The 103,435-nt window shown below is 50.6% G+C and carries 89 protein-coding genes and 1 pseudogene; 45 read left to right on the top strand and 45 right to left on the bottom strand.

All coding sequences use genetic code 11. The features are described from left to right. Positions 1–101 precede the first annotated feature (101 nt). The 3 genes and pseudogenes from bcsG to bcsE all read right to left on the bottom strand — a co-directional run. A pseudogene (gene bcsG / locus ACJHX7_RS19505) lies at positions 102–467 on the bottom strand (cellulose biosynthesis protein BcsG); the annotation flags it as partial. Further along, the gene (bcsF, locus tag ACJHX7_RS19500; protein WP_000988308.1) at positions 464–655 is read right to left on the bottom strand and encodes a cellulose biosynthesis protein BcsF; all 192 of its coding nucleotides are present in this window, start codon (positions 653–655) and stop codon (positions 464–466) included. The pseudogene bcsG and the gene bcsF, both read right to left, overlap by 4 nt. After that, positions 652–2,223 carry a cellulose biosynthesis c-di-GMP-binding protein BcsE gene (gene bcsE / locus ACJHX7_RS19495; RefSeq protein WP_072275330.1) on the bottom strand — a complete coding sequence of 524 codons (1,572 nt, stop codon included), beginning with the start codon at positions 2,221–2,223 and terminating at the stop codon, positions 652–654. The genes bcsF and bcsE overlap by 4 nt, the downstream gene beginning before the upstream one ends. 271 nt (positions 2,224–2,494) lie before the next feature. Between bcsE and bcsR the strand changes: the two genes are divergently transcribed. The 9 genes from bcsR (at position 2,495) to ACJHX7_RS19450 (ending at position 18,235) form a co-directional block, all read left to right on the top strand. Beyond that, positions 2,495–2,683, top strand: a complete 189-nt coding sequence (gene bcsR, locus ACJHX7_RS19490; protein ID WP_001063314.1) for a cellulose biosynthesis protein BcsR — start codon at positions 2,495–2,497, stop codon at positions 2,681–2,683. A gap of 11 nt (positions 2,684–2,694) precedes the next feature. Beyond that, positions 2,695–3,447 carry a cellulose biosynthesis protein BcsQ gene (gene bcsQ, locus ACJHX7_RS19485; protein ID WP_000279524.1) on the top strand — a complete coding sequence of 251 codons (753 nt, stop codon included), beginning with the start codon at positions 2,695–2,697 and terminating at the stop codon, positions 3,445–3,447. Then, positions 3,444–6,062 (top strand): UDP-forming cellulose synthase catalytic subunit, encoded by a 2,619-nt coding sequence (gene bcsA / locus ACJHX7_RS19480; protein WP_000025855.1) that lies wholly within the window; start codon positions 3,444–3,446, stop codon positions 6,060–6,062. The genes bcsQ and bcsA overlap by 4 nt, the downstream gene beginning before the upstream one ends. A gap of 10 nt (positions 6,063–6,072) precedes the next feature. Further along, positions 6,073–8,412, top strand: a complete 2,340-nt coding sequence (gene bcsB / locus ACJHX7_RS19475; protein ID WP_094030516.1) for a cellulose biosynthesis cyclic di-GMP-binding regulatory protein BcsB — start codon at positions 6,073–6,075, stop codon at positions 8,410–8,412. Between the two features lie 6 nt (positions 8,413–8,418). Beyond that, positions 8,419–9,525, top strand: a complete 1,107-nt coding sequence (bcsZ, locus tag ACJHX7_RS19470; RefSeq protein ID WP_089583448.1) for a cellulose synthase complex periplasmic endoglucanase BcsZ — start codon at positions 8,419–8,421, stop codon at positions 9,523–9,525. After that, the gene (gene bcsC, locus ACJHX7_RS19465) at positions 9,507–12,980 is read left to right on the top strand and encodes a cellulose synthase complex outer membrane protein BcsC (protein ID WP_094030517.1); all 3,474 of its coding nucleotides are present in this window, start codon (positions 9,507–9,509) and stop codon (positions 12,978–12,980) included. Before bcsZ ends, bcsC begins: the two co-directional genes overlap by 19 nt. Positions 12,981–13,061: 81 nt before the next feature. After that, positions 13,062–15,050: a biofilm formation regulator HmsP gene (gene hmsP, locus ACJHX7_RS19460; RefSeq protein ID WP_001266310.1), complete on the top strand. Its 1,989-nt coding sequence runs from the start codon at positions 13,062–13,064 to the stop codon at positions 15,048–15,050. 182 nt (positions 15,051–15,232) lie between these two features. Next, positions 15,233–16,519, top strand: a complete 1,287-nt coding sequence (gene dctA, locus ACJHX7_RS19455) for a C4-dicarboxylate transporter DctC (protein ID WP_000858214.1) — start codon at positions 15,233–15,235, stop codon at positions 16,517–16,519. Positions 16,520–16,738: 219 nt separating this feature from the next. Then, complete coding sequence (locus ACJHX7_RS19450; protein WP_001163136.1) at positions 16,739–18,235, top strand: M16 family metallopeptidase; 1,497 nt, start codon at positions 16,739–16,741, stop codon at positions 18,233–18,235. A 94-nt stretch (positions 18,236–18,329) separates the two neighbouring features. Here the strand turns inward: ACJHX7_RS19450 and kdgK are convergent, their stop codons facing one another. Further along, positions 18,330–19,259 carry a 2-dehydro-3-deoxygluconokinase gene (gene kdgK, locus ACJHX7_RS19445; RefSeq protein WP_094030518.1) on the bottom strand — a complete coding sequence of 310 codons (930 nt, stop codon included), beginning with the start codon at positions 19,257–19,259 and terminating at the stop codon, positions 18,330–18,332. Positions 19,260–19,490: 231 nt separating this feature from the next. Here kdgK and pdeH point away from each other — a divergent pair, with 231 nt between their 5' ends. Together pdeH and ACJHX7_RS19435 are read left to right on the top strand one after the other, a co-directional pair. Then, positions 19,491–20,258, top strand: a complete 768-nt coding sequence (pdeH, locus tag ACJHX7_RS19440; protein WP_001329855.1) for a cyclic-guanylate-specific phosphodiesterase — start codon at positions 19,491–19,493, stop codon at positions 20,256–20,258. A 69-nt stretch (positions 20,259–20,327) separates the two neighbouring features. Beyond that, positions 20,328–22,388, top strand: coding sequence for an AsmA family protein (locus ACJHX7_RS19435; protein WP_094030519.1), 2,061 nt, complete (start codon positions 20,328–20,330; stop codon positions 22,386–22,388). Between the two features lie 178 nt (positions 22,389–22,566). Here the strand turns inward: ACJHX7_RS19435 and ACJHX7_RS19430 are convergent, their stop codons facing one another. From ACJHX7_RS19430 to ACJHX7_RS19420, 3 genes are all read right to left on the bottom strand, one after another. Next, positions 22,567–23,889, bottom strand: coding sequence for an MFS transporter (locus ACJHX7_RS19430; RefSeq protein ID WP_001149007.1), 1,323 nt, complete (start codon positions 23,887–23,889; stop codon positions 22,567–22,569). Positions 23,890–24,280: 391 nt separating this feature from the next. Continuing rightward, positions 24,281–25,294 (bottom strand): inner membrane protein YhjD, encoded by a 1,014-nt coding sequence (gene yhjD / locus ACJHX7_RS19425; protein WP_000191259.1) that lies wholly within the window; start codon positions 25,292–25,294, stop codon positions 24,281–24,283. A gap of 48 nt (positions 25,295–25,342) precedes the next feature. Then, positions 25,343–26,242, bottom strand: coding sequence for a LysR family transcriptional regulator (locus tag ACJHX7_RS19420; RefSeq protein ID WP_089583450.1), 900 nt, complete (start codon positions 26,240–26,242; stop codon positions 25,343–25,345). A gap of 519 nt (positions 26,243–26,761) precedes the next feature. Here ACJHX7_RS19420 and ACJHX7_RS19415 point away from each other — a divergent pair. Continuing rightward, on the top strand, positions 26,762–27,364 hold the full coding sequence (locus ACJHX7_RS19415; protein ID WP_001167666.1) for a helix-turn-helix transcriptional regulator: 603 nt from the start codon (positions 26,762–26,764) through the stop codon (positions 27,362–27,364). A gap of 50 nt (positions 27,365–27,414) precedes the next feature. On the opposite strand, the gene ACJHX7_RS19410 is transcribed toward ACJHX7_RS19415, so the two are convergent. Then, a complete protein-coding gene (locus tag ACJHX7_RS19410; RefSeq protein ID WP_032330065.1) occupies positions 27,415–29,064 on the bottom strand; it encodes an alpha,alpha-trehalase in 1,650 nt (549 codons plus the stop codon). Between the two features lie 404 nt (positions 29,065–29,468). On the opposite strand from ACJHX7_RS19410, the gene ccp reads away from it, so the two are divergent. From ccp to gadW, 4 genes are all read left to right on the top strand, one after another. Next, complete coding sequence (ccp, locus tag ACJHX7_RS19405) at positions 29,469–30,866, top strand: cytochrome c peroxidase (protein WP_000784844.1); 1,398 nt, start codon at positions 29,469–29,471, stop codon at positions 30,864–30,866. A 210-nt stretch (positions 30,867–31,076) separates the two neighbouring features. After that, the gene (locus tag ACJHX7_RS19400; RefSeq protein WP_000372259.1) at positions 31,077–32,477 is read left to right on the top strand and encodes a glutamate decarboxylase; all 1,401 of its coding nucleotides are present in this window, start codon (positions 31,077–31,079) and stop codon (positions 32,475–32,477) included. 359 nt (positions 32,478–32,836) lie between these two features. Further along, on the top strand, positions 32,837–33,661 hold the full coding sequence (gene gadX / locus ACJHX7_RS19395; RefSeq protein WP_077737648.1) for an acid resistance transcriptional activator GadX: 825 nt from the start codon (positions 32,837–32,839) through the stop codon (positions 33,659–33,661). Between the two features lie 368 nt (positions 33,662–34,029). Continuing rightward, positions 34,030–34,758 carry an acid resistance transcriptional activator GadW gene (gene gadW, locus ACJHX7_RS19390; RefSeq protein WP_077516603.1) on the top strand — a complete coding sequence of 243 codons (729 nt, stop codon included), beginning with the start codon at positions 34,030–34,032 and terminating at the stop codon, positions 34,756–34,758. 362 nt (positions 34,759–35,120) lie between these two features. Here gadW and mdtF read toward each other — a convergent pair whose 3' ends face one another. Continuing rightward, positions 35,121–38,234, bottom strand: a complete 3,114-nt coding sequence (gene mdtF, locus ACJHX7_RS19385) for a multidrug efflux pump RND permease MdtF (RefSeq protein ID WP_000024905.1) — start codon at positions 38,232–38,234, stop codon at positions 35,121–35,123. A gap of 24 nt (positions 38,235–38,258) precedes the next feature. Next, positions 38,259–39,368 (bottom strand): multidrug transporter subunit MdtE, encoded by a 1,110-nt coding sequence (gene mdtE, locus ACJHX7_RS19380; protein ID WP_001340474.1) that lies wholly within the window; start codon positions 39,366–39,368, stop codon positions 38,259–38,261. Positions 39,369–39,475: 107 nt separating this feature from the next. On the opposite strand from mdtE, the gene ACJHX7_RS19375 reads away from it, so the two are divergent. Continuing rightward, complete coding sequence (locus tag ACJHX7_RS19375) at positions 39,476–39,805, top strand: hypothetical protein (RefSeq protein WP_001205317.1); 330 nt, start codon at positions 39,476–39,478, stop codon at positions 39,803–39,805. Here ACJHX7_RS19375 and gadE read toward each other — a convergent pair. Then, complete coding sequence (gadE, locus tag ACJHX7_RS19370; protein ID WP_000576690.1) at positions 39,755–40,282, bottom strand: acid resistance transcriptional activator GadE; 528 nt, start codon at positions 40,280–40,282, stop codon at positions 39,755–39,757. The genes ACJHX7_RS19375 and gadE overlap by 51 nt on opposite strands. A gap of 797 nt (positions 40,283–41,079) precedes the next feature. Beyond that, positions 41,080–41,652: an acid-resistance protein HdeD gene (gene hdeD / locus ACJHX7_RS19365; RefSeq protein WP_000965671.1), complete on the bottom strand. Its 573-nt coding sequence runs from the start codon at positions 41,650–41,652 to the stop codon at positions 41,080–41,082. Positions 41,653–41,906: 254 nt separating this feature from the next. On the opposite strand from hdeD, the gene hdeA reads away from it, so the two are divergent. The 3 genes from hdeA (at position 41,907) to ACJHX7_RS19350 (ending at position 43,392) form a co-directional block, all read left to right on the top strand. Next, a complete protein-coding gene (hdeA, locus tag ACJHX7_RS19360) occupies positions 41,907–42,239 on the top strand; it encodes an acid-activated periplasmic chaperone HdeA (protein ID WP_000756548.1) in 333 nt (110 codons plus the stop codon). A 115-nt stretch (positions 42,240–42,354) separates the two neighbouring features. Then, the gene (hdeB, locus tag ACJHX7_RS19355; protein WP_001298717.1) at positions 42,355–42,681 is read left to right on the top strand and encodes an acid-activated periplasmic chaperone HdeB; all 327 of its coding nucleotides are present in this window, start codon (positions 42,355–42,357) and stop codon (positions 42,679–42,681) included. 63 nt (positions 42,682–42,744) lie between these two features. Continuing rightward, on the top strand, positions 42,745–43,392 hold the full coding sequence (locus ACJHX7_RS19350; RefSeq protein WP_000123131.1) for an MgtC/SapB family protein: 648 nt from the start codon (positions 42,745–42,747) through the stop codon (positions 43,390–43,392). Positions 43,393–43,443: 51 nt separating this feature from the next. Here the strand turns inward: ACJHX7_RS19350 and ACJHX7_RS19345 are convergent, their stop codons facing one another. The 6 genes from ACJHX7_RS19345 to chuT are packed head-to-tail and all read right to left on the bottom strand — an operon-like array spanning position 43,444 to position 48,653. Then, on the bottom strand, positions 43,444–44,214 hold the full coding sequence (locus tag ACJHX7_RS19345; RefSeq protein WP_000622316.1) for a heme ABC transporter ATP-binding protein: 771 nt from the start codon (positions 44,212–44,214) through the stop codon (positions 43,444–43,446). Beyond that, complete coding sequence (gene shuU, locus ACJHX7_RS19340) at positions 44,211–45,203, bottom strand: heme ABC transporter permease ShuU/ChuU (RefSeq protein WP_000910402.1); 993 nt, start codon at positions 45,201–45,203, stop codon at positions 44,211–44,213. The genes ACJHX7_RS19345 and shuU overlap by 4 nt, the downstream gene beginning before the upstream one ends. A 48-nt stretch (positions 45,204–45,251) precedes the next feature. After that, a complete protein-coding gene (gene chuY / locus ACJHX7_RS19335; protein WP_000189351.1) occupies positions 45,252–45,875 on the bottom strand; it encodes an anaerobilin reductase in 624 nt (207 codons plus the stop codon). Then, positions 45,875–46,369 carry a heme utilization cystosolic carrier protein HutX gene (gene hutX, locus ACJHX7_RS19330; protein WP_000020034.1) on the bottom strand — a complete coding sequence of 165 codons (495 nt, stop codon included), beginning with the start codon at positions 46,367–46,369 and terminating at the stop codon, positions 45,875–45,877. The genes chuY and hutX overlap by 1 nt, the downstream gene beginning before the upstream one ends. A 12-nt stretch (positions 46,370–46,381) precedes the next feature. After that, positions 46,382–47,719: a heme anaerobic degradation radical SAM methyltransferase ChuW/HutW gene (gene hutW / locus ACJHX7_RS19325; RefSeq protein WP_001095632.1), complete on the bottom strand. Its 1,338-nt coding sequence runs from the start codon at positions 47,717–47,719 to the stop codon at positions 46,382–46,384. A 19-nt stretch (positions 47,720–47,738) separates the two neighbouring features. After that, positions 47,739–48,653, bottom strand: coding sequence for a heme ABC transporter substrate-binding protein ChuT (gene chuT / locus ACJHX7_RS19320; RefSeq protein ID WP_001363063.1), 915 nt, complete (start codon positions 48,651–48,653; stop codon positions 47,739–47,741). Between the two features lie 683 nt (positions 48,654–49,336). Between chuT and chuA the strand changes: the two genes are divergently transcribed. Together chuA and chuS are read left to right on the top strand one after the other, a co-directional pair. Further along, positions 49,337–51,319, top strand: coding sequence for a TonB-dependent heme/hemoglobin receptor ChuA/ShuA (gene chuA, locus ACJHX7_RS19315; RefSeq protein ID WP_000089583.1), 1,983 nt, complete (start codon positions 49,337–49,339; stop codon positions 51,317–51,319). A gap of 48 nt (positions 51,320–51,367) precedes the next feature. Beyond that, positions 51,368–52,396, top strand: coding sequence for a hematinate-forming heme oxygenase ChuS (gene chuS, locus ACJHX7_RS19310; protein ID WP_001017193.1), 1,029 nt, complete (start codon positions 51,368–51,370; stop codon positions 52,394–52,396). A 60-nt stretch (positions 52,397–52,456) separates the two neighbouring features. Here the strand turns inward: chuS and ACJHX7_RS19305 are convergent, their stop codons facing one another. The 4 genes from ACJHX7_RS19305 to ACJHX7_RS19290 all read right to left on the bottom strand — a co-directional run bounded on the left by ACJHX7_RS19305 (position 52,457) and on the right by ACJHX7_RS19290 (position 56,756). Further along, positions 52,457–52,987 carry a helix-turn-helix transcriptional regulator gene (locus ACJHX7_RS19305; protein WP_000478615.1) on the bottom strand — a complete coding sequence of 177 codons (531 nt, stop codon included), beginning with the start codon at positions 52,985–52,987 and terminating at the stop codon, positions 52,457–52,459. 152 nt (positions 52,988–53,139) lie between these two features. Then, positions 53,140–53,706: an outer membrane lipoprotein Slp gene (slp, locus tag ACJHX7_RS19300; RefSeq protein ID WP_001057453.1), complete on the bottom strand. Its 567-nt coding sequence runs from the start codon at positions 53,704–53,706 to the stop codon at positions 53,140–53,142. A gap of 245 nt (positions 53,707–53,951) precedes the next feature. After that, positions 53,952–55,175 (bottom strand): hypothetical protein, encoded by a 1,224-nt coding sequence (locus ACJHX7_RS19295; protein WP_000020632.1) that lies wholly within the window; start codon positions 55,173–55,175, stop codon positions 53,952–53,954. 579 nt (positions 55,176–55,754) lie between these two features. After that, positions 55,755–56,756 carry a permease gene (locus ACJHX7_RS19290; RefSeq protein WP_000100281.1) on the bottom strand — a complete coding sequence of 334 codons (1,002 nt, stop codon included), beginning with the start codon at positions 56,754–56,756 and terminating at the stop codon, positions 55,755–55,757. Between the two features lie 107 nt (positions 56,757–56,863). On the opposite strand from ACJHX7_RS19290, the gene ACJHX7_RS19285 reads away from it, so the two are divergent. Continuing rightward, the gene (locus ACJHX7_RS19285) at positions 56,864–57,184 is read left to right on the top strand and encodes an ArsR/SmtB family transcription factor (protein WP_001175592.1); all 321 of its coding nucleotides are present in this window, start codon (positions 56,864–56,866) and stop codon (positions 57,182–57,184) included. 20 nt (positions 57,185–57,204) lie between these two features. On the opposite strand, the gene arsC is transcribed toward ACJHX7_RS19285, so the two are convergent. Genes arsC through arsR form a run of 3 tightly spaced genes read right to left on the bottom strand, consistent with a single transcriptional unit; the run spans position 57,205 to position 59,341 of the window. Further along, positions 57,205–57,630: a glutaredoxin-dependent arsenate reductase gene (gene arsC, locus ACJHX7_RS19280; RefSeq protein ID WP_094030319.1), complete on the bottom strand. Its 426-nt coding sequence runs from the start codon at positions 57,628–57,630 to the stop codon at positions 57,205–57,207. Between the two features lie 12 nt (positions 57,631–57,642). After that, positions 57,643–58,932 (bottom strand): arsenite/antimonite:H(+) antiporter ArsB, encoded by a 1,290-nt coding sequence (gene arsB, locus ACJHX7_RS19275; RefSeq protein WP_094030320.1) that lies wholly within the window; start codon positions 58,930–58,932, stop codon positions 57,643–57,645. A 55-nt stretch (positions 58,933–58,987) separates the two neighbouring features. Continuing rightward, positions 58,988–59,341, bottom strand: a complete 354-nt coding sequence (gene arsR, locus ACJHX7_RS19270) for an As(III)-sensing metalloregulatory transcriptional repressor ArsR (protein ID WP_000008961.1) — start codon at positions 59,339–59,341, stop codon at positions 58,988–58,990. Between the two features lie 737 nt (positions 59,342–60,078). Here arsR and dinQ point away from each other — a divergent pair. Further along, positions 60,079–60,162 (top strand): damage-inducible type I toxin DinQ, encoded by an 84-nt coding sequence (gene dinQ / locus ACJHX7_RS19265; protein WP_001295215.1) that lies wholly within the window; start codon positions 60,079–60,081, stop codon positions 60,160–60,162. Positions 60,163–60,215: 53 nt separating this feature from the next. On the opposite strand, the gene gorA is transcribed toward dinQ, so the two are convergent. Together gorA and rlmJ are read right to left on the bottom strand one after the other, a co-directional pair. Further along, on the bottom strand, positions 60,216–61,568 hold the full coding sequence (gorA, locus tag ACJHX7_RS19260) for a glutathione-disulfide reductase (protein ID WP_000160811.1): 1,353 nt from the start codon (positions 61,566–61,568) through the stop codon (positions 60,216–60,218). 71 nt (positions 61,569–61,639) lie between these two features. Further along, entirely contained in the window at positions 61,640–62,482 is an 843-nt protein-coding gene (gene rlmJ / locus ACJHX7_RS19255) for a 23S rRNA (adenine(2030)-N(6))-methyltransferase (RefSeq protein WP_000954225.1), read from the bottom strand. 202 nt (positions 62,483–62,684) lie between these two features. Between rlmJ and prlC the strand changes: the two genes are divergently transcribed. Together prlC and rsmJ are read left to right on the top strand one after the other, a co-directional pair. Beyond that, the gene (gene prlC / locus ACJHX7_RS19250) at positions 62,685–64,727 is read left to right on the top strand and encodes an oligopeptidase A (protein ID WP_001298719.1); all 2,043 of its coding nucleotides are present in this window, start codon (positions 62,685–62,687) and stop codon (positions 64,725–64,727) included. 7 nt (positions 64,728–64,734) lie between these two features. After that, positions 64,735–65,487, top strand: a complete 753-nt coding sequence (gene rsmJ / locus ACJHX7_RS19245; protein WP_000686620.1) for a 16S rRNA (guanine(1516)-N(2))-methyltransferase RsmJ — start codon at positions 64,735–64,737, stop codon at positions 65,485–65,487. Positions 65,488–65,535: 48 nt separating this feature from the next. Here the strand turns inward: rsmJ and dtpB are convergent, their stop codons facing one another. Continuing rightward, positions 65,536–67,005, bottom strand: coding sequence for a dipeptide/tripeptide permease DtpB (gene dtpB, locus ACJHX7_RS19240; protein ID WP_001098652.1), 1,470 nt, complete (start codon positions 67,003–67,005; stop codon positions 65,536–65,538). Between the two features lie 165 nt (positions 67,006–67,170). Here dtpB and ACJHX7_RS19235 point away from each other — a divergent pair, with 165 nt between their 5' ends. Then, on the top strand, positions 67,171–67,224 hold the full coding sequence (locus ACJHX7_RS19235) for a protein YriB (protein ID WP_211180512.1): 54 nt from the start codon (positions 67,171–67,173) through the stop codon (positions 67,222–67,224). A 96-nt stretch (positions 67,225–67,320) separates the two neighbouring features. Here the strand turns inward: ACJHX7_RS19235 and uspA are convergent, their stop codons facing one another. Continuing rightward, positions 67,321–67,755, bottom strand: coding sequence for a universal stress protein UspA (gene uspA, locus ACJHX7_RS19230; protein ID WP_000323571.1), 435 nt, complete (start codon positions 67,753–67,755; stop codon positions 67,321–67,323). A gap of 390 nt (positions 67,756–68,145) precedes the next feature. On the opposite strand from uspA, the gene uspB reads away from it, so the two are divergent. Continuing rightward, on the top strand, positions 68,146–68,481 hold the full coding sequence (gene uspB / locus ACJHX7_RS19225) for a universal stress protein UspB (RefSeq protein WP_000626187.1): 336 nt from the start codon (positions 68,146–68,148) through the stop codon (positions 68,479–68,481). A 70-nt stretch (positions 68,482–68,551) separates the two neighbouring features. On the opposite strand, the gene pitA is transcribed toward uspB, so the two are convergent. Further along, the gene (gene pitA / locus ACJHX7_RS19220) at positions 68,552–70,051 is read right to left on the bottom strand and encodes an inorganic phosphate transporter PitA (protein ID WP_000902780.1); all 1,500 of its coding nucleotides are present in this window, start codon (positions 70,049–70,051) and stop codon (positions 68,552–68,554) included. 231 nt (positions 70,052–70,282) lie between these two features. Here pitA and ACJHX7_RS19215 point away from each other — a divergent pair, with 231 nt between their 5' ends. Next, positions 70,283–71,485, top strand: a complete 1,203-nt coding sequence (locus tag ACJHX7_RS19215) for an NAD(P)/FAD-dependent oxidoreductase (protein ID WP_000439205.1) — start codon at positions 70,283–70,285, stop codon at positions 71,483–71,485. Between the two features lie 314 nt (positions 71,486–71,799). On the opposite strand, the gene ACJHX7_RS19210 is transcribed toward ACJHX7_RS19215, so the two are convergent. Continuing rightward, the gene (locus ACJHX7_RS19210; RefSeq protein WP_001028902.1) at positions 71,800–72,852 is read right to left on the bottom strand and encodes a DUF2776 domain-containing protein; all 1,053 of its coding nucleotides are present in this window, start codon (positions 72,850–72,852) and stop codon (positions 71,800–71,802) included. A 382-nt stretch (positions 72,853–73,234) separates the two neighbouring features. On the opposite strand from ACJHX7_RS19210, the gene ACJHX7_RS19205 reads away from it, so the two are divergent. The 8 genes from ACJHX7_RS19205 to ACJHX7_RS19170 all read left to right on the top strand — a co-directional run bounded on the left by ACJHX7_RS19205 (position 73,235) and on the right by ACJHX7_RS19170 (position 82,701). Continuing rightward, entirely contained in the window at positions 73,235–74,824 is a 1,590-nt protein-coding gene (locus tag ACJHX7_RS19205; RefSeq protein ID WP_122992261.1) for a DUF4049 domain-containing protein, read from the top strand. A 261-nt stretch (positions 74,825–75,085) separates the two neighbouring features. Then, entirely contained in the window at positions 75,086–76,708 is a 1,623-nt protein-coding gene (locus ACJHX7_RS19200) for a DUF4049 domain-containing protein (protein WP_094030323.1), read from the top strand. 189 nt (positions 76,709–76,897) lie between these two features. Continuing rightward, positions 76,898–77,011: a hypothetical protein gene (gene yhiY / locus ACJHX7_RS19195; protein ID WP_213059938.1), complete on the top strand. Its 114-nt coding sequence runs from the start codon at positions 76,898–76,900 to the stop codon at positions 77,009–77,011. Positions 77,012–77,073: 62 nt separating this feature from the next. Next, complete coding sequence (locus ACJHX7_RS19190; RefSeq protein WP_094030324.1) at positions 77,074–78,141, top strand: HlyD family secretion protein; 1,068 nt, start codon at positions 77,074–77,076, stop codon at positions 78,139–78,141. After that, positions 78,138–80,873 (top strand): ribosome-associated ATPase/putative transporter RbbA, encoded by a 2,736-nt coding sequence (gene rbbA, locus ACJHX7_RS19185; RefSeq protein ID WP_094030325.1) that lies wholly within the window; start codon positions 78,138–78,140, stop codon positions 80,871–80,873. The genes ACJHX7_RS19190 and rbbA overlap by 4 nt, the downstream gene beginning before the upstream one ends. Then, on the top strand, positions 80,873–81,997 hold the full coding sequence (locus tag ACJHX7_RS19180) for an ABC transporter permease (RefSeq protein ID WP_001314210.1): 1,125 nt from the start codon (positions 80,873–80,875) through the stop codon (positions 81,995–81,997). The genes rbbA and ACJHX7_RS19180 overlap by 1 nt, the downstream gene beginning before the upstream one ends. A 72-nt stretch (positions 81,998–82,069) precedes the next feature. Then, positions 82,070–82,345 carry a type II toxin-antitoxin system HicA family toxin gene (locus ACJHX7_RS19175; RefSeq protein ID WP_001259770.1) on the top strand — a complete coding sequence of 92 codons (276 nt, stop codon included), beginning with the start codon at positions 82,070–82,072 and terminating at the stop codon, positions 82,343–82,345. After that, entirely contained in the window at positions 82,342–82,701 is a 360-nt protein-coding gene (locus ACJHX7_RS19170) for a type II toxin-antitoxin system HicB family antitoxin (protein ID WP_000593555.1), read from the top strand. The genes ACJHX7_RS19175 and ACJHX7_RS19170 overlap by 4 nt, the downstream gene beginning before the upstream one ends. A gap of 119 nt (positions 82,702–82,820) precedes the next feature. On the opposite strand, the gene nikR is transcribed toward ACJHX7_RS19170, so the two are convergent. The 8 genes from nikR to ACJHX7_RS19130 form a co-directional block, all read right to left on the bottom strand. Further along, complete coding sequence (gene nikR, locus ACJHX7_RS19165) at positions 82,821–83,222, bottom strand: nickel-responsive transcriptional regulator NikR (RefSeq protein ID WP_001189000.1); 402 nt, start codon at positions 83,220–83,222, stop codon at positions 82,821–82,823. A gap of 5 nt (positions 83,223–83,227) precedes the next feature. Further along, positions 83,228–84,034, bottom strand: coding sequence for a nickel import ATP-binding protein NikE (gene nikE / locus ACJHX7_RS19160; RefSeq protein WP_000173687.1), 807 nt, complete (start codon positions 84,032–84,034; stop codon positions 83,228–83,230). Then, entirely contained in the window at positions 84,031–84,795 is a 765-nt protein-coding gene (gene nikD / locus ACJHX7_RS19155; protein WP_094030326.1) for a nickel import ATP-binding protein NikD, read from the bottom strand. Before nikD ends, nikE begins: the two co-directional genes overlap by 4 nt. Further along, on the bottom strand, positions 84,795–85,628 hold the full coding sequence (nikC, locus tag ACJHX7_RS19150; protein ID WP_001008963.1) for a nickel ABC transporter permease subunit NikC: 834 nt from the start codon (positions 85,626–85,628) through the stop codon (positions 84,795–84,797). Before nikC ends, nikD begins: the two co-directional genes overlap by 1 nt. Next, positions 85,625–86,569: a nickel ABC transporter permease subunit NikB gene (gene nikB, locus ACJHX7_RS19145; RefSeq protein WP_000947080.1), complete on the bottom strand. Its 945-nt coding sequence runs from the start codon at positions 86,567–86,569 to the stop codon at positions 85,625–85,627. Before nikB ends, nikC begins: the two co-directional genes overlap by 4 nt. Then, positions 86,569–88,143 carry a nickel ABC transporter substrate-binding protein gene (gene nikA, locus ACJHX7_RS19140; protein WP_022646227.1) on the bottom strand — a complete coding sequence of 525 codons (1,575 nt, stop codon included), beginning with the start codon at positions 88,141–88,143 and terminating at the stop codon, positions 86,569–86,571. The genes nikB and nikA overlap by 1 nt, the downstream gene beginning before the upstream one ends. Before the next feature lie 110 nt (positions 88,144–88,253). Then, a complete protein-coding gene (gene acpT, locus ACJHX7_RS19135) occupies positions 88,254–88,841 on the bottom strand; it encodes a 4'-phosphopantetheinyl transferase AcpT (protein ID WP_000285789.1) in 588 nt (195 codons plus the stop codon). Positions 88,842–88,895: 54 nt separating this feature from the next. Continuing rightward, positions 88,896–89,945, bottom strand: coding sequence for an AI-2E family transporter (locus ACJHX7_RS19130; protein WP_001572024.1), 1,050 nt, complete (start codon positions 89,943–89,945; stop codon positions 88,896–88,898). A 98-nt stretch (positions 89,946–90,043) separates the two neighbouring features. On the opposite strand from ACJHX7_RS19130, the gene ACJHX7_RS19125 reads away from it, so the two are divergent. Beyond that, positions 90,044–91,294 (top strand): MFS transporter, encoded by a 1,251-nt coding sequence (locus tag ACJHX7_RS19125; RefSeq protein ID WP_122992262.1) that lies wholly within the window; start codon positions 90,044–90,046, stop codon positions 91,292–91,294. Positions 91,295–91,297: 3 nt separating this feature from the next. Here the strand turns inward: ACJHX7_RS19125 and dcrB are convergent, their stop codons facing one another. Further along, positions 91,298–91,855: a phage sensitivity protein DcrB gene (dcrB, locus tag ACJHX7_RS19120; protein WP_001245295.1), complete on the bottom strand. Its 558-nt coding sequence runs from the start codon at positions 91,853–91,855 to the stop codon at positions 91,298–91,300. Positions 91,856–91,927: 72 nt separating this feature from the next. Beyond that, positions 91,928–92,593: a 7-cyano-7-deazaguanine/7-aminomethyl-7-deazaguanine transporter gene (locus ACJHX7_RS19115; protein WP_001100467.1), complete on the bottom strand. Its 666-nt coding sequence runs from the start codon at positions 92,591–92,593 to the stop codon at positions 91,928–91,930. Between the two features lie 220 nt (positions 92,594–92,813). On the opposite strand from ACJHX7_RS19115, the gene tusA reads away from it, so the two are divergent. Further along, the gene (gene tusA, locus ACJHX7_RS19110) at positions 92,814–93,059 is read left to right on the top strand and encodes a sulfurtransferase TusA (RefSeq protein WP_000130621.1); all 246 of its coding nucleotides are present in this window, start codon (positions 92,814–92,816) and stop codon (positions 93,057–93,059) included. A 101-nt stretch (positions 93,060–93,160) separates the two neighbouring features. Here tusA and zntA read toward each other — a convergent pair whose 3' ends face one another. Next, a complete protein-coding gene (gene zntA / locus ACJHX7_RS19105) occupies positions 93,161–95,359 on the bottom strand; it encodes a Zn(II)/Cd(II)/Pb(II) translocating P-type ATPase ZntA (protein ID WP_094030328.1) in 2,199 nt (732 codons plus the stop codon). 73 nt (positions 95,360–95,432) lie between these two features. Continuing rightward, positions 95,433–96,059, bottom strand: coding sequence for a lysoplasmalogenase (locus ACJHX7_RS19100; RefSeq protein ID WP_000964718.1), 627 nt, complete (start codon positions 96,057–96,059; stop codon positions 95,433–95,435). Between the two features lie 140 nt (positions 96,060–96,199). On the opposite strand from ACJHX7_RS19100, the gene ACJHX7_RS19095 reads away from it, so the two are divergent. Next, positions 96,200–96,559, top strand: coding sequence for a DUF2500 domain-containing protein (locus tag ACJHX7_RS19095; RefSeq protein ID WP_000042886.1), 360 nt, complete (start codon positions 96,200–96,202; stop codon positions 96,557–96,559). A gap of 2 nt (positions 96,560–96,561) precedes the next feature. Here ACJHX7_RS19095 and ACJHX7_RS19090 read toward each other — a convergent pair whose 3' ends face one another. After that, positions 96,562–96,831: a DUF1145 family protein gene (locus ACJHX7_RS19090; RefSeq protein WP_001295207.1), complete on the bottom strand. Its 270-nt coding sequence runs from the start codon at positions 96,829–96,831 to the stop codon at positions 96,562–96,564. Beyond that, positions 96,821–97,417, bottom strand: coding sequence for a 16S rRNA (guanine(966)-N(2))-methyltransferase (gene rsmD / locus ACJHX7_RS19085; RefSeq protein WP_000743195.1), 597 nt, complete (start codon positions 97,415–97,417; stop codon positions 96,821–96,823). Before rsmD ends, ACJHX7_RS19090 begins: the two co-directional genes overlap by 11 nt. Positions 97,418–97,566: 149 nt before the next feature. Between rsmD and ftsY the strand changes: the two genes are divergently transcribed. The 5 genes from ftsY (at position 97,567) to livJ (ending at position 103,250) form a co-directional block, all read left to right on the top strand. After that, complete coding sequence (gene ftsY / locus ACJHX7_RS19080) at positions 97,567–99,054, top strand: signal recognition particle-docking protein FtsY (protein WP_094030329.1); 1,488 nt, start codon at positions 97,567–97,569, stop codon at positions 99,052–99,054. A gap of 2 nt (positions 99,055–99,056) precedes the next feature. Beyond that, on the top strand, positions 99,057–99,725 hold the full coding sequence (gene ftsE / locus ACJHX7_RS19075; RefSeq protein ID WP_000617723.1) for a cell division ATP-binding protein FtsE: 669 nt from the start codon (positions 99,057–99,059) through the stop codon (positions 99,723–99,725). Next, positions 99,718–100,776, top strand: a complete 1,059-nt coding sequence (gene ftsX, locus ACJHX7_RS19070) for a permease-like cell division protein FtsX (RefSeq protein ID WP_001042003.1) — start codon at positions 99,718–99,720, stop codon at positions 100,774–100,776. Before ftsE ends, ftsX begins: the two co-directional genes overlap by 8 nt. A gap of 244 nt (positions 100,777–101,020) precedes the next feature. Next, positions 101,021–101,875, top strand: coding sequence for an RNA polymerase sigma factor RpoH (gene rpoH / locus ACJHX7_RS19065; protein WP_000130217.1), 855 nt, complete (start codon positions 101,021–101,023; stop codon positions 101,873–101,875). Positions 101,876–102,146: 271 nt separating this feature from the next. Continuing rightward, the gene (gene livJ / locus ACJHX7_RS19060; RefSeq protein WP_001021994.1) at positions 102,147–103,250 is read left to right on the top strand and encodes a branched chain amino acid ABC transporter substrate-binding protein LivJ; all 1,104 of its coding nucleotides are present in this window, start codon (positions 102,147–102,149) and stop codon (positions 103,248–103,250) included. The last annotated feature ends 185 nt before the right edge of the window (positions 103,251–103,435 follow it).

Below are 103,435 nucleotides of genomic sequence, written 5' to 3'. Positions count from 1 at the left end.
CAAGAGCCTGTCCAATGTGCATAAAAAAATCCGGAAACAAGTGAGCGTTTCCGGATTCTTACACAGCCACTGGATCGGTCAACTGATCCTTAACTGATCGGCATTACCCCAATCATCTGCCAGTTAATAAAGCGTGTGACAAGGTCGATTAAATAATCGGTACTGAACCCCGCCACCTGCGAACCCTGGCTCATTATGCTTTCCGGGCCAGGCAACCAGGTGTCATGCCAGAACAAAGCAAAGCCGATCGGCAGGGCAATCCAGTGGCGTAAGCGATGCAGGCTGTAGCGCGGAATGGGCATCAGCAGAAACGCGGCAAACACCAGATTGAGGAGCGGATGGAAGTTAAGATATCCCGCCCACAACAGGCCGAACTTAACCAGAAAATAGAAGTTCCAGCCGGAAAGGCCGCGCCAGTATTGCCAGAGGGAAGAAGGCATGGCGGTATTTTGCGTAAATTGAGTCATTTTTTGGTTGCCCTGGCTTTTTCCGTGCGGCGTAACGTCCCGGCCGGTTTAACATAACGAGGTTTAGCAAAGAACAAACGTAAGGTGTCGCGAATGCGTCGCAAAGAGTGCCGCGCCAGATAGCCCAGCGGGAAAAATATCAGTGCGCAAACGACAATAATTTCAATGATATCGCTGATGGTCATCATGATGAGCGCTCCACAGCATCATCTAACAGTCGCATTGGTTCTGGTATTCGTCGCCAGTGGCGACCATCGTGCTCGGCATTGATGACCGGTTTAGAACTTTGCGTTAAAGGCAGCGGCATGCCCCATTGTTCTGGGGCAAGCAGGCGCATCTGCACCAGCTCGGCACTGATTTGATCATCTTCAAACCAGACCATACGGTTTGAGAAAATGTCGCCAGTAGGCAATGGGAAAATATGATTCAACGCGGTATCCAGATCGTTAATCCGACAGAATGAGAGAAACAGCACCAGCCGATTACCGCCAATGGTCATGATATCGCCGGTGCGATTAGGGCGACATAGCGTCAGGGCTTGCTCAACGCGGATACCCGGTACCGGACGTAGGGCAACCAGAACGCCTTTACCGTGGGCAGGTAATAGAGGGTTATTCATCATGTTGTTGACGGCATTACAGAACACATCCCACTTCTGGAAACCACGCAGTTTGAGCGGCTGGGTCATTGACAGCAAGGTAGTGATATCTTCCGGCACATAGCGACTAAACTTCTGCCCTTGCACGCTTTCGATCATCGTCAGACAGCGGGAGAGTGGGGCATTCCATGGGATAACCATATTTGCACCGCAGGCCAATAACAAACGTTCATCGGTGGCGCGCAGGCTAGCGGTATTTTCCCGTACGAGGATTTTCATCGCACTACCGCGCTGGCGACGCAGAGTATGAATGCTGCGGGCCAGTGGCTCGATTTGCGCATTTTGTTGTAAAGAAAAGACCACCGTCGCCGCCTGAGCGGTACGGGCTTCATTAAACAGGACTTCGTTATTGTTGAACAGTTGCCAGTGTTCCGATAGCGGCGGCGCACCTTCAAGTACAGAAACATTACTCAGAATGCGTTTTTCGTCGCTGCGTGGTTGGATTTCCGCCTCTTGGTGTTGAACTAATGTCCAGCAACCATTTTGTTGCTGAACGCTAAGCTGCTGACGGGCGCTGACCCCTTTTTCGTTGCACCAGAAAGCAATATCCAGCAAATGTTGGTCGCCCTGAAAACGCAAACTGGCAAGACCAAAAAGTGACCGGTATTCCTCAAGTAACAATGAAAATTGTTTATCGTTATTATTTCCGGAATTAATTACCAAAAGCGAACAATGGTTTAGCCGGCTCCATTTATTCATTTTATCCAACCATGAGCGAAGCCGCTCGGCAGGAATGTTTTGCCATGCATTATTTGCGCAAACAAGAATAAAAAGGTAATTATGGGGATCAATAGAACACTGCAAATCACGGGCCAAATAGTATAGACCTTTTTCATGATTTAGCATCGAAAATAATGTTATTTTTTCCGGCCCTTGAGAATCATCTAATTGAAAGATTTTCGCCGGATCGCTGTCCATGCTAATGACCGCGACGTGTGCGGTTTCAGCCTGGGATGCAATTGTTTGATTCGCCAGACTGATAGCATCTTCATGGCGATCGACGTTAAACCACCAGACGCCGCCTGCTGGCATATGTCGCAGCTCATCCCATAATGATGAGATACCGATAGAGAATACAGGGTCCACAATGTCCCTCATGTCAACATTTTGTCTGATTATCAGTTTACTAGCGAAAGCTAAGAAATAAACCTACCATTGAAATTAAAACTTATCAGATTTAGCATGTGAATCAATTTAGCAGGTCACAAGACGTGTGATTTTAGTCTTTTCGTTTTTAACTTTTTTTGTTGCGTAACGGAAAGTCAAAAAGTGAGCAAATTCCCGTCTCGCCGTAAACAATAAACCGGCGAAATGCTCACGGTTAGAATTGTCTCATGAACGGTGCGGTTATTTCATAGGGATCAAGCAAATGAATAACAATGAACCAGATACTCTGCCTGATCCCGCGATAGGCTATATCTTCCAGAATGATATTTTGGCGTTAAAGCAGGCATTTTCACTGCCTGATATTGATTATGCCGATATTTCCCAACGCGAACAGTTGGCCGCGGCATTAAAACGCTGGCCGTTGCTGGCAGAGTTTGCGCAACAAAAGTAGGGGATTGGTGAATGGCCGTACTGGGATTGCAGGGGGTGCGGGGAGGCGTGGGGACAACAACCATCACCGCCGCATTAGCCTGGTCATTACAAATGTTGGGAGAAAATGTCCTGGTGGTCGATGCCTGCCCGGACAACTTGTTGCGCCTGTCATTTAACGTTGATTTTACCCACCGTCAGGGCTGGGCCAGAGCTATGCTGGATGGCCAGGACTGGCGTGACGCTGGGTTGCGCTATACCTCGCAACTCGATTTGCTGCCTTTTGGTCAGTTATCCATTGAAGAACAAGAAAATCCACAGCACTGGCAAACCCGGCTGAGCGATATTTGCTCCGGCTTACAGCAACTAAAAGCCAGCGGGCGTTACCAGTGGATTTTAATTGACTTACCGCGTGATGCCTCACAGATAACCCACCAGCTGCTGAGTTTGTGCGATCACTCGCTGGCAATCGTCAATGTGGATGCCAACTGCCATATCCGACTGCATCAGCAAGCGCTGCCGGATGGCGCGCATATTTTGATTAATGACTTCCGTATCGGCAGTCAGGTTCAGGACGATATTTACCAGCTTTGGTTGCAAAGCCAGCGCCGATTACTGCCAATACTCATTCATCGTGATGAAGCGATGGCTCAATGCCTGGCGGCTAAGCAACCAGTCGGTGAATACCGCAGTGATGCGCTGGCGGCTGAAGAGATACTGACGCTGGCTAACTGGTGCCTGTTGAACTATTCCGGGCTGAAAACGCCAGTCGGGAGTGCATCATGAGTATCCTGACCCGGTGGTTGCTTATCCCGCCGGTCAACGCGCGGCTTATCGGGCGTTATCGCGATTATCGTCGTCACGGTGCGTCGGCTTTCAGCGCGACGCTCGGCTGTTTTTGGTTGATCCTGGCCTGGATTTTTATTCCGCTGGAGCACCCGCGCTGGCAGCGTATTCGCGCAGAACATAAAAACCTGTATCCGCATATCAACGCCTCGCGTCCGCGTCCGCTGGACCCGGTCCGTTATCTCATTCAAACATGCTGGTTACTGATCGGTACATCGCGCAAAGAAACGCCGAAACCGCGCAGGCGGACATTTTCAGGTCTGCAGAATATTCGTGGACGTTACCATCAATGGATGAACGAGCTGCCTGAGCGCGTTAGCCATAAAACACAGCATCTCGATGAGAAAAAAGAACTCGGCCATTTGAGCGCCGGGGCGCGGCGGTTGATCCTCGGTATCATCGTCACCTTCTCGCTGATTCTGGCGTTAATCTGCGTTACCCAGCCGTTTAACCCGCTGGCGCAGTTTATCTTCCTGATGCTGCTGTGGGGTGTAGCGCTGATCGTACGGCGGATGCCGGGGCGCTTCTCGGCGCTAATGTTGATTGTGCTGTCGCTGACCGTTTCTTGCCGTTATATCTGGTGGCGCTACACCTCTACGCTGAACTGGGACGATCCGGTCAGCCTGGTGTGCGGGCTTATTCTGCTGTTCGCCGAAACGTACGCGTGGATTGTGCTGGTGCTCGGTTACTTCCAGGTGGTATGGCCGCTGAATCGTCAGCCGGTGCCATTGCCGAAAGATATGTCGCTGTGGCCGTCGGTGGATATCTTTGTCCCGACTTACAACGAAGATCTCAACGTGGTGAAAAATACGATTTACGCCTCGCTGGGTATCGACTGGCCGAAAGACAAGCTGAACATCTGGATCCTTGATGACGGCGGCAGGGAAGAGTTTCGCCAGTTTGCGCAAAACGTGGGGGTGAAATATATCGCCCGTACCACTCATGAACATGCGAAAGCGGGCAACATCAACAATGCGCTGAAATATGCCAAAGGCGAGTTCGTGTCGATTTTCGACTGCGACCACGTACCAACGCGATCGTTCCTGCAAATGACCATGGGCTGGTTCCTGAAAGAAAAACAGCTGGCGATGATGCAGACGCCGCACCACTTCTTCTCACCGGACCCGTTTGAACGCAACCTGGGACGTTTCCGTAAAACACCGAACGAAGGCACGCTGTTCTATGGTCTGGTGCAGGACGGCAACGATATGTGGGACGCCACCTTCTTCTGCGGTTCATGTGCGGTGATTCGCCGTAAACCGCTGGATGAAATTGGCGGCATTGCTGTCGAAACGGTAACTGAAGATGCGCATACTTCTCTGCGTTTGCACCGTCGTGGCTATACCTCCGCGTATATGCGTATTCCGCAGGCGGCGGGGCTGGCGACCGAAAGTCTGTCGGCGCATATCGGTCAGCGTATTCGCTGGGCGCGCGGGATGGTGCAAATCTTCCGTCTCGATAACCCGCTCACCGGTAAAGGGCTGAAGTTTGCTCAGCGGCTGTGCTATGTCAACGCCATGTTCCACTTCTTGTCGGGCATTCCACGACTGATCTTCCTGACTGCGCCGCTGGCGTTCCTGCTGCTGCATGCCTACATCATCTATGCGCCAGCGTTGATGATTGCCCTGTTCGTGCTGCCGCATATGATTCATGCCAGCCTGACCAACTCGAAGATCCAGGGCAAATATCGCCACTCTTTCTGGAGTGAAATCTACGAAACGGTGCTGGCGTGGTATATCGCACCACCGACGCTGGTGGCGCTGATTAACCCGCACAAAGGCAAATTTAACGTCACCGCCAAAGGTGGACTGGTGGAAGAAGAGTACGTCGACTGGGTGATCTCGCGGCCCTACATCTTCCTTGTTCTGCTCAACCTGGTGGGCGTTGCGGTAGGCATCTGGCGCTACTTCTATGGCCCGCCAACCGAGATGCTCACCGTGGTCGTCAGTATGGTGTGGGTATTCTACAACCTGATTGTTCTTGGCGGCGCAGTTGCGGTATCGGTAGAAAGCAAACAGGTACGCCGATCGCACCGCGTGGAGATGACGATGCCCGCGGCAATTGCCCGCGAAGATGGTCACCTCTTTTCATGTACCGTTCAGGATTTCTCCGACGGTGGTTTGGGGATCAAGATCAACGGTCAGGCGCAGATTCTGGAAGGGCAGAAAGTGAATCTGTTGCTTAAACGCGGTCAGCAGGAATACGTCTTCCCGACCCAGGTGGCGCGCGTGATGGGTAATGAAGTTGGGCTGAAATTAATGCCGCTCACCACCCAGCAACATATCGATTTTGTGCAGTGTACGTTTGCCCGTGCGGATACATGGGCGCTCTGGCAGGACAGCTATCCGGAAGATAAGCCGCTGGAAAGTCTGCTGGATATTCTGAAGCTCGGCTTCCGTGGCTACCGCCATCTGGCGGAGTTTGCGCCTTCTTCGGTGAAGGGCATATTCCGTGTGCTGACTTCTCTGGTTTCCTGGGTTGTATCGTTTATTCCGCGCCGCCCGGAGCGGAGCGAAACGGCACAACCATCGGATCAGGCTTTGGCTCAACAATGATGATAACGCGATGAAAAGAAAACTATTCTGGATTTGTGCAGTGGCTATGGGGATGAGTGCGTTCCCCTCTTTCATGACGCAGGCGACGCCAGCAACGCAACCACTGATCAATGCTGAGCCAGCTGTAGCCGCCCAGACGGAACAAAATCCGCAGGTGGGGCAAGTGATGCCAGGCGTGCAGGGCGCTGATGCCCCCATCGTGGCGCAGAACGGTCCTTCGCGTGATGTGAAGCTGACCTTTGCGCAAATTGCGCCGCCGCCGGGCAGCATGGTGCTACGTGGCATTAACCCGAACGGCAGCATTGAGTTTGGTATGCGCAGCGATGAAGTGGTGACGAAGGCGATGCTCAACCTCGAATACACGCCATCGCCATCGTTACTGCCTGTCCAGTCGCAGTTAAAGGTTTATCTCAATGATGAGCTGATGGGCGTGCTGCCAGTGACCAAAGAACAGTTGGGTAAAAAAACGCTGGCGCAAATGCCCATTAACCCACTGTTTATTACCGACTTCAACCGTGTGCGGCTGGAGTTTGTCGGCCATTATCAGGACGTGTGCGAAAACCCGGCCAGCACCACGCTTTGGCTGGATGTTGGGCGGAGCAGTGGACTGGATTTGACCTATCAGACCCTGAATGTGAAGAATGACCTGTCACACTTCCCGGTACCATTCTTTGACCCGCGTGATAACCGCACCAACACCTTGCCGATGGTCTTTGCGGGTGCCCCGGATGTTGGGCTCCAACAAGCATCTTCCATTGTCGCCTCGTGGTTTGGTTCGCGTTCTGGCTGGCGTGGGCAGAACTTCCCGGTGCTCTATAACCAACTGCCGGATCGCAATGCCATTGTTTTTGCCACTAATGACAAACGGCCGGACTTCCTGCGCGATCATCCGGCGGTAAAAGCCCCGGTGATTGAAATGATCAACCATCCACAGAATCCTTACGTCAAACTGCTGGTGGTCTTTGGTCGTGACGACAAAGACCTGTTGCAGGCAGCGAAAGGTATCGCTCAGGGTAACATTCTGTTCCGTGGTGAAAGCGTGGTAGTGAATGAAGTGAAACCGCTGCTACCGCGTAAGCCGTACGATGCGCCGAACTGGGTGCGTACCGATCGTCCGGTCACCTTTGGTGAACTGAAAACCTATGAAGAACAGTTACAATCCAGCGGTCTTGAGCCAGCAGCGATTAACGTTTCGCTAAATCTGCCGCCGGATCTCTACCTGATGCGCAGTACCGGCATTGATATGGATATCAACTATCGCTACACCATGCCGCCGGTGAAAGACAGTTCGCGGATGGATATCAGCCTGAATAACCAGTTCCTGCAATCCTTCAACCTGAGCAGTAAACAGGAGGCGAACCGCCTGCTGCTGCGTATTCCGGTATTACAAGGTTTGCTGGATGGCAAAACGGATGTCTCTATTCCGGCGCTGAAACTGGGCGCGACCAACCAGTTGCGGTTCGACTTTGAGTATATGAACCCGATGCCGGGCGGTTCGGTGGATAACTGTATTACCTTCCAGCCGGTGCAGAATCATGTGGTGATTGGTGACGACTCCACCATCGACTTCTCGAAGTATTACCACTTCATCCCGATGCCGGATCTACGCGCCTTTGCTAACGCGGGCTTCCCGTTCAGCCGGATGGCGGATCTGTCACAAACCATCACCGTGATGCCGAAAGCGCCTAACGAAGCACAGATGGAAACCTTGCTGAATACTGTTGGCTTTATCGGTGCGCAGACGGGCTTCCCGGCGATTAACCTGACGGTGACCGATGATGGCAGCACTATTCAGGGGAAAGATGCCGACATCATGATCGTCGGTGGTATCCCGGACAAACTGAAAGACGACAAGCAGATCGACCTGTTGGTGCAGGCGACCGAAAGCTGGGTGAAAACGCCTATGCGCCAGACCCCGTTCCCCGGCATTGTACCGGACGAGAGCGATCGCGCGGCAGAAACTCAGTCAACGCTGACCTCTTCCGGTGCGATGGCAGCGGTGATTGGCTTCCAGTCGCCGTATAACGACCAGCGTAGCGTGATTGCGCTGCTGGCAGATAGCCCACGCGGTTATGAAATGCTTAACGATGCGGTGAACGATAGCGGCAAACGCGCCACCATGTTCGGTTCGGTCGCGGTGATCCGCGAGTCCGGTATCAATAGCCTACGCGTTGGCGACGTCTATTACGTTGGCCATCTGCCGTGGTTCGAACGCTTATGGTATGCCCTGGCAAACCATCCGATTCTGCTGGCGGTGCTGGCGGCAATCAGCGTCGTGCTGCTGGCATGGGTACTGTGGCGTTTGCTGCGTATTATCAGCCGTCGTCGTCTTAACCCGGATAACGAGTAATTGAAGATGAATGTGTTGCGTAGTGGACTCGTGACGATGCTGCTGCTGGCTGCCTTTAGTGTTCAGGCAGCCTGCAACTGGCCTGCCTGGGAGCAGTTCAAAAAGGATTACATCAGTCAGGAAGGGCGCGTCATTGACCCAAGTGACGCGCGTAAAATCACCACTTCCGAAGGGCAAAGTTACGGCATGTTCTTTGCCCTGGCGGCTAACGACCGTGCAGCTTTCGATAATATTCTCGACTGGACGCAGAACAATCTCGCTCAGGGTTCTTTAAAAGAACGTTTGCCCGCATGGCTGTGGGGCAAGAAAGAGAACAGTAAGTGGGAAGTGCTGGACAGCAATTCGGCCTCCGATGGTGATGTCTGGATGGCCTGGTCGTTGCTGGAGGCGGGGCGTTTGTGGAAAGAGCAGCGTTATACCGACATCGGCAGCGCGTTGTTAAAACGTATTGCGCGGGAGGAAGTGGTGACGGTGCCTGGGCTGGGTTCCATGTTGTTGCCGGGCAAAGTGGGATTTGCAGAGGATAACAGCTGGCGTTTTAACCCCAGCTACCTGCCGCAGACGCTGGCGCAGTATTTCACCCGCTTTGGCGCGCCGTGGACTACGCTGCGCGAAACCAATCAACGTTTATTGCTGGAAACCGCCCCGAAAGGCTTTTCGCCAGACTGGGTGCGCTATGAGAAAGACAAAGGCTGGCAGCTAAAAGCCGAAAAAACATTGATCAGCAGCTACGACGCGATCCGCGTTTACATGTGGGTAGGCATGATGCCTGACAGCGATCCGCAAAAAGCGCGGATGCTCAACCGGTTTAAACCGATGGCGACATTCACCGAGAAAAACGGCTATCCGCCAGAAAAAGTGGATGTGGCTACGGGGAAAGCGCAAGGTAAAGGACCGGTCGGTTTTTCTGCCGCCATGCTGCCCTTTTTACAAAACCGCGATGCACAGGCCGTTCAGCGCCAGCGCGTGGCCGATAACTTTCCCGGCAGCGATGCCTATTACAACTATGTGCTGACCCTGTTTGGACAAGGCTGGGATCAACACCGTTTCCGCTTCTCGACAAAAGGTGAGTTATTACCTGACTGGGGCCAGGAATGCGCAAATTCACACTAAACATATTCACGCTTTCCCTCGGTCTGGCCGTCATGCCGATGGTCGAGGCAGCACCAACCGCTCAGCAACAGTTGCTGGAGCAAGTTCGGTTAGGCGAAGCGACCCATCGTGAAGACCTGGTGCAACAGTCGTTGTATCGTCTGGAACTTATTGATCCGAATAACCCGGACGTCGTTGCCGCCCGTTTCCGTTCTCTGTTACGTCAGGGCGATATTGATGGCGCGCAAAAACAGCTCGATCGGCTGTCGCAGTTAGCGCCGAGTTCAAATGCGTATAAATCGTCGCGGACCACAATGTTGCTTTCCACGCCGGATGGTCGTCAGGCACTGCAACAGGCAAGATTGCAGGCGACTACTGGTCATGCAGAAGAAGCTGTGGCGAGTTACAACAAACTGTTCAACGGTGCGCCGCCGGAAGGTGACATTGCCGTCGAGTACTGGAGTACGGTGGCGAAAATTCCGGCTCGCCGTGGCGAAGCGATTAATCAGCTAAAACGCATTAATGCGGATACGCCGGGCAATACGGGCCTGCAAAACAATCTGGCGCTATTGCTGTTTAGTAGCGATCGCCGTGACGAAGGTTTTGCCGTCCTGGAACAGATGGCGAAATCAAACGCCGGGCGCGAAGGGGCCTCTAAAATCTGGTACGGGCAGATTAAAGACATGCCTGTCAGCGATGCCAGCGTTCAGGCACTGAAAAAATATCTCTCGATCTTTAGCGATGGCGATAGCGTGGCGGCTGCACAATCGCAACTGGCAGAACAGCAAAAACAGCTGGCCGATCCTGCTTTCCGCGCTCGTGCGCAAGGGTTAGCGGCGGTGGACTCTGGCATGGCGGGTAAAGCCATTCCCGAACTACAACAGGCGGTGCGGGCAAACCCGAAAGACAGTGAGGCTCTGGGGGCGCTGGGCCAGGCGTATTCTCAGAAAGGCGATCGCGCCAATGCGGTGGCGAATCTGGAAAAAGCCCTCGCACTGGACCCGCACAGCAGCAACAACGACAAATGGAACAGTCTCCTGAAAGTAAACCGCTACTGGCTGGCAATCCAGCAGGGCGATGCTGCGCTGAAAGCCAATAATCCTGACCGGGCGGAACGGTTGTTCCAGCAGGCACGTAATGTCGATAACACCGACAGCTATGCGGTGCTGGGGCTGGGCGATGTGGCGATGGCACGCAAAGATTACCCCGCCGCTGAACGCTATTATCAGCAGACCCTGCGTATGGACAGCGGCAACACTAACGCCGTGCGCGGGCTGGCGAATATTTACCGCCAGCAGTCGCCAGAAAAAGCCGAAGCGTTTATCGCCTCGCTCTCTGCCAGCCAGCGGCGCAGCATTGATGATATCGAACGCAGCCTGCAAAACGACCGTCTGGCACAGCAGGCAGAGGCACTGGAAAACCAGGGCAAATGGGGGCAGGCGGCAGCACTTCAGCGGCAACGACTGGCGCTGGACCCCGGCAGTGTATGGATTACTTACCGACTTTCGCAGGATCTCTGGCAGGCCGGACAACGCAGCCAGGCCGATACGTTAATGCGCAATCTGGCGCAGCAGAAGCCGAACGACCCGGAGCAGGTTTACGCTTACGGGCTGTACCTCTCCGGTCATGACCAGGACAGAGCGGCGCTGGCGCATATCAACAGCCTGCCGCGCGCGCAATGGAACAGCAATATTCAGGAGCTGGTTAATCGACTGCAAAGCGATCAGGTGTTGGAAACCGCTAATCGCCTGCGAGAAAGCGGCAAAGAAGCTGAAGCGGAAGCGATGCTGCGCCAGCAACCACCTTCCACGCGCATAGACCTCACGCTGGCTGACTGGGCGCAGCAGCGACGTGATTACACCGCCGCCCGCGCTGCATATCAGAATGTCCTGACGCGGGAGCCAACTAACGCCGATGCCATTCTTGGCCTGACGGAAGTGGATATTGCCGCAGGCGACAAAGCCGCGGCGCGCAGTCAACTGGCGAAACTTCCCGCCACCGATAACGCCTCGCTGAACACTCAGCGGCGCGTGGCGCTGGCACAGGCGCAGCTTGGCGATACCGCAGCGGCGCAGCAGACGTTTAATAAGTTGATCCCGCAGGCAAAATCTCAGCCACCGTCGATGGAAAGCGCGATGGTGCTGCGCGACGGTGCGAAGTTTGAAGCGCAGGCGGGCGATCCAACGCAGGCGCTGGAAACCTACAAAGACGCGATGGTCGCATCCGGTGTGACCACGACGCGTCCGCAGGATAACGACACCTTTACCCGGCTGACCCGTAACGACGAGAAAGATGACTGGCTGAAACGCGGCGTGCGCAGCGATGCAGCGGACCTCTATCGCCAGCAGGATCTTAACGTCACCCTCGAGCACGATTACTGGGGTTCGAGCGGCACCGGTGGTTACTCCGATCTGAAAGCGCACACCACTATGTTGCAGGTGGATGCGCCGTATTCTGACGGGCGGATGTTCTTTCGCAGTGATTTCGTCAATATGAACGTCGGCAGTTTCTCCACTAATGCCGATGGTAAATGGGATGACAACTGGGGCACCTGTACATTACAGGATTGTAGCGGCAACCGCAGCCAGTCGGACTCCGGTGCCAGCGTGGCGGTTGGTTGGCGCAACGACACCTGGAGCTGGGATATCGGCACCACGCCGATGGGCTTCAACGTGGTGGATGTGGTCGGCGGCATCAGTTACAGCGATGATATCGGGCCGCTGGGTTACACCGTTAACGCCCACCGTCGGCCCATCTCCAGTTCTTTGCTGGCCTTTGGTGGGCAAAAAGACTCTCCGAGCAATACCGGGAAAAAATGGGGCGGCGTGCGTGCCGACGGCGTGGGGCTAAGCCTGAGCTACGATAAAGGTGAAGCAAACGGCGTCTGGGCATCGCTTAGTGGCGACCAGTTAACCGGTAAAAATGTCGAAGATAACTGGCGCGTGCGCTGGATGACGGGCTATTACTATAAGGTCATCAACCAGAATAATCGCCGTGTGACCATTGGTCTTAACAATATGATCTGGCATTACGACAAAGACCTGAGTGGCTACTCACTTGGTCAGGGCGGTTACTACAGCCCGCAGGAATACCTGTCGTTTGCCATACCGGTGATGTGGCGGGAGCGGACGGAAAACTGGTCGTGGGAGCTGGGGGCGTCTGGCTCGTGGTCGCATTCACGCACCAAAACCATGCCGCGTTATCCGCTGATGAATCTGATCCCGACCGACTGGCAGGAAGAAGCTGCGCGGCAATCCAACGATGGCGGCAGCAGTCAGGGCTTTGGCTACACGGCGCGGGCAATACTTGAACGACGTGTTACCTCCAACTGGTTTGTCGGCACGGCAATTGATATCCAGCAGGCAAAAGATTACGCACCCAGCCATTTCCTGCTCTACGTACGTTATTCCGCCGCCGGATGGCAGGGTGACATGGATTTACCGCCGCAGCCGCTGATACCTTACGCCGACTGGTAAGTTTTCAGATAGCGCCTCTCTTAATGCCGCTGCGATCGGGTATACTCGGGCGGCAATCTGGGATTTCCGGGGGGAGACAATTTGCGCGTAAGTCGCTCGTTAACAATCAAGCAGATGGCAATGGTGGCAGCCGTTGTCCTGGTGTTCGTTTTTATTTTTTGCACCGTTTTGCTGTTCCATCTGGTCCAGCAGAATCGCTATAACACGGCTACGCAACTGGAAAGCATTGCTCGCTCTGTCCGCGAACCCTTATCTTCAGCTATTTTGAAAGGCGATATTCCCGAAGCGGAAGCTATTCTTGCCAGCATTAAACCGGCAGGCGTGGTCAGCCGTGCCGATGTGGTGCTGCCTAACCAGTTCCAGGCGCTGCGTAAAAGTTTTATTCCAGAGCGTCCGGTGCCGGTAATGGTTACTCGCCTGTTTGAGCTACCGGTGCAAATCTCGCTGGGCGTTTACTCGCTGGAACGTCCGGCAAACCCGCAGCCAATTGCCTATCTGGTGCTACAGGCGGATTCCTTCCGCATGTATAAGTTCGTGATGAGCACCCTCTCAACGTTAGTGACCATTTACTTACTTTTGTCGTTAATATTGACGGTGGCGATTAGCTGGTGCATTAACCGCCTGATTTTGCATCCGTTACGCAATATTGCTCGTGAACTTAACGCCATCCCTGCCCAGGAGCTTGTTGGTCACCAACTGGCATTACCGCGTCTGCATCAGGACGATGAAATCGGTATGCTGGTGCGCAGTTACAACCTCAACCAGCAATTGCTGCAGCGCCATTATGAAGAACAGAACGAAAATGCGATGCGCTTCCCGGTGTCGGATTTGCCGAACAAAGCCTTGCTGATGGAGATGCTGGAGCAGGTTGTCGCGCGTAAACAAACCACCGCGCTGATGATTATCACCTGTGAAACCCTGCGTGATACTGCGGGCGTGCTGAAAGAGGCGCAACGAGAAATTCTGCTGCTGACGCTGGTGGAAAAACTCAAATCGGTACTGTCGCCACGTATGATCCTCGCGCAGATTAGCGGTTATGACTTTGCTGTCATTGCCAACGGGGTACAGGAACCGTGGCACGCAATCACTTTGGGTCAGCAAGTGCTCACTATCATGAGCGAGCGCCTGCCGATTGAACGTATTCAACTCCGTCCGCACTGTAGCATTGGCGTGGCGATGTTCTACGGCGATCTCACCGCCGAACAGCTTTACAGTCGCGCTATTTCTGCGGCATTTACCGCCCGCCATAAAGGCAAGAATCAGATTCAGTTCTTTGATCCGCAGCAGATGGAAGCCGCCCAACAGCGGTTGACGGAAGAGAGCGATATCCTTAATGCACTGGAAAATCATCAGTTTGCGATTTGGTTACAGCCACAGGTCGAGATGACCAGCGGTAAACTGGTCAGTGCGGAAGTGTTACTGCGTATCCAGCAACCGGATGGCAGTTGGGATCTGCCGGATGGCTTAATCGATCGCATTGAGTGCTGTGGGCTGATGGTTACCGTCGGTCACTGGGTGCTGGAAGAGTCCTGTCGACTGCTGGCTGCCTGGCAAGAGCGCGGCATTATGTTGCCCTTGTCGGTAAACCTCTCAGCGCTGCAACTGATGCACCCGAATATGGTAGCGGATATGCTGGAACTGTTAACCCGCTATCGCATTCAGCCGGGAACACTGATTCTGGAAGTGACAGAAAGCCGACGTATTGACGACCCTCATGCAGCGGTGGCAATCCTCCGCCCGTTGCGTAATGCCGGCGTTCGGGTGGCGCTGGATGATTTCGGCATGGGCTACGCAGGGCTGCGTCAGCTGCAGCATATGAAATCGTTGCCAATCGACGTGTTAAAAATCGACAAAATGTTTGTTGAAGGCTTGCCGGAAGATAGCAGCATGATTGCTGCAATTATCATGTTGGCGCAAAGCCTGAACTTACAAATGATTGCCGAAGGCGTGGAGACTGAAGCACAACGCGACTGGCTGGCAAAAGCGGGCGTTGGTATTGCCCAGGGCTTCCTTTTTGCTCGCCCACTCCCTATTGAAATCTTCGAAGAGAGTTACCTGGAAGAAAAGTAGCTACCCCAAACTGATTACAAAACTTTAAAAAGTGCTGGTTTGTGCGAGCCAGCTCAAACTTTTTAACCTTTTTGTTTCAATTATGATCCAGGTACATTTCTGTGATGTTGTCTGGGTGTTATTTTAAGGCCGCAGGTACCCCATAACCTTACAAGACCTGTGGTTTTACTAAAGGACACCCTATGAAAACCTCTCTGTTTAAAAGCCTTTACTTTCAGGTCCTGACAGCGATAGCCATTGGTATTCTCCTTGGCCATTTCTATCCTGAAATAGGCGAGCAAATGAAACCGCTTGGCGACGGCTTCGTTAAGCTCATTAAGATGATCATCGCTCCTGTCATCTTTTGTACCGTCGTAACGGGCATTGCGGGCATGGAAAGCATGAAGGCGGTCGGTCGTACCGGCGCAGTCGCACTGCTTTACTTTGAAATTGTCAGTACCATCGCGCTGATTATTGGTCTTATCATCGTTAACGTCGTGCAGCCTGGTGCCGGAATGAACGTCGATCCGGCAACGCTTGATGCGAAAGCGGTAGCGGTTTACGCCGATCAGGCGAAAGACCAGGGCATTGTCGCCTTCATTATGGATGTCATCCCGGCGAGCGTCATTGGCGCATTTGCCAGCGGTAACATTCTGCAGGTGCTGCTGTTTGCCGTACTGTTTGGTTTTGCGCTCCACCGTCTGGGCAGCAAAGGCCAACTGATTTTTAACGTGATCGAAAGTTTCTCGCAGGTCATCTTCGGCATCATCAATATGATCATGCGTCTGGCACCTATTGGTGCGTTCGGGGCAATGGCGTTTACCATCGGTAAATACGGCGTCGGCACACTGGTGCAACTGGGGCAGCTGATTATCTGCTTCTACATCACCTGTATCCTGTTTGTGGTGCTGGTATTGGGTTCAATCGCTAAAGCGACTGGTTTCAGTATCTTCAAATTTATCCGTTACATCCGTGAAGAACTGCTGATTGTACTGGGGACTTCATCTTCCGAGTCGGCGCTGCCGCGTATGCTCGACAAGATGGAGAAACTCGGCTGCCGCAAATCGGTGGTGGGGCTGGTCATCCCGACAGGCTACTCGTTTAACCTTGATGGCACATCGATATACCTGACAATGGCGGCGGTGTTTATTGCCCAGGCCACTAACAGTCAGATGGATATCGTCCACCAAATCACGCTGTTAATCGTGTTGCTGCTTTCTTCTAAAGGGGCGGCAGGGGTAACGGGTAGTGGTTTTATCGTGCTGGCGGCAACGCTCTCTGCGGTGGGCCATTTGCCGGTAGCGGGTCTGGCGCTGATCCTCGGTATCGACCGCTTTATGTCAGAAGCTCGTGCGCTGACTAACCTGGTCGGTAACGGCGTAGCGACCATTGTCGTTGCTAAGTGGGTGAAAGAACTGGACCACAAAAAACTGGACGATGTGCTGAATAATCGTGCGCCGGATGGCAAAACGCACGAATTATCCTCTTAATCTCACCACTTATGCCCGCACTCCCTTCCCCGAGTGCGGGTGTTTGCGCATAATTGACCCCTGTGCCTGAACTTACCACCTGGGTGAGTTCAGGTTTATTTCACTTCTTCCGTGACATTTTCATGTTCTTGCGGTCTAACACGAAGTGTTTTTAACGTCATTTAGACTGACCGACAACGGGCAGTTTTTTATTACCAGGATAGTTGATCAGGGGTTCACATGCAGGGCACAAAAATTCGACTTTTAGCGGGCGGTTTGCTGATGATGGCCACTGCTGGCTATGTGCAGGCAGATGCGCTCCAGCCTGATCCAGCATGGCAACAGGGGACGCTTTCCAACGGTTTACAGTGGCAAGTGCTGACTACACCCCAGCGTCCCAGCGATCGTGTTGAAATTCGCCTGCTGGTTAATACCGGTTCGCTCGCCGAAAGTACACAACAGAGCGGTTACAGTCACGCCATCCCTCGTATTGCGCTAACGCAAAGCGGTGGCCTTGACGCAGCGCAGGCGCGTTCATTGTGGCAGCAGGGGATCGACCCTAAACGCCCGATGCCGCCGGTAATTGTCTCTTATGACACCACGCTGTTTAATCTGAGTTTGCCCAATAACCGTAACGACTTGCTGAAAGAGGCGCTCTCTTATCTGGCAAATGCCACTGGCAAACTGACTATCACGCCAGAAACCATCAACCATGCGTTGCAAAGTCAGGACATGGTGGCAACCTGGCCTGCCGATACTAAAGAGGGCTGGTGGCGTTATCGTCTGAAAGGATCAACCTTGTTAGGTCACGATCCTGCCGATCCGCTGAAACAACCCGTTGAAGCGGAAAAGATTAAAGATTTCTATCAGAAATGGTACACCCCGGATGCAATGACGCTGCTGGTGGTGGGAAACGTGGATGCGCGCTCGGTCGTCGACCAAATCAATAAAACGTTTGGCGAACTGAAAGGCAAACGTGAAACACCGGCTCCGGTGCCGACGCTTTCTCCGCTGCGTGCGGAAGCGGTGAGTATTATGACCGACGCGGTGCGTCAGGACCGGCTATCTATCATGTGGGATACGCCGTGGCAGCCGATTCGTGAATCAGCCGCACTGCTGCGCTACTGGCGTGCGGACCTGGCCCGTGAGGCGCTGTTCTGGCATGTTCAGCAAGCGTTAAGCGCCAGTAACAGTAAAGACATCGGTCTTGGATTTGACTGTCGTGTGCTGTATCTGCGTGCGCAGTGTGCCATCAACATCGAATCACCAAACGACAAGCTGAACAGCAACCTTAATCTGGTGGCGCGTGAACTGGCGAAGGTTCGCGATAAAGGTCTGCCGGAAGAAGAGTTCAATGCGTTAGTGGCGCAAAAGAAACTGGAGCTGCAGAAACTGTTTGCCGCCTATGCGCGAGCTGATACCGATATTCTGATGGGGCAGCGGATGCGTTCGTTGCAAAATCAGGTCGTCGATATCGCGCCGGAGCAATATCAGAAACTGCGTCAGGATTTCCTTAACAGCCTGACGGTGGAGATGTTAAATCAGGATCTGCGTCAGCAGTTGTCGAATGATATGGCGTTAATACTGCTGCAGCCGAAAGGCGAGCCGGAATTTAACATGAAAGCGTTGCAGGCGGCCTGGGATCAAATCATGGCCCCATCGACTGCGGCTGCCGCCACATCTGTCGCCACGGATGACGTACATCCTGAAGTGACGGATATTCCACCTGTACAGTAATGCCTGATGGTGATGAGTTAGCACAACCATCAGGTATTTATGGATGAGCTGGATAGGGGGTAACACTCTATCCAGCCTTTTGCATATGCTGCTTTTACGCTGGCATCGCTTCACGCGGGATAATCGCGCCGCGATACTGAATAACGGTACTTGCGGTCAGGTGCCCGCGTTTCGCTGCGTCTTCCGCACTGCCGCCCGTCAAACGTACCGCCAGATAACCGGCACTGAAAGAGTCGCCAGCTGCGGTGGTATCGATCACTTTTTCTTTCGGCAGTTTTACCGCCGGAACATCCACTAACCCTTCGCCAGCAATGGACACCAGGCAAGAATCCGCCCCGCGTTTCACCACCACTTCTTTCACGCCCGCGTTATGGGTGCGCGCAATGACGTCTCCCACCGGCTGTTGACCCCACAGCGCGTCTTCATCGTCCAGCGTCAGGAAGGCGATATCCGTGCATTCCAGCATTTGTTGGTACACCTGCTGTGTCTCTTCTTTGCTGGCCCACAGGCGCGGACGATAGTTATTGTCGAAAATCACTTTTCCGCCGTTGGCGCGGCATTCGCGCAGCAGGGAAAGCAGCTTTTCGCGGCTGGTCGGGCTTAAGATCGCCAGGCTAATCCCGCTCAGGTAGAGATAATCGAAATTCGCCAGCTCTTCGCAAATCGCCGCGGATTGCTCACTCTCCAGCCAGAATTTGGCGGCGGCTTCGTTACGCCAGTAGTAGAACGTACGTTCGCCGGTGCTGTCGGTTTCAATGTAGTAAAGGCCCGGCAGACGGTTTTCCATCCGTTGGGTCAGGGAAGTATCAACGTTCTCGCCGTGCCAGGCGTCCAGCATCTGCTGGCTAAAACTGTCCGTTCCCAGCGCCGTTACGTAATGAACGGTTAATGCCGCAGGATCGACCTGACGGGCGATATAGACGGAAGTGTTCAGGGTATCGCCGCCGAAACCGCGCTTAACGTCCGCGCCTTTCTCGGAAAGCTCAATCATGCATTCGCCAATCACGGCAATCTTTTTGGACATAGTCGTGAACCTGATCTGTAAAAAATTAGCGTTAGTTTGCGCTGTGGTGGTTTGCTGGTCAACCATATTAAAACAGTGTTCCATTATTTTTTTGAGCCAGAACGTATTCCTGAAAGATTCCGTTGTGGAGTGGGGAAATTTACCCCGGCCAGGCGGTAAAGTTCTGCCCTTGCGCGCCGATAATCTTTGTCGAGTCCGGGCAGCATCACTTTTAAACATAGGACATCTTTGATGATAAGGCAGGTTATCCAGCGAATAAGCAACCCTGAAGCAAGCATCGAGAGCTTGCAGGAACGGCGTTTTTGGTTGCAGTGTGAGCGTGCTTACACCTGGCAGCCGATCTATCAAACATGCGGGCGGTTAATGGCCGTGGAGCTATTAACGGTGGTCACGCATCCCTTGAACCCTTCGCAACGCCTGCCGCCGGATCGCTATTTTACTGAAATCACCGTTAGCCATCGGATGGAGGTTGTGAAAGAGCAGATTGATTTGCTGGCGCAAAAAGCCGACTTCTTTGTAGAGCACGGCCTGCTGGCATCGGTCAATATTGATGGCCCTACGCTCATCGCCCTGCGTCAGCAACCAAAAATCCTGCGCCAGATTGAGGATCTTCCCTGGCTGCGTTTCGAACTGGTGGAACACATCCGCCTGCCGAAAGATTCAACCTTTGCCTCGATGTGTGAATTTGGCCCGCTGTGGCTGGATGATTTTGGTACCGGGATGGCAAATTTCTCTGCACTAAGTGAAGTGCGTTATGACTACATCAAAATCGCGCGAGAACTGTTTGTGATGCTGCGTCAGTCGCCGGAAGGACGCACACTCTTTTCTCAGCTTTTACATCTCATGAATCGCTATTGTCGCGGGGTGATCGTCGAGGGCGTAGAAACGCCGGAAGAGTGGCGCGATGTACAGAACTCGCCCGCATTCGCCGCACAAGGCTGGTTTCTTTCACGCCCGGCACCGATAGAAACGCTGAATACGGCGGTTCTGGCGCTATAAGCTGCCTCATTTTCCGCCTGGCTGGACTATCTTTAGGACTGGCACAGGAAGAATATGAGGAAGCGAACGATGAGCAAGGCAGGCAAAATAACCGCTGCGATTTCAGGGGCTTTCTTGTTGTTGATTGTCGTGGCGATCATTTTGATTGCAACTTTTGACTGGAATCGACTCAAACCGACCATCAACCAGAAAGTCTCTGCGGAGTTGAATCGTCCGTTCGCTATCCGTGGCGATCTGGGCGTGGTGTGGGAGCGGCAAAAACAAGAAACTGGCTGGCGCAGCTGGGTACCGTGGCCCCATATACACGCGGAAGACATCATTCTCGGCAACCCACCAGATATTCCCGAAGTCACAATGGTGCATTTGCCACGCGTAGAGGCAACGCTGGCCCCGCTGGCGCTGCTGACCAAAACGGTCTGGTTGCCGTGGATCAAACTGGAAAAGCCCGACGCACGCCTGATTCGCCTCTCAGAAAAGAACAACAACTGGACATTTAATCTCGCCAGCGATGATAACAAAGACGCGAATGCAAAGCCGTCGGCATGGTCGTTTCGGCTGGATAATATTCTGTTCGATCAAGGGCGGATCGCCATTGATGACAAAGTAAGCAAAGCGGATCTAGAAATTTTTGTCGATCCGTTAGGCAAGCCGCTGCCGTTCAGCGAAGTTACTGGATCGAAAGGTAAAGCGGATAAAGAAAAGGTGGGTGATTACGTTTTTGGCCTGAAGGCGCAGGGACGTTATAACGGTGAACCGCTCACTGGTACGGGAAAAATAGGCGGTATGCTGGCGCTGCGTGGCGAAGGTACGCCGTTTCCGGTACAGGCTGATTTCCGCTCTGGTAACACCCGTGTTGCTTTTGATGGCGTTGTGAATGACCCAATGAAGATGGGGGGTGTCGATTTACGGCTTAAATTTTCTGGCGATTCGCTGGGTGATCTCTATGAACTGACGGGCGTTCTGCTGCCCGATACCCCGCCGTTTGAAACGGATGGTCGGCTGGTAGCGAAAATCGACACTGAAAAATCGTCGGTCTTTGATTATCGCGGCTTTAATGGGCGCATTGGCGATAGCGATATCCACGGTTCTCTGGTCTACACCACCGGCAAGCCACGACCAAAACTGGAAGGTGATGTCGAGTCGCGGCAATTGCGGCTGGCGGACCTGGGACCGTTGATTGGCGTTGATTCCGGGAAAGGAGCTGAAAAGTCGACACGGTCTGAACAGAAGAAGGGTGAAAAAAGCGTTCAGCCTGCGGGCAAAGTGCTGCCTTATGACCGCTTCGAAACCGATAAATGGGACGTTATGGATGCCGATGTTCGCTTCAAAGGGCGGCGCATTGAGCATGGCAGTAGCCTGCCGATTAGCGATCTTTCTACTCATATCATCCTCAAAAATGCTGACCTGCGCCTGCAACCGCTGAAATTTGGCATGGCGGGCGGCAGCATTGCGGCGAATATTCATCTGGAAGGTGATAAAAAACCGATGCAAGGGCGGGCAGATATTCAGGCTCGTCGACTGAAACTGAAAGAACTGATGCCCGATGTGGAACTGATGCAGAAGACGCTGGGGGAAATGAACGGTGACGCGGAACTACGCGGTAGCGGTAACTCGGTGGCGGCGCTTTTAGGCAACAGTAACGGCAACCTGAAACTGCTGATGAATGACGGGCTGGTGAGCCGCAACCTGATGGAGATTGTCGGGCTGAATGTCGGTAACTACATTGTCGGTGCGATATTTGGTGATGATGAGGTGCGGGTGAACTGTGCGGCGGCGAATCTGGATATTGCCAACGGCGTGGCGCGCCCGCAGATTTTTGCTTTCGATACTGAGAACGCGTTGATTAACGTTACCGGTACGGCAAGTTTTGCTTCGGAACAGCTGGATTTGACTATTGATCCGGAGAGTAAAGGGATTCGGATTATCACATTGCGTTCGCCGCTGTATGTACGTGGGACGTTTAAAAATCCGCAGGCTGGGGTGAAAGCCGGGCCGTTGATTGCTCGCGGAGCCGTTGCGGCGGCACTGGCAACGCTGGTAACACCGGCGGCGGCGTTACTGGCGCTGATCTCACCTTCCGAAGGGGAGGCTAATCAGTGCAGGACAATTTTGTCGCAGATGAAGAAGTGATGATAATTGCCGGATGTCTGACATCCGGCAATTAAACAGATTTAGATTGTTGGCAAAGTGTGCTTTGTTCATGCCGGATGCGGCGTGAACGCCTCCGGCTTACAAATCCTTGCTAATTCAATATATTGTATGGAAATTCTGGCCTGATAAGCGTAGCGCATCAGGCTTTTCACTCTTATTACAACGACTGATGTCGCGTCTCATGGGTCAGCAGCAGGGCGATTAACGTCAAGCCAGCCATCGCCGCCAGATATAGCCCCACCGCACCTAACCCGTAGTTAGTCTGCAACCAGGCTGCGATATACGGCGCAACGGAAGCCCCGAGAATCGACGATACGTTGTAAGAGAACGATGCTCCGGTGTAACGCACTTCTGTCGGGAACAGCTCTGGTAACAGCGCGCCCATCGGACCGAAGGTCAGCCCCATCAGACTTAACCCCAGCAGCAGGAAGGCAAAAACCAGAATCGGGTTGCCAGAACCGAGCAACGGGTTAAAGGCGAACAGCGCGAACAGGATGATCAGCGTGGTGATGATTACCATGCTTTTACGGCGACCAAAGGCATCAGCCAGTAATCCGGCGACTGGCACCATCACGCCAAAACCAATAACTGCCATCATCAGCATCCACAACACTTCGTTACGCGGCAGGCCAAGCCCAACTGGCGCGGCGGCGGTACTAAAGGTCATAGAGTAGACCGTCATGATGTAAAACAGCGTATAGGTTGCCAGCATAATGAACGTACCCAGTACGGTTACGCGAACATGTTTGGTCAGCAGCGTACCCAGCGGGATCTTCACCTGTTTTTTCGCTTTAGCGACTTTCTCAAACACCGGCGACTCATGCAGCGACACGCGAACATACAGGCCGATAATGACCAGCACCGCCGAGAAGATAAACGGCACGCGCCAGCCCCAGCTCATAAACTGCTCGTCGGTCAGTAGCCAGGAAAGCAGTAAGAAAGTGCCGTTGGCAAAGAAGAAGCCAATCGGTGCGCCCAGCTGCGGGAAGGAGCCATACAGTGCACGTTTGCGCGGTGGGGCGTTTTCAGTCGCCAGCAGCGCCGCGCCGCCCCATTCACCGCCTAAGCCCAGACCCTGACCAAATCGAGCCAGTGCCAGCAGCAGCGGGGCGAAAATACCAATCGTGGCATAGCCCGGCAGCAGACCAATCACCACGGTCGAAATCCCCATCGTTAGCAACGAGGCGACCAGCGTCGCTTTACGCCCAACGCGATCGCCAAAATGACCAAAGACGGCAGAGCCAATAGGGCGCGCGACGAAGGCGATGGCGAAGGTGGCGAGCGACTGTAGCGTTGCTGCCGTAGGATCGCCCTGCGGGAAGAAGATATGCGGAAACACAATAACGGCCGCAGTGGCGTAAATGTAAAAGTCGAAGAACTCAATGGCCGTGCCAATGAGAGAGGCGACAAGGACTTTATTACGCGAGTTGATCGGCGTGTATTCTTGCTCGTGGTCGAGTGTTGTGGCTGTTGCTTGCATAATCTTTTCTTATTTTTTGGCTAACGAATAGCCATATTACGCACAGCAAAAGTGATATTTCAATGTGTAACAAATTGCGGAAATGGTCAAAAACCAGGCAAAAAGGGGATAATGTTTAGGCCCGTGATTTTTCTTCTATGAAATGCTTCACATAATTTTATAAATAGTGGATAAAACTGGTTTAAGGTTAAATAAAAGTTACCAACTGGATTTATATGCTGGGGTTATGAGTTGGTATGAAATTGTTTGCTCCTGAAGAGATGTAGTTTCAGGTGGTTATGTGCATGTCATTGCCTGATCTCTGGCTGGCTTGTACCCCCTCACCCTAATCCTCTCCCTGAAGGGGCGAGGGGATCGACCGTGCGTTTATCAGGCATTATAAACCAATGAATTACCGCTGCGTTTTCCCCGGCATTCGCGGGTCGTCTTTATATTCGGCGGTGGCAATCCACGCCGCGCAAAACAGCGTCAAACGGGCGAAGAAGTAGAAAAATGCCATCAGCCCCAGCACGGAACCAAATGCTGCGCCAGAGGGGGATTTCATCAGCGATGGCAGGGTGTAAGTCATCACAATTTTAATCACTTCAAAACCAATAGCAGCCAGAAATGTTCCGCGAATCAGGGCTTTTTTGCGCGGACGGTGGCGCGGTAACCGCCAGAAGATCCAGAAGAAAAGCAGATAGTTGGCGAAGATGGAAATCGCCAGGCCAATCAACCGCCACGTCGGTTTCAGCCACTCAATGCTGTTCAGGTGCAGGGCGCTAATAATCATTTGCTGCGCCGAACCGGCAACCGAGGTGATAGAAAGCGTCACAATCAGCGCAATCAACAAACCAATCAGCGAAATAAAATCACGCAGATATTTTACCCAGAACTTCTCCTGATCTTGCGGCGAGCGTTCCCAGACATCGCGCGACTGGGCACGAATCGCTTCACGCAGGTTACCCATCCAGTTGATGCCGGAATAAAGTGCCACCGCCAGGCCGACAAGCCCTACAGTCGTACGCTGCTGAACGGCGGTGTTGATGGTGTTTTTCAACGTGGCGGCTAGCGTCGGATCGCTGATGTTTTGCAGAATTTTGTCGAAGATATCCTGTAGCAACATCGGATGGGAGGCCAGCACAAAGCCCCCTGCGGCAAACGACACCATCAAAATCGGGATCATCGACAAAAATGAGAAATAGGTGATAGCCGCACCAAACTGGTTACCCAGCCGATCGTTAAAGCGTTCTGTCGCGCGAATCAGGTGCGCAATAACCGGTTGGCGTTGGACTTTCTCGGCAGTAGTGGTGACGGTTTCCAGCGCCTGGCTAACTTTGCCGCCTTTCTCGCTATTATCCAACTGCTTAATCGGCTCGTGCTCCAGATCCTGGGTGGGACGTTTGATCTCGTTTTCCTGCGTCATCCGCTCTTTTGTCCTTCTGTCGTGGTCATTCTTAAAAAGTATAGTCGGTCAGTCCAGGTACTCTTTCATTACGCCAGCCAGCCACTGCATAAACAGGTTTACACGCCGGGAAAGCTCCCGACGCTGCGGATAAACCAGTGAAAGGGACAGCGGCTCGGCACGGTAGCCAGGCAACACTTCAATAAGCCGCCCGGCACGCAGGGCTTCGCGCACGGCAATGCGCGGGATCTGAATAATCCCCAGACCGGCAAGACCGGCGGCGAGATAGTTTTCGCGACTGTTTACCGTCAACATGCCGCCAGACTTAAACCACTGGACGCCATTAACGCTGGCAACCTCAAAACCTAACGGATGTACACCCAGGTGCGGTGTGTAACGCACTATTGCGTGCGAAGTCAGATCGTCGGGGCTTTGAGGATAACCAAAGCGCGTCAGATAGTGTGGACTGGCACAATTGACCACGGTCAGTTTGCCGAGGGGACGGGCGATAACGCCATCTTCCGGTGACGCGCCAGTGCGTATCACGCAATCAAAACCATCGTGAAGAATATCTACCGGACGGTCATGGCTACTCAGCTCCAGCTCAATTCCCGGATGCAGATAGAGAAATTCCGACAGACGCGGCAGTAACAGGCTTTTCGCGATTCCTGGCGGGATGTCGATGCGTAATTTACCGCTGATACTGGTGGCATCCTGTTGAAACAGACCGTCCAGTTCGTTGAGATTACTCAACACATCTTTTGCCCGTTGATAATAGGTCATGCCTTCTGGCGTGAGTTTGACCCGCCGCGTGGTGCGCTGGAGAAGCTGGGTGCCAAGTTGATGTTCCAGTGCCTGTATCTGGCGCGAAACACTTCCCTTTGGCAAAGCAAAGAAATCCGCTGCGCGGGAAAAACTTTCCAGCTCAGCGACTTTGATGAACAACTGCATTGCGTGAATTTTATCCATTTCTTTGACCGATTGTTGTTCACAGCGAAACAGTAGCGCGCATATCGCATTGTTTATTGTTTTTTCTAACATCTAATGCCGGGTTTCACAATGTTGTCATGACGAATGTGGCGATTTCTCAGCAGGAAAAGGGCGGAATAGCTTTATGAGAAAGGTGAATTTCCCTAAACAGAGCGTTTTTTTCAGCGATTCCCTTTAAAGTGAACAGAGGACGTGTTGGCTATTTGTGCTTATTTTTGTCTCATTGCCATTTGTTATTTTTGCTTGTGGTCGCGGAGTTTCATTTTTAATTGCATGCGTACTAACCATCAATATAAGGAAATCCTCAAAATTGTTTTAAATAGTGCACTCGACATGTAATTTCAGGCGTTTAGCTGTAACTATTTATATCGGTAACTATTTTCTACGCGTCATCTCTGTAGAATGGCCACCGCCAAATGGCGAATTCTTATTTTTTCTCGCGGGTAATACCCTTCCACTACTTAAGTCTTTTTAACGTATTCAGGTGGAGATTCAGTTATGCAAATAGTCATGTTTGACAGGCAGTCAATATTTATTCATGGAATGAAAATCAGTTTACAGCAGCGTATTCCAGGAGTGAGTATTCAGGGGGCCGGTCAGGCAGATGAGTTATGGCAAAAGCTGGAAAGTTACCCTGAAGCCTTAGTGATGCTCGATGGCGATCAGGATGGTGAGTTTTGCTACTGGTTACTGCAAAAAACCGTGGTGCAATTTCCTGAGGTTAAGGTGTTAATTACGGCGACGGATTGCAATAAACGGTGGTTACAGGAAGTTATCCATTTTAATGTGCTGGCCATTGTGCCTCGTGATTCAACCGTCGAGACATTTGCGTTGGCGGTAAATAGTGCGGCGATGGGGATGATGTTTCTGCCGGGAGACTGGCGAACGACGCCGGAAAAGGACATTAAAGATCTCAAATCGTTAAGCGCCCGCCAGCGGGAGATTTTAACCATGTTAGCGGCGGGCGAATCAAATAAGGAGATCGGCAGGGCGCTGAATATCAGTACCGGAACGGTAAAAGCGCATCTGGAATCCCTGTATCGCCGTCTGGAAGTGAAAAATCGCACCCAGGCGGCAATGATGTTAAATATCTCCTCCTGAAGAGGATAATTTTACAGCCAGCAGGAAGTTAGCGGCTGGCTGTAAAAATATTATGGTTCACCGTACAAACCAATTAAACGGCGCACCACACCGTTAGTCCAGCCAAACCCATCCTGCAACGGATACTCGCCACCGCCGCCTTCGCGAGGAACACCATCGGCAATATGGTATTTCTCGATCAGTTTGTGCTGTTCCAGATAGAACTGATTCACCGTCTTCAGCCAGTTGCGCGCGATTTCATCACCCAGAAGGTCATCGCCGTACATCTTAAATCCCTGAATTGCCATCCACTGTAACGGTGCCCAGCCGTTGGGTTTATCCCACTGTTCACCGGTTTCGTACTCGCTTGCCAGAATCCCGCCAGGTGTCAGTAATCGGCTGCGCACGGCGTTTGCCAGACGATCGGCCTGTTCATGGTTCGCCATACCGACATAGAGCGGCACAATGGCGGCAGCGGAAAACAGCGCCAGTTGCTCGCGTCGCCAGTCGTAATCGCGGTAGATACCGTTTTCATCATCCCAAAGGTAACGGTTTACCGCATCGCGACGGGCACTGGCCTTCTGGCGGAACAGTGCTTCTGTCTCTTTCTCGCCTTTCAGCGCCGAGATGTTGGCGATGGTGCTCTCCAGTTTAAACAGGAAGGCATTCAGATCGATGGGGATGAACTGGGTGGTACGAATGCTCGCCAGACGACCAGTATCACGCAGCCAACGGGAAGAGTAATCCCAACCGGAGGCCGCCCCCGCACGTAAATCACGGTACACCTCGTTGGGCGGGCGACCAGAATGTTTCGCGGTTTCAACGTCTTCAAGCCAGGATTCGTCACGCGGCGTGTCGCGATCGTCCCAGTAACGGTTGAGCAGCGAGCCGTCCGGCATCCGCACAACATGGCGATAGGCCTGATTAGGGATCAACGATTCTGCACCGTCCATCCAGAAGGCATATTCCATTTTCAGGTGGTCGAGATAGCGGCGCGCACCGCGTACACCATCTTCTTCAAACAACTCCACCATCAGCGCAAAAACCGGTGGTTGCGAGCGGCTCAAATAATAGGTGCGGTTGCCGTTGGGGATGTGACCGTAGTTTTCGATCATCCAGGCGAAGTTATCGGCCATGCATTTCAGCAAATCTTCCCGACCACTTTCCGCCAGCCCCAGCATGGTGAAATAGGAATCCCAATAGTAGGTTTCGCTAAAACGGCCGCCCGGGACAATATATGACTGCGGCAGCGCCAGCAGAGAAGACCACGGAATGTGATCCTGCGGTTCGCGGGTTAGCACCGGCCACAGCTGGTCGATATGCTCTTTCAGGGAATTTTGCGGGTCCGATACATACTCGCTGGAGTAGACCTCCGGCAGCCAGAAGTGGTTTTCAACAAACTTGCGCAAGTCAAAATCACGATGACGGCGCACTTTACGGTAGCGGATTAAAATATCCAGCGGGTCCATTTTAGGTGCGCAGTCGGGAAAGGTTTTACTGTCGGGGAAAATTTTCGCCGACTGAACATGCTCGAACAGTTCGAGATAGCGATCGGCAGGCGTCAGCGCATCAGAGGCGGGCAGCCCTTCAATCATCTCGGGTTCCGGTTCTGCCTCGATCATCTCATCCAGTTTTAATTCATACGGGTCCAGCTCATAGCAGAGATCGACCTCGATCATCAGTTCGTCTGGATTAGGGTTTTGAATTTTCTGATTGAGCATAAGGATCCGACCTCCGAAATTCGTCGCTAATTATCGGGCTTTTCTTTAAGGGTAGTCATTCGCTCCGCCTGGTGGGCGACAAAGCGTGCGGTGGATCACGTTTATTAACCTGCCAAAAAATATAACGCACTAATATCAATGGAATTTATAAAAATACGGATTTCGTGTTGTTTTTCATTTTCAGAACATTCAATCCTGCTCTCGCCGCAATCATGATATGCCATTCCTGATCTGGGTAATAGGCACAGGCTATCTTATTGATAGTTTATATTCATGTAATTGATTGATTCCTATCAAAAAGCGTATTTCCCTGTTTTTTATGATGGCTTTGTCTCGCAGAGACGTTTGCAGCATTCTGAAAAATTTTCTGGGTCACAATAACTCACCACCGTGAGGGAAGAATAATGAAAATGGTCTCACGTATTACCGCGATCGGCCTGGCTGGCGTCGCGATTTGCTATTTAGGGTTATCTGGTTATGTGTGGTACCACGATAATAAACGCAGTAAACAGGCCGATGTTCAGGCATCTGCTGTCAGTGAAAATAATCAGGTTTTAGGTTTTCTTCGCGAAAAAGGATGCGACTATTGCCATACGCCTTCGGCAGAATTACCCGCCTATTATTATATTCCTGGCGCGAAACAGTTGATGGATTACGACATTAAGCTTGGATATAAATCTTTTAACCTCGAGGCCGTGCGTGCGGCTCTGCTGGCTGATAAACCCGTTTCGCAAAGCGATCTGAATAAGATTGAATGGGTAATGCAGTATGAAACCATGCCACCAACGCGTTATACCGCGCTACACTGGGCGGGTAAGGTGAGTGATGAAGAGCGGGCGGAAATACTCGCCTGGATTGCAAAACAACGCGCAGAATATTACGCCAGTAATGATACTGCTCCGGAGCATCGCAATGAACCGGTGCAGCCCATCCCGCAAAAACTGCCTACCGATGCGCAAAAAGTGGCGTTGGGCTTTGCGCTGTATCACGATCCCCGTTTATCGGCTGATAGCACCATTTCATGCGCTCATTGCCATGCGTTGAATGCGGGGGGCGTCGATGGCAGAAAAACATCGATTGGTGTTGGTGGCGCAGTTGGGCCGATTAACGCGCCGACGGTATTTAACTCAGTATTTAACGTTGAGCAGTTCTGGGATGGTCGTGCGGCAACATTGCAGGATCAGGCGGGTGGACCGCCGTTGAACCCGATTGAAATGGCGTCGAAATCCTGGGACGAAATTATTGCTAAGCTGGAAAAAGATCCGCAGCTTAAAGCGCAGTTCCTCGAAGTCTATCCGCAAGGTTTCAGCGGTGAAAATATTACTGATGCCATTGCTGAATTTGAAAAAACATTAATTACGCCGGATTCCCCATTTGATAAATGGTTGCGTGGAGATGAGAATGCGCTGACGGCACAACAGAAAAAAGGCTATCAATTATTTAAAGATAATAAATGTGCAACTTGTCATGGTGGTATTATTCTCGGCGGACGTTCCTTCGAACCGTTGGGGCTGAAAAAAGACTTTAACTTTGGTGAAATTACGGCGGCGGATATTGGTCGTATGAATGTGACTAAAGAAGAGCGCGATAAATTGCGTCAGAAAGTACCCGGTTTACGTAACGTTGCACTAACGGCACCGTACTTCCATCGCGGTGATGTGCCGACGCTGGACGGGGCGGTGAAACTGATGTTGCGCTATCAGGTAGGCAAAGAGCTGCCGCAGGAGGATGTGGATGATATCGTAGCTTTCCTGCACAGTCTGAACGGGGTTTACACGCCGTATATGCAGGATAAACAATAATTAATTTAATCGCCCGAACAGGAATGTTCGGGTGATTTTTATTGCAATAATAAAGTCTGTTTTTAATATTATCATGTTAAATGTTTATATTATAAAAAGTCGTTTTTCTGCTTAGGATTTTGTTATTTAAATTAAGCCTGTAATGCCTTGCTTCCATTGCGGATAAATCCTACTTTTTTATTGCCTTCAAATAAATTTAAGGAGTTCGAAATGGACCAGAAGCTGTTAACGGATTTCCGCTCAGAACTACTCGATTCACGTTTTGGCGCAAAGGCCATTTCTACTATCGCGGAGTCAAAACGATTTCCGCTGCACGAAATGCGCGATGATGTCGCATTCCAGATTATCAATGACGAATTATATCTTGATGGCAACGCTCGTCAGAACCTGGCCACTTTCTGCCAGACCTGGGACGACGAAAACGTCCATAAATTGATGGATTTGTCGATCAATAAAAACTGGATCGACAAAGAAGAATATCCGCAATCCGCAGCCATCGACCTGCGTTGCGTAAACATGGTTGCTGACTTGTGGCATGCGCCTGCGCCGAAAAATGGTCAGGCCGTTGGCACCAACACCATTGGTTCTTCCGAGGCCTGTATGCTCGGCGGGATGGCGATGAAATGGCGTTGGCGCAAGCGTATGGAAGCCGCAGGTAAGCCGACCAACAAACCAAACCTGGTGTGCGGTCCGGTACAAATCTGCTGGCATAAATTCGCCCGCTACTGGGATGTGGAGCTGCGTGAGATCCCTATGCGCCCCGGTCAGTTGTTTATGGACCCGAAACGCATGATTGAAGCCTGCGACGAAAACACCATCGGCGTGGTGCCGACTTTCGGCGTGACCTACACCGGTAACTATGAGTTCCCGCAGCCGCTGCACGATGCGCTGGATAAATTCCAGGCCGACACCGGTATCGACATCGACATGCACATCGACGCTGCCAGCGGTGGCTTCCTGGCACCGTTCGTCGCCCCGGATATCGTCTGGGACTTCCGCCTGCCGCGTGTGAAATCGATCAGTGCTTCAGGCCATAAATTCGGTCTGGCTCCGCTAGGCTGCGGCTGGGTTATCTGGCGTGATGAAGAAGCGCTGCCGCAGGAATTGGTGTTCAACGTTGACTATCTCGGTGGTCAGATTGGGACTTTCGCCATCAACTTCTCCCGCCCGGCGGGTCAGGTGATTGCACAGTACTATGAATTCCTGCGCCTTGGCCGTGAAGGCTATACCAAAGTACAGAACGCTTCCTACCAGGTTGCTGCCTATCTGGCGGATGAAATCGCCAAACTGGGGCCGTATGAGTTCATCTGTACCGGTCGCCCGGACGAAGGCATCCCGGCGGTTTGCTTCAAACTGAAAGATGGTGAAGATCCGGGATACACCCTGTACGACCTCTCTGAACGTCTGCGTCTGCGCGGCTGGCAGGTTCCGGCCTTCACTCTCGGCGGTGAAGCCACCGACATCGTGGTGATGCGCATTATGTGTCGTCGCGGCTTCGAAATGGACTTTGCTGAACTGTTGCTGGAAGACTACAAAGCCTCCCTGAAATATCTCAGCGATCACCCGAAACTGCAGGGTATTGCCCAGCAGAACAGCTTTAAACATACCTGATAACATCACGTTGTAAAAACCGAATGCCCAACCTTTAAAAAACAGCTGGGCATTCGGTTGCTTATTAATCGCAATAATATATTGGCTGTCTATTCATCGTGTTGATAAGATATATGTTATATGAATGTTTATTCAATGTAACGGGTATTTTTAATGTCACTGCAAGGGATTATTTGCTTACTATTAATTTCACTGCGTTCTTAAGCACACCTTTTGTATTATAAATCCAGTCATCCTGCCCGTAGATTATCATCCTGTTTTCCCGCTTCGTTTAAATTTATTTATCAATCAATTTGACTTAAGAGGGCGGCGTGCTACATTAATAAACAGTAATATGTTTATGTAATATTAAGTCAACTATGCAACCACTACATGGTAATTGTCTAATTGCGTACGCAAGACATAAATATATTCTCACCATGGTTAATGGTGAATATCGCTATTTTAACGGCGGTGATCTGGTTTTTGCGGATGCAAGCCAAATTCAAGTGGATAAGTGTGTTGAGAATTTCGTATTAGTTTCAAGAGACACGCTTTCATTATTTCTCCCGATGCTCAAGGAGGAGGCATTAAAACTTCATGCACATAAAAAAGTTCCTTCATTACTCGTTCATCACTGTACCAGAGATATTCCTGTTTTTCAGGAAGTTGCGCAACTATCGCAGAATAAGAATCTTCGCTATGCAGAAATGCTACGTAAAAGGGCATTAATCTTTGCGTTGTTATCTGTTTTTCTTGAGGATACGCAGTTTATACCGTTACTTCTGAACGTGTTGCAACCGAATATGCGAACACGAGTTTGTACGGTCATCAATAATAATATCGCCCATGAGTGGACATTAGCCCGAATTGCTAGCGAATTGTTGATGAGTCCAAGCCTGTTAAAGAAAAAATTGCGCGAAGAAGGTACGTCATATTCACAGTTGCTTACTGAGTGTAGGATGCAGCGTGCTTTACAACTTATTGTTATATATGGGGTTTCAATTAAGAGAGTTGCAGTATCCTGTGGATATCACAGCGTGTCGTATTTCATTTACGTTTTTCGAAATTATTATGGGATGACGCCCACAGAGTATCAGGAGCGATCGGCGCAGGAATTACCGAACTGTGGCACGGCGGCAAGTATAGCTGCGCAAGGGAATTTTTACGGCACTGACCGTTCTGCGGAAGGAATAAGATTATAGAGTTTTACTCAGACATAAAAAAAACCCGGCATAGGGGACCGGGAAGAGGATAGTCTGCCGTCTCCAGACTAATAAACCGTTATAACACTCCCTGTTGGCACGGGAAACTTTGTGCTCTCAGTAAGTTAAATATAACTTTTACTGGAAATAAGATCAGCCATTTTTTTATAAACATAAGCTATACGCTGTGCGAAAATATATTCGTGTTGCATTTACTTATTGTCAATTAACTGTTATGCAAAACTACTTTGTGGATAAATTTTGGTCCTACCAAATCTGGCAGTTTTTGCGCTAAGAAACAGTCTGGCATCATTTCATTAGTATACTGAAATTGAAATAATCGCAGTAATGAAATATAAGGGATAGTCATGACTCATGTCTGCTCGGTGATCCTCGTTCGTCGTTCATTCGATATTTATCATGAACAGCAAAAAATATCGTTGCATAACGAGAGTATCCTGCTGCTGGATAAAAATTTGGCAGACGATTTTGCGTTTTGTTCACCGGATACGCGACGACTGGATATCGATGAGCTGACAGTTTGCCATTACTTACAAAATATTCGTCAGATACCACGCAATTTAGGGTTACATAGCAAAGACCGTCTGTTAATTAACCAGTCACCCCCCATACCGCTGGTGACGGCGATTTTTGATAGTTTCAATGACCCCCGGGTCAATTCGCCGATACTGAGCAAAATGCTCTACCTTTCCTGTTTATCAATGTTTTCTCATAAGAAAGAACTGATCCCCTTACTTTTCAATAGTATCAGTACTGTTTCAGGAAAAGTTGAACGCCTTATTAGCTTTGATATCGCCAAACGTTGGTATCTGCGCGATATCGCAGAAAGAATGTATACCAGCGAGAGTCTCATCAAAAAAAAGTTGCAGGATGAAAATACCTGTTTCAGTAAAATATTACTCGCCTCCAGGATGTCGATGGCCAGACGATTACTCGAGTTACGTCAAATTCCTCTGCATACTATTGCGGAAAAATGTGGCTATAGCAGTACGTCGTACTTTATAAACACATTTCGACAATATTATGGTGTAACGCCACATCAGTTTGCGCAACATTCGCCAGGTACCTTTTCCTGACATATTTTGCATTTGAATATTGGTCAGGATCTCACACCTGCTTCATGTGAAACTCTTCCCTGATGATTTCTGCCGGGCTACCGGCTAGTTCTCTTTCGCAGTTTGCCAGGCGGTATAGGTATTTTCAGGAGGAAAAGACTCGGCATGTTTGGGATTATTAAGCTGACAATTCATACGATTACGGGAATGTGGGTCAGTATTGTGTTGTTTAAATTGATGACGAATGGCTGGAGTGGTTTCTACTTTCAGTGCTGTGTACTAAGCCTGGTATTCCTGACGGTTAGCTGGTTGTTGAGTGGTGAATGGTTAGCAGGAAAGAGTAAGGCTGAACCCTCACGTTCAACCTTACTCTCATTTACACGTTACGCTTTTTTAAAGCGGGCAAAGAGATGTTCCACTACAACGAAAAAGACCGGAACGAAGTAAATTGCCAGCACTGTTGCGGCAAACATCCCGCCCATCACGCCGGTACCTACCGCGTTTTGCGCGCCAGAACCGGCACCATGACTGATAACCAGCGGCAGCACGCCGAGAATAAAGGCCAGAGAGGTCATCAGGATTGGGCGTAAACGCATTCGCGCCGCTTCGATGATCGCCTCTATCGGCGTTTTCCCTTCTTTCTGCATCATCTCAACGGCAAATTCGACAATCAGGATGGCGTTTTTGGCGGAAAGCCCGATGGTGGTCAGCAAACCAACCTGGAAGTAGACGTCATTACTTAAGCCGCGCAGATCGGTGGCCAGTAATGCGCCAACGACGCCTAACGGAACAACCAACATCACCGAGAACGGAATTGACCAGCTCTCATAAAGTGCGGCGAGGGCGAGGAACACCACGACCAGTGAAATCGCATACAGCGCAGGAGCCTGATTTGAGGATAACGCTTCCTGATACGACAGTCCGGTCCATGAGTAGCCGACGCCTGCCGGAAGTTTTGCGACCAGGTCTGCCATAAATTTCATGGCGTCACCGGTACTTTTCCCGGCCGCCGCTTCACCTAAAATCTCCATTGACGGGATGCCGTTGTAGCGTTCCAGTCGCGGTGAACCATAGGTCCATTCGGTAGACGAATAGGCCGAAAGCGGTGCCATCGTGCCAGAGGCGTTGCGTACATACCACTGGTTGATGTTATCCGGCAACATACGGAACGGCGTGCCTGCCTGGACATACACTTTTTTCACCCGCCCCTGGTTGAGGAAGTCGTTCACGTAGCTGCTGCCGAAGGCGGTGGAAATTGTCTGGTTGATATCAGACAGCGCCACACCCATTGCCTCGGCTTTCGCGGCGTTGACGTTCACTTTGAACATCGGCGTATCTTCCAGGCCGTTCGGGCGTACCCCGGTGACTTGATTCGGTGATTGCGCTGCCAGTGATAATAGCTCGTTTCGCGCCTGGGTCAGCTTTTCGTGCCCCAGATTGCCGTTGTCCAGCAGTTCCATATCAAAACCTGACGCGGTACCCAGTTCAGCCACCGCGGGTAAGTTGAACGGGAAGACGACGGCTTTATTGATACTGCTTAGCGCAATCATTGCCCGCTGAATAATCGCGGTAACCGAGTTTTCCTCGCCGACACGTTCAGACCACGGCTTGAGGCTGATAAACGCCAGACCGTTGTTTTGCCCCTGACCACTGAAGCCAAAGCCACCAACGGTAAACACCGACTGAACATTATTTTTCTCTTTTGTCAGATAATAATCCGTCACCTGTTGCAGCACTTTCGTGGTGTTAACCATGGTTGCACCGGAAGGTAACTGCGCGGTGGTCATAAATACCCCCTGATCCTCTTCTGGTAAGAAAGAGGTCGGCGTACGCAGGAACAGCACCGCCATCCCGGCGCAAATCAGCAGGTAGACCACCATGTAGCGACCGGTACAACGCAACAGCGAGCGGGTGCTGTCGGTATAGTGCTGAGTTGATTTTTCAAACAGCGTGTTGAAGCGTGCGAACAGGGCGTTAGGTTTGTGACCGCCCTCCGGCGCGGCTTTCAGAATGGTGGCGCACAGGGCAGGGGTCAGGCTCATTGCTACAAATACTGAAAGCAGCATGGAGGAGATCAGCGTGATGGAGAACTGGCGGTAGATCTCCCCGGTCGCACCGCTCATAAAGGCCATCGGCATAAACACTGCGGAAAGAACAACGGCAATCCCGACCAGCGCACGTTGGATCTGCCCCATCGATTTATGCGTCGCTTCCTTCGGCGGTAGCTTATCTTCCGCAATGACACGCTCGACGTTCTCCACCACCACGATGGCGTCATCCACCAGTAACCCTATCGCCAGCACCATCCCGAACATAGTTAACGTGTTGATGGTGAAACCGACCGCCGACAAGATCGCAAACGTCCCGAGAATAACCACCGGTACGGCAATCGTCGGGATGATTGTGGCGCGGAAATTCTGCAAAAACAGATACATGACCAGGAAGACGAGGATGATAGCCTCAACCAGCGTTTTGAAAACTTCCTGAATAGAAATTTTGATAAACGGTGTGGTGTCGTAAGGATAAACCGTCTTCAGGCTTGCGGGGAAATAGGCTGATAAACGGTTCAGCTCCTCTTTCACCGCTCGCGAGGTATCCAGGGCGTTTGCTCCGGTAGCCAGTTTGATGGCGATCCCGGCAGCAGGTTTGCCGTTATAGCGCGCCACGGTGGAATAATCTTCCGCCCCAAGTTCGACGCGGGCGACATCACGCAGCAGCACTTGCGAACCATCTTGCTGAACTTTCAACAGGATTTTGCCAAATTCTTCCGGCGTTTGCAGACGCGTCTGCACAATGATCGAGGCGTTCAGTTGCTGGTCTGCCGCCTGTGGCATGCCACCCAGTTGACCACCGGAAATCTGGTTGTTTTGCACCTTAATCTGGGAAATAACATCGGAAGGTACCAGGTTATATTTATTGAGTTTTTGCGGGTCCAGCCAGATACGCATGGCGTACTCGGAACCAAAGAGCTGTACGCTACCAACGCCCGCGGTACGGCTTAGCGGGTCTTTGATATTAGACGCTACATAGTCGGCGATATCGTACTGGTTGAGGCTGCCGTTATCAGAAATAAACGCCGCTACCATCAGGATATTACTGCTCGACTTATCGACGCTAATCCCCTGCTGCTGCACCGCTTCAGGTAATGAAGGCATAGCGAGTTGCAGTTTATTTTGCACCTGAACCTGTGCGATATCAGGCGATGTCCCAGTCTCGAAGGTCAGAGTAATAGAGGCATTACCCGCCGCATCACTGGTTGAAGACATGTACATCAGGCCATCAAGCCCATTCATATTTTGCTCAATCACCTGAGTGACCGAGTCTTCTACCGTTTGCGCATCGGCACCTGGATAGGTAGCGCTGACGGTAATGGTCGGTGGCGCAATCTGCGGATACTGCGCAACCGGTAAGTTCATGATCGCCAGACCACCTGCAAGCATCATAATAATGGCAAGTACCCAGGCAAAAACCGGGCGATCAATAAAATAGTTAGCCATGAAAGTCCCCTTAAGCCTGCAACGTTATTGTTTCGATTCGGTGCTGGCGTTTTCCTGGCTGGAGGAAATTGCTCGTGCTTTGATACCCGGACGAATGCGTTGCAAACCGGAAACGATCACCCGATCGCCAGCCTGCAAGCCAGAGGTGACAACCCACTGGTCGCCGATGGCTTTGCTGGCTTCAATTTCGCGTAGCTGCACGACATCGTCTTTATCCAGAATGAGTGCCGTTGCTTTACCCTGGGCGTTGTGGGTGACGCCTTCCTGCGGCACCAGTAATACATTCTGGCGGCTACCTTCATCCACTAATGCCGTGACATACATGCCAGGCAGCAAGTCACCATTTGGGTTGGGGAAAATCGCCCGTAACGTCACGGAGCCCGTGGTTTCATCTACCGTTGGGTCGGAGAATTTCAGCGTGCCAGTCTGGCTGTAACGTTTACCATTTTCCAGATTGAGCTGTACTGGCGTACTGCCCTGAACCTGTTTGATTTGCCCACTGGCGACCTCTTCTTTCATGCGCAAGAAATCCTGCACCGACTGCGTGAGATCGACATAAATCGGGTCCAGACGTTGTACGGTAACCAGCGAATCTGCCTGATTAGCGGTAACGAGTGCGCCGACGGTCACCGACGATTTCCCGCTGACGCCCGTAATCGGCGAGGTGACATTTGCGTATTGCAGGTTGATAGTCGCCTGTTCAACAGCCGCTTTGGCGACGGTGACATTGGCTTCTGCTTCATTCAACTGGGTGCGCGCGGTGTCGTAATCCTGACGGCTAACGTAGTTGGTCTTCAGCAACGATGCCTGGCGGTTAAAGGTGATGCGGGCATTGCTGGCGGTAGAGAGCGCTTTCGCCAGCGAGCCTTTGGCGGAGTTCAGCTCTGCCTGTAAAGGCGCAGGATCAATCTGATACAGCGAATCGCCCTGGTTCACTTTATCGCCTTCGATAAAGTTGCGTTTAATGATAATACCGCCCACCTGGGGACGTATCTCGGCAACTTCATAAGGAACGGTTCTACCAGGCAATTCGCTCAACACATTGACCGAACCGGGGGAGAGTGTGACGACACCGACCTCAGGCGTCATGGCGGCGGCGTTTTCCGCCGATTTGTCATCGCAGGCGGTGAGCATCGCGCCGCAGAATAACAACGGTATTAACAGTTTTCTTCTTCTGTTCATTTTAGTCCCTGAAAATTCTTGAGAAATAACGGTTCTTTAAATTGCGCGCGAGGAGAGATATGAGGGATTTACAGACCAGCGGCATAGTGGGGTTGTCAGCCAGTAAGATGGGATGCAAGCACAGTGATCGACATGGTGAGGTCAACGACAAAAAAAATGTTGCCGTTCTGCCAACAGTTTCTGCCAGCATTCGGGCAACGAAGGGTTCTACTGGTGGATACACATACCAGGGGAATAAAGTCGTTTTCGTCTCTCCTTCAATAATCACCGGGGGTATTGAAATCAGCATCTGCATCCCTCGTCATGCCAGCCATCAATTTCAGTTGCTTATGTCCTTACTAAAAATAAGATGTGATACCCAGGGTGACGATGTCGCTCATACGTCTTAATTTCAGCTTGTACATAATGTTGAATTTCTGAATCTTTAATGTTTGTTGCGAAATGTTGAGCGTTGACGTGATATTGCTTTCATTTTTGTTTTTCAGAATCAGTTGCATAATTTTGAACTGATTATGTGAAAAACATAGTTGTGAATTCTTATGGGGCAAGTGTTTACCATAAGTAATCTCAAGAAGATTTTTGATACTTTCTTTACGGCTGACAAAATAAATAGGCGCTTTAGCTTTTAGTTTACTGATGTGATAAGGTGCCAAAACAATAATTCTCTCGGCATCTAATTTCTCCAGGAATTTAATCGCTTCTTCATCAAGGATATGATTGTGATAGGTATCAATGATAACCTTGAAGGGTTTATTGCCTACTTTTTTGATCTCTGACAGGGAATTGATTTTTATCATTTCGTGATTATCTTTCAACTGCCAAAAGCCCTGTAAAAGAAAAGAATCTTTCGTCATGAGAAAAATCATAACTTGCTCCTTAGCCGTTATCGTTTCGAACATGTCATCCTTTTCATTATTTACATCCTTGTCCGAATCGTTGTTCAATATAGTAAACGCCTATAAGAACTTTGCCCTTCGTGAACTAATACGTCTATTAACACTAATCAATACTTCAGATTTATCCATCACGCACTCCATATATTGATCCTAAGTAAGATTCCTGGTTGTTATCAGTTTGTAACCAGTAAACAAAAGGTTAACTTTTGCGGATTACTGCCCAAGAATAAGTTATCAATAACCAGTTTGTGATCTCTGAAGAATATTACTAAAGTTAAAATGTAATCCGATTTAAATATCGAGTCTCCTTGTTTCGACTTAGGCTGGCAATTGGATTGCCAGCTTTCTTTTAACGCATTGAAATTACCTGATTAAATAACTCATTCATGTCTTCAGGTTTTTATATAGCGTCTGGAGACACGGATATTTATGCAATGTAATCAACGCCAGTTGCAAAAAAATGAACCCGGATTACTTATTTAACCGCCTATAGCATCAACGCTTACGGAACTCTTTGTTCACTTTCCCACAGCACTTTTAAAACATTAAACCTGACCACGGAAAATATCAGCCATGATAATGTTTGAAATGGCTAATTTGCCATGGAATGAAAAAATCAGATTAAATTCAGTAGGTTGAAATAATCAACAGCAGGCAATTGTTTCAATGATAGTGCGTAATTGAACTGAAACACTGTATAGCTAAGAGAGTATTAACTGGATCATAGTCACTTAATGTGACTATGATCCAGGTGGAAATAGGGATAATTATTGCTTTTTAACGAACAAACTGGCGAAGCTGAACAGACTGGCGGCGCTAAATATCAGTTCAATTCCCACCAGTGTGGAAACCAGCGTTACCGACACCATCGGCGTAGCACCAAGGAATATCCAGGCAATGACGATATCCAGCACACCAATAACGAGCTGTAGCCAACTGCCTTTCATTGAACGCTGACGATACCAACTCATCAGGCGAATAACCCCTGCCACACAGAACAAACCGGCAATAAATGCCGCAATGGCAAAAATGCCCAGCTCTGGTGCGCGGATGAAGAAATAGCCGATCAATAAATAGGCGACTGCGACGAGGAAACCGGATAATACCGGCCAGAAATTATGACTGCGGTTGCTGAATAACCCGACAATAAGCGCAATACCCGAGCAGATTAATAATGCACCCACTACTGTGCTTAAAATATCGCCAGAGACGAACGGAAAACTGATACACAGCAACCCGACGATAAACAGCAGCACGGCAATAAACTGGATTGCTCTGCGATGTTTTTTAAGCATCTCCAGATCAAACTTCAAAATTGTTGCCTTATCTATATATAACATAGAACCACCCTATAAAATTAAGAAGAAAATCCCCTGCTATCAATCTATGCCAAAAACGCGTCTAAGAATGCAGTCGATTTAATAAAAATTTCCTAATTACAGTATCTGATGCATCTGTAACTCATTGTATTGAAATAAAAATATCTGATTTTGATATTTTCCATCAACATGACATATACAGAAAACCAGGTTATAACCTCAGTGTCGAAATTGATTCGTGACGGCTCTTTCACTTTATAGTTGAGGATATTACGATGAAAAAAGTATTAGGCGTTATTCTTGGTGGTCTGCTTCTTCTGCCAGTTGTGAGCAATGCAGCGGATGCGCAAAAAGCAGCTGATAACAAAAAACCGGTCAACTCCTGGACCTGTGAAGATTTCCTGGCTGTGGACGAATCCTTCCAGCCAACTGCAGTTGGTTTTGCTGAAGCACTGAACAACAAAGATAAACCAGAAGATGCGGTTTTAGATGTTCAGGGTATTGCAACCGTAACCCCAGCTATCGTTCAGGCTTGTACTCAGGATAAAAAAGCCAGCTTTAAAGATAAAGTTAAAGGCGAATGGGACAAAATTAAGAAAGATATGTAATTCCGGGAATGCGTTACATCGTATTTCCTTGCATATTGAACAGGCCGGAATATCTTCTTTAAAAGCAGCTATTCCTCCTGTTTGTATATAATCTCTATATTGAATGGGTTACAAAATGAACATTTCATCTCTCCGTAAAGCGTTTATTTTTATGGGCGCTGTAGCGGCTTTGTCACTGGTGAACGCACAATCTGCGCTGGCAGCCAATGAATCCGCTAAAGATATGACCTGCCAGGAATTTATTGATCTGAATCCAAAAGCAATGACACCAGTTGCGTGGTGGATGCTGCATGAAGAAACAGTATATAAAGGTGGCGATACCGTTACTTTAAATGAAACCGATCTCACTCAAATTCCTAAAGTGATCGAATACTGCAAGAAAAACCCGCAGAAAAATTTGTATACCTTCAAAAATCAAGCATCTAATGACTTGCCGAATTAATAAGGTACAAGTAAAAAGGAGTAGCAAGTTGAGCCATCTTGCTGCTCCTTTTTGCATTTTTATATGACAGCAGAATTTATTATACGACTTATACTTGCGGTAATTGCCTGTGGCGCTATTGGCATGGAAAGGCAAATGCGCGGCAAAGGAGCAGGGTTACGCACACATGTATTAATTGGCATGGGAAGCGCCCTGTTTATGATTGTTTCGAAATATGGTTTTGCTGACGTGCTGTCTTTAGGTCACGTCGGACTGGACCCCAGCCGTATTGCTGCTCAGGTGGTGACGGGCGTCGGGTTTATCGGTGCAGGTAACATTCTCGTTCGTAACCAAAATATTGTAGGTCTGACGACGGCAGCGGATATCTGGGTGACCGCCGCCATTGGTATGGTTATTGGCAGCGGTATGTACGAACTGGGTATTTATGGTTCAGTGATGACCTTGCTGGTGCTGGAAGTCTTCCATCAATTAACCTTCCGCCTGATGAACAAAAATTACCATTTACAGCTGACATTAGTGAACGGTAATACGGTATCAATGCTCGACTGGTTTAAGCAGCAAAAAATAAAAACGGATTTAGTTTCGTTGCAGGAAAATGAAGATCATGAAGTGGTCGCCATTGATATCCAGCTTCATGCCACGACGTCGATAGAAGATCTGTTGCGATTATTAAAAGGTATGGCAGGGGTGAAAGGTGTTTCAATTAGCTAATCTGTATAGTTATTTATTCGCAAGAGTACCAGTGCGGTACTCCTGTTGGTTTTAATGATCGAGGACGATCAGTGGTGAATGGTTGGCAGGATCTTTAAGTACGGTAATATCCGCGCCGTAGAGCATGGTCAGCGCCTGCTGTGTCAATACGTCCTGCGGCTTACCATTTGCGATAACCTTTCCTTTTTGCATTAATACAACACGGTCTGCATAACGCGCGGCAAGATTTAGATCGTGCAATACGCAACAAACATTGAACTGCCGTTCGTGAACTAACTGGCGTAATAAACGAAACAAGTGCTGCTGATGGTGAATATCCAGCGCCGAAGTTGGTTCATCAAGAAATAACCATTTCGGTGAGGGAGTAGGTTCCCAGAGTTGTACCAGCAGGCGCGCTAATTGCACGCGCTGTTGTTCACCACCGGATAATTGCCGATAGTCGCGGTTTGCTAACGCCTGACAGTCACATAACGCCATTATTTGTGCTGTTTCATTATCCTGATTACCAGTGCGATGCGGATGCCGCCCCATCTGGATAACTTCTTGTACGCTGAATGGAAACGCCATGTGGCTATTTTGACGCATCACGGCCCGGTGTTTCGCCAGTTCAGTAATCGACCATTCATTTAATGGCTTATTAAACAACCGACATTCGCCGCTATCAGGTTGAAGATAGCCGGTTAGCTGGCGAAGCAGCGTAGATTTTCCCGCACCATTAGGGCCGAGGATGGCAACAATTTCCCCACCGGGAAAAGTCAGCGAGACATTATCAGTCAGACGCCGCCCCTGAAGGCTATAAACCAGATTCTGGGCGCTGATCATGTGATCCTCCGGTTGCGCAGAATCAACCACATAAAATAAGGGCCACCAAGCAGGCTGGTTAATAATCCCACGGGCATTTCTGCTGGCTGTACCAGCGTGCGGGCAAGCGTGTCTGCCATCAGCAATAAACAGGCTCCGGCGAGGGCGGAACAAGGGATTAGCCAGCGGTGATTTGCCCCGGTAGTCATGCGAATCAGATGCGGGATCACCAGGCCAATAAAGCCGATAATGCCGCTTACCGATACGGCAGCACCAACGAGCAGTGAGCTCACTAACAGTAATTGCTGGCGTTTACGCTTCACGTTCACGCCGAGGTAGTGGGCTTCTTCATCACCGAGCTGCAGTAAATTCAGCGTTCCGGCGAGACAAGTTGTTGCGATAATGGCCGGTAGGATGAATGAACTGGCAACCAATAACGTCGGCCATTGCGCCTGTCCAAGATTGCCCATCATCCACAATGTGAGTTGTCGTAGCTGCTGCTCATCGCCGATATAGCTCAGGATGCCGATCGCTGCGCCGCACAGGGCATTGATGGCGATACCGGCGAGTAATAATTGCATCATGCTGCCATCGCGATGGCGCTGCGTGATGAGAAAAATGATGGTGCAGACCACTAAACTTCCGGCAATGGCAAACACCATTTGCTCATAAAGCACCAGCACCACTGGGAAGGAGAAGGGCAGCACAATAGCAACGCCAACCATTAATGCAGAACCGCTACTGACGCCAAGTAATCCAGGGTCAGCCATTGGGTTGCGAAAAAGCCCTTGCATAATTACCCCTGCGGTTGCCAACGCTGCACCTACCAGCACCGCCAGCAAAACCCGTGGTAGACGAATATTGAGCCAGATATCGCGGTATTCCTCATCAAAAAGGGCATCAAAACTGATCTTTAACGCTCCCTGACTGGCACCAAACAGCACCAGAGCTAGCAATAATAGTGATAGCCCCATAAAGACCCTGGCGGAAGAGAGTGAATCCTTGAGCACGCAAAACTCCGTTACGACATTACGGCGCGGACATACCGCGCCGGGGGATCACGCCGGTTTCAGGTCCGGTTCAATCAGACTGTAGACCTGCTGGTTAAGTGCTGGCGCATTTGCCAGTTCATGGATATGTGCGGCGACATCAGCACGGTTAACAAAACCATGACACTCCTGATTTTGTATCCGTTGTGCTTTGCCCGTTGCCGCACCATCAAGCAGACCGCCGGGGCGGAGAATGGCATAATCAAGCTGGCTGGTTTGCAACCAGCTTTCCGCCAGCGTTTTTTCCCGTACCGCCTGACCAAACGCAGCCTTTGCCCGCTCTGATAAAAACGGCCAGCTATCGCCGCATCCCAAAGAGGTCACCAGAATCATGCGACTGATGCCAGCCTTCTCGGCCTCATCAATCACTGTTCTGTGCGCCAGATAATCCTGAGCTCCGCCCATTGTTGAGATGATAAGCGCATCCGGGCCAGCTGCGCGGCAAGCAGCCGCGACTACGCTGGCATCACAGGCGTCGCCTGTAAAAACCTGTACGCCTTGTTGCGCCAGTTTCGTGGCGGCATCGGCATGACGAATGACAGCAACGACCGGACGTTGTTCCGCCAGCGCCAGTTCAAGCGTTCTGGCACCCACACCTTTTCCGCCTGCGCCAAAGAGTAGCCACGGTGTCATCAGGCGTGTTCCTTTAACGATGCTGCCAGAGCATGGAAGGCGCTGACTTGTTCGCTCAGGAGCTGACGATGATCATCCCTACCGAGGAAGATTTTCAGCATTGCGCTGCCTTCCTTATTGAAAAAGAGAATAGAGGCGGTATCCATGCCCATAAATTTACGTTCGATCAAGGCAATATGCGTGCAGTTTTCTGCTTTGATATGCCCGGACATGCCGTGCTTTCCGCGTAGGTTGAAATAGCCGTGGCGATGGAAACCCGAAGGCAGTTCGCCGCTAAATTCGAGTATTACATCGGTAGTATGTACTAACGTGGTGACGTTGCCCCATTCGCAGACGGTATCCCAGACAGTATCGAATTTATCACCTGACACAACAGTCGGAGAGGGCAGATTTTTCACTACCTCCAGCAGCGTGGTGTTGTATTGTTCGGCGATCGCCTCCAGCGTACCGTCTGGCTCCGTTTTCAAAAATTCCTGTAACGAGACATGGCTCATAAATCACTCCTGTTATGGTTTTTCAAGCGCAATTGCTGGCGCATTAAGTACCTGAATCAGTTCATTAAGAGACTGCAAAATGTTGCTTGCCCAGAAACGACCTTCATTGGTCAACCGCAGACACGTTGACGCATCGCGGCTTAAGCCTTTTTGGTGCCACTGGGCCAGTAACGGCGCGAGTTTTTCGGCATGTGGCGTAAGTTCGTCCAGCGGTACACGCGCCGTTTCAATGCCCGACTGCAAGGTATGACGCCATTGCGCATTACGTTCGGCGTTACGCATGATCATCATCAGCGGTTTTTTGCCTGCCGCGACGGATTCATGCCAGGTCTGAAGATTGCGTTCGTTCATCCAGGAGTACCCATTAATCGAACCGCCGGCTCCGGAACCAAAGGCCAGACAATCGGCACCTTGTTTAATCAGCAGGTTATAGAGATTGCGTTCGCGTGTGGTACGGCCCCAGTGGCTGTTACTGATGCAGCGCCAACCGGCATCGTCCATAAAATCACATCCTTGCAGGTAAAGATCGCGACGTTCTGCCGGAGAGGGCACGGTAGTACGCCCATTTTCCACGGCTTTGCCCAGCGGTGTATTGGGCAGGACATTGAGCGCATAGAGATCGACGCCGTCGAGACCGATATCGCGGGCAATAGCCAGATCTTCTCCCCAGGTTTGCGCATCCTGACCCGGCAGACCAAACAGCAGGTCACAGACCACCGCGGCACGGTCGCGTTTGACCAGGCTTTCCATAAACGCAATAGCGGTTGGGCCATCCGAGGTGCGGGCCATTTTCTTGCGGATTTTGCTGTTAAACGACTGAATACCAATTGAGAAGCGGTTTGCTCCTGCATCAAGGCAAGCATCGATTCGCTCAGCGTCAAAATTCAGTACCCGGCCTTCGATAGTGATTTCACAATCAGGGGCCAGTGGCAGCTTTTCTCGTAATGTGGTGATGATTCTGGCCAAATCGTGTGCCGAAAGCGCGGAAGGCGTGCCGCCACCGAAATAGACCGCGTGGATGGGGGCCGACTGATGCAATACGCTGTCTGCTTCCATTTCTATTTCACGAATCAGGGCGTCGGTATAATGAGCACACGCATCTTCATTAAAACGGTTCTGATAAAAACCACAAAACGTGCAGTGTGTCGCACAAAAAGGAATGTGTAGGTAAACCAGTCGCTTACGTGGTGATACCGTTTGATTGATCATCTCTTGCCAGGTCTGTGCCAGTTGCTCTTTGGCAACCGGAATGGCCCCACGAAACGGCATCATGGCGCGCCTGTCTTTAAAGGGCTGATCACCGTCTAAAGCAAAATGTGGCGTGAGATCCAGGGTGTTATTTGTGTTCATTCGTCTGATTTAAATCCATTTATTGCGGCCAAAGCTGCTGGTGTAAAGACTCAACGACATCAGCAATACGCGGACCCATTCCCAGAATCAGGTTTTGATCAACGGTGATAATGCGCTGGTTTTTCCATGCGGCAGTGTGGGTAATTCCGGCAATAGAACGTAGCCGATTAATATCGCCATCGACCATTTGTGAGGTGACGACAATCACTTCAGGGTTAGCCGCAATCAGCGATTCCGCGCTGTAGCTTTTGTACTGCTGGTGGGTAGCGACGTTTTCTGCTCCGGCAAGCGAAAGAATGGCGTCCGCGACGCTGCCTTTACCGGCAACCTGTGGCGCACTTCCGCCTGCGGAGAGAATAAACATGGCTTTAACCGGGGCTTTTTTGGCCGCCACGTTTTGCTGTACTCGCTCCAGGCGTTGGTTGATCTGTGTCACCAGCGCCTCGCCTTGTTCAGGAACCTGTAACGTTTTTGCCAGTTGGCGAATGTTGGCGTACATCTGCTCAAGGGTGGCTGGTACACGCGGCAGAGTGACGACGTTGACTTTTTGCGCCCGCAGTTGGTCGAGCACAATTTGCGGTCCTGCATCCTGCCAGGTAATTACGCTATCCGGGCGAAGTGACAAAATGCCTTCGCTGCTGAGTTGTTTCCAGTAACCAATATGCGGCAGTTTGGCGGTTTCTGGTGGATAGGATGTCGTTTCATCGACACCAACCACGCGTTTGCCAGCGCCCATCGCGTAGATTAGCTCCGTCAGCGATCCTCCTGCGACCACGATACGTTCGGCAGCCGTTACGCTAAAAGTCCAGCTAAGAGCCAGTAATGCCGTAAACAATTTTTTTCGTTTTACCATGGTCTTCGCGGCAGAGGCCACGGCTGAAATACATAACGTTAGTGGGGAAAAAAGAAACGGCCTGGTGATGATCCTTGGCATAATGTGAGAACTCTTATCAAATTGAGAATGATCATGATTATCATTTGAGTTATATATGAAATACAACCGTCGATTCAATACGCACGGCGTTACAAGCGTATTTATTTTTGATTTTTATCAAGATGCTTCGTCAGCTAATGTTCTTGTTACCGATTAAATTTCAGCGCGGGAAAAAGCTGAGAACCCGGAGATATCGCGGCTTGCAGAGCAAAGAGAAGAGAAAATTATCACTGTTAACGACAACGTTTTGTGATGAGGTTGTGGGGGGATAGCCATAAACACAGGATGGTTTTCTGGATGCTGGATAGATTTCATAACCCCCTGTTTATTGTGTTAATGGCGGTTAAAAAAAGCTTGATCATAAAAAATTGATCGATAATAATTCTCATTATCACGTTTGAGTTTAACAAAATATGACATCATGGATAACAAAATCATATCTTTTGTAAGGGAAAACGCACAGCACTTTTCACTTCAGACGTGGCGTACTACTTTGCCTGACAAAGAGGGCGTGCTTTTGCTGAATTATCAGAAATATTCGGCAATTTTACGGGATATATACGCTAATAGCTTCCCGTGGTGATATCTAATCATTTGAATTGTAAATAAATTTATTTTTCGCCAGCCACCCCGGTATTAACCCAGGCAGCCAGCATTTTTTATTTTCCTCATGGAGAATCGCTATGTCACGTCCGCAATTTACCTCGTTGCGTTTGAGTTTGTTGGCTTTGGCTGTTTCTGCCACCTTGCCAACGTTTGCTTTTGCTACTGAAACCATGACCGTTACGGCAACGGGGAATGCACGTAGTTCCTTCGAAGCGCCTATGATGGTCAGCGTTATCGACACTTCCGCTCCTGAAAATCAAACTGCTACTTCAGCCACTGATTTGCTGCGTCATGTTCCTGGAATTACTCTTGATGGTACCGGACGAACCAACGGTCAGGATGTAAATATGCGTGGCTATGATCATCGCGGCGTGCTGGTTCTTGTCGATGGTGTTCGCCAGGGAACGGATACCGGACACCTGAATGGCACTTTTCTCGATCCGGCGCTGATCAAGCGTGTTGAGATTGTTCGCGGACCTTCAGCATTACTGTATGGCAGTGGCGCGCTGGGTGGAGTGATCTCCTACGATACGGTCGATGCAAAAGATTTATTGCAGGAAGGACAAAGCAGTGGTTTTCGTGTCTTTGGTACTGGCGGCACGGGGGACCATAGCCTGGGATTAGGCGCGAGCGCGTTTGGGCGAACTGAAAATCTGGATGGTATTGTGGCCTGGTCCAGTCGCGATCGGGGTGATTTACGCCAGAGCAATGGTGAAACCGCGCCGAATGACGAATCCATTAATAACATGCTGGCGAAAGGGACCTGGCAAATTGATTCAGCCCAGTCTCTGAGCGGTTTAGTGCGTTACTACAACAACGACGCGCGTGAACCAAAAAATCCGCAGACCGTTGAAGCTTCTGATAGCAGCAACCCGATGGTCGATCGTTCAACAATTCAACGCGATGCGCAGCTTTCTTATAAACTCGCCCCGCAGGGTAACGACTGGTTAAATGCAGATGCAAAAATTTACTGGTCGGAAGTCCGTATTAATGCGCAAAACACGGGGAGTTCCGGCGAGTATCGTGAACAGATAACAAAAGGAGCCAGGCTGGAGAACCGTTCCACTCTATTTGCCGACAGTTTCGCTTCTCACTTACTGACATATGGCGGTGAGTATTATCGTCAGGAACAACATCCGGGTGGCGCGACGACGGGCTTCCCGCAAGCAAAAATCGATTTTAGCTCTGGCTGGCTACAAGATGAGATCACCTTACGCGATCTGCCGATTACCCTGCTTGGCGGAACCCGCTATGACAGTTATCGCGGTAGCAGCGACGGCTACAAAGATGTTGATGCCGACAAATGGTCATCTCGTGCGGGGATGACTATCAACCCGACCAACTGGCTGATGTTATTTGGCTCATATGCTCAGGCATTCCGCGCCCCGACGATGGGCGAAATGTATAACGATTCTAAACACTTCTCGATTGGTCGCTTCTATACCAACTATTGGGTGCCAAACCCGAACTTACGTCCGGAAACTAACGAAACTCAGGAGTACGGTTTTGGGCTGCGTTTTGATGACCTGATGTTGTCCAATGATGCTCTGGAATTTAAAGCCAGCTACTTTGATACCAAAGCGAAAGATTATATCTCCACGACCGTCGATTTCGCGGCGGCGACAACTATGTCGTATAACGTCCCGAACGCCAAAATCTGGGGCTGGGATGTGATGACGAAATATACCACTGATCTGTTTAGCCTTGATGTGGCCTATAACCGTACCCGCGGCAAAGACACCGATACCGGGGAATATATCTCCAGCATTAACCCGGATACCGTTACCAGTACCCTGAATATTCCGATCGCTCACAGTGGTTTCTCTGTTGGTTGGGTCGGTACGTTTGCCGATCGCTCAACACATATCAGCAGCAGCTACAGCAAACAACCTGGCTATGGTGTGAATGATTTCTACGTCAGTTATCAAGGGCAGCAGGCGCTCAAAGGCATGACCACTACTCTGGTATTGGGCAACGCCTTCGATAAAGAGTACTGGTCGCCGCAAGGCATCCCACAGGATGGTCGTAACGGAAAAATTTTCGTGAGTTATCAATGGTAATCATCTGCCCCGATATTTCGGGGCATTTATCTGGAAGGAAGAGAGACAATGAACCACTACACACGCTGGCTTGAGTTAAAAGAACAAAATCCCGGAAAGTACGCGCGTGACATCGCAGGTTTAATGAATATCAGCGAAGCAGAACTGGCATTTGCACGCGTCACGCACGATGCGTGGCGGATGCGCGGCGATATCCGTGAAATTCTGGCGGCGCTCGAAAGTGTTGGCGAAACCAAATGTATTTGCCGTAATGAATATGCAGTCCATGAGCAAGTTGGTGCGTTCACAAACCAGCATTTGAACGGACATGCCGGATTGATCCTCAATCCGCGCGCGCTGGATTTACGTCTGTTTCTCAATCAATGGGCCAGTGTTTTCCACATCAAAGAAAACACGGCTCGTGGCGAACGCCAGAGTATTCAGTTCTTTGATCATCAGGGCGATGCATTACTAAAAGTTTATGCCACCGACAATACCGATATGGCGGCATGGAGTGAGCTTCTGGCACGGTTTATCACCGATGAGAATACGCCGCTTGAGTTAAAAGCCGTTGATGCGCCAGTTGTTCAAACGCGAGCCGATGCCAGTGTGGTCGAGCAAGAGTGGCGGGCGATGACCGACGTTCATCAGTTTTTTACGTTGCTCAAGCGCCACAACCTGACGCGCCAACAGGCGTTCAATCTGGTGGCAGACGATTTGGCCTGCAAAGTATCCAACAGTGCGTTGGCGCAAATTCTTGAATCTGCACAGCAGGATGGCAATGAAATCATGGTGTTTGTTGGCAACCGTGGCTGCGTACAGATTTTCACTGGCGTGGTAGAAAAAGTGGTGCCAATGAAAGGTTGGCTGAATATTTTTAACCCGACGTTTACTCTTCATCTATTAGAAGAGAGCATTGCTGAAACCTGGGTAACCCGTAAACCTGCTAGTGACGGTTATGTGACCAGTCTGGAATTGTTTGCCCATGATGGTACGCAGATAGCGCAACTTTATGGTCAACGTACAGAAGGCGAACAGGAGCAAGCGCAATGGCGTAAGCAAATTGCTTCGCTGATACCGGAAGGCGTTACTGCATAACGTATAATTAACGGGAGGTCTGGCTATTTATTGCTGGGCCTCTTTATATTAATCAATCGATCACACCAGATAATCAATATGCTGATGGCGTACCAACTCATTGATCCGCTTAAGATTGAGGATCATCATGATATTGTGTTTATGGCAGTAGAACGTTTTTAGCGATATTTTCAGTTTCTCCAGAATATCTTCCGTTGTCATTTGATTCGCAATGCAGCTCAGAACCTGATGCTGCTTGCGCGAAAGGGACACATCCGCTTCAGGCACAGAGCAGTAACTGCCATTGATGAGTGCGACAAAGTCGATGATGGTGATAGTTCGCGGAACAAAGGTCACCGGTACTTTCCCCAGGCAGCGTTTAATATTAAAGGGGGAGAAAATAATCACATGGACAGGTTTTAATCGTTCAATTTGAGTGAGCAAATTAGAATGAAATACATTATTCATTAATGTATCAATAATGACGAAGGCATGCTGATGCAACATTACGTCGATCTCTTCTTCGTTCTGTATATGAACGACATTACCTTTACTCAGAATGTTTTTCATCGCAGTGAAGAACATCGTATCCCTGGTAATTATAAGAAACATAACCGACTCCTGGTGCGGACATTAACTTTATAATCAGTTTGCCAAAGGTAATTAACAGGACAGGGCTTATAATAATAATTAGCTTACTGTGTATTAATTTGATGTAATGCATGATGCAGATGCTGAGAAAGCATCTGCATCTTTCGGTGGCGTTATTTGACCAGCTCAGGTGTTACCTGACTCACCGCGTTGGTGTAGTAAGGCGCACCCCAGCCCGGTTCCGGCCAGAATGCACCATAGCCGTAATCCCACAGGTTATAGGTGGTATTAACCACTTCTCTCAAATGCCACACCTGGATGCCCTGCATATTCACTTCGAGGAAGTTATACGGGACTTTATTGATAAAGCCAGGTTGTTCACCCTGAATGGTACCGAGGATGGTAACAAAGTGATTACGATAGTTCACTGGATCAAGGAAGCCGCTTTGTCTGGCGAGCAGTCGGCCCTGATAGTTGGCTTCAATATCAGGCTTCGCATAGCTATCCAACGGTAATACAGCGATTTCTAACAACGTATCCGTTTTGCCATTGATAACGTTGATAACCTTCCCACCAAAGCGCGCTTGTTGGCCAACATATAACCCCGGCTGGTTATGAACAGCAACAAAACTTTTTTGAATATCAGGTTGGTTATTGCCTTTGATATTTTGCGGAATTGAACTACATGCGGCAAGCAAAAATGAAAGGCTGAGTATGAGTGCACCTTTTGTCATGTTCATGTTACTATCCTTATCAACAAATATTAAAACCATAATAGATATTTCTTTATAGTTTTCATCTGATTCTGAGGCGATATGCCTGATAGTAACGTAAACCTGTCTGATGTTTATATCCCTTCTGTTTAGTTTAATTCTGTTAATTTTGGGGCGTGACATGAGTATCCATCGCCCCATAAAATAGCCTTTTTTTAAAGGTGCATAAAATCTATTTTTATTCAATGATTATAAAGCGCTAATGTTCAATATTATGGGATTATATTCTGGTAATGATTTGATAAGCGAATTCTTTTGCCAATTGGTGTTTCTATTTCTACCCCATAATTTATAGTTTTTTCATCAGGTAGCGATCTCTTTAAATAAGGTGCGTATGACATTTTTTTAGGATGAAACGTATCGTGTTGAAATATTTCGAATTGATATTCAGACATTTGTGCCCATTTTTTAATTCTATTGTATCGAGAGGGTGTTGTAAAATCTTTAACTTGCTTGTAACATTCTTTTTGGAATTCTTGCTGATATTTTATTATGTCGTTGTATGAAAGATTGTTTACCCTGGTTTCTAATAATTCTATTATTGTCGAAGCAATTTCCGCTTTTGCTCTTAAAGAGTTGTCATTAATGGTTAATAATGTTGAAAATAAACCATTGATTTGTTTGTCAACATATTGTTCATCTTTATGTAATTTTGTGATGGGGTTTTCCTTATGTGAAAAAATAGTATCAAATAAATTTGCGTCAGTGAAGTTTACATTAAGTAGATCTTCGAAATAAAACCTTGACAAGGTTAGAACGAACCCGGACAGGTCCTGTCCTGTCATATTGAAATCAATAAAGTTGGTTCCAGCAAAGACTTTCATCCTGTTTTCATTTTCACTGTGCTCAATATACAACCTTGTCATTTTTTGGTACAAGCGTTGAATATCTTTTATATCAGTTGGTAAATCAGTTCGTAGTCCAGAAAAATTTTTATTTTCGGAAGAAACGGTTTGGACACTGAATCTTACTGGTATTCCCTCTTCTACGAGAATTTTAGTTATGATTGGCTTATTGGGCTTAGGATTAAAGACAACAATGATTTTAGATTCAGAGTTTTTATTCTTTTCGTATCTAATGTTATTAATCTGATTAAGTATTGATTGTGTCTGTTGCGTAAGTGGTGTCGAACTTATCGTTTCAATGTTATTAATAAGTTTTACAAGTTGAGCCACAACTTTTGAGTAGTCTGCATTTGTATATGTGGTGTTCGTGTGGCACGCATTAATTTGTTGGAGTTGTTGTTGCGCTAAATCAAATTGTTCAGCGTTATATCCTTCTTCAGACAATGAAAAATTAATGGGTTGCTGTTCTTCCTGATTATCACAAGGCCACATCGGTGTGTCTGGTGTTTTAACATTGTCGGTATCTGTTGTGCGGTTATAAATATCGCCGTGATATGTATTTATCATACCTGGGGTAAAGTCAATTGACATAACATTCCTTATTGTTCATCTATTTCGCTAAATTTTTGTAAATCGAAGAATTAGAGCAGGAATGGATTTTCTTCTACGCGGAAATAAACACAATGCGTCATATCTTCCTGATATAATTATCTTTAACTTCCCTTTCATTTCTACCCGGTAATATTTGTGTATAAAAAAAGGGCAGTGATAGTATCGTAAAGGAAAACATTAACAACTATCAAAAAGCGCTCATTTTAAGAAGTTATGATGTTCTCCGATAGTGTGTGAAGTGATATTTTTGTGATGTTTTAGATGTGTAATAATGAACCAGGTTAAAGTGTATTTAAAAAAGTGTTGTATTGGCGACTGAAATCTACCCTTTAAAAGGGGGATGATACTGAGACAAAGAGACATTGCTTCTCCGATAAAATGTCAGAGAAGCATGATTGCGTGGTGATTGTCGATTGATGACTTACTGACGGATCCGTCATCATTCTCAAAGCATTAGTTAAGTTATTTGTTATTTTTAAGGATTATCCTATCTATGATTTTCTACTCAGAAGGATAAGGCACTCACAATACTCCTTATAGTTTACTGCTGGCATCTATTTAAAATAGCATTTGAGTCAAATAGCCCATCAAGATAGCCATACCTAAGATAACCGTCAGGAATGCAACTATCATCGGTATTCTGAACATTGATTTAAGTAATATCACTTCCGTCAGGCTTGCGCCGGCACTGCCGATGATTAATGCCATTAATGCTCCCAGACCCATTCCTTTTGTCATCAAAACAGATGCCAGAGGGATAACTGCCTCTGCCCGGATATATAGCGGAATACCAACAACGGCGCTCAATGGGATGGCGAAGGGATTATCTGCCCCTGCATGAGCGGCAATCCACTCTGAGGGAATAAAGCCATAAATAAAAGAGCCTATTAATACCCCCAACAAAAGATATGGCAGTACATCTTTAAACTGTTGCAACGCATCTTTGGTGGCTAGTTTTATGGGATTAATACTTACCACAGCTTTGGTATTGCAACAGTTAACTACGGGTTTCTCAATGGCTTTAGCCGTTGGACTACAGCAACTCACTTCTATTGGCGTATATGTCGTCCCCGGCGAAGTTTTGGCTGGAGCACAACAATTTGCTGATGAGCTTTTACTGGCAATGATATGACGTTCAAATCCCAGGGAATCCAGGATAATACTGGCAAGTACGGAGACGCCGGCGGCGATAATCGCGTACAACAAGGTAACTTTCCAACCAAAGGTCACCCACATTAACCCGACGATAATGGGATTAAGTAATGGGGAAACAAATAAAAAAGTGAGGGTCGGACCAAACCCGGCTTTCGCTGATAACAATCCACGTAACATGGGGATTGTCGAGCAACTACAGAACGGGGTAACGGCTCCCAACAGAGCAGCCAGGAGATAACCTCTCCCTTTTCTGGCCCCCATCATCTGCTGGATTTTATGGTCTGGCACCTTTTGTCTTATCAGGCTCACACCGGCACTAATCACTATAAACAGCAAAGAAAGCTCGACGGCGAGAAACACAAACATTTCTGCGGCATCTTGCAGCATCGCAAGCCAACTACTCATACGTAACCTCATTGAATAAATCTATATTTCCAGAATAATCGAAATGAGATTCAGATCAAGATATTTCTGGTATTATCGAAATATCAACCAGACAAAGGGGGTGTCATATGCAGTTGGAAGAAGTTGCTAAAGCGCTGAAAGAGCTAGGTCACCCGACCCGTTTGTTCATATTCAAACACCTGGTCAAAGCGGGGGAACAAGGTTTGCCGGTCGGTGAGTTGCAAAAGCAGCTTGGGATACCTGGCTCCACACTCAGCCACCATATCTCAGCACTGGTATCGGTAGGACTGGTCAAACAAAACCGTGAGAGTCGGACGCTGATGTGTGTTTCGCAATACGCAATGCTGGAAGCGATAATTGAATTCTTACGCGAGGAGTGCTGCGTAAATAGCAAAACACATGGCGAAGGGGCCACGAAGAACAAATAAGGGGGCATATCCCCCCTTAGCTATTTCAGGCGCTTACCCGCCTCATCAACCACTTTCTCGCCATCTTCCTTGGTGAACGCGCCTTGTTGCGCATCTGGCAGAATTTCCAGCACCACTTCTGAAGGGCGGCACAGGCGAGTTCCCAGCGGCGTCACCACAATCGGGCGATTAATCAGGATGGGATATTGCAGCATAAAGTCGATTAACCGATCGTCAGTAAATTTATCTTCTGCAAGGCCCAGTTCCTCATACGGCTCAACGTTTTTACGCAACAGCGCACGAACGGAAATCCCCATATCGGCAATGAGCTTGATCAGTTCATCGCGTGTGGGTGGAGTTTCCAGATAATAGATAATGGTCGGTTCTGTACCGCTGTTGCGAATCATCTCCAGCGTATTACGCGACGTGCCGCAGGCCGGGTTGTGATAAATAGTAATGTTGCTCATATCAGTATCTCATTACAAAGTGAAAGAGAGACGAAGCGCCAGCGCGGCGAGCGTCACAAACAGCACCGGCAGGGTCATGATAATCCCTGTACGGAAGTAATATCCCCAGCTGATAGTCATATTCTTCTGCGAAAGTACGTGCAGCCAGAGCAGCGTTGCCAGGCTACCAATTGGGGTAATTTTCGGCCCCAAATCGCAGCCAATCACGTTGGCATAAACCATCGCCTCTTTGATGACACCAGACGCCGTGCTGCCATCAATGGACAACGCGCCAACCAGTACCGTCGGCATATTGTTCATAATAGAAGAGAGGAAGGCGGTGAGGAATCCGGTACCGAGCGTCGCCGCCCACAGGCCGTTATCCGCCAGCACGTTGAGTACGCCAGAAAGATATTCCGTTAGTCCGGCATTGCGCAGGCCATAAACCACCAGATACATGCCGAGCGAGAAGATGACAATCTGCCAGGGCGCACCGCGCAGCACTTTACCCGTATTAATCGCATGACCGCGTTTAGCGACGGCAAATAATATCAGCGCGCCCACTGCCGCAATGGCGCTTACCGGAATGCCGAGCGGTTCCAGGACGAAAAATCCCACCAGCAGAAGCAGTAAAACAACCCAGCCAGTTTTGAACGTCGCAGGATCTTTAATCGCATCTGCGGGAGATTTTAGCAGCGCCATGTCGTAGTTCTGCGGAATATCTTTGCGGAAATAGAGATGCAACATCACCAGGGTAGCCAGTATTGCAGCGATATCCACCGGCACCATCACCGAGGCGTATTCGCGAAAGCCGAGGTCAAAGAAATCTGCCGAAACGATATTCACCAGGTTAGAGACAATAAGCGGCAGGCTGGCGGTATCGGCAATGAATCCGGCCGCCATCACAAACGCCAGCGTAGTGCCTTTGCTGAACCCTAAAGCCAGCAGCATGGCGATGACAATCGGCGTCAAAATAAGCGCCGCGCCATCATTGGCAAACAGAGCTGCAACGGCAGCACCGAGCAGGACAATCCAGGTAAACAGCAAGCGACCGCGCCCATTGCCCCAGCGTGAGACGTGCAGCGCAGCCCATTCAAAAAAGCCGGACTCATCCAGCAGCAAGCTGATGATAATGACGGCTATAAACGCAGCCGTCGCGTTCCAGACGATATTCCACACCACCGGAATATCGCCCGGATGGACCACGCCAGTAACTAACGCCAGTACGGCGCCCAGTGTCGCACTCCAGCCGATGCCTAAACCTTTCGGCTGCCAGATAACCAATACGATGGTCAGGACAAAGATAGCGCCCGCCAGTAACATCATGCCTCCTGGATAAAACACATTCGAATATTCATATGTGTTTAGATAAATTTTTTTAACTACAAATATTCTTACTGTCTGCGGAACAATTTTGTCTGGCGAGGTTACGGACAATCACCTGAACCTTTTCCTGTTCGCATCGCCAGGCCTGCTCAATAATTTTCGCCGCCCATGCTGGAATATGCGGCGATAAACGGTAATGAACCCACTTTCCTTGCTTGCGGTCCAGCAATAGCCCACTTTCACGCAGTAATGCCAGATGGCGGGAGATCTTGGGCTGCGACTGATCGAGGGCAGTGCAGAGATCGCAGACGCATAACTCTCCCAGCTCGCTGAGCAGTAAAACGATGCCCAAACGGGTTTCATCGGCAAGAATTTTGAAGAGTTGGATGGGTAACAGAAATGACATATTGCGCTCCTGATTGTTGCACTTAGTGTCTCTCTTCGAAGCGGATAAGTCAAAAACATATATGTTTTAACGAATGCGTATGAGCAGAGGAAGGTAATAGATGTGAGTTAAGGGTTGGGTATTTATTGGAAAAGACCTGAATCAGGACGTAAAAAAACCGACTTTGCGTCGGTTTTTTACTTTCCAGCCCTGAGTTGGTGGCTCTGGCTGGAGTGAGAGAGCTCTTATCTAACGGTTCAATACTATTAGCCAGTGGCTAACATTGCAAGAATTAGCGATTTCTTCAGCTGGCGGAGGGGGCACTTCGGTATATATCGCAGTGACGATTTATATACTTTCACTGGGTCATCGTCATATTAAGCCTTGTCCGAATCCGGATGTAAAAAAACCGACTTTGCGTCGGTTTTTTACTTTCCAGCCCTGAGTTGGTGGCTCTGGCTGGAGTGAGAATGCCATCATCTAACGCATCAATGCTAATACCATACTGAAACTATTGCAAGGGCATGCTGGTTTTATAACCTGAATATACTGTATGATTATCCAGTTAGCTCTGAGGCATTTTCACTCTGGCAATGCGCATAAACGCTTTCAAAGTCCTGATCAGTGGTACGGGTGGTGCCGTTAACTGATGCTCTGGCCGGAGTGAGAATGCCATTATCTAACAATAGGGCATGCGCCGTGACAGGCAATGGATGAGTAAGCGGATGCATTCTCACTCCATCGTATGGAGAACACGGGTGATTGATAAAGCAATCATCGTTCTTGGGGCGTTAATTGCGCTGCTGGAACTGATCCGCTTTCTGCTTCAGCTTCTGAACTGATAGCGGAAACGTAGCTAAGGGCTAAGAGCACACTACTCTTAGCCCTTTAACATTTAACGCATGGTCACGAACTCTTCTGCCGCCGTCGGGTGAATGGCGACGGTATTATCGAAGTCTTTTTTGGTTGCGCCCATCTTCAGTGCCACCGCGAAGCCCTGCAACATTTCGTCCATACCAAAACCAATGCCGTGAATTCCGACAATCTTCTCTTCCGGTCCAACGCATACCAGTTTCATGCGGCACGGCTGGCGGTGAGTGGTGACGGCGGTATACATCGCGGTGAAAGAGGATTTATACACTTTCACCTGATCGTCGCCGTACTGCTCGCGCGCCTGCGGCTCCGTTAAACCAACAGTACCAATCGGCGGATGGCTGAAGACCACGGTCGGAATGTTGCTGTAATCCAGATGCTCATCCGGCTTGTTATTAAACAGGCGTTCAGAAAGACGGCGACCCGCTGCAACTGCTACCGGTGTCAGTTCCACTGCCCCCGTGTTATCGCCCACCGCGTAGATACCTTCAACGTTGGTATTTTGATATTTATCGACGACGATATACCCTTTTTCGTTAGTTTTAACGCCAGCGGCTTCCAGGTTGATGTTGTCATTGGCAGGCTCGCGACCAATCGCCCAAATCAGGCAATCCACCGTTTCACTGCGGCCATCTTCCAGCTCCAGCGTCAGGCTACCATCAGCATTTTTCACTACTGCTTTCGGGATGGCGTTGGTGTGCAACTGCGGGCCTTCAGCGTTCATCACTTCGACCAGCGTTTCAGAGATCATCGGGTCAAAGCTGCGCAGCGGCGCATGTTTACGCACAAACAGATGCGTTTTCGCGCCGAGGCCGTTAATCACGCCCGCCAGTTCCACGGCGATGTAACCCGCGCCAACAACCGCTACGCGCTCTGGCAAAGCAGGAAGGGCGAAGAAGCCATCAGAATCAATACCGTATTCCACGCCCGGAATATCCGGGTGGCTCGGACGACCGCCGGTGGCGATCAGAATATGATCGGCCGTGATGGTTTCACCGTTTACCTCCAGCGTTTTGGCATCAACGAAGCGGGCAAAGCCTTTGATTACATCAACGTTATTTTTACCGAGCACGTTTTCATAGGAAGTATGAATTCGGTCGATATAGGCGGTACGGCTGGCGATCAACGTTTCCCAGTTGAACTTATTGATGGTGGTATCGAAACCATAATCCGGGCCGTACATGTGGATCGCTTCACGGATTTGCGCCGCGTGCCACATCACTTTTTTCGGCACGCAGCCGACGTTCACGCAGGTGCCGCCCAGTTCTTTGGCTTCAATCAGCGCGCATTTCTGACCGTACATAGCCGCGCGGTTGATGGAGGCGATACCGCCGCTGCCGCCGCCGATGGCGATGTAATCATAGTGTTTAGTCATGACATATTGTCCTTATCGTTGATTACCGCGATTGTAGCGCGAGACGTAATAGGTGCCAGCAATGGCTGCAATTACTCCGGCACGATCCAGCTTACGGTGGCGTGCCCGGTGCCAGCTGGAACCAGTTTACTGTGCAGCCACGGCAGCACGTTATTCATCTGCTGTTCCAGCTTCCACGGCGGGTTAATCACAATCATGCCGGAAGCGGTCATGCCACGGCGATCGCTGTCTGGCAGCACCGCCAGTTCAATTTGCAGAATTTTGCGAATGCCGGTCGCTTCCAGGTCGTGGATCATGCGCTTAATTTGCTGGCGCAGCACCACTGGATACCACAATGCGTAAGTGCCAGTGGCGAAACGTTTGTAACCTTCTGCTATCCCGCTGACCACCGCCTGATAGTCGGTTTTCATTTCATACGGCGGGTCGATAAGGATTAAACCACGGCGGGAAACCGGCGGCAGTTTGGCCTTAAGCTGCTGGAAACCATCGGCTTTTTCGACGCGCGCACGGCTGTCTTTCTGAAATTCAGAACGCAGCAACGGGTAATCGCTCGGGTGCAGTTCGGTCAGTTGCAGGCTGTCCTGTTCACGCAGTAGCTGGCGAGCAATCAACGGCGAACCGGGGTAATAACGCAACTGACCGCTACGGTTGAAGTGTTTTACCACATTGATGTACGCCTCCAGCTCCGCAGGCAAATCGTCCTGCTGCCAGATACGGGCGATACCTTCGAGATATTCGCCGGTACGCTCGGCATGTTCGCTGCCTAACTGATAACGCCCGGCCCCTGCGTGGGTGTCGAGATAGAGAAACGGTTTATCTTTCTCTTTCAGCGACTCGATGATCAGGCTCTGAACGGTATGTTTAAGGACGTCGGCGTGGTTGCCAGCGTGAAAGCTGTGGCGATAACTGAGCATGGGTAAAGGTGTTCCGGTAAGTAAAAATCGGCCCGTATTCGGGGCGCACAAAAGCCTATCAGGACAGTATACCGAAAAGAGGCCGCCGCCGCGAAAGCGTAACGTTTCTCATTGAAATTCACTACACTTAACCCCATGCTACACACATTATGTAAAGCGCCTGTTGAGCGCTTCCTTAACCTCTTTAACCAGGACTGCGCTAATGACGAATCCGTTACTGACTCCCTTTGAATTGCCTCCGTTTTCTAAAATTCTCCCGGAACATGTCGTTCCAGCCGTGACTAAGGCGCTGAACGACTGCCGCGAAAATGTGGAGCGCGTAGTAGCGCAAGGGGCACCGTACACCTGGGAAAATCTCTGCCAGCCGTTGGCGGAAGTGGACGATGTGCTGGGGCGTATCTTCTCTCCGGTCAGCCACCTGAACTCGGTGAAAAATAGCCCGGAACTGCGTGAAGCGTACGAACAAACCCTGCCGCTGCTGTCGGAATACAGCACCTGGGTTGGGCAACATGAAGGACTGTATAAAGCGTATCGCGACCTGCGCGATGGCGATCATTACGCCACGCTGAACACGGCGCAGAAGAAAGCGGTTGATAACGCACTGCGCGACTTCGAACTCTCTGGCATCGGTCTGCCGAAAGAGAAACAGCAGCGTTACGGCGAAATTGCTACCCGTCTTTCTGAACTGGGCAACCAGTACAGCAACAACGTTCTCGATGCGACGATGGGCTGGACCAAACTCGTTACCGACGAAGCGGAACTGGCGGGGATGCCAGAAAGCGCGCTGGCTGCGGCAAAAGCCCAGGCTGAAGCGAAAGAGCTGGAAGGTTATTTGCTGACGCTGGATATCCCAAGCTACCTGCCGGTAATGACCTACTGCGACAACCAGGCTCTGCGTGAAGAGATGTATCGCGCTTACAGCACCCGCGCCTCCGATCAAGGTCCGAACGCCGGTAAGTGGGACAACAGCAAGGTGATGGAAGAGATCCTCGCGCTGCGTCACGAACTGGCGCAACTGCTGGGCTTTGAAAACTACGCCTTTAAATCCCTTGCTACTAAAATGGCAGAAAATCCGCAGCAGGTGCTGGATTTCTTAACCGATCTGGCAAAACGCGCGCGTCCACAAGGCGAAAAAGAGCTGGCGCAACTGCGTGCCTTCGCCAAAGCCGAATTTGGCGTCGATGAGTTGCAGCCGTGGGATATCGCTTACTACAGCGAAAAACAAAAACAGCATCTCTACAGCATCAGTGACGAACAGCTGCGTCCGTACTTCCCGGAAAACAAAGCGGTTAACGGCTTGTTTGAAGTGGTGAAACGTATTTACGGCATCACCGCTAAAGAGCGTAAAGATGTTGATGTCTGGCATCCGGATGTACGTTTCTTCGAACTGTATGACGAGAACAACGAACTGCGCGGTAGCTTCTACCTCGACCTGTATGCCCGTGAGAACAAGCGCGGCGGAGCGTGGATGGATGACTGCGTAGGCCAGATGCGTAAAGCCGACGGTTCGCTGCAAAAACCGGTCGCGTACCTGACCTGTAACTTCAACCGCCCGGTGAATGGTAAACCGGCGCTGTTTACTCATGACGAAGTAATCACGCTGTTCCACGAGTTCGGTCACGGCCTGCATCATATGCTGACCCGCATTGAAACTGCTGGTGTATCTGGTATCAGCGGGGTGCCGTGGGATGCGGTCGAACTGCCGAGCCAGTTTATGGAAAACTGGTGCTGGGAGCCTGAGGCGCTGGCGTTTATCTCTGGTCACTATGAAACCGGAGAACCGCTGCCGAAAGAGTTGCTGGATAAAATGCTGGCGGCGAAGAACTACCAGGCGGCGCTGTTTATCCTGCGCCAGCTGGAGTTCGGCCTGTTCGATTTCCGCCTCCATGCCGAGTTCCGCCCGGATCAGGGGGCGAAAATCCTCGAAACTCTGGCAGAAATCAAGAAACTGGTTGCCGTGGTGCCGTCTCCGTCCTGGGGCCGTTTCCCGCATGCTTTCAGCCACATTTTTGCCGGTGGTTATGCGGCGGGTTACTACAGCTACCTGTGGGCCGATGTGCTGGCGGCAGATGCCTTCTCGCGTTTTGAGGAAGAGGGCATTTTCAACCGTGAAACCGGGCAGTCGTTCCTCGACAACATTCTGAGCCGTGGCGGTTCAGAAGAGCCGATGGATCTGTTCAAACGCTTCCGTGGTCGTGAACCGCAACTGGATGCGATGCTGGAGCATTACGGCATTAAGGGCTGATCATTCAGTGAAAATCTGCTTAATTGATGAAACAGGCACCGGAGACGGTGCCTTATCTGTTCTGGCGGCCCGCTGGGGGCTGGAGCACGATGAAGACAACCTGATGGCGCTGGTGTTAACGCCGGAACATCTGGAATTGCGCAAGCGTGATGAGCCAAAACTTGGCGGCATCTTTGTTGATTTTGTTGGCGGAGCGATGGCGCACCGACGCAAATTCGGCGGCGGACGTGGGGAGGCAGTGGCGAAAGCGGTGGGCATTAAAGGCGATTATTTGCCGGATGTGGTGGATGCCACTGCAGGACTTGGGCGCGATGCCTTTGTGCTGGCTTCAGTCGGCTGCCGCGTGCGGATGCTGGAGCGTAATCCAGTCGTTGCTGCATTGCTCGACGACGGCCTGGCGCGTGGTTATGCGGATGCGGAAATCGGCGGCTGGTTGCAGGAGCGTTTGCAGTTAATTCACGCCTCCAGCCTGACGGCGCTGACTGATATTACTCCGCGCCCGCAGGTGGTCTATCTCGATCCGATGTTCCCGCATAAGCAGAAAAGCGCGCTGGTGAAAAAAGAGATGCGCGTCTTTCAGTCGCTGGTGGGACCGGATCTCGACGCTGATGGATTGCTGGAGCCTGCGCGGCTGCTGGCGACCAAACGCGTGGTGGTAAAGCGCCCGGACTACGCGCCGCCGCTGGCGAATGTCGCCACGCCAAACGCGGTAGTCACTAAAGGGCATAGGTTTGATATTTATGCAGGTACGCCGGTGTAAAAGTAAAGCAGGGTAGCGTTATCGCTACCCTGCTTTCTGCAAGAATAATTAATGGCTTTCGGGCGTCGCAATCATGCGTTTCAGCCACGGCACCATCAGCAGCATCACCACCGCAACGCCCAGCGTAACCAGGCCAATCTTACCAAACACGTTGGTATAGACGGGCAACGTCTCAAGCGGATCGGTAATGTTGTCTGGTACTGCGGTAAATGTTGCCACATAGCCGCCCAGCAAGAACGCGGCAGCCTGCGTCAGGAACCACATCCCGAGAATAAAGCCCATCAAATGCTGCGGCACCAGGGCAGCAATCATCGCCAGGCCCAGGGCGCTAATAAACAGTTCACCCAGGCTCTGGAATAAGTACACCAGCACGATAAACCACGGCGATGTCAGTCCTTGTGCATCAGCAAACCACATTCCAGCCGCTGCAGCCGTCAAAAAGCCCAGTGAGCACATAAACATGCCGAGAGTAAACTTCATCGGCATCGAGAGATCTTTGCCTTTGTTACCCAGATGCGTGTAAATGCCTGCCAGTATTGGGCTGGCGAGTACCACCCAGAACGGGTTAAGCGCCTGGAAGCTGACCGGGTTGATGGAAAAGCCGAGAATTTCATGATGCACGTTGTTGATGGCAAAGAAGTTCAGCGACGTTGGCATCTGGGCGTAGAGAATGTAAAACACCACCGCTTCGAGCATCAGGACAAAGGCGACAAACATTTTATTGCGCCCGGTTTTATCCAGCTTGAATGCCTGACGAAAGAAAATGATGGTGACGACGATGGAGAGAACAATCAGCACCAGATTGGCGACTTCTACGTTGTGCATCAGCCATGCACAGACGAAGATCATCACCACGCTGCCAAGTAACACGTACAACAGTTTGCTGAAGCTCATCGGCCGGAAGTCGGGTTCAGAACCAATGTCTTTCACCATTCCGCGACAGGCGATGTAAACCAATAGCGCGATAATTAATCCCGCACCGCACAGGTTGTAGGTGACTGAATAGCCGAATCTATCAGCGATCACAGGGGCCAGCGATAACGCTATCAACGAGCCGATGTTGATCGACATATAGAACAGGGTAAATGCGCCATCAAGCCGCGGATCTTTCGGCGGATAGCACTTCGAAAGCAAGCTGGCTGGGTTAGCTTTAAACAGGCCGTTACCGACAGCGATAGTCCCCAGGGCGATGAAAATCAGGTCAGGCTTAAGTAGCGACATGCCGGTCATGAAGTAGCCAATCGCCAGCACAAGTGCTCCGAGAACAATGGTGCGTTTGGTCCCCAGCAGGTGGTCGCCGACATAGCCGCCAATGGAAATGAGGCCATAGACCAGCGCAGCAAAAGCACCAAAAGTGACAAAAGCCTGTTCTTGCGAGAATCCAAGCTGCTTAACGAAGAAAACAGCCAGTACGCCCTGCACGCCGTAGTAGCCGAATCGCTCCCATAACTCGACAAAAAAGATCATGAAAAATGGGCGAGGTTGCTGCAGCATCCCCATGGGTGTTGTTGTATTCATATTTATTAACCTTCCAATACCATCCTGAAAAGTATGAACGCGTAAGGGATAACGCGCGAAAAAGTTTACATCTGTCAGAGATTCTTAATATTGATGCGGTGAATAGATTAATACACTATTACAACAGAAAATAACCAGCTGATCACACTAATGATGGAAAATATGATGGTGTTAAATGTTGTATTGGCAGGGGATTTTGATTGCGTACGCAGACCGTAGGCCAGATAAGGTGTTTACGCTGCAAGGTAACAAGGCGCGCCAAAAAGCAAAACGCCCGCATATGCGGGCGTTCAGGAACACGTCGTAGAGGGAAGATTATTCTTCTTCGTCGCGCAGCGGAACAATCAGCATATCAACGTGAACGGTGTTGATCAGCTGACGTGCGGAAGACATCAGTTTGCTCCAGAAGTCCTGGTGGTGACCACAAACCACCAAATCCATATCGTATTTCTTGATTGCATCGACCAGAACCTGGCCCAGGTCGCCGCTGCCACTCAGGGTTTCAGTGATTGGGTAGCCTGCATTAGTGGAAAGCTCGGTCAGTGCATGATGTGTCTCTTCAGAGATGCGTTTCTGCATATCACCCAGATTCACATCGATAAGCCCGGTGTATAGGTCAGAGTAGTTTACATCTACGTGGATCAGAGAAACTTTCGCATTGTAGGGGCGAGCCATAGAGACTGCTTTCTCTACCAGAACTTTGCTTTCCGGGGAGAGGTCGACCGCGATGAGAATGTGTTTATAAGCCATAGTGTTACTCCTTCCATAAAGTTGTCGATGACTGGCCAGCTAGCGTTTCTTGTGCCGTTACGTCACCCGCGTCCTGCGAACTACGTGCGCGGGGCTAACCCAGCCGTAAAGATTCAGTGTTAAGACCATCCTTACCTTATAGCGACCCGGATGATCCGTCAATCCGCCTTGCTTACTCGTTAGATAAACAAATTTTCGACATGAATATATTGATAGTGGTTAACCTTCTGGAAAAAAAACAACCTGATCTCCTACACTATCTATAGAGCCGCTCGGATGTTGGTCACCACAAAAGCGGTTTCTCCAGGACCTGGTGTTAACTGATTGGCAGCGTATCGGGAGCGGTAGCCCCGGGGTGGAACTCCGCGGGCAGGTCGCCGGGGAGGAGGTATGATAAGCACCGTCGCATTATTTTGGGCTTTATGTGTCGTTTGCATTGTTAACATGGCGCGCTATTTCTCATCACTACGCGCGTTGTTAGTGGTACTGCGTAACTGCGATCCATTGCTCTATCAATATGTTGATGGAGGGGGCTTTTTTACCTCACATGGCCAACCCAACAAACAGGTGCGTCTCGTTTGGTATATCTATGCCCAACGTTATCGCGATCATCACGATGATGAGTTTATTCGCCGCTGTGAGCGGGTGCGTCGGCAGTTTATTCTGACCAGCGCATTGTGTGGTCTGGTGGTGGTCAGCCTGATTGCATTGATGATTTGGCATTAAGCACTTCAGCAATAATGACGCATAAAAAAAGCGGGCCAGTAAACTGACCCGCTCGTTTTGGTGCGTACGATTACAGGAACTGCAAGGAGAGCCAGTACAGCCCGCCGGAAAGCAGTACCGCAGCCGGAAGGGTAAATACCCAGGCCATCAGAATACTGGTTACGGTTTTACGCTGTAAGCCGCCGCCATCTACCACCATCGTCCCCGCGACAGAAGAGGAGAGTACGTGAGTAGTGGAAACCGGCATCCCGGTATAACTTGCCAGGCCGATAGACACTGCCGCCGTCATCTGGGCAGACATCCCCTGAGCGTAGGTCATGCCTTTCTTACCGATTTTCTCACCGATAGTCGTTGCCACACGACGCCAGCCAATCATCGTACCGATACCTAACGCCAGCGCGACCGCCATGATGATCCACACCGGCGCATACTCGATGGTGCTAAGCATGTCGGACTTCAGTTTCTTCAACAGACGCTGATCGTCAGCACTCACACCAGGCATCTTCACCACTTTGTCGATAGTGTCAGAAACGCACAGCATAATGCGGCGCATCTGGCTACGTTGATCAAGCGACAGCTTGTCGTAGCTTTCCACATCGGTAGTCAACATGCCTTTCAGGCGGTTGAGCGCGTTAATGGTATTCGACGGATGGCAATGGAACTCCGCGGGTTGCGTTGCGCCAGCTTCCGGAGCCGGTACTAACTGATCAGCACCGGTAGCCTGTTTCAGCAGTGCAGGATGCTGCTCAAAGTAAGCTTCCACGTTGTTGATGGCATCACGGGTACGGGTGATTTCGTAGCCAGTGGCATTCATGTTCACCACGAAGCCTGCTGGTGCGACACCAATCAATACCAACATAACCAGACCAATGCCTTTCTGACCATCGTTCGCGCCGTGCGAAAACGCCACGCCGATAGCGGAAAGGATCAGCGCAATACGCGTCCAGAACGGCGGCTTTTTCTTGCCGTCTTTCTTTTCACGCTCCGCTGGGGTCAGGTGGATACGGGCGCGTTTCTTGGTGCCGCTCCAGTAGCGACGCAGCAAGAAAATCAGACCGCCAGCAAACACCAGGCCGACAATAGGGGAAACGATCAGAGAACCGAAAATACTTAATACTTTCGGGATATTGAGTGCATCCACCACTGACGTCCCGGTCATCAACGCATTGGTTAAACCAATCCCGATGATCGCGCCAATCAGCGTATGAGAGCTGGATGCAGGTAAACCAAAGTACCAGGTACCCAGGTTCCAGATAATCGCCGCCAGCAACATAGAGAACACCATGGCAAGGCCATGAGACGATCCCATATTAAGCAGCAGATCCGTCGGCAGCATATGCACAATGGCATAGGCAACACTCAGACCACCCAGCAAAACACCCAAAAAGTTGAACACCGCCGCCATAACCACGGCGAGCTGAGAACGCATCGCGCGGGTATAGATAACGGTTGCCACGGCGTTGGCTGTGTCATGGAAACCATTGATGGCTTCGTAGAACAGCACAAAAGCCAGTGCAAGCAATAATAACAGCCCGGTATGCAAATCCAGGCCAGCAAACAAATGTAGCATAGGACGTTACGCCATTTTGAGGACATGAACGCGGCGCATTATCAGTGACTTTCGCGGCGCGGGCAAAGTGAAATATAGACTTTTTTTGATTTGCCTCCTGTATGGATTTCACTCAAAAAATAATTATCTTATATAATTCAGGCAAATACTTCCTTTTAGTAATATTGATGCTGGTGCGACCACTGAGGAATCTTTACAATTCACGCCCGTTTTTTCTTAGAGGAGCGCAACGTGGAAAGGTTTGATGCCATTATTATAGGCGCTGGTGCGGCAGGTATGTTCTGTTCTGCGCTGGCAGGTCAGGCAGGACGCCGGGTTCTGCTGATCGATAATGGTAAAAAACCAGGGCGCAAAATCCTCATGTCTGGCGGTGGGCGCTGCAACTTTACCAACCTTTATGTCGAACCGGGCGCTTATCTGAGCCAGAATCCGCATTTTTGTAAGTCTGCACTCGCGCGTTTTACCCAGTGGGATTTCATTGATCTGGTCAATAAACACGGCATCACCTGGCACGAGAAAACGTTAGGGCAACTCTTCTGCGATGACTCCGCGCAGCAGATTGTCGACATGCTGGTGGATGAGTGCGAGAAGGGCAATGTGACCTTCAGATTGCGTAGCGAAGTGCTGAGTGTGGCGAAGGATGAAACAGGCTTCACGCTTGAACTGAACGGCATGACTGTCGGTTGCGAAAAGCTGGTCATCGCGACCGGTGGACTGTCAATGCCGGGGCTGGGCGCATCGCCGTTTGGTTATAAGATTGCCGAACAATTTGGCCTCAACGTGCTGCCGACCCGCGCGGGCCTGGTGCCATTCACTCTGCATAAACCGTTGCTCGAAGAGTTACAGGTGCTGGCGGGCGTGGCGGTGCCTTCCGTGATTACCGCTGAAAACGGCACCGTTTTCCGTGAGAACTTACTCTTCACCCACCGCGGCTTATCTGGACCGGCGGTGTTGCAAATTTCCAGCTACTGGCAACCGGGTGAATTTGTCAGTATCAATCTGCTACCGGATGTGGACCTCGAAACCTTCCTGAATGAGCAGCGTAATGCACATCCGAATCAGAGCCTGAAAAACACACTGGCGGTTCATCTACCGAAGCGGTTGGTTGAACGTTTACAACAACTCGGGCAAATCCCGGATGTCTCGCTAAAACAGCTCAACGTGCGTGACCAACAGGCACTGATTAGCACATTGACCGACTGGCGCGTACAACCCAACGGCACTGAAGGCTATCGCACTGCCGAAGTGACGCTCGGCGGCGTGGACACCAACGAACTCTCTTCACGGACGATGGAAGCGCGCAAAGTACCTGGGCTGTACTTCATCGGCGAAGTGATGGACGTCACCGGTTGGCTGGGGGGCTATAATTTCCAGTGGGCGTGGTCGAGTGCGTGGGCTTGTGCGCAGGATTTGATTGCAGCGAAGTCGTCCTGAGCTATTTCCTAAAGATGAAAATTATTAGAGTCGCATTAAAAATGAGCTAATTTTGATAGTGGTTATCTTGTGATTATTTTCTAATGAGCCTGTGAACTGAAACCCTCCATGCTTAATATAAGGTGGAGGGAAAGGTGATTAAAACTCCCCCAGTGGCCAGATCTTTATAAAATATGAACAGGTTGAAAAAATCAGCAACTTTGCTGTTTATTTATACTTAACCACTATGCATTAATGCTGCGTTATTTCATGATACCTAAGAAAAACCAGCGTTACGCAAATAATCAACGCTGGTTTTATCCGGTACGTTGCAATTATTTTTTAGCAGAACCCGCTTCTAATATTGAAACGATTGAGAACAACGTAAAGCATACCGCTCCCAAACCGACCAGAACCCGCGAAGGAATAAAATACCCTATGTCGGTCTGCGCCATTTCCGCAAGAAACGATGCCAGGAAAAGGCAAAACAGGCAGGTGAAGACGGGAATCATCGGTATTCTGTTGGCTAACGAACAGGTACGTCTCCAGACCAGTGCCAGTAGCCAGACTTTTGAGAATATGCTGTAACAGATCATTCCGAGGCAAATGAGAATAATGCCGGGAGCCAGTCGGACGCTTGCATCGGAGCTGACTAAGACGTATATGCCCTGCAGCACCGTGATTGAGCCGAGAATAATAACCCAATAACACCACAGCCAGTGTTCTTTGGATGAGAACGTATTACGTGTTTGATGGACGATTGTGGCAACAAGGCCAATTAGACAGGCACAGATTGCGGTTAACCCAAGCAATACGTGACCGGCGACATAATGCGGAGTTATGTCTGCACTACGTAACAGCGTAATAGACCAAATGAAACCGAGCAGGGTGAGTAAAACGGGAACGGCAATGAGGCAATTACCGATTAATGACGAATAAGCCTGTACCGGTGTTCCATCGCTCTTGCTCCCTGCTGCGTTTTTGGGAATGAGCAGAAAGTGACCGGATGACGCTGCCACTGTCGATACACAGGCGGCAATCATACCAACGCCAAAAATAACATGGCCGGCAACAAACTCGTCTGCCATCACATCATTGCCTGCTAACAGTGCCCAACCCCATATCATGGTGATAATTGACCCCGCATAGCCAATAATGGGGAACAATGTATTGTAAAACGTATTAACGCCGCGCGTGAGCTGCGAAATGATAATAAATGCGGTAGTGAATAATGCCAGGCATATGGCTGCCAGAGAAATCAGCACATGACCCGCGACGAAATACTCACTTTGCCCAGAACTTTCCAGCACAAAGCCACCTAACGCGATACAAATTAAGCCCATAATTAAAGGGATTAATTTGAAAAGCCACCCGATATATATGTTCACTTTAAACTCCTCAGGTATCCCTGCTAATATTGAAATGTGCATTAATGATAATTTCAGCCTGTTAATATAATGACGAGATATCATTAAAGACAAATGCATAGCATAACTATAGCGGGATTTACTTTGCAGAGCGCTACTTTTCAGCGTTCAAAAGGCCATGGTAAATAAATATTTATCCTAAGATTAATTCTTATTCTGTTGTTTTTTACAATTATCTTCCAGGGAGGGATTCTTTTTCATTATTTGGTAAAAGACCGGATGGTATCGGTGCTTAAAATCATCGAACATATAAGTATTATTGCTTTGTATCATCGTAAATATGTCTTTCAGACATGTGTCATTTATTTTGTTACTAACAAGTCAAAAATATCACGGGTTATTTATGAAAGTATTTCACAATATATTTAAGCACATCTCTTCAAACCATCAAGATAAGCATTCAGATAAAGTTAACAGTCATCAACACCATGGCAAGGTTGATAAAAAACATCGTTCAAAGATAGTTGAAATTGATAAGCTGGATAAACATTTGCAAATAGATAACGATTTTGGCCTGCATATCATCTATTTCCTGCAACATGGCTGCTGGAACGTAACTGAACATAGTTCTCAGATAGAAAAAATATGGTTTTACAATAGTGAGCCATCTATAGATATTAAAGAATATAATAGTTTCGCCGATAATACTACTGACACGTTTATCTTTACAATTATACCAGACAATAACCATGTGATAAAATTATCGTCTCCCATTACCGTTACGATTGAGCGTAAGGACGGTTATTATTTTATTAATTTCTCCGGGGATAAATCAGACATAATTTATAAAGTTGATGGGTTTTCTATCATAGAGAGAAATTTCTTTACTCTTCTTAGTGGTAATTTCAAACCTGACTGGCGTTGGGCTGTCTCTAAAGAGACGTTTACTAAGGAAAAGTTTGATAGCTATGTTGAATCTGTTTTTTCAAAAATAGACTTTTATAAACAGTGTGGTGTGATTAACCCACAAAATGCCAACACGGCTTATTTTGGCGATACAGATGGAAGAGTAGGCGCTGTACTTTATGCATTGCTCGTTTCAGGGCATATAGGCATCAGGGAAAAGGGGTGGAGTTTATTATGTGATTTATTAAAACACGAAGACATGGCTTCATTCGCATATGAAAATAAAAAATTGAAAAAACTCTTCACTTTATTAGATAAGAGAGACATGCACTTGAATGAGTTGCATCAACATGTTTTTTTAAAAGGCGATGCGATTACCCCTTGTATCTTCCTTGGGGATCATACAGGCGATAGATTTAGTACTATTTTTGGTGATAAATATATCCTTACTTTGCTAAATTCTATGCGAAACATGGAGGGTAATAAAGATAGTCGTATAAATAAAAATGTCGTCGTTCTGGCTGGAAATCATGAAATCAATTTTAATGGTAACTATAGTGCCCGACTAGCAAATCATAAACTCTCTTCCGGTGATACATATAACTTAATTAAAACGCTCGATGTTTGTAATTATGACTCAGAAACGAAAGTTTTAACCAGTCATCACGGAATAATAAGAAATGAAGAAAATGAATGTTATTGTCTAGGTGCTTTGCAGGTTCCATTTAATCAGATGAAAGACCCAATTGATCCTGAGGAATTAGCAAATATATTTAATAAAAAACATAAACAACACATGGATGATCGTCTTATCCATCTAATTAGAAGCAATGCTATAGCATCCACACCTGTATATGACAATTATTTTAATAACACTACTGCTTTCAGACCAAAACCTGAAGATATCTTCAAATGTGGACAGACGCTCAAAAAAAGTAAACAGAAATATGGCCATTATGGATTAGGGGTAGATCAGCATCAAAAAATTGATAATTATATCATGGGGCTAAATTCCTGGAAGATAGCACCTAACGAACGTGGTGATAAAAAAGGTGTCCCAGGGCTTAGTTGTTTTCAACCACATTAAAACTCCATGAGTGCTGTGGTATGTCTTTTTAATCCTGCCAGTATTTCATAGTTTTTCTTAATCGATTGTAGAGGCATGTACTGATGACGCCTCTACAATCTTTAGGGACTTTCTCTACTATGAGATAAGAAATTTCATATTATGCTTTAAGGCTGAATGATTTGTGCAAAATATAATTATTTTCCCGTCGAACATGAGGTGTATGTCATAAGATTAAATGATAACTATGTATTCCTTGCGGTGAATTATATGAGGTAAAAGATGAAACTTGGAACTGTGGCAGGCACTAACGACAGTATAACGACTATCGCAACAAATGATATGGTGCAAGAGCATGTTACTAACTTCACTAAAGAACTGTTTGGGTATATTGCAAATGGTATAGGTGATGATATATCAAGTATTGCCAGGACAATGCTCGGTGAAGTTGTGGAAAAAATTGATGATTGGCAAATAGAACGTTTCCAACAATCTTTTCAAGATGACAAAATTTCATTTACCATAGAAACGAATCATTCAGAAAAATATAGTATGCTATCGGGCATGCGTGCCCATATTCTACGTAGGAATAATAGTTATCAGTTTATTGTGACAATTAATAGTAAAAATTACGGTTGCCCTCTTGATGATACCGATATTAATTGGTGCAGCATTGTTTATTTACTTAATAATATGACAGTAAATGATAATGCTAATGATGTTGCAGTTACTGAGTCGTACAAACCCATCTGGGACTGGAAAATATCGCAATATAATGTATCTGATATTAAATTCGAAACAATTATAAAACCCCAGTTCGCTGACAGAATCTATTTCTCCAATTGTTCACCCGTTGATCCCACAAGTACCAGACCAACCTATTTTGGTGATACCGATGGCTCAGTCGGTGCAGTTTTGTACGCGCTTTTCGCAACGGGACATTTGGGAATTATGGCTGAAGGAGTAAATTTTCTTAGCCAGTTGCTTAATATAGAAGATGAAGTTCTCAATGTTTTATTAAGGGAAAACATTAATGAGGAACTAGACATTAATGTTAATACAATAATCAGTATTCTGAACAGAAGAGATGTTGTTTTAGAAAGTATTCAGCCATATTTAGTTATTAATAAAGGCGCAGTGACGCCATGTACGTTTCTGGGGGACCAAACCGGCGATCGATTTAGTAATATCTGTGGCGATCAATTTATCATCGATTTGTTAAAACGCATAATGAGTATCAATGAAAATTTTCATGTATTAGCTGGTAATCATGAAACGAATTGCAATGGTAACTATATGCAGAACTTCACGCGTATGAAACCACTTGATGAGGATACCTACGACGGGATAAAAGAGTATCCTGTATGTTTCTATGACCCCAAATACAAAATAATGGCAAATCATCATGGGATAACTTTTGATGATCAGCGAAAACGTTACATTATAGGACCGATAACAGTCTCTATTGATGAAATGACCAATGCTCTCGATCCGGTCGAATTAGCGGCAATTATTAATAAAAAGCATCATACTATAATTAATGGTAAAAAGTTTAAAACTAGCCGGGCTATCTCTTGTCGATCCTTTAATCGTTATTTTTCTGTTTCGACAGATTACAGACCTAAACTTGAAGCACTATTAGCATGCTCACAAATGTTAGGTATAAATCAAGTTGTTGCACATAACGGAAATGGTGGGAGAGAACGCATAGGTGAAACGGGGACAGTTTTAGGTCTTAACGCCCGTGACAGTAAACATGCTGGAAGAATGTTCAGCATGCATAATTGCCAAATTAACCCTGGTGCGGGGCCTGAGATAACCACTCCCTGGAAGTCTTACCAGCATGAAAAAAACAAAAATGGACTTATGCCTTTGATTAGAAGGCGCACAATGTTACAGCTATGAACCATAGACAACATGAATATTAATGTTACTATCTGGTTGAGACTGTTGATAAAACGTAATAAGGAATGCTCTGTTCCTGCAACTGAACAGGCGTGAAACGCTATCCAACAGGATGGATACCGTTTTGTCAGCCAGTTTTATAGATCACACTTATGAGTATGCGTGTTTCATTTACGGCCAGGAATGCTGATGATGACAACATTACTACCCGTTTTCACTAAGCCTTCCACGTTGGCGCTCAATGCTCTGCGCGCTGGTCGTATTTGCCGTTTCCTTCTTATCCCGGATGGAAGAATCTGCTGAACGTCGTTCGGCGGCAGTTGTAACACGCGTCGTTTGCTTACAGGGATTATGGCGGGTCGATTATGGATAAGAGTAAGCGCCATCTGGCGTGGTGGGTTGTCGGGTTACTGGCGGTGGCCGCTATCGTGGCGTGGTGGCTGTTGCGCCCGGCAGGTGTGCCGGAAGGCTTTGCTGTCAGTAATGGGCGCATTGAAGCGACGGAAGTGGATATCGCCAGCAAAATTGCCGGGCGTATCGACACCATTCTGGTGAAAGAAGGCCAGTTTGTTCGCGAAGGCGAAGTACTGGCGAAGATGGATACTCGCGTGTTGCAGGAACAGCGACTGGAAGCCATCGCGCAAATCAAAGAGGCACAAAGCGCCATTGCCGCCGCGCAGGCTTTGCTGGAGCAACGGCAAAGCGAAACTCGTGCCGCACAGTCGCTGGTCAATCAACGCCAGGCCGAACTGGACTCCGTGGCTAAACGTCATACGCGTTCCCGCTCGCTTGCCCAACGTGGAGCTATTTCTGCGCAACAGTTGGATGACGACCGCGCCGCCGCTGAGAGCGCCCGAGCTGCGCTGGAATCAGCAAAAGCCCAGGTTTCTGCTTCTAAAGCCGCTATAGAGGCGGCACGCACCAATATCATTCAGGCGCAAACTCGCGTCGAAGCCGCGCAAGCCACTGAACGGCGCATTGCCGCAGATATCGATGACAGCGAACTGAAAGCCCCGCGTGACGGACGCGTGCAGTATCGGGTTGCCGAGCCAGGGGAAGTGCTGGCGGCAGGCGGTCGGGTGCTGAATATGGTCGATCTCAGCGACGTCTATATGACCTTCTTCCTGCCAACCGAACAGGCGGGCACGCTGAAACTTGGCGGTGAAGCCCGGCTGATCCTCGATGCCGCGCCAGATCTGCGTATTCCGGCGACCATCAGTTTTGTCGCCAGCGTCGCCCAGTTCACGCCAAAAACCGTCGAAACCAGCGATGAACGGCTGAAACTGATGTTCCGTGTCAAAGCGCGTATCCCACCGGAATTACTCCAGCAGCATCTGGAATATGTCAAAACCGGTTTGCCGGGCGTAGCGTGGGTGCGGGTGAATGAAGAACTTCCGTGGCCTGAAGACCTGGCGGTGAGGTTGCCGCAATGACGCATCTGGAACTGGTTCCCGTCCCGCCTGTCGCGCAACTGGCGGGCGTGAGCCAGCATTATGGAAAAACCGTTGCGCTGAACAATATCACTCTCGATATTCCGGCCCGCTGCATGGTTGGGCTGATTGGTCCGGATGGCGTCGGGAAGTCGAGTTTATTGTCATTGATTTCCGGTGCCCGCGTCATTGAGCAGGGCAATGTGATCGTGCTGGGCGGCGATATGCGCGACCCGAAGCATCGCCGCGACGTCTGCCCGCGCATCGCCTGGATGCCGCAGGGGCTGGGCAAAAATCTCTACCACACCTTGTCGGTGTATGAAAACGTCGATTTTTTCGCTCGCCTGTTCGGTCACGACAAAGCGGAGCGGGAAGTGCGAATCAATGAGCTGCTGACCAGCACCGGGTTAGCACCGTTTCGCGATCGTCCGGCAGGGAAACTCTCCGGCGGGATGAAGCAAAAACTTGGGCTGTGCTGTGCGTTAATTCACGACCCGGAACTGTTGATTCTTGATGAGCCAACAACGGGGGTTGACCCGCTCTCCCGCGCCCAGTTCTGGGATCTGATCGACAGTATTCGCCAGCGGCAGAGCAATATGAGCGTGCTGGTCGCCACCGCCTACATGGAAGAGGCCGAACGCTTCGACTGGCTGGTAGCGATGAATGCCGGAGAAGTACTGGCGACTGGCAGCGCCGAAGAGCTGCGGCAGCAAACGCAAAGCGCCACGCTGGAAGAAGCATTTATTAATCTGTTACCGCAAGCGCAACGCCAGGCGCATCAGGCGGTAGTGATCCCACCGTATCAAGCTGAAAACGCAGAAATTGCCATTGAAGCGCGCGATCTGACCATGCGTTTTGGTTCCTTCGTTGCCGTTGATCACGTCAATTTCCGCATTCCACGCGGGGAGATTTTTGGTTTTCTTGGTTCGAACGGCTGCGGTAAATCCACCACCATGAAAATGCTTACCGGATTGCTGCCCGCCAGCGAAGGTGAGGCGTGGCTGTTCGGGCAACCGGTTGATCCAAAAGATATCGATACTCGCCGTCGGGTGGGCTATATGTCGCAGGCGTTTTCGCTCTATAACGAACTCACCGTGCGGCAAAACCTGGAGTTACATGCTCGTCTGTTTCATATCCCGGAAGCGGAAATTCCCGCGCGAGTGGCTGAAATGAGCGAGCGTTTTAAGCTCAACGACGTTGAAGATGTTCTGCCGGAGTCATTGCCGCTCGGCATTCGCCAGCGGCTTTCGCTGGCGGTGGCGGTGATTCATCGCCCGGAGATGTTAATCCTCGATGAGCCTACTTCTGGTGTCGATCCGGTGGCGAGGGATATGTTCTGGCAGTTGATGGTCGATCTCTCGCGTCAGGACAAAGTGACTATCTTCATCTCCACTCACTTTATGAACGAAGCGGAACGTTGCGACCGCATCTCCCTGATGCACGCCGGAAAAGTGCTTGCCAGCGGTACACCGCAGGAGCTGGTTGAAAAACGCGGAGCCGCCAGTCTGGAAGAGGCATTTATCGCCTATTTGCAGGAAGCGGCAGGGCAGAGCAGCGAAGCCGAAGCGCCGCCCGTGGTACATGACACCACCCACGCGCCGCGTCAGGGATTTAGCCTGCGCCGTCTGTTTAGCTACAGCCGTCGCGAAGCACTGGAACTGCGCCGCGATCCGGTACGTTCGACGCTGGCGCTGATGGGAACGGTGATCCTGATGCTGATAATGGGTTACGGCATCAGTATGGATGTGGAAAACCTGCGCTTTGCGGTGCTCGACCGCGACCAGACCGTCAGTAGCCAGGCGTGGACGCTCAATCTCTCCGGTTCCCGTTACTTTATCGAACAGCCGCCGCTCACCAGTTATGACGAGCTTGATCGTCGGATGCGTGCGGGCGATATCACGGTGGCAATTGAGATCCCTCCCAATTTCGGGCGTGATATCGCGCGTGGTACGCCTGTGGAACTCGGTGTCTGGATTGACGGTGCGATGCCGAGCCGTGCCGAAACGGTAAAAGGTTACGTGCAGGCCATGCACCAGAGCTGGCTACAGGATGTGGCGAGCCGACAATCCACACCCTCCAGCCAAAGCGGGCTGATGAACATTGAGACGCGCTATCGCTATAACCCGGACGTAAAAAGCCTGCCAGCGATTGTTCCGGCGGTGATCCCGCTTCTGCTGATGATGATCCCGTCAATGCTAAGCGCCCTTAGCGTGGTGCGGGAAAAAGAGTTGGGGTCGATTATCAACCTTTACGTGACTCCCACCACCCGTAGCGAATTTTTGCTTGGCAAACAGCTACCGTACATCGCGCTGGGGATGCTGAACTTTTTCCTGCTCTGCGGCCTGTCGGTGTTTGTGTTTGGCGTACCGCATAAAGGCAGTTTCCTGACGCTCACCCTGGCGGCGCTGCTGTATATCATCATCGCCACCGGAATGGGGCTGCTGATCTCCACCTTTATGAAAAGCCAGATTGCCGCCATTTTCGGTACGGCAATTATCACGTTGATCCCGGCGACACAGTTTTCCGGGATGATCGATCCGGTAGCTTCGCTGGAAGGTCCAGGACGTTGGATCGGCGAGGTTTATCCCACCAGTCATTTTCTGACTATCGCCCGCGGAACGTTCTCGAAAGCGCTGGATCTGACTGATTTGTGGCAACTTTTTATCCCGTTGCTGATAGCCATCCCGCTGGTGATGGGCTTAAGCATCCTGCTGCTGAAAAAACAGGAGGGATGATGCGCCATTTACGCAATATTTTTAATCTGGGTATCAAAGAGTTGCGCAGTTTGCTCGGTGATAAAGCGATGCTGACGCTGATTGTCTTCTCGTTTACGGTGTCGGTGTATTCGTCAGCGACCGTTACGCCAGGATCGTTGAACCTCGCGCCGATCGCCATTGCCGATATGGATCAATCGCAGTTATCGAACAGGATCGTTAACAGCTTCTATCGCCCGTGGTTTTTGCCACCGGAGATGATCACCGCCGATGAGATGGATGCCGGGCTGGACGCCGGGCGTTATACCTTTGCGATAAATATTCCGCCTAATTTTCAGCGTGATGTCCTCGCCGGGCGCCAGCCGGATATTCAGGTGAACGTCGATGCCACGCGCATGAGCCAGGCATTTACCGGCAACGGGTATATCCAGAATATTATCAACGGTGAAGTGAACAGCTTTGTCGCGCGCTACCGTGATAACAGCGAACCGTTGGTATCGCTGGAAACCCGGATGCGCTTTAACCCGAACCTCGATCCCGCGTGGTTTGGCGGGGTGATGGCGATCATCAACAACATTACCATGCTGGCGATTGTGTTGACCGGATCGGCACTGATCCGCGAGCGTGAACACGGCACGGTGGAACACTTACTGGTGATGCCGATAACGCCGTTTGAGATCATGATGGCGAAGGTCTGGTCGATGGGGCTGGTGGTGCTGGTGGTGTCGGGATTATCGCTGGTACTGATGGTGAAAGGCGTGCTGGGCGTACCGATTGAAGGCTCGATCCCGCTGTTTATGCTGGGCGTGGCGCTCAGTCTGTTTGCCACCACGTCAATCGGCATTTTTATGGGGACGATAGCGCGTTCAATGCCGCAACTGGGGCTGCTGGTGATTCTGGTGCTGCTGCCGCTGCAAATGCTTTCCGGTGGCTCCACGCCGCGCGAAAGTATGCCGCAGATGGTGCAGGACATTATGTTGACCATGCCGACGACACACTTTGTCAGCCTCGCGCAGGCCATTCTCTACCGTGGTGCCGGATTCGAAATCGTCTGGCCGCAGTTCCTGACGCTGATGGCAATTGGCGGCGCATTTTTCACCATCGCACTGCTGCGATTCAGGAAGACGATTGGGACAATGGCGTAAGGAAGGGAAACTTGACTTCATATTGTGATGTCATACTATTGATGTCATAAAGTGAAGTCATAAGGACATGCCATGAGAACCCTGGTACAGGCTTTACGGAAGAAACAAAAAAATACATTGGATCAAATATTTAAATCTCCTGTTCCTCAAGGGATTAAGTGGTCTGATATAGAGTCACTGGTTAAAGCATTAGGCGGAGAAATTAAGGAAGGAAGAGGTTCGCGTTGTAAGTTCATACTAAATATGAGCGTTGCGTGTTTCCATCGGCCTCATCCGTCGCCAGATACCGATAAAGGCGCTGTAGAAAGCGTGCGTGACTGGTTACTAAGTATAGGGGTAAAACCATGATCAAACTGAAGACGCCAAACTCTATGGAGATTGCCGGGCAACCTGCTGTTATCACTTACGTGCCAGAACTGAATGCATTTCGTGGCAAATTCCTGGGCTTGTCAGGTTATTGTGATTTTGTCTCTGACAGCATTCAGGGGCTGCAAAAAGAAGGGGAGCTTTCCCTGCGAGAGTATCTTGAGGATTGTAAAGCTGCGGGTATTGAGCCGTATGCGCGTACAGAAAAGATTAAGACCTTTACATTACGCTATCCAGAATCGCTGAGTGAACGCCTTAATAATGCGGCTGCGCAGCAACAAGTCTCTGTAAATACTTATATTATTGAAACGCTAAATGAGCGTTTGAATCATTTATAAATTTTAGCGGCGTGCATTACGCAGAGTATCTGCCTTTACAGGATCTATCTATGTAACTGAACTTAATTTTATAAATTAAGTTCAGTTAATATCTTTTCTTTCCTCGTTTTAGAAATAACTCAATCTTCCTTCGGCAAGCACTGCAAATGCCCGTGCCGTACGCCGCGCTGGGCGATAACGTCATCGGCAAAATGCTGCACGTCGCCCATGTCACCTTTCAGCACGGCAATTTCCAGACAGTCGTCGTGATTAATGTGCACATGCAGCGTGGCGACCGAGAGATCGTGGTGATGATGCTGGGTGGAGACAATACGGCTGGCTAAGTCGCGTTTTTCGTGTTCATACACATACGACAGCACCGCGAAACCTTGTGTGCCGTGCTGCTGGGTAGCTTCCTGCGCCAGGGCACTCCGCAGAATATCGCGGATAGCTTCGGAACGGTTGTTATAGCCACGACGCTGGCTCAGGCTGTCCAGCGTCTCCAGTAAATCGTCATCAAGCGTGATGGTGATTCGTTGCATTTGCGTTAAACCTTTTCTGTGGTGCGACGGCGCACGGGGAATGCGGGTAATACCGCGTTTTGTAGCACACGTCCGGCGTCAGAGGAAAAGGTTAATTTATCTCCCACCGCCTGGGTTTCGACGATTTGTCCGTTGTCCATCACCATCACTCGCTGGCAAAAGCGTTCCACCAGGCGTAAGTCATGAGTGATGAACAGGCAGGCAGTGCCAAACTGTTGTTGTAGCTTTTTCAGCAGGCGAATGACGCCCGCCTGTAACACGAGATCAAGGTTAGAAACGGCTTCATCCAGAATCAGTAGTTTCGGTTCGACCGCCAGCGCGCGAGCCAGGCAGACGCGCTGGAGCTGACCGCCGCTTAACTGCGGTGGGCGTTTGTCTAGAACGCTGTCATCGAGATCGACCGCCTTCAGCATTTCGCTGGCGCGCGCCAGTTGTTCGGCTTTTTTCAGCGATAGCAGGTGGCGCATCGGTTCTCGCAGGATCTCGCGCACGGTTTTGCGCGGATTCACGGCGCTGATGGAGTCCTGAAATACCATCTGAATATCGCGGCGGAACGCTTTACGCTGGGCGCGATTGAGCTTTGCCAACGGTTCGCCGCGCCAGCTAATATTCCCTTGTGAGGGAGACTCTAAGCCTACCAGCAGCCGCGCGAGAGTGCTTTTTCCGCAGCCGCTGCGCCCCAGCAGAGCGACGGTTTCGCCGCTTTTCAGGGTCAGGGAAACGTTATTCAGCACCGCCTGGTGTTGATGTTTTCCGCTAAATCCACCGTGCGCATAGTGATGGGAAAGGTCGGAGACGTTAAGTAAAGTCATGATGCCAGCTCCATACCGTAGAGGGCGAGATGAGCGGAAACCAGGCTGCGCGTTACCGCATGTTTGGGGGCATTAAACAGCGTTTCTACATCGCCCTGTTCGACAATTTTACCGTGTGACATCACCGCCACGTCATCCGCCAGACGCGCCACAACGCCCATATCATGGGTCACCAGCAGGATTCCCGGCGCTTGTTTTTGCATAATGCTTTCCAGCAGATCGAGGATGCGCGCCTGTGCTACCACGTCGAGATCGGTGGTCGGTTCATCGGCGATGATAAACGGCGATTCACACAACACCGCCATCGCAATCATCATGCGCTGCAACATGCCGCCGCTCATCTCGAACGGGTACAGCTTCAACACGCGCGCGGCGTTTTCCAACCCCACCGCTTCTATGGCAGCGGTAAGCGTAGCGTCATCGGCGGGTTTCCCCAGCGCCAGGCAGGTTTCCCGCGCGTGGGTGTGCATGGTGTGAAGCGGATTAAAGGCACTGCGCGGGTTCTGCATGATGGTGGCAATTTTGATGCCGCGCAGGGCACAGGGAGAAACCGGTTTGCCATCGGCTAAAATTTCCCCCGCCGTCTGGCGAACGCCTGCGGGCAGAATGCCCAGCGTCGCGGCGCAGGTCAGTGATTTCCCGCTGCCGCTACCGCCGACTAACGCCAGCACACGCCCGCGTTTAAGGGTTAACGATACGCCGTGCACCAGCGGCTGCGCGGCCTGTAGCGCGATATTACGTAGTTCAATCTGTTGCGGCATTAGTGTGCGTGCTCCGTCACCAGATGAGGGTCCAGATGATCGCGCAGTGCGTCACCCACCAGGTTAAAGGCCATCACGCTGATAAACAGCGCCAGCCCCGGCCAGAACATTTGCAGCGGCTGGGTCCAGATATACTGGCGCGCGTCGTTAATCATCACGCCCCATTCGGCGGTAGGCGCGGTCACGCCGAGGCCGAGGAAGGACATCCCCGCGACGTGTAGCATCATATGGCCGATATCCAGCGTTGCCAGCACCAGCAGCGAAGGGATCACCGCACCTGCCAGATGATCTACAAACACTCGCACATGGCCCGCGCCAGAAAGCCGTGATGCCAGTACAAACTCGCGCTGCCGCAGTGAAATCACCAGGCTGCGCACCATGCGTGCATACCACGCCCAGTGCGACAGGGCGATGGCGATAATTACGTTGGTCAGCCCGGTGCCGAGCACGCCAACCATAAAGAACGACAGAATCGAGGTCGGGAAGGTCATAAACATATCCGCGACGCGCATGGTGGCCTGATCAACGCGCCCGCCAATCAGTCCGGCGCTGCCGCCAATAACCAGCCCTAATGTCAGCACCAGCAGCAGGCAGGCCATTACCGAGCCGAGCGACACGCGGGTCGCCGCCATCAGCCGCGAGAAAATATCGCGCCCTAAATGATCGGTACCCAGCCAGTGCTGCGCATCCGGTGAAAGCAGGCGCGACGGCAGATCAATCGCCTGTGGGTCATACGGCAGCCACCACTGGCTGGTGAGCGCAATCAGTGCCAGCAGGGCGATAATGATCAGCGCCAGGCGAACCGACCAGCGGGAGGAGAGGAAAAAGTTCACGCGTGGGCTCCTTCATGACGACGAATACGCGGGTCCAGCGCGGCGTTGAGCAAATCGACAATCAAATTACAGACCACAAAAACCACCACCATCATCAGCGTAAAGCACTGGATCACCGGATAGTCACGGTTGAAAATCGCCGACACCGCATAGCGCCCGACGCCCGGCCAGGCAAAGATGTTTTCGATAATCATCGTCCCGCCAATCAGTTCGCCAATGTGCATCCCCACGGCGGTGATCATCGGCAGCGAGGCATTGCGCAGGATGTGGCGGCGTTCGGTCTGTTTGTCGTTCAGGCCGCGCAGTCGCGCCCAGGTCACATGACGCTGACCGGCGACGTCCAGCATACTGGCGCGCAGCAGACGCGCGTTAATCGCCAGCGACATAAAAGCGATGGAAACCGCAGGCAAAATGATGTGCTGCCAGCCGCCGTAACCCATCGCGGGCAGCCATTGCAGATACACTGAAAATGCCATCACCAGTAAAAACGCCAACCAGAAGTTAGGCATCGACACGCCAAGAAACGCGATAAAACGCACGGCGAAATCCGGCAGGCGGTCGCGATGGCGCGCCGCCCAGATGCCGAGCGGCACGGAAGTGAGCAGAATTAATACCAGCGCCGCACCCGCCAGCTCCAGCGTGGCGGGCAGGAAGGTCAGCATATCGTCCAGCACCGGGCGTTGGCTGGCGAATGAGATACCAAAGTCAAGATGCAGCGCTTTCCACAACCAGGTTCCGTACTGCACGTACAACGGCTGATCCAGCCCCAGCATGGTGCGGGTAGAAGCCAGCATTTCCGGCGTCGGCGGCAGGTTAGACAGACGCAGATAATCGAGCGCCGGGTCGCCGGTGCCGAGGCGCAGCATCAGAAAAATGATCACCGAGGCGGCGAGCACCATCGGGATCAGCAGCAGAAAGCGGCGTAATACATAACGCAACATTAAGGTTTCACCGGTTTAATCTGTTCGAACGGGATTTCGGTGGCGATCGGCGCGTAGGGGATGTTACCCAGTTCCGGTTTTGAAACCACCATCATTGAGATATAGCTGATGGGCAGATAAACCGCCTCGTTATGCAGACGGGTCAGAATGTCGCGATACAGTGCCTGACGTTGTGTTTCGTCGTGTGTCGCCAGCACTTCGCCAATCTCTTTATCAATCAGTGGCTTGTCGGCTAAACCTTGCTGTGCCTGGAAGTCAGCGTGCGACGGTACGCGCATTGAACTCAGGAAGGCGTGTGGATCGTATGGCGCGCCCCAGGTACGGTGGAAAATCATGCCAAAACGACCGTCGCGCTGACGAGCATAGATACTGCTCTCTTCTTCGCCGATCAGCGTGACATCCGCGCCAATCTGGCGCATATCAGCCTGAATGATTTCGGCCATTGATTTGCTTAACGCATCGGTGCCGATGAACGACAGTTCAATGCGCAGCGGCTGACCATTTTTCTCGCGGATGTCTTTGCCTGCGGGCAGCGTCCAGCCTGCTTGTTCCAGCAACGCTTTCGCTTTCTGCGGATCGTACTGGCGCGGTTTCAGGCCGAGATTGGCATAGGGCACGGAAGGGGCAAACAGGGTGTCGGCGACCTGCTGGGTGCCATACAACGCGTTATCGATCAGCGATTTTTTGTTTACCGCGTAATTAAGAGCTTCACGGACTGCCAGCTCGTTGGTGGGGGCTTTGGCAGTATTGAGCGCCAGCATCACGGTTTCGATCGGCTGTGACAGTTGGGTGTGGTAAGCCGAGTTCTGGCTAAAGCGGGCGAAGGTATCGAGCGGTAATAGCCCTTCATTACCGTATAGTAGATCGATATCGCCGGTTTCAAACGCTACTGCGCGGGTAGTCGGGTCCGGGATCACGTTAAAGGTGATCTTTTTAATCGCCGGCTTTTCGCCCCAGTAGTTTTCGTTACGGACGAAGACATCGTACTGATTCAGTTTCGATTCCTGTAAAACCCACGGCCCGGTGCCAATCGGCGCTTTAATTCCGTTCATGGTTTCGTGGTTTTTAAACTGCGAGGGGGCGATAAAGCGGAAAGGACGGGGCAGGGCCAGTTCTTGCAGGAAAGGGTAGTAGGCGCTTTTCAGGGTGATTTGCAGCTCGGTTTTACTGAGAGCTTTGACATCAACAATCTGGTTTGCCAGCTCCAGCCAGGCGTGACGTTGACGGTTGTCGAGCACAGCGCGGAAGTTTTCTGCCGCGGCCTCTGCATCAAACGGTTCACCGTTAGAGAATTTCACATCATCACGCAGGGTGAAGGTCCAGGTTTTGCCATCTTCTGAATGGGTCCAGCTTTTTGCCAGCCACGGGATCACCGAACCGTCTGCCTGATATTTCACCAGTGGTTCATAAACCATGCTCTGGGCGAACATTTGGTTAGGCGTGTAAAGGTGCGGGTTTAGTGGCCCGACATTCACCGGCCAGGCGGTGGTGATTTCATCTGGTGCAGCGGCATGGACGATAAAAGACGCACAAGCCAGCAGCGCAAATAGAGTGCGGCGGAGTGTAGAGAACATGGTAACCCCAATGGATTAAAATAGATGGCGGAAATAAGTATGACGATTTTAAGTATTCGTCATACTGATTACCTGTTCTGGATCAATAGATGGGCAGTCGGGTGGGCGGATCAGTTAACTGAATCGATCCATTGCACACTGTCGGCGGTGAGCGTAAAGGGGGTAGGGGTGCAGATCGCCAGGCTTAAATTTTCTAGCTGACAATGGCTGACTGACAGCGAGGAGTTATAGGTGCTGTCTACGCTGACGATTTGCCAGGCGCTGCCGCCACGCTGTTTAACGATGGCTTCTTTGCGCGTCCAGATGCGCCAGAACATTTCCAGTTGCTGATCAGGATGCACGGCGTCCATCTCGGCATGTTCCCCAAGGCTGAATACGGCGTTCGCCAGCCAGCGCCAGTTGGCGCGCGGGCGAATCACTTCGATATCGCAGCCGACTTCGCCTTCATCGCTCAACAGCAGGGCGATATCGTCACCGCTATGGCTTAAGTTGAACCATAGCGGCGTTTCCGGCGCGAATGCAGGTTTGCCTTGTTCGCCATAGATGATCTCCGGTAGCGGGGAAAGCGTGTGCGAAAGCAATGCACGCCCCGCCAGCCAGCGTTCGCGTCGTGGACCTTGCGGTGCTTGCTCGCGTAAACCCGGTGGCAGAGGAGCTGCGCTTAAGGTCGAAACTTTCCCCAGAACTATCCGATACATATCAGGGCCAACGTTTAATGGAAAATGAAAGTGCGTATCGTATCACTTGTCGCCTCATCCCGGTAACCGACTTTTCGGTCTGCCTGGCCCCAGTAAAATCGCCAGTTTGCTACCGCCTTTGGTGGTTTCCATCCAGATTTTACACACGCTGGTTAATGGCACCGAAAGTAGCATCCCTACCGGGCCGAGCAGCCATCCCCAAATTAACAATGAAAGAAATACCACCATGGTGGACATCCCCAGGCGATGGCCCATCATCCGTGGTTCTAAAATATTGCCGATGACCATATGGACCACTAAAAACAATGCGCCGACCAGAATACATTCGTAAACGCCATTAAACAGCAGCACCTGAATCATTGGCGGTACGGCGGAAATTACCGCGCCGATATTGGGCACGTAGTTGAGCAAAAACGCCAGTACTGCCCACATCAGCGCAAACTGTACGCCCATTAGCGCCAGCCCCAGCCAGACGATTACGCCTGTCCATAAACTGAGTAGCGTCTTTAACGCCAGATAATGCGAAACGCCTTTAAGTGCGCGGTGTAGTCCGGCGATGTGAATCTGTGGATTATTCAACGCGAAACGCATTTTGTAAGGGACGTGGCGCACTTCAAACAGCATAAAAACTACGGTCATCACCAGCAAAAGCACGCTCGCCATTGCCCCGGAAAGCCCGGTCATTAGCGCCGTGGTGAAGGTAACCATTTTTTCCGAGTCCATCCGCTGCAGTATTCGCTCCGGCGACATATGCAAATTAAGAAAAGGCAACATCTCCTGCAATTTAAAAAGTTTGCGCGTCAGCTCCTTATTAAACTTCGGCAGCATAGAGATAAATTCGTTAAACGATGCCGCCAGTACGCCGACCAGCGCGGTTAGTGCGATCAGCATCACCACCACCACAATCGTAATGGCAACGGGGCGTTGTACTCCCCGACGAATAAACCAGGTGACGAGCGGGTTGAGGACGATGGCAAAAAACAGCGCCAGTAACAGCTGCACAATGATATCTGCCGCTGCGTGAATTCCCGCGAGGATCACCACCAGCGAGGCCAGCTTGAGCAGAATGTGCATGCCCGTTTTATCGGGTTGAGGGGTTTCCATTGGGGCTTCCTTGTGACTTTTTGTATTAAGTGTAGCGGGAGTCACGCCAGCAATATTCTGATTCTTACTGCTGATTTTCACGTCAGCACGTGGTAAAAATGAAACACTGTTGTAAAAATGTGGTGATCCTCATGCCCGAACCCGTAGCCGAACCCGCGCTAAACGGATTGCGCCTGAATTTGCGCATTGTCTCCATTGTCATGTTTAACTTCGCCAGCTACCTCACCATCGGGTTGCCGCTCGCTGTATTACCGGGCTATGTCCATGATGTGATGGGATTTAGTGCCTTCTGGGCAGGGTTGGTTATCAGCCTGCAATATTTCGCCACCTTGCTGAGCCGTCCTCATGCCGGACGTTACGCCGATTTGCTGGGACCCAAAAAGATTGTCGTCTTCGGTTTATGCGGCTGCTTTTTGAGCGGTCTGGGATATCTGACGGCGGGATTAACCGCCAGTCTGCCCGTCATCAGCCTGTTATTACTGTGCCTGGGGCGCGTGATCCTTGGGATTGGGCAAAGTTTTGCCGGAACGGGATCGACCCTATGGGGCGTTGGCGTGGTTGGTTCGCTGCATATCGGGCGGGTGATTTCGTGGAACGGCATTGTCACTTACGGGGCGATGGCGATGGGTGCGCCGTTAGGTGTCGTGTTTTATCACTGGGGCGGCTTGCAGGCGTTAGCGTTAATCATTATGGGCGTGGCGCTGGTGGCCATTTTGTTGGCGATCCCGCGTCCGACGGTAAAAGCCAGTAAAGGCAAACCGCTGCCGTTTCGTGCGGTGCTTGGGCGCGTCTGGCTGTACGGTATGGCGCTGGCACTGGCTTCCGCCGGATTTGGCGTTATCGCCACTTTTATCACGCTGTTTTATGACGCTAGAGGTTGGGACGGTGCGGCTTTCGCGCTGACGCTGTTTAGCTGTGCGTTTGTCGGTACGCGTTTGTTATTCCCTAACGGCATTAACCGTATCGGCGGCTTAAACGTAGCGATGATTTGCTTTAGCGTTGAGATAATCGGCCTGCTACTGGTTGGCGTGGCGACTATGCCGTGGATGGCGAAAATCGGCGTCTTACTCGCGGGGGCGGGGTTTTCGCTGGTGTTCCCTGCATTGGGCGTAGTGGCGGTAAAAGCGGTTCCGCAGCAAAATCAGGGGGCGGCGCTGGCAACTTACACCGTATTTATGGATTTATCGCTTGGCGTGACCGGACCACTGGCTGGGCTGGTGATGAGTTGGACGGGCGTTCCGGTGATTTATCTGGCGGCGGCGGGACTGGTCGCAATCGCGTTATTACTGACGTGGCGATTAAAAAAACGGCCTCCGGTGGAAATACCTGAGGCCATCTCATCATCTTAAAACTTACTGAATAACCAGCGTATTAATGATGTTTTCTGCGGTGGTCTGTGCTTTTTGCTGATCGTCAGCTGGCAGCGTAATTTGCATGGTCAGCAGTTGATTACCCACGTTACCCAGAATAACGGAAGAGTACGCCGTCTGGCCTTTCGCGGAGATAATGCTGTCTAACTGCTGCATTTTGTGACCTTTCAGCTCAATGGCTTTATTGGTTACCACTTGCAGCTGCGGATCGCGGCTACGTTGCTGATCTTCCAGGCGCTTCGCCAGCACCGCCAGATCTTCTTTCGGATCATCGCCCATGATGACGATGACTGCTTTTTGCCCGGTGGCGTCGGACCAGACATGCATGTTATTAGCCTGCGTTCCCAGCTTACCGCTCTGGTCGGTCATATCCGCTGGCAGCGAGAAACTTAACTTGCCATCAAGCAGGTTGACGGGATTCCCGGTAGCGTTACTTTCCGCGACCGAACCCTGCGCCGTAGCGTTAGTGTCTTTATCATCACAGGCCGCAAGCCCCATAACCAGCAGGCCAATTCCGACATATTTAACCAGATTGCGCATTGACTTCTTCCTTTCGATAAACGGCCATAACGGCTCATTCATCCATCTTATCACAACTCTGATAACGAACCTTTAACTCGCCTGCAAAGCGTTGATTTCGGATTTATCTGCCAGTCTTTTCAACAGCATATTGAGTAATACGCCATACATTGGCAGGAAGAAAACGATACTGATTAACACTTTGAAACAGTAATCGACCAGCGCGATTTCCATCCAGTGTTCAGCCATAAAGGCATCTGGGCTGCGCCAGAAGGCAATGAAGAAGAAGGCCAGCGTGTCGCTGACGTTACCAAACAGGGTGGAAGCCGTCGGTGCCAGCCACCAGCGACGACTCTGACGCAGGCGGTTAAAAACGTGCACGTCGAGGATCTGCCCCAGCGCGTAGGCCATGAAACTGGCGGTGGCGATACGGGCGACAAACAGGTTGAAGTGGGCGAGCGCGCCGAATCCTTGCCATGACCCCATATAAAACAGCGATGAGATGACGTAGGAGATCAGCAATGCGGGGATCATTACCGCAAAGATGATGCGACGAGCCAGCGGTGCGCCAAAAATACGCACAGTCAGGTCGGTAGCAAGGAAAATAAACGGAAAGCTAAACGCGCCCCAGGTGGTATGGAAACCAAAAATGGAGACGGGAAGCTGAACCAGATAGTTACTGGAGGTGATCACCAGAAGATGAAATAACGATAACCAGAACAACGCCTTATAGCGTTGCGTTTGCGAGAAAACGTTCATATTGTACCTTTTTGATTAACCATTGGGGTGAGGGAACCCAATACGTACGACACGTCTGTTACCTTAACATAATAACGTGCTGACCCTTTTTTCGAGCCGCCGCATGATACTGCTTTACGTTGACAATGCAATGGTTAATTTTCACGCAATCGTTAACCTGGTTTGCTTACGGACTCACAGGGCGTAAACTAGCGCCGTTTTTTTATGTGATGAGAAGAAAATGACCGATCTCTTTTCCAGCCCTGACCACACACTCGACGCACTTGGCCTGCGCTGCCCGGAACCAGTAATGATGGTGCGCAAAACAGTGCGCAATATGCAGCCAGGTGAAACGTTGCTGATTATTGCTGACGATCCGGCGACGACCCGCGATATTCCTGGGTTTTGTACCTTTATGGAACACGAACTGGTTGCGAAAGAGACGGATGGACTGCCTTATCGTTATTTGATTCGTAAAGGCGGTTGATGGGGGAAGATTGGCTTCGATGCCGCCTTTTCCCCTCACCCTAACCCTCTCCCCAGAGGAGCGAGGGGACCGATCGCGCTCAATGTTGCGATCGGTTTGCCTTATTTCCTGCGCAACAGCCTTAACGCATTCGCCGTCACCAGCACCGTCGCACCGGTATCTGCCAGCACTGCCAGCCACAGTCCGGTCATCCCTAACAGCGTCGTGACGAGGAAAACGCCTTTCAGCCCCAGCGCAATAGTGATGTTCTGGCGGATATTGGCGTGAGTGGCGCGTGCCAGTTCAATCATTTGCACCAGGCCGCGCAGGTGGTTATGGGTTAATGCTGCATCGGCGGTTTCCAGCGCCACGTCTGTGCCACTGCCCATTGCAATCCCGATGGCGGCAGCTTTCATCGCTGGCGCGTCGTTAATACCATCACCGACCATCGCCAGCGGCGCATGTTGATTCAGCTCGGTCACCGCTTTGACTTTATCTTCCGGCAACAGGCCCGCTCTAAACTCCAGCCCCAGCTCCCCGGCAATTGCCGCCGCGGCGCGTGGATTATCGCCTGTAAGGATCACCCCTTTGACGCCCAGCGTGTTCAGTTCACTGATAGCAGTTGCAGCATCGGCGCGCAGGGTATCCTGCAACGCAATGACACCCAGCACGTCATCATTACGTACTACCAGCACTACCGTTTGCCCGGCGCTTTCCAGTTCATTAATCAAACCAGCAAATGCATCAGCAGGATGTTTTCCGGCAGCGCATATCAACACGCGCTCACCGTTAACCTGCGCTTCAATGCCAGACCCGACCAGCGCCCGCTGTGATTGGGCGGTGGGAATGGCGAGTTCAGCAACCTGTGCTTCGCGCACAATGGCTTGTGCCAGTGGATGCGTCGCGCCTTGCTCGACCGCCGCCGCCAGTGTCAGCAGTTCAGATTCACTAATACCCGTTGCCGGATGAATCGCGGTAACGCGCGGTTTACCGACGGTCAGCGTACCGGTTTTATCAAACGCCACCTGGGTAACACGACCCAGCTGCTCCAGCGCCGCGCCGCCTTTAATCAACGCCCCACGACGCGCTGCTGCCGCCAGCCCGGAGGTAATCGCCGCGGGCGTGGAGATAACTAAAGCACACGGGCAACCAATCAGCAGCAGCGTCAGCCCTTTATAAATCCACTCCTGCCAGCTGGCGGCAAACAGCAGCGGCGGCACCAGCGTCACCAGCAGAGCGACGGCCATAATCGCTGGCGTGTAGATACGGCTGAAACGGTCGATAAACCGCTCAATGGGGGCGCGACGCTCTTCGGCTTCTTCGATCAGTTTCAGAATCCGGTCAATGGCGCTGGCACCCGGTTCTGACAGCACTTCCAGCGTTACCAGACGGTCTACGCTGGTGGCACCAGCAGGGACTTTATCGCCCGTTGCGCGCTCCACCGGAATGGATTCTCCGGTCAGGGCGCTTTCATCAAAACTGGCAAACGGTGAGAGCAGTTTACCGTCGGCAGGCAAACGCCCACCTGCCGCAACTTCAATCACATCGCCAGGCCGCAGGCTGTTTATTGCCACCTCTTCACGCTCACCGTTACGCAGACGCGTGGCGGTTTCTGGCTTCAGCGCCATTAACGCGCTGACCCCTTGACGCGCGCGACTGGCGGCCCAGCCCTCCAGTCGTTCGCCAATCAAAAACAGCAGCAACACCATCGCAGCTTCAGCCGTTGCGCCAATAAACAGCGCACCAATAGCGGCTACGCTCATTAAGGTTTCAATGGCGAAGTAGCTGCCAGATTTGATCAGCCGTAATGCCTGACGAGCAATCGGGTACAGCCCAACCAGCGTGGTCGCGATAAACGCCAGTTGCCCGAACGGATGATTGAACTGCTCCAGACCCCAGCTGATTGCCATCATCACGATTAGCGTAATCAGCGGCAGATTCTCTTTCAGGCGTGATGCTTGTGGTTCGTCGGTAGCCTGTTCATCGCGCAGGGAATAGCCCGCTTTTTGCACCGCAGATTCAACTTGTGCACGGATGTCATTGTCGGCATCCACCACCAGTTTTTCGGTGGCGAACAACACCTGTACCTGATTCACGCCTGCAAGCTGGCGCACGGCATTTTCTACCTTGCGCGCACAGGCGGCGCAGTCCATGCCGCTGACTTTCCAGCTATAGCGGGTGCCGGAGACGTTTTCAGAGAGCGTTGGCGTGCTGGAACATGCGCCGTCGCAGCAACAGTCGTTGGTGTTCTGTACCGTAGTTAGCGGTTTGAACGCAGCAAAGTGAGGGGCTTTCTTGCCGTGATTGTCAGGAGTCGACATGGCATCCTCCGGTTAAGTTTTTTCTCATTAACCGAAGGATACACTCTGGAGTCGACTCCAGAGTCAAGTTTTATCAGAGATACAGCGAGCGGACGATGAGGAAATGACCGGCAAAGTAGCAGGCCGCAGCAATCGCGTTATCTGCCCGGAAGCGGCGGCGATAGTGACTACCCAGCCAGACAAAGTTACTGATAAATAGCAACGAAGCGCCGACAAACGCAGAGAGCGCCGGAGCGGTCGGACGGAAGAACCACAGTTCACCTGCCAGCCACACCATCACCAGCGTCATGCCGATAAACGTGCAGATAGGCCAACGATACTCTTCCAGCCGCGTCCAGATAATCGCCAGTAACAGCGCACCCAGAACCAGCAACACCAGTGGCAGAGGCCAGAAGAAAGAGAGCGTCATCTGACTGGCGAAATAGATGGTGTACAGCAGGTGCGAGAGGAAAAACGCGCCGATGGCGTACATCAGACGTTGACGTGGCAACAGGGTTAGCGCATCGCCCAGCAGTGAGGCGCACAGTCCCGCCAGCACCAGATAGCTAATGGCGTCGAACATCGGCGCTTGCCAGGCCAGCAACAGCAGGAGAAGAAGGGTTAATGGTTTAAATACCCAGCGTTGCCAGGTTGGCCCACGATACGATGCATCCACAGATAGCCATGCGGAAAGACAGACAGCGATAAACGACCAAAGCATCTTAGTTCCTTGAATTCGTTATTTTTTCGTAAGCGGAATGCCTACGGTCTTGCTTCCAGTTTAGTGGCGAGGGTGGACGGATGACAACACCATAACTGGCAGGGTATGCTTATTTCCGCATTTTCCGATGAGGGATAAAGATGAGTAAACCACCTCTTTTCTTTATTGTTATCATTGGCTTAATCATCGTCGCCGCATCGTTTCGTTTTATGCAACAACGACGGGAAAAAGCTGATAATGATATGGCACCGCTCCAGCAAAAGCTGGTGGTGGTGAGCAACAAGCGGGAAAAACCGATTAACGATCGCCGTTCGCGCCAGCAGGAAGTGACTCCGGCAGGCACCAGTATGCGCTATGAGGCAAGCTTCAAACCGCAAAGCGGAGGAATGGAGCAGACGTTTCGCCTCGACGCCCAGCAGTACCACGCCCTGACAGTGGGCGATAAAGGTACGCTGAGCTATAAAGGAACGCGCTTTGTCAGCTTTGTTGGCGAACAATAAGGTTATTTTTTAACTTTAAATTTCTTCTGCCAGACCAGCAGTTCAAACACGCCGAAAAGGAAAATGCGCACCTTTTCGGCGGTGGTCATCTGCGGGCCATCTTTCGGCAAAGTGGATTTCAATAGCGCCAGCTGCATACCATGCATCAGCACGGTAAAAATCAGCGCCACGTTAACGAAAATATTCAGCGGACGCGGGAAGGGATGCACCAGGTTGAGGATTAAAAATCCCCAAACGCAGAGCATTAACAAACGTCCAATATTAATCAACATCACTTTCTCCTTGTGCTTCGCGTTGATACAGCCGATAAGCCACCTGACCCGCCACTTTTTCCCGATGTAATGACCAGTTCGCCGGAACAGTGGGCAGACCGTTTTCGACTTCGCTTTCGACATAAATCAGGGCTTCGTCAGCCAGCCAGCCGTTATCTTCCAGTAAATTTATCGTCTCTTCTAACAATCCACGGCGGAACGGTGGATCGACAAACACGATATTATGCGGTGTGCCTTTTTGCGCCAGGAATGACATCGCGTTGCTGTTCACCACGCGTGCATTGCCTGCTTTTAGTGTCGCCAGATTCTTAATTAACTGCTGAGAAACCGCACGATCCATCTCAATCAACGTGGCCCCCGCAGCGTAGCGCGATAACGCTTCCAGCCCCAGCGCGCCGCTTCCGGCGAAGCAATCCAGACATTGGGCGTCAACAATGACCGGAGCCAGCCAGTTAAACAACGTTTCGCGTACGCGGTCGGTGGTGGGGCGCAGACCTGGGCTATCAGGAACCGGGAGTTTACGGCCTCGCCACTGCCCGCCAATAATGCGGATTTGGCCGCTGCCGGAATGATTCGGTTTTTTCATGATAAATTGCTCAATCCGCCAGATAACACATACTTGCAGGCGGTGATGTGAATTAAGTTAAGTGATAGACTATTTCATCATTTTTTTAGCTGCTATGTACATAGCGTTAACGCTGTGCCATGAAGCAACAGCGAGGAGTGTAGTCGCAAATGGCGAAAGAAAAAAAACGTGGCTTTTTTTCCTGGCTGGGCTTTGGTCAAAAAGAGCAGACCCCGGAAAAAGAGACAGAAGTTCAGAATGAACAACCAGTTGTAGAAGAAATCGTTCCGGCGCAAGAGCCTGTGAAGGCTTCTGAACAAACCGTTGAAGAGCAGCCGCAGGCGCATACTGAGGCCGAGGCGGAAACTTTTGCTGCCGACGTTGTGGAAGTTACTGAACAGGTTGCTGAAAGTGAAAAAGCGCAGCCTGAAGCGGAAGTCGTTGCACAGCCGGAACTGGTCGCAGAAGAAACGCCGGAGCCAGTGGCTATCGAGCGTGAAGAACTGCCGTTGCCGGAAGACGTCAACGCCGAAGATGTTTCGCCAGAAGAGTGGCAGGCCGAAGCGGAAACCGTAGAGATTGTCGAAGCGGCGGAAGAAGAAGCGGCTAAAGAAGAAATCACCGACGAAGAGCTGGAAGCACAGGCGCTGGCTGCCGAAGAGGCGGTGATAGTGGTTTCTCCGGCAGAAGAAGAGCAGCCGGTGGAAGAAATCGCTCAGGAGCAGGAAAAACCGACCAAAGAAGGTTTCTTCGCGCGCCTGAAACGCAGCCTGTTAAAAACCAAAGAAAATCTCGGTTCCGGATTTATCAGCCTGTTCCGCGGTAAAAAAATCGACGATGATCTGTTTGAAGAGCTGGAAGAACAGCTGTTGATCGCCGATGTGGGCGTGGAAACCACACGTAAAATTATCACCAATCTGACAGAAGGCGCATCCCGCAAGCAGCTTCGTGATGCCGAGGCGCTCTATGGCCTGCTGAAAGAAGAGATGGGCGAGATTCTGGCGAAAGTCGATGAGCCGCTGAATGTTGAAGGTAAAACGCCGTTCGTGATCCTGATGGTGGGCGTCAACGGTGTGGGTAAAACCACGACGATTGGTAAGCTGGCGCGTCAGTTTGAGCAGCAGGGTAAATCGGTGATGCTGGCGGCAGGCGATACTTTCCGTGCGGCAGCGGTTGAACAGCTTCAGGTCTGGGGTCAGCGCAACAATATTCCGGTGATTGCCCAGCATACCGGTGCGGATTCCGCTTCTGTTATCTTCGACGCCATTCAGGCCGCTAAAGCGCGTAACATCGACGTCCTGATTGCCGATACCGCCGGACGCCTGCAAAACAAATCGCACCTGATGGAAGAGTTGAAGAAAATCGTCCGCGTGATGAAGAAACTCGACGTTGAAGCTCCGCATGAAGTTATGCTGACTATTGATGCCAGCACCGGGCAGAATGCGGTAAGCCAGGCCAAACTGTTCCACGAAGCCGTTGGCTTAACCGGCATCACGCTAACGAAACTGGACGGCACGGCGAAAGGCGGGGTAATTTTCTCGGTGGCTGACCAGTTTGGTATCCCTATCCGCTACATTGGTGTCGGCGAACGTATTGAGGATTTGCGTCCGTTTAAGGCGGACGACTTTATAGAGGCACTTTTTGCCCGAGAGGATTAACAATGATTCGCTTTGAACATGTCAGCAAGGCTTATCTCGGTGGGAGACAGGCGCTGCAGGGCGTTACGTTCCATATGCAGCCGGGTGAGATGGCGTTTCTGACCGGTCATTCCGGCGCAGGGAAAAGTACCCTCCTGAAGCTGATCTGTGGGATTGAGCGGCCCAGCGCCGGGAAAATCTGGTTTAGCGGCCATGACATCACGCGTCTGAAAAACCGTGAAGTTCCGTTTCTGCGCCGCCAGATTGGCATGATTTTCCAGGATCACCATCTACTGATGGACCGTACTGTCTACGATAATGTGGCGATCCCGCTGATTATCGCCGGTGCCAGCGGTGACGATATTCGTCGCCGGGTGTCGGCGGCACTGGATAAAGTCGGGCTACTGGACAAAGCGAAGAACTTTCCTATTCAGCTTTCCGGCGGTGAACAACAACGTGTTGGCATTGCCCGCGCGGTGGTGAACAAGCCTGCGGTACTGCTGGCGGATGAACCGACCGGTAACCTGGACGACGCGTTGTCGGAAGGCATTTTACGTCTGTTTGAAGAGTTTAACCGCGTTGGGGTAACCGTATTGATGGCAACGCACGACATCAACCTGATCTCGCGGCGTTCCTATCGCATGCTCACCCTGAGCGATGGTCACTTGCATGGAGGCGTGGGCCATGAATAAGCGCGATGCAATCAATCATATTCGGCAGTTTGGCGGGCGTCTGGATCGCTTCCGTAAATCGGTCGGCGGCTCTGGCGACGGCGGTCGTAACGCGCCAAAACGGGCGAAATCCTCGCCAAAACCGGTAAATCGCAAAACCAACGTTTTCAACGAACAGGTGCGCTATGCCTTCCACGGCGCATTGCAGGATCTGAAAAGCAAACCGTTCGCCACGTTTTTAACGGTGATGGTTATCGCCATCTCCCTGACGCTGCCCAGCGTCTGTTATATGGTGTACAAAAACGTTAACCAGGCGGCGACGCAATATTATCCGTCACCGCAAATCACTGTTTATCTGCAAAAAACGCTGGACGATGACGCCGCTGCGGGCGTGGTGGCACAGTTGCAGGCCGAGCAAGGCGTGGAGAAAGTGAATTATCTTTCTCGTGAAGACGCACTGGGCGAGTTCCGTAACTGGTCTGGTTTTGGTGGTGCGCTGGATATGCTGGAAGAAAACCCGCTTCCGGCAGTGGCGGTGGTGATCCCGAAACTCGATTTTCAGGGGACGGAATCACTGAATACGCTGCGTGATCGTATCACCCAGATCAACGGCATTGACGAAGTGCGGATGGATGACAGCTGGTTTGCCCGTCTGGCGGCGTTAACCGGGCTGGTCGGGCGCGTTTCCGCGATGATCGGCGTGTTGATGGTGGCAGCAGTGTTCCTCGTCATCGGTAACAGTGTGCGCCTGAGTATCTTTGCTCGCCGTGACTCCATTAACGTGCAGAAACTGATTGGTGCGACGGATGGTTTCATCCTGCGCCCGTTCCTATACGGAGGCGCATTGCTGGGATTTTCTGGCGCATTGTTGTCATTAATTTTGTCAGAAATTCTGGTGCTGCGATTGTCATCGGCGGTTGCGGAAGTGGCGCAGGTTTTCGGAACGAAGTTTGATATCAATGGTTTATCGTTCGATGAATGCCTGCTATTGCTGCTGGTATGCTCGATGATTGGCTGGGTGGCAGCGTGGCTTGCCACGGTACAACATTTACGCCACTTTACGCCTGAATAATAAAAGCGTGTTATACTCTTTCCCTGCAATGGGTTCCGTAGCAGGGAAAGAGACCCCGTTGTCTCTTCCCGGTATTTCATCTCTATGTCACATTTTGTGCGTAATTTATTCACAGCGTTGCATTGAACTTGTGGATAAAATCACTGTCTGATAAAACAGTGAATGATAACCTCGTTGCTCTTAAGCTCTGGCACAGTTGTTGCTACCACTGAAGCGCCAGAAGATATCGATTGAGAGGATTTGAATGACTGACAAAATGCAAAGTTTAGCTTTAGCCCCAGTTGGCAACCTGGATTCCTACATCCGGGCAGCTAACGCGTGGCCGATGTTGTCGGCTGACGAGGAGCGGGCGCTGGCTGAAAAGCTGCATTACCATGGCGATCTGGAAGCAGCTAAAACGCTGATCCTGTCTCACCTGCGGTTTGTTGTTCATATTGCTCGTAATTATGCGGGCTATGGCCTGCCACAGGCGGATTTGATTCAGGAAGGTAACATCGGCCTGATGAAAGCAGTGCGCCGTTTTAACCCGGAAGTGGGTGTGCGCCTGGTCTCCTTCGCCGTTCACTGGATCAAAGCAGAGATCCACGAATACGTTCTGCGCAACTGGCGTATCGTCAAAGTTGCGACCACCAAAGCGCAGCGCAAACTGTTCTTCAACCTGCGTAAAACCAAGCAGCGTCTGGGCTGGTTTAACCAGGATGAAGTCGAAATGGTGGCCCGTGAACTGGGTGTAACCAGCAAAGACGTACGTGAGATGGAATCACGTATGGCGGCACAGGACATGACCTTTGACCTGTCTTCCGACGACGATTCCGACAGCCAGCCGATGGCTCCGGTGCTCTATCTGCAGGATAAATCATCTAACTTTGCCGACGGCATCGAAGATGATAACTGGGAAGAGCAGGCGGCAAACCGTCTGACCGACGCGATGCAAGGTCTGGACGAGCGTAGCCAGGATATCATCCGCGCGCGCTGGCTGGACGAAGACAACAAGTCCACGTTGCAGGAACTGGCTGACCGTTACGGCGTTTCCGCTGAGCGTGTGCGCCAGCTGGAAAAGAACGCGATGAAAAAATTGCGCGCTGCCATTGAAGCGTAATTTCCGCTATTAAGCAGAGAACCCTGGATGAGAGTCCGGGGTTTTTGTTTTTTGGGCCTCTACAATAATCAGTTTCCCCCTCCGGCAAAACGCCAATCCCCACGCAGATTGTTAATAAACTGTCAAAATAGCTATTCCAATATCATAAAAATGGGGTATGTTTTAGCAGAGTATGCTGCTAAAGCACGGGTAGCTACGTATAAAACGAAATAAAGTGCTGCACAACAACATCACAACACACGTAATAACCAGAAGAGTGGGGATTCTCAGGATGAACATAAAGGGTAAAGCGTTACTGGCAGGATGTATCGCGCTGGCATTCAGCAATATGGCTCTGGCAGAAGATATTAAAGTCGCGGTCGTGGGCGCAATGTCCGGTCCGGTAGCCCAGTACGGTGACCAGGAGTTTACTGGTGCTGAGCAGGCGGTTGCGGATATCAATGCTAAAGGCGGCATTAAAGGCAACAAACTGCAAATCGTGAAATATGACGATGCCTGTGACCCGAAACAGGCGGTTGCGGTGGCGAACAAAGTCGTTAACGACGGCATTAAATACGTGATTGGTCACCTCTGCTCTTCATCAACGCAGCCAGCGTCTGACATCTACGAAGACGAAGGCATTTTAATGATCACCCCAGCGGCAACCGCACCAGAGCTGACCGCCCGTGGCTATCAGCTGATCCTGCGCACCACCGGCCTGGACTCCGACCAGGGGCCGACGGCGGCGAAATATATTCTTGAGAAAGTGAAACCGCAACGCATTGCTATCGTTCACGACAAACAGCAGTACGGCGAAGGTCTGGCGCGTGCAGTGCAGGACGGCCTGAAGAAAGGCAATGCTAACGTGGTGTTCTTTGATGGTATCACCGCTGGGGAAAAAGATTTCTCAACCCTGGTGGCGCGTCTGAAGAAAGAGAATATCGACTTCGTTTACTACGGTGGTTATCACCCGGAAATGGGGCAAATCCTGCGTCAGGCACGCGCGGCAGGGTTGAAAACTCAGTTTATGGGGCCGGAAGGTGTGGCTAACGTTTCGCTGTCTAACATTGCGGGCGAATCAGCGGAAGGGCTGCTGGTGACCAAGCCGAAGAACTACGATCAGGTTCCGGCGAACAAACCCATTGTTGATGCGATCAAAGCGAAAAAACAGGACCCAAGCGGCGCGTTCGTCTGGACCACCTACGCCGCGCTGCAATCTTTGCAAGCGGGGCTGAATCAGTCTGACGATCCGGCGGAGATCGCTAAATACCTGAAAGCGAACTCGGTTGATACGGTGATGGGGCCGCTTAGCTGGGATGAGAAAGGCGATCTGAAAGGCTTTGAGTTCGGCGTATTTGACTGGCACGCCAACGGCACGGCGACTGATGCGAAGTAATCATTAATCGGCAACTTTGGGATGCCGCCAAATTGCTAATATCGAGTACGTTGCTTCATGCCGGATGCGGCGTAATGAACTGCACCCCAAATGTTGGACATAATCTGACATCTGAAGGTGCAGTTTATGAAACATTCATTTGAAGTAAAACTTGCCGCTGTAAATCATTACCTGGCTGGTCATGC

Source organism: Escherichia sp. WS1451, assembly GCF_046487365.1.
Lineage (GTDB): Bacteria > Pseudomonadota > Gammaproteobacteria > Enterobacterales > Enterobacteriaceae > Escherichia > Escherichia coli.
This window is presented reverse-complemented; position numbering and strand designations above follow the sequence as displayed.

Excerpts from the sequence above, each read along its gene's own strand:
- ACJHX7_RS19095 (WP_000042886.1), top strand. The coding sequence starts at position 96,200 with ATGAGTAAACCACCTCTTTTCTTTATTGTTATCATTGGCTTAATCATC.
- ACJHX7_RS19170 (WP_000593555.1), top strand. The coding sequence starts at position 82,342 with ATGATCAAACTGAAGACGCCAAACTCTATGGAGATTGCCGGGCAACCT.
- gorA (WP_000160811.1), bottom strand. The coding sequence starts at position 61,568 with ATGACTAAACACTATGATTACATCGCCATCGGCGGCGGCAGCGGCGGT.
- gadW (WP_077516603.1), top strand. The coding sequence starts at position 34,030 with ATGACTCATGTCTGCTCGGTGATCCTCGTTCGTCGTTCATTCGATATT.
- prlC (WP_001298719.1), top strand. The coding sequence starts at position 62,685 with ATGACGAATCCGTTACTGACTCCCTTTGAATTGCCTCCGTTTTCTAAA.
- ACJHX7_RS19420 (WP_089583450.1), bottom strand. The coding sequence starts at position 26,242 with ATGGATAAAATTCACGCAATGCAGTTGTTCATCAAAGTCGCTGAGCTG.
- ftsE (WP_000617723.1), top strand. The coding sequence starts at position 99,057 with ATGATTCGCTTTGAACATGTCAGCAAGGCTTATCTCGGTGGGAGACAG.
- arsR (WP_000008961.1), bottom strand. The coding sequence starts at position 59,341 with ATGTCATTTCTGTTACCCATCCAACTCTTCAAAATTCTTGCCGATGAA.
- ACJHX7_RS19305 (WP_000478615.1), bottom strand. The coding sequence starts at position 52,987 with ATGTTTCTTATAATTACCAGGGATACGATGTTCTTCACTGCGATGAAA.
- ACJHX7_RS19180 (WP_001314210.1), top strand. The coding sequence starts at position 80,873 with ATGCGCCATTTACGCAATATTTTTAATCTGGGTATCAAAGAGTTGCGC.
- bcsZ (WP_089583448.1), top strand. The coding sequence starts at position 8,419 with ATGAATGTGTTGCGTAGTGGACTCGTGACGATGCTGCTGCTGGCTGCC.
- bcsB (WP_094030516.1), top strand. The coding sequence starts at position 6,073 with ATGAAAAGAAAACTATTCTGGATTTGTGCAGTGGCTATGGGGATGAGT.
- dcrB (WP_001245295.1), bottom strand. The coding sequence starts at position 91,855 with ATGCGCAATCTGGTTAAATATGTCGGAATTGGCCTGCTGGTTATGGGG.
- nikD (WP_094030326.1), bottom strand. The coding sequence starts at position 84,795 with ATGCCGCAACAGATTGAACTACGTAATATCGCGCTACAGGCCGCGCAG.
- ACJHX7_RS19115 (WP_001100467.1), bottom strand. The coding sequence starts at position 92,593 with ATGAACGTTTTCTCGCAAACGCAACGCTATAAGGCGTTGTTCTGGTTA.
- mdtF (WP_000024905.1), bottom strand. The coding sequence starts at position 38,234 with ATGGCTAACTATTTTATTGATCGCCCGGTTTTTGCCTGGGTACTTGCC.
- ACJHX7_RS19410 (WP_032330065.1), bottom strand. The coding sequence starts at position 29,064 with ATGCTCAATCAGAAAATTCAAAACCCTAATCCAGACGAACTGATGATC.
- nikE (WP_000173687.1), bottom strand. The coding sequence starts at position 84,034 with ATGACTTTACTTAACGTCTCCGACCTTTCCCATCACTATGCGCACGGT.
- arsB (WP_094030320.1), bottom strand. The coding sequence starts at position 58,932 with ATGTTACTGGCGGGCGCTATCTTTGTCCTGACCATCGTATTGGTTATC.
- hutX (WP_000020034.1), bottom strand. The coding sequence starts at position 46,369 with ATGAGCCATGTCTCGTTACAGGAATTTTTGAAAACGGAGCCAGACGGT.
- ACJHX7_RS19100 (WP_000964718.1), bottom strand. The coding sequence starts at position 96,059 with ATGCTTTGGTCGTTTATCGCTGTCTGTCTTTCCGCATGGCTATCTGTG.
- ACJHX7_RS19435 (WP_094030519.1), top strand. The coding sequence starts at position 20,328 with ATGAGCAAGGCAGGCAAAATAACCGCTGCGATTTCAGGGGCTTTCTTG.
- nikA (WP_022646227.1), bottom strand. The coding sequence starts at position 88,143 with ATGTTCTCTACACTCCGCCGCACTCTATTTGCGCTGCTGGCTTGTGCG.
- bcsR (WP_001063314.1), top strand. The coding sequence starts at position 2,495 with ATGAATAACAATGAACCAGATACTCTGCCTGATCCCGCGATAGGCTAT.
- slp (WP_001057453.1), bottom strand. The coding sequence starts at position 53,706 with ATGAACATGACAAAAGGTGCACTCATACTCAGCCTTTCATTTTTGCTT.
- zntA (WP_094030328.1), bottom strand. The coding sequence starts at position 95,359 with ATGTCGACTCCTGACAATCACGGCAAGAAAGCCCCTCACTTTGCTGCG.
- rlmJ (WP_000954225.1), bottom strand. The coding sequence starts at position 62,482 with ATGCTCAGTTATCGCCACAGCTTTCACGCTGGCAACCACGCCGACGTC.
- ACJHX7_RS19295 (WP_000020632.1), bottom strand. The coding sequence starts at position 55,175 with ATGTCAATTGACTTTACCCCAGGTATGATAAATACATATCACGGCGAT.
- ACJHX7_RS19090 (WP_001295207.1), bottom strand. The coding sequence starts at position 96,831 with ATGTTGATTAATATTGGACGTTTGTTAATGCTCTGCGTTTGGGGATTT.
- nikR (WP_001189000.1), bottom strand. The coding sequence starts at position 83,222 with ATGCAACGAATCACCATCACGCTTGATGACGATTTACTGGAGACGCTG.
- ACJHX7_RS19345 (WP_000622316.1), bottom strand. The coding sequence starts at position 44,214 with ATGATCAGCGCCCAGAATCTGGTTTATAGCCTTCAGGGGCGGCGTCTG.
- ftsY (WP_094030329.1), top strand. The coding sequence starts at position 97,567 with ATGGCGAAAGAAAAAAAACGTGGCTTTTTTTCCTGGCTGGGCTTTGGT.
- pdeH (WP_001329855.1), top strand. The coding sequence starts at position 19,491 with ATGATAAGGCAGGTTATCCAGCGAATAAGCAACCCTGAAGCAAGCATC.
- uspA (WP_000323571.1), bottom strand. The coding sequence starts at position 67,755 with ATGGCTTATAAACACATTCTCATCGCGGTCGACCTCTCCCCGGAAAGC.
- ACJHX7_RS19375 (WP_001205317.1), top strand. The coding sequence starts at position 39,476 with ATGAGGGATTTACAGACCAGCGGCATAGTGGGGTTGTCAGCCAGTAAG.
- ACJHX7_RS19415 (WP_001167666.1), top strand. The coding sequence starts at position 26,762 with ATGCAAATAGTCATGTTTGACAGGCAGTCAATATTTATTCATGGAATG.
- livJ (WP_001021994.1), top strand. The coding sequence starts at position 102,147 with ATGAACATAAAGGGTAAAGCGTTACTGGCAGGATGTATCGCGCTGGCA.
- ACJHX7_RS19290 (WP_000100281.1), bottom strand. The coding sequence starts at position 56,756 with ATGAGTAGTTGGCTTGCGATGCTGCAAGATGCCGCAGAAATGTTTGTG.
- ACJHX7_RS19130 (WP_001572024.1), bottom strand. The coding sequence starts at position 89,945 with ATGGAAACCCCTCAACCCGATAAAACGGGCATGCACATTCTGCTCAAG.
- acpT (WP_000285789.1), bottom strand. The coding sequence starts at position 88,841 with ATGTATCGGATAGTTCTGGGGAAAGTTTCGACCTTAAGCGCAGCTCCT.
- nikB (WP_000947080.1), bottom strand. The coding sequence starts at position 86,569 with ATGTTGCGTTATGTATTACGCCGCTTTCTGCTGCTGATCCCGATGGTG.
- dtpB (WP_001098652.1), bottom strand. The coding sequence starts at position 67,005 with ATGAATACAACAACACCCATGGGGATGCTGCAGCAACCTCGCCCATTT.
- uspB (WP_000626187.1), top strand. The coding sequence starts at position 68,146 with ATGATAAGCACCGTCGCATTATTTTGGGCTTTATGTGTCGTTTGCATT.
- ACJHX7_RS19125 (WP_122992262.1), top strand. The coding sequence starts at position 90,044 with ATGAAACACTGTTGTAAAAATGTGGTGATCCTCATGCCCGAACCCGTA.
- gadX (WP_077737648.1), top strand. The coding sequence starts at position 32,837 with ATGCAACCACTACATGGTAATTGTCTAATTGCGTACGCAAGACATAAA.
- chuT (WP_001363063.1), bottom strand. The coding sequence starts at position 48,653 with ATGCCAAGGATCATCACCAGGCCGTTTCTTTTTTCCCCACTAACGTTA.
- hutW (WP_001095632.1), bottom strand. The coding sequence starts at position 47,719 with ATGAACACAAATAACACCCTGGATCTCACGCCACATTTTGCTTTAGAC.
- bcsQ (WP_000279524.1), top strand. The coding sequence starts at position 2,695 with ATGGCCGTACTGGGATTGCAGGGGGTGCGGGGAGGCGTGGGGACAACA.
- ACJHX7_RS19190 (WP_094030324.1), top strand. The coding sequence starts at position 77,074 with ATGGATAAGAGTAAGCGCCATCTGGCGTGGTGGGTTGTCGGGTTACTG.
- tusA (WP_000130621.1), top strand. The coding sequence starts at position 92,814 with ATGACCGATCTCTTTTCCAGCCCTGACCACACACTCGACGCACTTGGC.
- ACJHX7_RS19175 (WP_001259770.1), top strand. The coding sequence starts at position 82,070 with ATGAGAACCCTGGTACAGGCTTTACGGAAGAAACAAAAAAATACATTG.
- ACJHX7_RS19200 (WP_094030323.1), top strand. The coding sequence starts at position 75,086 with ATGAAACTTGGAACTGTGGCAGGCACTAACGACAGTATAACGACTATC.
- yhjD (WP_000191259.1), bottom strand. The coding sequence starts at position 25,294 with ATGACGCAGGAAAACGAGATCAAACGTCCCACCCAGGATCTGGAGCAC.
- ACJHX7_RS19430 (WP_001149007.1), bottom strand. The coding sequence starts at position 23,889 with ATGCAAGCAACAGCCACAACACTCGACCACGAGCAAGAATACACGCCG.
- hdeB (WP_001298717.1), top strand. The coding sequence starts at position 42,355 with ATGAACATTTCATCTCTCCGTAAAGCGTTTATTTTTATGGGCGCTGTA.
- rsmD (WP_000743195.1), bottom strand. The coding sequence starts at position 97,417 with ATGAAAAAACCGAATCATTCCGGCAGCGGCCAAATCCGCATTATTGGC.
- ACJHX7_RS19285 (WP_001175592.1), top strand. The coding sequence starts at position 56,864 with ATGCAGTTGGAAGAAGTTGCTAAAGCGCTGAAAGAGCTAGGTCACCCG.
- chuY (WP_000189351.1), bottom strand. The coding sequence starts at position 45,875 with ATGACACCGTGGCTACTCTTTGGCGCAGGCGGAAAAGGTGTGGGTGCC.
- ACJHX7_RS19450 (WP_001163136.1), top strand. The coding sequence starts at position 16,739 with ATGCAGGGCACAAAAATTCGACTTTTAGCGGGCGGTTTGCTGATGATG.
- ftsX (WP_001042003.1), top strand. The coding sequence starts at position 99,718 with ATGAATAAGCGCGATGCAATCAATCATATTCGGCAGTTTGGCGGGCGT.
- rbbA (WP_094030325.1), top strand. The coding sequence starts at position 78,138 with ATGACGCATCTGGAACTGGTTCCCGTCCCGCCTGTCGCGCAACTGGCG.
- dctA (WP_000858214.1), top strand. The coding sequence starts at position 15,233 with ATGAAAACCTCTCTGTTTAAAAGCCTTTACTTTCAGGTCCTGACAGCG.
- gadE (WP_000576690.1), bottom strand. The coding sequence starts at position 40,282 with ATGATTTTTCTCATGACGAAAGATTCTTTTCTTTTACAGGGCTTTTGG.
- mdtE (WP_001340474.1), bottom strand. The coding sequence starts at position 39,368 with ATGCTCACCGCCTGCGATGACAAATCGGCGGAAAACGCCGCCGCCATG.
- chuS (WP_001017193.1), top strand. The coding sequence starts at position 51,368 with ATGAACCACTACACACGCTGGCTTGAGTTAAAAGAACAAAATCCCGGA.
- yhiY (WP_213059938.1), top strand. The coding sequence starts at position 76,898 with ATGATGACAACATTACTACCCGTTTTCACTAAGCCTTCCACGTTGGCG.
- chuA (WP_000089583.1), top strand. The coding sequence starts at position 49,337 with ATGTCACGTCCGCAATTTACCTCGTTGCGTTTGAGTTTGTTGGCTTTG.
- arsC (WP_094030319.1), bottom strand. The coding sequence starts at position 57,630 with ATGAGCAACATTACTATTTATCACAACCCGGCCTGCGGCACGTCGCGT.
- kdgK (WP_094030518.1), bottom strand. The coding sequence starts at position 19,259 with ATGTCCAAAAAGATTGCCGTGATTGGCGAATGCATGATTGAGCTTTCC.
- bcsF (WP_000988308.1), bottom strand. The coding sequence starts at position 655 with ATGATGACCATCAGCGATATCATTGAAATTATTGTCGTTTGCGCACTG.
- rpoH (WP_000130217.1), top strand. The coding sequence starts at position 101,021 with ATGACTGACAAAATGCAAAGTTTAGCTTTAGCCCCAGTTGGCAACCTG.
- ACJHX7_RS19350 (WP_000123131.1), top strand. The coding sequence starts at position 42,745 with ATGACAGCAGAATTTATTATACGACTTATACTTGCGGTAATTGCCTGT.
- hdeD (WP_000965671.1), bottom strand. The coding sequence starts at position 41,652 with ATGTTATATATAGATAAGGCAACAATTTTGAAGTTTGATCTGGAGATG.
- hdeA (WP_000756548.1), top strand. The coding sequence starts at position 41,907 with ATGAAAAAAGTATTAGGCGTTATTCTTGGTGGTCTGCTTCTTCTGCCA.
- pitA (WP_000902780.1), bottom strand. The coding sequence starts at position 70,051 with ATGCTACATTTGTTTGCTGGCCTGGATTTGCATACCGGGCTGTTATTA.
- ACJHX7_RS19400 (WP_000372259.1), top strand. The coding sequence starts at position 31,077 with ATGGACCAGAAGCTGTTAACGGATTTCCGCTCAGAACTACTCGATTCA.
- ACJHX7_RS19205 (WP_122992261.1), top strand. The coding sequence starts at position 73,235 with ATGAAAGTATTTCACAATATATTTAAGCACATCTCTTCAAACCATCAA.
- bcsA (WP_000025855.1), top strand. The coding sequence starts at position 3,444 with ATGAGTATCCTGACCCGGTGGTTGCTTATCCCGCCGGTCAACGCGCGG.
- ccp (WP_000784844.1), top strand. The coding sequence starts at position 29,469 with ATGAAAATGGTCTCACGTATTACCGCGATCGGCCTGGCTGGCGTCGCG.
- bcsC (WP_094030517.1), top strand. The coding sequence starts at position 9,507 with ATGCGCAAATTCACACTAAACATATTCACGCTTTCCCTCGGTCTGGCC.
- bcsE (WP_072275330.1), bottom strand. The coding sequence starts at position 2,223 with ATGAGGGACATTGTGGACCCTGTATTCTCTATCGGTATCTCATCATTA.